Source organism: Streptomyces sp. NPDC048623 (genome assembly GCF_040650755.1).
Taxonomy (GTDB): domain Bacteria; phylum Actinomycetota; class Actinomycetes; order Streptomycetales; family Streptomycetaceae; genus Streptomyces.
Map to the genome: position 1 here is coordinate 112850 of NZ_JBEZHV010000012.1, position 114839 is coordinate 227688.

Annotated in this window: 104 protein-coding genes and 1 riboswitch (2 of these 105 running past the window's edge); of the genes, 39 read left to right on the plus strand and 65 right to left on the minus strand. The window is 72.5% G+C overall.

Annotated features, from left to right (window positions below):
* On the minus strand, positions 1-67 hold the beginning of the coding sequence (locus AB0C73_RS19270) for a GntR family transcriptional regulator (RefSeq protein WP_362531264.1). It extends 200 nt beyond the left edge of the window; the window shows 67 of its 267 coding nt (coding positions 1-67); its start codon is at positions 65-67; its stop codon lies beyond the left edge, outside the window.
* Positions 68-245: 178 nt separating this feature from the next.
* On the opposite strand from AB0C73_RS19270, the gene AB0C73_RS19275 reads away from it, so the two are divergent.
* Positions 246-635: a hypothetical protein gene (locus AB0C73_RS19275; protein WP_362531266.1), complete on the plus strand. Its 390-nt coding sequence runs from the start codon at positions 246-248 to the stop codon at positions 633-635.
* Positions 636-918: 283 nt separating this feature from the next.
* Here AB0C73_RS19275 and AB0C73_RS19280 read toward each other — a convergent pair whose 3' ends face one another.
* Entirely contained in the window at positions 919-1266 is a 348-nt protein-coding gene (locus AB0C73_RS19280) for a VOC family protein (protein ID WP_362531268.1), read from the minus strand.
* Positions 1267-1311: 45 nt separating this feature from the next.
* Positions 1312-2031, minus strand: a complete 720-nt coding sequence (locus AB0C73_RS19285; protein WP_362531524.1) for a VWA domain-containing protein — start codon at positions 2029-2031, stop codon at positions 1312-1314.
* Positions 2032-2166: 135 nt separating this feature from the next.
* Here AB0C73_RS19285 and AB0C73_RS19290 point away from each other — a divergent pair, with 135 nt between their 5' ends.
* From AB0C73_RS19290 to AB0C73_RS19300, 3 genes are read left to right on the plus strand one after another with little or no spacing between them, the layout of a single operon-like run.
* Positions 2167-7392 (plus strand): caspase family protein, encoded by a 5226-nt coding sequence (locus AB0C73_RS19290; RefSeq protein ID WP_362531270.1) that lies wholly within the window; start codon positions 2167-2169, stop codon positions 7390-7392.
* The gene (locus AB0C73_RS19295) at positions 7389-7724 is read left to right on the plus strand and encodes a hypothetical protein (protein ID WP_362531273.1); all 336 of its coding nucleotides are present in this window, start codon (positions 7389-7391) and stop codon (positions 7722-7724) included. The genes AB0C73_RS19290 and AB0C73_RS19295 overlap by 4 nt, the downstream gene beginning before the upstream one ends.
* Complete coding sequence (locus AB0C73_RS19300; RefSeq protein WP_362531275.1) at positions 7721-8173, plus strand: hypothetical protein; 453 nt, start codon at positions 7721-7723, stop codon at positions 8171-8173. Before AB0C73_RS19295 ends, AB0C73_RS19300 begins: the two co-directional genes overlap by 4 nt.
* A gap of 130 nt (positions 8174-8303) precedes the next feature.
* Here the strand turns inward: AB0C73_RS19300 and AB0C73_RS19305 are convergent, their stop codons facing one another.
* The 3 genes from AB0C73_RS19305 to AB0C73_RS19315 all read right to left on the minus strand — a co-directional run bounded on the left by AB0C73_RS19305 (position 8304) and on the right by AB0C73_RS19315 (position 15645).
* A complete protein-coding gene (locus AB0C73_RS19305; RefSeq protein ID WP_362531277.1) occupies positions 8304-9764 on the minus strand; it encodes a glutamate synthase subunit beta in 1461 nt (486 codons plus the stop codon).
* Positions 9757-14331: a glutamate synthase large subunit gene (gltB, locus tag AB0C73_RS19310; protein WP_362531280.1), complete on the minus strand. Its 4575-nt coding sequence runs from the start codon at positions 14329-14331 to the stop codon at positions 9757-9759. Before gltB ends, AB0C73_RS19305 begins: the two co-directional genes overlap by 8 nt.
* A 585-nt stretch (positions 14332-14916) precedes the next feature.
* Entirely contained in the window at positions 14917-15645 is a 729-nt protein-coding gene (locus AB0C73_RS19315) for a VIT1/CCC1 transporter family protein (protein WP_362531282.1), read from the minus strand.
* Positions 15646-16005: 360 nt separating this feature from the next.
* On the opposite strand from AB0C73_RS19315, the gene AB0C73_RS19320 reads away from it, so the two are divergent.
* Genes AB0C73_RS19320 through AB0C73_RS19350 form a run of 7 tightly spaced genes read left to right on the plus strand, consistent with a single transcriptional unit; the run spans position 16006 to position 23936 of the window.
* The gene (locus tag AB0C73_RS19320) at positions 16006-16986 is read left to right on the plus strand and encodes an ADP-ribosylglycohydrolase family protein (RefSeq protein ID WP_362531284.1); all 981 of its coding nucleotides are present in this window, start codon (positions 16006-16008) and stop codon (positions 16984-16986) included.
* Positions 16986-18362: an ADP-ribosylglycohydrolase family protein gene (locus AB0C73_RS19325; protein ID WP_362531286.1), complete on the plus strand. Its 1377-nt coding sequence runs from the start codon at positions 16986-16988 to the stop codon at positions 18360-18362. The genes AB0C73_RS19320 and AB0C73_RS19325 overlap by 1 nt, the downstream gene beginning before the upstream one ends.
* Entirely contained in the window at positions 18307-19494 is a 1188-nt protein-coding gene (locus AB0C73_RS19330; RefSeq protein ID WP_362531289.1) for an ADP-ribosylglycohydrolase family protein, read from the plus strand. The genes AB0C73_RS19325 and AB0C73_RS19330 overlap by 56 nt, the downstream gene beginning before the upstream one ends.
* The gene (locus AB0C73_RS19335; RefSeq protein ID WP_362531291.1) at positions 19491-20999 is read left to right on the plus strand and encodes an ADP-ribosylglycohydrolase family protein; all 1509 of its coding nucleotides are present in this window, start codon (positions 19491-19493) and stop codon (positions 20997-20999) included. The genes AB0C73_RS19330 and AB0C73_RS19335 overlap by 4 nt, the downstream gene beginning before the upstream one ends.
* Positions 20996-21889 carry a ribokinase gene (rbsK, locus tag AB0C73_RS19340; protein ID WP_362531294.1) on the plus strand — a complete coding sequence of 298 codons (894 nt, stop codon included), beginning with the start codon at positions 20996-20998 and terminating at the stop codon, positions 21887-21889. The genes AB0C73_RS19335 and rbsK overlap by 4 nt, the downstream gene beginning before the upstream one ends.
* The gene (locus AB0C73_RS19345) at positions 21886-23106 is read left to right on the plus strand and encodes a CoA transferase (RefSeq protein WP_362531295.1); all 1221 of its coding nucleotides are present in this window, start codon (positions 21886-21888) and stop codon (positions 23104-23106) included. The genes rbsK and AB0C73_RS19345 overlap by 4 nt, the downstream gene beginning before the upstream one ends.
* Complete coding sequence (locus AB0C73_RS19350) at positions 23103-23936, plus strand: aldolase/citrate lyase family protein (RefSeq protein ID WP_362531298.1); 834 nt, start codon at positions 23103-23105, stop codon at positions 23934-23936. Before AB0C73_RS19345 ends, AB0C73_RS19350 begins: the two co-directional genes overlap by 4 nt.
* Before the next feature lie 97 nt (positions 23937-24033).
* Here the strand turns inward: AB0C73_RS19350 and lgt are convergent, their stop codons facing one another.
* From lgt to hisI, 11 genes are all read right to left on the minus strand, one after another.
* Positions 24034-25005: a prolipoprotein diacylglyceryl transferase gene (gene lgt, locus AB0C73_RS19355; protein WP_362531301.1), complete on the minus strand. Its 972-nt coding sequence runs from the start codon at positions 25003-25005 to the stop codon at positions 24034-24036.
* A gap of 96 nt (positions 25006-25101) precedes the next feature.
* A complete protein-coding gene (locus AB0C73_RS19360) occupies positions 25102-25950 on the minus strand; it encodes a thioredoxin domain-containing protein (protein WP_362531304.1) in 849 nt (282 codons plus the stop codon).
* 64 nt (positions 25951-26014) lie between these two features.
* Positions 26015-26833 carry a tryptophan synthase subunit alpha gene (trpA, locus tag AB0C73_RS19365; RefSeq protein ID WP_362531306.1) on the minus strand — a complete coding sequence of 273 codons (819 nt, stop codon included), beginning with the start codon at positions 26831-26833 and terminating at the stop codon, positions 26015-26017.
* A complete protein-coding gene (trpB, locus tag AB0C73_RS19370) occupies positions 26830-28113 on the minus strand; it encodes a tryptophan synthase subunit beta (protein ID WP_362531309.1) in 1284 nt (427 codons plus the stop codon). Before trpB ends, trpA begins: the two co-directional genes overlap by 4 nt.
* 856 nt (positions 28114-28969) lie before the next feature.
* On the minus strand, positions 28970-29215 hold the full coding sequence (locus tag AB0C73_RS19375; RefSeq protein ID WP_362531312.1) for a tryptophan synthase subunit(beta): 246 nt from the start codon (positions 29213-29215) through the stop codon (positions 28970-28972).
* 6 nt (positions 29216-29221) lie between these two features.
* Positions 29222-30031 carry an indole-3-glycerol phosphate synthase TrpC gene (gene trpC / locus AB0C73_RS19380; RefSeq protein WP_362531315.1) on the minus strand — a complete coding sequence of 270 codons (810 nt, stop codon included), beginning with the start codon at positions 30029-30031 and terminating at the stop codon, positions 29222-29224.
* Between the two features lie 157 nt (positions 30032-30188).
* Positions 30189-30569: a DUF2752 domain-containing protein gene (locus AB0C73_RS19385; protein ID WP_362531527.1), complete on the minus strand. Its 381-nt coding sequence runs from the start codon at positions 30567-30569 to the stop codon at positions 30189-30191.
* 230 nt (positions 30570-30799) lie between these two features.
* Positions 30800-31054, minus strand: a complete 255-nt coding sequence (locus AB0C73_RS19390) for an HGxxPAAW family protein (protein WP_362531317.1) — start codon at positions 31052-31054, stop codon at positions 30800-30802.
* Positions 31055-31177: 123 nt separating this feature from the next.
* Complete coding sequence (locus AB0C73_RS19395; RefSeq protein WP_362531320.1) at positions 31178-31843, minus strand: TIGR02234 family membrane protein; 666 nt, start codon at positions 31841-31843, stop codon at positions 31178-31180.
* A gap of 119 nt (positions 31844-31962) precedes the next feature.
* Positions 31963-33453 carry an anthranilate synthase component I gene (locus AB0C73_RS19400; RefSeq protein WP_362531323.1) on the minus strand — a complete coding sequence of 497 codons (1491 nt, stop codon included), beginning with the start codon at positions 33451-33453 and terminating at the stop codon, positions 31963-31965.
* Positions 33454-33464: 11 nt separating this feature from the next.
* Positions 33465-33833 carry a phosphoribosyl-AMP cyclohydrolase gene (gene hisI, locus AB0C73_RS19405; protein ID WP_362531326.1) on the minus strand — a complete coding sequence of 123 codons (369 nt, stop codon included), beginning with the start codon at positions 33831-33833 and terminating at the stop codon, positions 33465-33467.
* A gap of 225 nt (positions 33834-34058) precedes the next feature.
* Between hisI and AB0C73_RS19410 the strand changes: the two genes are divergently transcribed.
* Positions 34059-34694, plus strand: a complete 636-nt coding sequence (locus AB0C73_RS19410) for a TIGR03085 family metal-binding protein (RefSeq protein ID WP_362531329.1) — start codon at positions 34059-34061, stop codon at positions 34692-34694.
* Between the two features lie 4 nt (positions 34695-34698).
* On the opposite strand, the gene AB0C73_RS19415 is transcribed toward AB0C73_RS19410, so the two are convergent.
* The 10 genes from AB0C73_RS19415 to hisD form a co-directional block, all read right to left on the minus strand.
* Entirely contained in the window at positions 34699-36009 is a 1311-nt protein-coding gene (locus AB0C73_RS19415; RefSeq protein ID WP_362531330.1) for an MFS transporter, read from the minus strand.
* Positions 36006-36602: a helix-turn-helix domain-containing protein gene (locus tag AB0C73_RS19420; RefSeq protein WP_362531332.1), complete on the minus strand. Its 597-nt coding sequence runs from the start codon at positions 36600-36602 to the stop codon at positions 36006-36008. Before AB0C73_RS19420 ends, AB0C73_RS19415 begins: the two co-directional genes overlap by 4 nt.
* Before the next feature lie 128 nt (positions 36603-36730).
* Positions 36731-37486: an imidazole glycerol phosphate synthase subunit HisF gene (hisF, locus tag AB0C73_RS19425; RefSeq protein WP_362531334.1), complete on the minus strand. Its 756-nt coding sequence runs from the start codon at positions 37484-37486 to the stop codon at positions 36731-36733.
* Complete coding sequence (locus tag AB0C73_RS19430; RefSeq protein ID WP_362531336.1) at positions 37483-37881, minus strand: RidA family protein; 399 nt, start codon at positions 37879-37881, stop codon at positions 37483-37485. The genes hisF and AB0C73_RS19430 overlap by 4 nt, the downstream gene beginning before the upstream one ends.
* On the minus strand, positions 37878-38609 hold the full coding sequence (priA, locus tag AB0C73_RS19435; protein WP_362531339.1) for a bifunctional 1-(5-phosphoribosyl)-5-((5-phosphoribosylamino)methylideneamino)imidazole-4-carboxamide isomerase/phosphoribosylanthranilate isomerase PriA: 732 nt from the start codon (positions 38607-38609) through the stop codon (positions 37878-37880). Before priA ends, AB0C73_RS19430 begins: the two co-directional genes overlap by 4 nt.
* Complete coding sequence (gene hisH, locus AB0C73_RS19440; protein WP_362531342.1) at positions 38609-39283, minus strand: imidazole glycerol phosphate synthase subunit HisH; 675 nt, start codon at positions 39281-39283, stop codon at positions 38609-38611. The genes priA and hisH overlap by 1 nt, the downstream gene beginning before the upstream one ends.
* Positions 39280-39444, minus strand: a complete 165-nt coding sequence (locus tag AB0C73_RS19445) for a hypothetical protein (RefSeq protein WP_362531345.1) — start codon at positions 39442-39444, stop codon at positions 39280-39282. The genes hisH and AB0C73_RS19445 overlap by 4 nt, the downstream gene beginning before the upstream one ends.
* Positions 39445-39446: 2 nt before the next feature.
* Positions 39447-40040, minus strand: coding sequence for an imidazoleglycerol-phosphate dehydratase HisB (hisB, locus tag AB0C73_RS19450; protein WP_030492957.1), 594 nt, complete (start codon positions 40038-40040; stop codon positions 39447-39449).
* Positions 40037-41182 carry a histidinol-phosphate transaminase gene (locus tag AB0C73_RS19455; protein WP_362531348.1) on the minus strand — a complete coding sequence of 382 codons (1146 nt, stop codon included), beginning with the start codon at positions 41180-41182 and terminating at the stop codon, positions 40037-40039. Before AB0C73_RS19455 ends, hisB begins: the two co-directional genes overlap by 4 nt.
* Positions 41179-42513 carry a histidinol dehydrogenase gene (hisD, locus tag AB0C73_RS19460; RefSeq protein WP_362531351.1) on the minus strand — a complete coding sequence of 445 codons (1335 nt, stop codon included), beginning with the start codon at positions 42511-42513 and terminating at the stop codon, positions 41179-41181. Before hisD ends, AB0C73_RS19455 begins: the two co-directional genes overlap by 4 nt.
* A gap of 193 nt (positions 42514-42706) precedes the next feature.
* On the opposite strand from hisD, the gene AB0C73_RS19465 reads away from it, so the two are divergent.
* The 4 genes from AB0C73_RS19465 (at position 42707) to ybaK (ending at position 46894) form a co-directional block, all read left to right on the plus strand.
* The gene (locus tag AB0C73_RS19465) at positions 42707-44308 is read left to right on the plus strand and encodes an oxidoreductase (protein ID WP_362531354.1); all 1602 of its coding nucleotides are present in this window, start codon (positions 42707-42709) and stop codon (positions 44306-44308) included.
* 206 nt (positions 44309-44514) lie between these two features.
* A complete protein-coding gene (locus AB0C73_RS19470; RefSeq protein ID WP_362531356.1) occupies positions 44515-45615 on the plus strand; it encodes a hypothetical protein in 1101 nt (366 codons plus the stop codon).
* A 5-nt stretch (positions 45616-45620) separates the two neighbouring features.
* Entirely contained in the window at positions 45621-46358 is a 738-nt protein-coding gene (locus AB0C73_RS19475) for an LON peptidase substrate-binding domain-containing protein (RefSeq protein ID WP_362531359.1), read from the plus strand.
* Positions 46359-46396: 38 nt separating this feature from the next.
* On the plus strand, positions 46397-46894 hold the full coding sequence (ybaK, locus tag AB0C73_RS19480) for a Cys-tRNA(Pro) deacylase (RefSeq protein WP_362531362.1): 498 nt from the start codon (positions 46397-46399) through the stop codon (positions 46892-46894).
* A 61-nt stretch (positions 46895-46955) separates the two neighbouring features.
* Here the strand turns inward: ybaK and AB0C73_RS19485 are convergent, their stop codons facing one another.
* The 4 genes from AB0C73_RS19485 to AB0C73_RS19500 all read right to left on the minus strand — a co-directional run bounded on the left by AB0C73_RS19485 (position 46956) and on the right by AB0C73_RS19500 (position 50817).
* Positions 46956-47591: a DUF2567 domain-containing protein gene (locus AB0C73_RS19485; RefSeq protein ID WP_362531365.1), complete on the minus strand. Its 636-nt coding sequence runs from the start codon at positions 47589-47591 to the stop codon at positions 46956-46958.
* Between the two features lie 64 nt (positions 47592-47655).
* Positions 47656-48462, minus strand: a complete 807-nt coding sequence (locus AB0C73_RS19490; protein WP_362531530.1) for an ABC transporter permease — start codon at positions 48460-48462, stop codon at positions 47656-47658.
* Between the two features lie 64 nt (positions 48463-48526).
* Positions 48527-49498, minus strand: a complete 972-nt coding sequence (locus tag AB0C73_RS19495) for an ABC transporter ATP-binding protein (protein WP_362531533.1) — start codon at positions 49496-49498, stop codon at positions 48527-48529.
* Between the two features lie 20 nt (positions 49499-49518).
* Positions 49519-50817 (minus strand): NYN domain-containing protein, encoded by a 1299-nt coding sequence (locus AB0C73_RS19500; protein WP_362531368.1) that lies wholly within the window; start codon positions 50815-50817, stop codon positions 49519-49521.
* A 240-nt stretch (positions 50818-51057) separates the two neighbouring features.
* On the opposite strand from AB0C73_RS19500, the gene AB0C73_RS19505 reads away from it, so the two are divergent.
* Positions 51058-51231 (plus strand): hypothetical protein, encoded by a 174-nt coding sequence (locus tag AB0C73_RS19505; RefSeq protein WP_362531370.1) that lies wholly within the window; start codon positions 51058-51060, stop codon positions 51229-51231.
* 109 nt (positions 51232-51340) lie between these two features.
* On the opposite strand, the gene dnaE is transcribed toward AB0C73_RS19505, so the two are convergent.
* Positions 51341-54883: a DNA polymerase III subunit alpha gene (dnaE, locus tag AB0C73_RS19510; RefSeq protein WP_362531372.1), complete on the minus strand. Its 3543-nt coding sequence runs from the start codon at positions 54881-54883 to the stop codon at positions 51341-51343.
* Between the two features lie 184 nt (positions 54884-55067).
* Between dnaE and AB0C73_RS19515 the strand changes: the two genes are divergently transcribed.
* The 5 genes from AB0C73_RS19515 (at position 55068) to AB0C73_RS19535 (ending at position 61158) form a co-directional block, all read left to right on the plus strand.
* Entirely contained in the window at positions 55068-56393 is a 1326-nt protein-coding gene (locus tag AB0C73_RS19515) for a DUF2252 domain-containing protein (RefSeq protein WP_362531375.1), read from the plus strand.
* 151 nt (positions 56394-56544) lie between these two features.
* On the plus strand, positions 56545-57231 hold the full coding sequence (locus AB0C73_RS19520; RefSeq protein WP_362531377.1) for a hypothetical protein: 687 nt from the start codon (positions 56545-56547) through the stop codon (positions 57229-57231).
* Positions 57232-57285: 54 nt separating this feature from the next.
* A complete protein-coding gene (locus tag AB0C73_RS19525) occupies positions 57286-58101 on the plus strand; it encodes a DsbA family protein (RefSeq protein ID WP_362531380.1) in 816 nt (271 codons plus the stop codon).
* A 117-nt stretch (positions 58102-58218) separates the two neighbouring features.
* Positions 58219-59871 (plus strand): alkaline phosphatase D family protein, encoded by a 1653-nt coding sequence (locus AB0C73_RS19530; protein ID WP_362531383.1) that lies wholly within the window; start codon positions 58219-58221, stop codon positions 59869-59871.
* 315 nt (positions 59872-60186) lie between these two features.
* Positions 60187-61158 (plus strand): zinc metalloprotease, encoded by a 972-nt coding sequence (locus tag AB0C73_RS19535; protein WP_362531386.1) that lies wholly within the window; start codon positions 60187-60189, stop codon positions 61156-61158.
* A 97-nt stretch (positions 61159-61255) separates the two neighbouring features.
* Here AB0C73_RS19535 and AB0C73_RS19540 read toward each other — a convergent pair whose 3' ends face one another.
* The 6 genes from AB0C73_RS19540 to AB0C73_RS19565 form a co-directional block, all read right to left on the minus strand.
* Positions 61256-61825, minus strand: coding sequence for a dienelactone hydrolase family protein (locus AB0C73_RS19540; RefSeq protein ID WP_362531388.1), 570 nt, complete (start codon positions 61823-61825; stop codon positions 61256-61258).
* 52 nt (positions 61826-61877) lie between these two features.
* Positions 61878-63464 (minus strand): Na+/H+ antiporter, encoded by a 1587-nt coding sequence (locus AB0C73_RS19545; RefSeq protein WP_362531389.1) that lies wholly within the window; start codon positions 63462-63464, stop codon positions 61878-61880.
* Between the two features lie 68 nt (positions 63465-63532).
* The gene (locus AB0C73_RS19550) at positions 63533-64012 is read right to left on the minus strand and encodes a GNAT family N-acetyltransferase (RefSeq protein WP_362531391.1); all 480 of its coding nucleotides are present in this window, start codon (positions 64010-64012) and stop codon (positions 63533-63535) included.
* Positions 64009-64950, minus strand: a complete 942-nt coding sequence (locus AB0C73_RS19555; protein ID WP_362531393.1) for an RluA family pseudouridine synthase — start codon at positions 64948-64950, stop codon at positions 64009-64011. The genes AB0C73_RS19550 and AB0C73_RS19555 overlap by 4 nt, the downstream gene beginning before the upstream one ends.
* 75 nt (positions 64951-65025) lie before the next feature.
* On the minus strand, positions 65026-65598 hold the full coding sequence (lspA, locus tag AB0C73_RS19560) for a signal peptidase II (protein ID WP_362531396.1): 573 nt from the start codon (positions 65596-65598) through the stop codon (positions 65026-65028).
* 62 nt (positions 65599-65660) lie between these two features.
* Entirely contained in the window at positions 65661-66470 is an 810-nt protein-coding gene (locus AB0C73_RS19565) for a TraR/DksA C4-type zinc finger protein (protein ID WP_362531399.1), read from the minus strand.
* A 562-nt stretch (positions 66471-67032) separates the two neighbouring features.
* Between AB0C73_RS19565 and ileS the strand changes: the two genes are divergently transcribed.
* Positions 67033-70173: an isoleucine--tRNA ligase gene (gene ileS / locus AB0C73_RS19570; RefSeq protein WP_362531401.1), complete on the plus strand. Its 3141-nt coding sequence runs from the start codon at positions 67033-67035 to the stop codon at positions 70171-70173.
* A 182-nt stretch (positions 70174-70355) separates the two neighbouring features.
* Here ileS and AB0C73_RS19575 read toward each other — a convergent pair whose 3' ends face one another.
* The 16 genes from AB0C73_RS19575 to rsmH all read right to left on the minus strand — a co-directional run bounded on the left by AB0C73_RS19575 (position 70356) and on the right by rsmH (position 88251).
* Complete coding sequence (locus tag AB0C73_RS19575; protein WP_362531403.1) at positions 70356-71435, minus strand: DivIVA domain-containing protein; 1080 nt, start codon at positions 71433-71435, stop codon at positions 70356-70358.
* A gap of 67 nt (positions 71436-71502) precedes the next feature.
* Complete coding sequence (locus tag AB0C73_RS19580) at positions 71503-71781, minus strand: YggT family protein (protein ID WP_362531405.1); 279 nt, start codon at positions 71779-71781, stop codon at positions 71503-71505.
* Positions 71782-71867: 86 nt separating this feature from the next.
* A complete protein-coding gene (gene sepF / locus AB0C73_RS19585; RefSeq protein WP_265861641.1) occupies positions 71868-72488 on the minus strand; it encodes a cell division protein SepF in 621 nt (206 codons plus the stop codon).
* A gap of 137 nt (positions 72489-72625) precedes the next feature.
* The gene (locus AB0C73_RS19590; protein ID WP_362531536.1) at positions 72626-73345 is read right to left on the minus strand and encodes a YggS family pyridoxal phosphate-dependent enzyme; all 720 of its coding nucleotides are present in this window, start codon (positions 73343-73345) and stop codon (positions 72626-72628) included.
* A gap of 5 nt (positions 73346-73350) precedes the next feature.
* On the minus strand, positions 73351-74091 hold the full coding sequence (gene pgeF, locus AB0C73_RS19595) for a peptidoglycan editing factor PgeF (protein WP_362531408.1): 741 nt from the start codon (positions 74089-74091) through the stop codon (positions 73351-73353).
* 4 nt (positions 74092-74095) lie between these two features.
* Entirely contained in the window at positions 74096-75310 is a 1215-nt protein-coding gene (ftsZ, locus tag AB0C73_RS19600) for a cell division protein FtsZ (protein ID WP_362531410.1), read from the minus strand.
* Positions 75311-75590: 280 nt separating this feature from the next.
* On the minus strand, positions 75591-76361 hold the full coding sequence (locus AB0C73_RS19605) for an FtsQ-type POTRA domain-containing protein (protein WP_362531412.1): 771 nt from the start codon (positions 76359-76361) through the stop codon (positions 75591-75593).
* 149 nt (positions 76362-76510) lie between these two features.
* Positions 76511-77602, minus strand: coding sequence for an undecaprenyldiphospho-muramoylpentapeptide beta-N-acetylglucosaminyltransferase (murG, locus tag AB0C73_RS19610; RefSeq protein WP_362531415.1), 1092 nt, complete (start codon positions 77600-77602; stop codon positions 76511-76513).
* Between the two features lie 6 nt (positions 77603-77608).
* Positions 77609-78961, minus strand: a complete 1353-nt coding sequence (ftsW, locus tag AB0C73_RS19615) for a putative lipid II flippase FtsW (RefSeq protein WP_362531417.1) — start codon at positions 78959-78961, stop codon at positions 77609-77611.
* Positions 78962-79016: 55 nt separating this feature from the next.
* On the minus strand, positions 79017-80456 hold the full coding sequence (gene murD / locus AB0C73_RS19620; RefSeq protein WP_362531420.1) for a UDP-N-acetylmuramoyl-L-alanine--D-glutamate ligase: 1440 nt from the start codon (positions 80454-80456) through the stop codon (positions 79017-79019).
* Entirely contained in the window at positions 80438-81508 is a 1071-nt protein-coding gene (gene mraY / locus AB0C73_RS19625; RefSeq protein ID WP_362531423.1) for a phospho-N-acetylmuramoyl-pentapeptide-transferase, read from the minus strand. Before mraY ends, murD begins: the two co-directional genes overlap by 19 nt.
* A complete protein-coding gene (murF, locus tag AB0C73_RS19630; protein ID WP_362531426.1) occupies positions 81505-82935 on the minus strand; it encodes a UDP-N-acetylmuramoyl-tripeptide--D-alanyl-D-alanine ligase in 1431 nt (476 codons plus the stop codon). The genes mraY and murF overlap by 4 nt, the downstream gene beginning before the upstream one ends.
* A gap of 4 nt (positions 82936-82939) precedes the next feature.
* Entirely contained in the window at positions 82940-84625 is a 1686-nt protein-coding gene (locus AB0C73_RS19635; protein WP_362531428.1) for a UDP-N-acetylmuramoyl-L-alanyl-D-glutamate--2,6-diaminopimelate ligase, read from the minus strand.
* A 120-nt stretch (positions 84626-84745) separates the two neighbouring features.
* Positions 84746-86725: a penicillin-binding protein 2 gene (locus AB0C73_RS19640; protein WP_362531431.1), complete on the minus strand. Its 1980-nt coding sequence runs from the start codon at positions 86723-86725 to the stop codon at positions 84746-84748.
* 3 nt (positions 86726-86728) lie between these two features.
* Positions 86729-87244 (minus strand): cell division protein FtsL, encoded by a 516-nt coding sequence (locus AB0C73_RS19645; protein WP_362531539.1) that lies wholly within the window; start codon positions 87242-87244, stop codon positions 86729-86731.
* A 47-nt stretch (positions 87245-87291) separates the two neighbouring features.
* Positions 87292-88251, minus strand: a complete 960-nt coding sequence (rsmH, locus tag AB0C73_RS19650) for a 16S rRNA (cytosine(1402)-N(4))-methyltransferase RsmH (protein ID WP_362531434.1) — start codon at positions 88249-88251, stop codon at positions 87292-87294.
* Between the two features lie 326 nt (positions 88252-88577).
* Here rsmH and AB0C73_RS19655 point away from each other — a divergent pair, with 326 nt between their 5' ends.
* The 4 genes from AB0C73_RS19655 (at position 88578) to AB0C73_RS19670 (ending at position 94109) form a co-directional block, all read left to right on the plus strand.
* Positions 88578-89129, plus strand: coding sequence for a carbonic anhydrase (locus AB0C73_RS19655; protein WP_362531437.1), 552 nt, complete (start codon positions 88578-88580; stop codon positions 89127-89129).
* A gap of 191 nt (positions 89130-89320) precedes the next feature.
* A complete protein-coding gene (locus AB0C73_RS19660) occupies positions 89321-90358 on the plus strand; it encodes a MoxR family ATPase (protein WP_362531439.1) in 1038 nt (345 codons plus the stop codon).
* Positions 90358-91719, plus strand: coding sequence for a DUF58 domain-containing protein (locus tag AB0C73_RS19665; protein WP_362531441.1), 1362 nt, complete (start codon positions 90358-90360; stop codon positions 91717-91719). Before AB0C73_RS19660 ends, AB0C73_RS19665 begins: the two co-directional genes overlap by 1 nt.
* Positions 91716-94109 carry a DUF3488 and transglutaminase-like domain-containing protein gene (locus AB0C73_RS19670; protein ID WP_362531443.1) on the plus strand — a complete coding sequence of 798 codons (2394 nt, stop codon included), beginning with the start codon at positions 91716-91718 and terminating at the stop codon, positions 94107-94109. Before AB0C73_RS19665 ends, AB0C73_RS19670 begins: the two co-directional genes overlap by 4 nt.
* A 109-nt stretch (positions 94110-94218) precedes the next feature.
* On the opposite strand, the gene AB0C73_RS19675 is transcribed toward AB0C73_RS19670, so the two are convergent.
* From AB0C73_RS19675 to AB0C73_RS19685, 3 genes are all read right to left on the minus strand, one after another.
* Positions 94219-94614 carry a DUF3040 domain-containing protein gene (locus AB0C73_RS19675; RefSeq protein WP_362531445.1) on the minus strand — a complete coding sequence of 132 codons (396 nt, stop codon included), beginning with the start codon at positions 94612-94614 and terminating at the stop codon, positions 94219-94221.
* Between the two features lie 256 nt (positions 94615-94870).
* Entirely contained in the window at positions 94871-95659 is a 789-nt protein-coding gene (locus AB0C73_RS19680; RefSeq protein ID WP_362531448.1) for a methyltransferase, read from the minus strand.
* 66 nt (positions 95660-95725) lie between these two features.
* Positions 95726-96256 (minus strand): SAV_6107 family HEPN domain-containing protein, encoded by a 531-nt coding sequence (locus AB0C73_RS19685; protein WP_362531450.1) that lies wholly within the window; start codon positions 96254-96256, stop codon positions 95726-95728.
* A 196-nt stretch (positions 96257-96452) separates the two neighbouring features.
* Here AB0C73_RS19685 and AB0C73_RS19690 point away from each other — a divergent pair, with 196 nt between their 5' ends.
* From AB0C73_RS19690 to AB0C73_RS19710, 5 genes are all read left to right on the plus strand, one after another.
* Positions 96453-97376: an ATP-binding cassette domain-containing protein gene (locus AB0C73_RS19690; RefSeq protein ID WP_362531452.1), complete on the plus strand. Its 924-nt coding sequence runs from the start codon at positions 96453-96455 to the stop codon at positions 97374-97376.
* Positions 97348-99435, plus strand: coding sequence for a YhgE/Pip domain-containing protein (locus tag AB0C73_RS19695; RefSeq protein ID WP_362531455.1), 2088 nt, complete (start codon positions 97348-97350; stop codon positions 99433-99435). Before AB0C73_RS19690 ends, AB0C73_RS19695 begins: the two co-directional genes overlap by 29 nt.
* Before the next feature lie 18 nt (positions 99436-99453).
* Complete coding sequence (locus AB0C73_RS19700) at positions 99454-100062, plus strand: TetR/AcrR family transcriptional regulator (protein ID WP_362531458.1); 609 nt, start codon at positions 99454-99456, stop codon at positions 100060-100062.
* A gap of 324 nt (positions 100063-100386) precedes the next feature.
* Positions 100387-101034, plus strand: a complete 648-nt coding sequence (locus AB0C73_RS19705) for a DUF4126 domain-containing protein (RefSeq protein WP_362531460.1) — start codon at positions 100387-100389, stop codon at positions 101032-101034.
* Positions 101035-101089: 55 nt separating this feature from the next.
* On the plus strand, positions 101090-102550 hold the full coding sequence (locus AB0C73_RS19710; protein WP_362531463.1) for an NAD(P)/FAD-dependent oxidoreductase: 1461 nt from the start codon (positions 101090-101092) through the stop codon (positions 102548-102550).
* 22 nt (positions 102551-102572) lie between these two features.
* Here AB0C73_RS19710 and AB0C73_RS19715 read toward each other — a convergent pair whose 3' ends face one another.
* From AB0C73_RS19715 to AB0C73_RS19735, 5 genes are all read right to left on the minus strand, one after another.
* Entirely contained in the window at positions 102573-103439 is an 867-nt protein-coding gene (locus AB0C73_RS19715) for a hypothetical protein (protein ID WP_362531466.1), read from the minus strand.
* A gap of 51 nt (positions 103440-103490) precedes the next feature.
* A complete protein-coding gene (gene metF / locus AB0C73_RS19720; protein WP_362531469.1) occupies positions 103491-104408 on the minus strand; it encodes a methylenetetrahydrofolate reductase [NAD(P)H] in 918 nt (305 codons plus the stop codon).
* A 128-nt stretch (positions 104409-104536) separates the two neighbouring features.
* Entirely contained in the window at positions 104537-105187 is a 651-nt protein-coding gene (thiE, locus tag AB0C73_RS19725; RefSeq protein WP_362531471.1) for a thiamine phosphate synthase, read from the minus strand.
* A gap of 153 nt (positions 105188-105340) precedes the next feature.
* Positions 105341-105715 carry an Rv2175c family DNA-binding protein gene (locus AB0C73_RS19730; protein WP_362531474.1) on the minus strand — a complete coding sequence of 125 codons (375 nt, stop codon included), beginning with the start codon at positions 105713-105715 and terminating at the stop codon, positions 105341-105343.
* 43 nt (positions 105716-105758) lie between these two features.
* On the minus strand, positions 105759-106997 hold the full coding sequence (locus tag AB0C73_RS19735; protein ID WP_362531476.1) for an FAD-dependent oxidoreductase: 1239 nt from the start codon (positions 106995-106997) through the stop codon (positions 105759-105761).
* Between the two features lie 112 nt (positions 106998-107109).
* A riboswitch (TPP riboswitch) is annotated at positions 107110-107222 on the plus strand.
* Between AB0C73_RS19735 and thiO the strand changes: the two genes are divergently transcribed.
* The 6 genes from thiO to AB0C73_RS19765 all read left to right on the plus strand — a co-directional run bounded on the left by thiO (position 107220) and on the right by AB0C73_RS19765 (position 113055).
* The gene (gene thiO, locus AB0C73_RS19740) at positions 107220-108401 is read left to right on the plus strand and encodes a glycine oxidase ThiO (protein ID WP_362531479.1); all 1182 of its coding nucleotides are present in this window, start codon (positions 107220-107222) and stop codon (positions 108399-108401) included. It overlaps the preceding riboswitch by 3 nt.
* Positions 108398-108622 carry a sulfur carrier protein ThiS gene (gene thiS, locus AB0C73_RS19745; RefSeq protein WP_362531482.1) on the plus strand — a complete coding sequence of 75 codons (225 nt, stop codon included), beginning with the start codon at positions 108398-108400 and terminating at the stop codon, positions 108620-108622. The genes thiO and thiS overlap by 4 nt, the downstream gene beginning before the upstream one ends.
* A 5-nt stretch (positions 108623-108627) precedes the next feature.
* A complete protein-coding gene (locus AB0C73_RS19750) occupies positions 108628-109422 on the plus strand; it encodes a thiazole synthase (protein ID WP_362531485.1) in 795 nt (264 codons plus the stop codon).
* Positions 109423-109547: 125 nt separating this feature from the next.
* On the plus strand, positions 109548-111536 hold the full coding sequence (gene pknB, locus AB0C73_RS19755) for a Stk1 family PASTA domain-containing Ser/Thr kinase (protein ID WP_362531488.1): 1989 nt from the start codon (positions 109548-109550) through the stop codon (positions 111534-111536).
* A 6-nt stretch (positions 111537-111542) separates the two neighbouring features.
* Positions 111543-112424, plus strand: coding sequence for a deoxyribonuclease IV (locus AB0C73_RS19760; protein ID WP_362531490.1), 882 nt, complete (start codon positions 111543-111545; stop codon positions 112422-112424).
* 82 nt (positions 112425-112506) lie between these two features.
* Complete coding sequence (locus AB0C73_RS19765; RefSeq protein WP_362531492.1) at positions 112507-113055, plus strand: DUF4396 domain-containing protein; 549 nt, start codon at positions 112507-112509, stop codon at positions 113053-113055.
* 2 nt (positions 113056-113057) lie between these two features.
* Here the strand turns inward: AB0C73_RS19765 and AB0C73_RS19770 are convergent, their stop codons facing one another.
* Positions 113058-113708, minus strand: coding sequence for a sulfite oxidase-like oxidoreductase (locus AB0C73_RS19770; protein WP_362531542.1), 651 nt, complete (start codon positions 113706-113708; stop codon positions 113058-113060).
* Positions 113709-113888: 180 nt separating this feature from the next.
* Here AB0C73_RS19770 and bfr point away from each other — a divergent pair, with 180 nt between their 5' ends.
* Positions 113889-114365, plus strand: coding sequence for a bacterioferritin (gene bfr, locus AB0C73_RS19775; RefSeq protein ID WP_362531494.1), 477 nt, complete (start codon positions 113889-113891; stop codon positions 114363-114365).
* Between the two features lie 19 nt (positions 114366-114384).
* Here bfr and AB0C73_RS19780 read toward each other — a convergent pair whose 3' ends face one another.
* Complete coding sequence (locus AB0C73_RS19780; protein WP_362531497.1) at positions 114385-114693, minus strand: (2Fe-2S)-binding protein; 309 nt, start codon at positions 114691-114693, stop codon at positions 114385-114387.
* Between the two features lie 137 nt (positions 114694-114830).
* Positions 114831-114839 carry the final stretch of a class II 3-deoxy-7-phosphoheptulonate synthase gene (locus tag AB0C73_RS19785; protein WP_362531499.1) on the minus strand. The gene runs 1350 nt beyond the window's last position, so 9 of the gene's 1359 nt are visible here — the last part of the coding sequence; its start codon lies beyond the right edge, outside the window; it ends in the stop codon at positions 114831-114833.

Sequence of the window (114839 nt, forward strand, 5' to 3'; positions counted from 1 at the left end):
TGATCTCTTCCAAGAGTGCGTCCAGCACATCCATGTACGGGGCGCGGGGGCCGCTGTTCTCGGGCATGGGGGAAGCGTAGACAAACCGCCATTCCCGAGCGACTTAGACGGGCAGATCACTTAGACAGGTAGACGACTTAGACAAGTTGGCTTAGCGTGATTCTCCGAACACAAGAAAGCCCCGGAAGACCGGTCCTACGCGGTCCGCCGGGGCGTGCCGATCAGCTATAGGGAGCTGAAACGACATGCGCGATCTTATCGCCCTCGCCTCCATCGGACTCGGGTCCATGCTCGTTCTGTGGTGCGCCCTCGCACTGAAGCCGAGCCGGCCCGGACGCCACTCCGCCGCGTTCCTCGCCGACCCGGCGGAGCCCGCCCCCGCCAATCCGTGGTCGAAGCCGTGGCCCACGCCAACCCCCGAGCACGTCCGCGCGCTCTACCGTCCGCTCCGCGGTGAAGACGTCACACTCACCCGCCCGTACTGCCGCATGGACGACACGTTGGAACTCGGCGTGATCCGCGAGCGGCGCACTGCTGCTGTCCTCGCCACGCTCGGCGTGGACTATCCGTACGGGTACCAGGGGGACCAGTTCGAAGCCGTCGCCGGTCTCGCCGCTTCGGGGGTGACCGCATGACTCGCGACGGACTCACGAACCCGCCCGCCCCTGAACTGTCTGGGGCTTGGTGCTCCGGTTGCCAGGAAGTCACGTTTGCCCCGGTCCCTGTGCGGTACATCGCACGAGCAAGCGGCCCCGGAGCCACCCTCTACGCCTGCCCCACCCACGCTGTGGAACTCGGGGCGGGACCGACCCCCGGGGACGAGCTAAACCCCCGTTAGAGGGGCACTCAGACAGCAAAACGCCCCGTGCGGCTCAACTGCCGTGCGGGGCTTCTGTGTTCTCTGACGTGCGCGTATGCTCAGAACTGGTAGTTAGATGTGTTGGGGTCGGCCATGACGACCCAGCCGGTGCCGTCCGGGCGGCGCTGGTCGTCGACGACGCTCGCGCCGAGCGCGACGACCCGCTCGACCTCCTCGTCGCGGGTCCGGTCCTGCGGCTGGAGGTCCAGGTGGATCCGGTTCTTCACGGACTTCTTCTCCGGCACCTGGATGAAGAGCAGACCGGCACCCGGCGTCTCCACGAGGGCCTCGGGGTCGCCGGGGTTGTCCTCGTCGGAAAGCTTGGCGTCGAGGACCTGGGCCCAGAAGGACCCCAGGGCGTAAGCGTCGGAACAGTCGATGGTGACGTGGCGCACAAGAGAACTCATGCGGTCACTATGGCCCGCCCCGGACGCCGCCGACCACCCGTTAAATCAGCGGACGATGCCCTGGGCGCGGGCGGCCGCCAGCCAGGCGGGGAAGTCGGCGACCAGCCGGTCGTACAGCTCCGCGTCGGGGACCGTGCGCGGGTTCCTCCCGGCGTGGAAGAACCCGGCGTTGTCGACCTGGCGCTTCTGAGGCACCGCGAGCTCGTCCAGCTTGCGCAGGAACTCGAACTGCCGGCTGTCCGGGTCGCCGAAGCCCACGAACTGCCAGAACAGCGGCAGCCGCGCCGACTTGCACACGTACCGCTCCGCCGCCGGCTTGTTGATCGGCCCGCCGTCGGTCTGGAAGACGACGAGCGCGGGCGCGTCCGTGCCGCTGTCGAGGTAGTGGTCGATGACGGCGTCCATGGCCAGGTGGTAGCTGGTCTTGCCCATGTGCCCGAGCCCGGCGACGATCCGGTCGATCCGCCCCTCGTGCTCGCCGAGCACGATGTCGGTCTCGCAGTCGACGTCGGTGGAGAAGAACACCACCGGCACCCGCCCGTCGTCGTCGAACTGCGCGGCGAGCCCGAGCACCCGGTCGGCGAGGGCCTGCACGGTGCCGTCGGCGTAGTACGGCTTCATGGAGCCGGAGTAGTCGACGACCAGGTACACGGCGACCCGCTGCCCGTCGATCCCGTGCCTCCGGACCGAGTCCCCCGCCTCCTTGTACAGACTCACCAGCGCGGGCGCGCGCTCCTCGACCTTGCGCAGACTCAGGGCCACGATCGGCCCCCCTCCCTTGTCGCGTACCGGCTGCCGAGGCTACAGAACGAAGCCCGAACACACACCGCAGGAGCGGGTGGTGGGGAATCATGTACGTCTCGGGGCAGCGGACAACGGAAGCCGGGGGTACAGGTGAGCATGACGACGGGCGCGTCCCGGGACACGGCCGCGGGAACTCACGGAGGGACGGGCACGGGGCGAAGGCGGGCGCTGCTCATCGGCGTGGGGCGCACCGAGTTCCTGGAGCGGGACCCCGTCCTCGCCGCCCGCTTTCCCCGGCTCGACTTCGTCGACCGCGACATCGAGCTCGTCGGCACCGCGCTCGCCGACTCCGACTACAAGGTCGACACTCTGCATCCCGGGCACCCGCAGCCGGAGCGGCGCGACACGCGTGCCGGCGCAATCGTGTTCGCCATCGAGGAGTTCCTGCGTTCCTGCTCACCCGGGGACACCGCCTTCCTCTATCTGTCCTGCCACGGTGTCTCCGTGGACGGCCGCGACTTCCTCCTCGCCTCCGACGCCCGGGCCCGTCCCGACGGCTCGTTCCTCGCGCAGACCGTCCTCGAAACCGCACCTGATGTCCTGCTGGGCCCGGAGCCGGTTCCCGACGGTGTCACGGTCGTCGTCTGCCTCGACATGTGCCGCACCAGGCAGCCCACCCTGCCCGCGCAGCGGAGCCTCACGCGTCTCGTGGACTCGGCGTACGAGAACGTCGCCTGGCTGCGCAGCAGTGGCCGTGGCGAGCCCGCATACGCCGACCCCGAGAAGGGCAGTTACTTCGGGATCGCGCTGTCCGAGGCGCTCTCCCCCGCCAGTCCCCCACGGACCTTCCAGGAACTCCACGCGTTCGTCCACAACCGCGTCGGACGGCTCACCGCCCACCTGACGGAGCCGCCGCCGACCGTCGAGTTCCAGTGTGCCGAGGAGCGCGCCGCCGCGCTGGTGCTGTGCCGGGGCTCCCAGGAGACCCTGCGCTGGACCCGGGCCGTCGCCGGCTCGGCGCTGTGGGCCCACACCTCAGGCGGTGCCGCGGTGCACCAGCGGGTCAAGGACCGGCTCGACGAACTGGCCCGGGAAGTCGCCAAGAGCCGCCTGGGGACGGGCTCGGCCCTCGACACCCCCTGGAACGACTCGGACTACCCGGTCCGCGTCATGTCCCGGCTCGGCCGGCTCGTCGAAGCCGCCGGCCTCACCGAACGCGAACGCCTCTCCCCCGCCGAGACCGCCGCTCTGCTCGCCGCCCCGCTGCTGCACGAGGGCGTGGTGGCGGTGGCACTGAGCGAGCTGGCGGCGCTGCGGCCGGACCGGCTGGACCGGCAGGAGGACGGGCGCGGGCGGAAGATCGCCACACCGCACGACCAGTTGGTGTGCGATGCCGCGCGGGACGTCTTCCGGGCGCATTCGCAGGTCGCACTCGCGGCGGAGACCCTGCGCCGCCGAAAGCTGCGCGAGGCGGCGACGGCCGCGGACCACTGGCTGCGCCATCGCTTCATCGCCGACTGGGACCGGCTCTGGGACCACACAGGCGACTATCCGGCCGTGGACCACCTGATCGGCATGGTGGTGGCGGCCGTCGCGGCGGGCGCCGAGGGCGACCCGCCCCCTTCCTCGTCGCAGGCCCACGACCTCGTCGACCGCCAGGTGCGGCAGGTCCTGCCCCACATGACGGTCGCCCCGGGCAGCAGCCCCCGGATCAACCACACGTCGGAGTCGGCGTGGCGGGACTACCGCGCGGTACGGGGCAACACCTGGCGCGGCCGTGACCTCGCGACCCTGCTGTGGCTGGCCGCGCTGCTCGCCCCGGACCCGCGCCGGATGTCCAGCGTCCTCGTCGACCACCTCGGCGCGCACCGTCCGCTCGCCCCCGCCGACGTGGTCGCCGCCCTCGCCCACTTCGACCTGGAGCCGACCGACCGGGACGAGGAGCCGGGCGCCGGTTCGTCGTACGGTCTCGCCGTCGTCCTCGCCTGCCCCCACCCCGCGCTGCATGCCGCCGTGGAAGAGCTGGCCGGCGTCGCGGACGCCTCCGTGCGAGCCCTCCGGCAGAGCTGGAAGGAGGACGACAGGACCGCCCCGGCGCTGCTGCGCGGCATCCCGCGGAAGGTGACGACCGAGTTCCTGAAGCCCCTCGACGACCGCTACACGGAGCCGCTGGAGCGCTTCCGTCTCGCCGAGGACGAGATCCGGCCCCTGCTGATGGGCACCCAGCTGTACGGCGACCGGATGCTCGCCGTCCGCGAGCTCTACCAGAACGCCCTGGACGCCTGCCGCCACCGGCAGCTGCGCACCCGCTACGGCCACGCGGTCGGCGAGTGCGGTGCGTCGGACAGCGAGCCGGAGATCTCCTTCGTCCAGGGCTACGACGAGCAGAACCGTCCGTACATCGAATGCCGGGACACCGGCACCGGGATGAGCCGCAAAAAGCTCACCTCGATGTTCGCCCGGGCGGGCAAGCGGTACGAGCAAGACCCGGATTTCGTTCAGGAACGCCGCAACTGGCGGCGCGCCGGCATCGATCCGATCCCGTTCAACAGCCGTTTCGGCATCGGCGTCTTCAGCTATTTCATGCTCGCCGAGGAGGTCGTCGTCACCACCAGCACCATCGACTTCCACGGCAACCCGTCCCGGACGGAGGCCCCGCTGCAGGCCACCATCCAGTCCGGCTCGGGCCTCCTGGAGATCCGCGAGACCCGGAACGCCCCGGAGCGGGGCGGCACCGTCGTGCGTCTGTACCTGAGCGCGGACGCGGACGGTGAGGCGCCCCCGTCGCTGGTGGAGACGCTGCGGAAGCTGCTGTGGGTGAGCGACCACCGGGTGACGGCCGTGGAACGGGACCAGGCGGGTGACCGGATCCGCTTTGAGGAATGGACGCCGGGCGAGCTCAAGGCCTCGGTGGACTGGCCGACCGAGCCTGCCAGGGCGACGACCGCAGACACGGACGACGTCTGGATCGTCCAGGGCACGGGCCAGCTCCTGCTCGACGGCCTTGTGGTCAAGAACGCGCCGACCGTCCACGGCTATGTCTTCAACCTGCGGGAACGGGACCAACCGGTGCCCACCGTGGACCGCAACGGACTGCTCCGCTACGACAAGGAGGGCGTGGAGCGCAGGCTCCTCACCGCGGTGCCGGAGGCGATGGCCTCGTTCAAGGAGGTGTCGCTGCGCTGGCTGTGGGACCTCGCGCGCACCGAGCCGAAGCTGGCCGTCGAGGCGTTCGACGCGCTCGACGAGCAGGCGGTGGGCGTCCTGCACGTGACGCACGCGGAGTTCAGCCTGGCCTCCTCGTCCTTCCCCCTGCGCACGGTCGGGTGTCTCCCTATCGACAGTGACGGAATCCAGCGCTTCATGTTCCAACAACCCCTGGGCGATGCGCGGCTGCACGAGAGCGAGCTCTTGGAGCGGTGGCGAAACTCCCTCCTCGGAGTCCTCGGTGACAAGCGCGACCCGTTCACTCCCCTCGGATACCCCGCGCCTCTCGGGCTCGCGGCACTGCTCTTCCAGCACCGTGTACCCGAAGGGTCCTGGACCGAGCCGCTACGGGCGGCCGCGCTCACGGGACAGTCCCTCGCGGTGGCCGTACGCGCCCAACGGCGCTTCGCCATCACCGGGGTATGGGTGCCCGCGGTCACGGACGTACGGTCGCTGAGAGACATCGAACCAACCGTGATCATGGCGGATCTCTTCCGGATGTACGACGACGCCCGTCCCGATCCCGTGTCGGACGCATCGCACCCGGCCCGCTTCGCCCCCCTTCTTCCTGTCGCGGCGGCCCATGAGATCCCTCTCGTCGAAGCCGTCGCCGCGGCGGGGGAACTGACACGGGGTGTACCCGTACCGGGCTGGGAGGACCTGCCCCAGGTCCCCCAAGGTGTCGTCACGGAGACCGAGACCGCGGAACTCGCCGCTCCGGTGAGCTGCGTCAACGAGGAGAAGGGACACGTCTGGCATGAGGGTGCCGTTCACGCGGTCGACCTCCTGGTCCGGGCCCCCTCCGTCGAACAGCGCGAGCGGTTGGCCGCACGGATCGACGATCTGCGGGAACTCGGCTTCTCCATGGCCCCGGGAATCTCCGCGGCGACACTCGGCCACCGGGCCCTCACAGGTGACGAGCGCCGGCTCCTGTCCCGCGACCTGGACGGTGAACGACCGTGGGTCACGCACGACCTGACGATGCTCGGCGTGCTCGAGCGGTCCGCAGAGATGAAGATCCCGATCGGCGGTGTGGTGGAGCGGATCAACAACCTCACCGCCGCCACCGGCGTGTCGGCACCGCCGGTTCCCGAAGAGACCGCCACCTGGATCGCTCCTTACTGGGTCACCCATCTCCTCCCCTGGCCGACCGAGGAACAGGGCCCGTTCAAACCTTGGCGTCTCGCTGCCGCGCTGCGCCACGCCGCGTCCGAAGGCGGTCTCCCCGCACTACGCCAAGATCTACGGTGCCTCGACGCGTGTGGCGTCCTCGCCCCGGGCTGTCTTGAGCTCGTCGAGGCGCACATCGAGCAGCTGGCCTCCCCTGCCCCCGTGCTCGCCGCCCTGCTCGACATCGTTCATACAAGGTCGTCTTACGGGAACGGACGGTGGGACCTCGACGCTTCCGGTCTGTGCGTGGAACCACTCGCCCACCTCGCAGCCCGTCAGAGGACCACACTGGGGGTCCAGATCGAGCGCCTGGAGAAGCTCGACCTGCCCCTGCCTCTGAACGTGGCCGACATCCCCGAGACGCTCCGCTCGCTGGCACCAGACCTCGATCTCAAGCTGCTGTTCGAGGAGGGAGTCGGCCACAGAATGGCCTTCCGTGCTGCTCTCACCCCGCAGCTTCTCCTCCTCAGCGCCAGACACCCACGCAGAACTCTCGGCACGGCCGTCCGCAGTGCCCTCGCCTTCCGCCCCGCCGGCGGCCCCGCCCTCCCCGGCCCCTTCACCGGCCCCGACGCCGAGGCCCTGGAGGACTTCGTCCCCGACGACTTCGACCTCGCGGCCTTCGACCCCGGCCTCCTCGGCCCCGGCGTTCTCGGCCCCCTCGAGCTCGTCCTCGTCGCGGGCCGGTTCGGCTGGACGCTGGGGAAGGCGTACGAGCGGTACGCGCCGTTCCGCTGCCTCGGGCTGCACGTCACCGTCTCGCCGCCCGACGAGACCGAGCAGGCCATCGTGCCGGACTGGCGGGATGTCATCGTGCTCACCACCCAGCTGACCGGCAGGGCCCCCGCCGTCACCGGAACCGTCGACCCCGACCACATCGTGCTGTGCTCCGAGGAGACCGACCTCACCGAGCCCGAGGTGCTCGGCCGGCTCCAGCGCTACGCCCGGCTCTTCTCCCTCGACCTGCCGACGACGACCACGCCCACCGGAGGCCCGCGATCATGAGTTCCCCCGTGCCGTACAGCGCCGTGAACAAATCCCCGGCCGAGGCCAGCACCCGGTTCCTCTGGGAGCTGCGCCGCCAGGGCGACTGGTCGTACGAGGTGACGGGCGAGTGCCCCGGCTGCCGGTGCCCGATGACCAAGTCCTGGCCGTACGGTCAGCCCGTGACCACCAAGGGGCCGTTCCGGCGTCGGGAGCGGCCCGATGACGACGACGGCCCGTGGTTCACCAAGTGCACCTGCTCGACCTGGCACGTGAACCGGCCGGACGGGGTCGAGGAGGGATGCGGGGTCGGGTTCTACATCGCGTTTCCGCCCCAGGGGCTGCCGCGGTGAGCGAGTTCAGTCCCGCGGAACTCAGGGACGCCGACGACCGGGCGAAGGAGATGGCCTCCCCGCCGCAGCAGCTCAAGGCCGCCCTCCAGCAGGCGGAGGGCTACCGCAACTTCCTCGCCACCCTCACGGGCCTGCTCACCGTCATCTTCGTCCTCAAAGGGCAGGAGAATCTCAGCAAGCTGACATCGGGACCCCGATGGACGGTGATCGGGCTGCTCTGCGGAGCGTTCCTCCTCCTGGTCACGGCGTCCTGGATGATGGTGTCCGCCGTCCACGAACGCCCGGGGCGGCTCCGGTCGCTCGGGGCCGTACAGATCCTCAGGTACGAGCGGGACCGCGCCCGTACCGTACGGCGCATGACCGGCTGGGCCCGCTGGCTCGGGCTGGTCGCCGTCCTGGCGGTGGCGGCCGCCTCCCTGATCACCTGGATCATCCCGAGCCTGCCCTGACACGTCCCGGAAGCGCGCCGCGGCGCCCTACCCAGTCGTCCGGTCGGGGACATTCGGGGGGCGCCGCGCTCAGTTCCGTACGTCGTTGTACGGGACGTCCAAGGGGTGATCCGGCGGATCGGACCGTCGATCAGACCGTCAGGGAACGGTCCGTCGGGCGGATCGGGGCCGGCAGGGAGCTGGCACCCGCGAGGTGGCGGTCGACGCCGCGGGCGGCCGAGCGGCCCTCCGCGATGGCCCACACGATCAGGGACTGACCGCGGCCCGCGTCACCGGCGACGAAGACACCATCGACATTGGTGGCGAAGTCCGCGTCACGGGCGATGTTACCCCGCTCGTCGAGGTCCAGACCAAACTGCGCGACCAGACCGTTCTCGACGTCGGTGCCGGTGAAGCCCATCGCGAGGGTGACCAGCTGGGCCGGGATCTTCCGCTCCGTGCCCGGCTTCTGGGTCAGCCTGCCGTCGACGAACTCGACCTCGACGAGGTGCAGGAACTGCACGTTGCCGTCCTCGTCGCCCTCGAAGTGGGTGGTGGAGACGGAGTAGACCCGCTCACCGCCCTCCTCGTGCGCCGAGGTGACCTTGTAGAGCATGGGGAAGGTCGGCCAGGGCTGGTTGGCGTTCCGCTCCTCGCCCGGCTTCGGCATGATCTCCAGCTGCGTGACCGAGGCCGCGCCCTGGCGGTGCGCCGTACCGACGCAGTCCGCGCCGGTGTCGCCGCCGCCGATGACCACGACGTGCTTGCCCTCGGCGGAGATCGGGGCGGTGACGAAGTCGCCCTCCTGCACCTTGTTGGCGAGGGGCAGGTACTCCATCGCCTGGTACACGCCCTTCAGCTCCCGGCCCGGGACGGGCAGGTCGCGGGCGGTGGTGGCGCCGGCGGCGACCACGACGGCGTCGAAACGCTTGCGCAGGTCGGTCGCCGTGATGTCACGGCCGACCTCGACGCCGGTGCGGAACTTGGTGCCCTCCGCGCGCATCTGCTCGACGCGGCGGTTGATGTGCCGCTTCTCCATCTTGAACTCGGGGATGCCGTAGCGCAGCAGACCGCCGATGCGGTCGGCCCGCTCGTACACGACCACCGTGTGGCCGGCCCGGGTCAGCTGCTGGGCGGCGGCGAGACCCGAGGGGCCCGAGCCGATCACGGCGACCGTCTTGCCGGACAGGCGCTCGGGCACCTGCGGACGGACGTCGCCGCCGTCCCACGCCTTGTCGATGATCGAGACCTCGACGTTCTTGATGGTGACGGGCGCCTGGTTGATGCCGAGCACACACGCCGACTCGCACGGAGCCGGGCACAGGCGGCCGGTGAACTCCGGGAAGTTGTTGGTGGCGTGCAGCCGCTCCGACGCCGCCGCCCAGTCCTCGCGGTAGGCGTAGTCGTTCCACTCGGGGATCAGGTTCCCCAGCGGGCAGCCGTTGTGGCAGAACGGGATGCCGCAGTCCATGCAGCGGCCGGCCTGCTTGCCGATGATCGGCAGCAGGGAGCCGGGGACGTAGACCTCGTTCCAGTCCTTGACGCGCTCGGCCACGGGCCGGGTCCGGGCGACCTCGCGGCCGGTGGTGAGAAAGCCCTTCGGGTCAGCCATGGGTCGCCGCCTCCATCATCTTCTCGGTGGTCTCGGCCTCGGAGAGGCCGGCGAGCTCAGCGGCGTCCTTGGCGGCGAGCACTGCCTTGTACGTGGTGGGGATGATCTTGCTGAAGCGGGCGGCGGCCGCGTCCCAGTCGGCGAGCAGCTTCTCGGCGACCGTGGAGCCGGTCTCCTCCTGGTGGCGGCGCACGACGTCGTGCAGCCACTCCTTGTCCGTGTCGGACAGGGCCTCGACGGCGCCGAGGTTGCCGGAGTTGACGTTGTCCCGGTTCAGGTCAATCACATAGGCGACACCGCCGGACATGCCCGCCGCGAAGTTGCGGCCGGTCTCGCCCAGGACGACCGCCTGGCCACCGGTCATGTACTCGCAGCCGTGGTCGCCCACGCCCTCCGAGACGACCAGGGCGCCGGAGTTGCGGACGCAGAAGCGCTCGCCGGTGCGGCCGCGCAGGAACAGCTCGCCGCCGGTGGCCCCGTACGCGAGGGTGTTGCCCGCGATGGTGGAGTACTCGGCCAGGTGGTCGGCGCCGCGGTCCGGGCGGACGATCACGCGGCCGCCGGACAGGCCCTTGGCGACGTAGTCGTTGGCGTCGCCCTCCAGGCGCAGGGTGACACCGGCCGGCAGGAAGGCGCCGAAGGACTGGCCCGCGGAGCCGGTGAAGGTGATGTCGACGGTGTCGGCCGGCAGACCGGCGCCGCCGAAGCGCTTGGTCACCTGGTGGCCGAGCATGGTGCCGACGGTCCGGTTGATGTTGCGGATCGGGACCTGGGCGCGGACCGGCTGGGCCTCCTCGGCGGAGGCCGCGTTCAGGGCCTCGGCGGCGAGCTCGATCAGCTCGTTGTCGAGGGCCTTCTCCAGGCCGTGGTCCTGCTCGACCAGGGCGTGGCGGACCGCGCCGTCGGGCAGCGCCGGGACGTGGAACAGCGGCTCCAGGTCCAGGCCCTGCGCCTTCCAGTGCGAGACCGCGCGGCTGGTGTCGAGCAGCTCGGCGTGGCCGACCGCCTCCTCCAGGGTGCGGAAGCCCAGCTCGGCGAGGAGCTCGCGGACCTCCTCGGCGATGAACTGGAAGAAGTTGACGATGTACTCGGCCTTGCCGGAGAAGCGCTCGCGCAGCACCGGGTTCTGGGTGGCGATGCCGACCGGGCAGGTGTCCAGGTGGCAGACGCGCATCATGACGCAGCCGGAGACGACGAGCGGCGCGGTCGCGAAACCGAACTCCTCGGCGCCGAGCAGCGCGGCGATGACGACGTCGCGGCCGGTCTTCAGCTGGCCGTCGGTCTGCACGACGATACGGTCGCGCAGGCCGTTGAGCAGCAGGGTCTGCTGGGTCTCGGCGAGGCCGAGCTCCCAGGGGCCGCCCGCGTGCTTCAGGGAGGTCAGCGGGGAGGCACCCGTACCGCCGTCGTGGCCGGAGATGAGCACGACGTCCGCGTGGGCCTTGGAGACACCCGCGGCCACGGTCCCGACGCCGACCTCGGACACCAGCTTCACGTGGATGCGGGCGGCCGGGTTGGCGTTCTTGAGGTCGTGGATCAGCTGGGCCAGGTCCTCGATGGAGTAGATGTCGTGGTGCGGCGGCGGGGAGATCAGGCCGACGCCGGGCGTCGAGTGACGCGTCTTGGCGACCCAGGGGTAGACCTTGTGGCCGGGCAGCTGGCCGCCCTCGCCGGGCTTGGCGCCCTGGGCCATCTTGATCTGGATGTCGTCCGCGTTGACCAGGTATTCGCTGGTGACGCCGAAGCGGCCGGAGGCGACCTGCTTGATCGCGGAGCGGCGCGCCGGGTCGTAGAGGCGGTCCGGGTCCTCGCCGCCCTCACCGGTGTTGGACTTGCCGCCCAGCTGGTTCATGGCGATGGCGAGGGTCTCGTGGGCCTCGCGCGAGATGGAGCCGTAGGACATGGCGCCGGTGGAGAAGCGCTTGACGATCTCGGAGACCGGCTCGACCTCGTCGATGGAGATCGGCGTACGGCCCTCGGTGGCGAAGCCGAACAGGCCGCGGAGCGTCATCAGGCGCTCGGACTGCTCGTTCACCCGGTCCGTGTACTTCTTGAAGATGTCGTACCGCTTGCCGCGCGTGGCGTGCTGCAGGCGGAAGATCGTCTCCGGGTCGAAGAGGTGCGGCTCGCCCTCGCGGCGCCACTGGTACTCGCCGCCGATCTCCAGGGCGCGGTGCGCCGAGGGGATGCCGGTGGCGGGGTACGCCTTGGCGTGGCGGGCGGCGACCTCCTTGGCGACCACGTCGAGGCCGGCGCCGCCGATCTTGGTGGCGGTGCCGTTGAAGTACTTCTCGACGAAGGCGGTGTCGAGGCCGACGGCCTCGAAGACCTGGGCGCCGCGGTAGGAGGCGACGGTGGAGATGCCCATCTTGGACATGACCTTGAGGACGCCCTTGCCGAGGGCGTAGATCAGGTTCCGGATGGCCTGCTCGGGCTCGACGTCCTGGATGAACGTGCCGGCGCCGGCCAGGTCCTCGACGGACTCCATGGCCAGGTACGGGTTGACCGCGGCGGCGCCGTAGCCGATCAGCAGGGCCACGTGGTGGACCTCGCGGACGTCACCGGCCTCGACGAGCAGACCCACCTTGGTGCGCTGCTTGGTGCGGATGAGGTGGTGGTGGACGGCCGCGGTGAGCAGCAGCGACGGGATCGGCGCCTGCTCGGCGTCGGAGTGCCGGTCGGACAGGACGATCAGGCGGGCGCCGCCCTCGATCGCCGCGTCGGTCTCGGCGCAGATCTCCTCGATGCGGGCGGCGAGCGCGTCGCCGCCGCCGGAGACCCGGTAGAGGCCGGAGAGGGTCACGGCCTTCATGCCGGGCATGTCGCCGTCGGCGTTGATGTGGATGAGCTTGGCCAGCTCGTCGTTGTCGATCACCGGGAAGGGCAGGGTGACCGAGCGGCAGGAGGCCGCGGTCGGGTCGAGCAGGTTGCTGCCCGGGCCGAGCGACGAACGCAGCGAGGTGACCAGCTCTTCGCGGATGGCGTCCAGCGGAGGGTTGGTGACCTGTGCGAACAGCTGGGTGAAGTAGTCGAAGAGCAGCCGGGGGCGCTCGGACAGGGCCGCGATCGGCGAGTCCGTGCCCATGGAGCCGATCGGCTCGGCGCCGGTGCGGGCCATCGGGGCGAGGATGACGCGGAGCTCTTCCTCGGTGTAGCCGAAGGTCTGCTGGCGGCGGGTGACCGAGGCGTGGGTGTGCACGATGTGCTCGCGCTCGGGGAGGTCGGAGAGCTCGATCTCGCCGGTCTCCAGCCACTCCGCGTACGGCTGCTCGGCGGCGAGGGCGGCCTTGATCTCGTCGTCCTCGATGATGCGGTGTTCGGCGGTGTCGACGAGGAACATCTTGCCGGGCTGCAGGCGGCCCTTGCGGACGACCTTCGCGGGGTCGATGTCGAGGACGCCGACCTCGGAGGAGAGCACGACGAGGCCCTCGTCGGTGACCCAGTAGCGGCCGGGGCGCAGACCGTTGCGGTCGAGGACCGCGCCGACCTGGGTGCCGTCGGTGAAGGTGACGCAGGCCGGGCCGTCCCAGGGCTCCATCAGGGTGGAGTGGTACTGGTAGAAGGCGCGGCGGGCCGGGTCCATGGAGTCGTGGTTCTCCCACGCCTCGGGGACCATCATGAGGACCGCGTGCGGCAGCGAGCGGCCGCCGAGGTGGAGCAGCTCCAGGACCTCGTCGAAGGAGGCGGAGTCGGAGGCGTCCGGGGTGCAGACCGGGAAGATCCGCTCGATGCCCTTGCCGTCCGGGCCGGTGCCGAAGACGTCGCCGGCGAGCTGGGCCTCGCGGGCGGTCATCCAGTTGCGGTTGCCCTTGACCGTGTTGATCTCGCCGTTGTGCGCGACGAAGCGGTACGGGTGGGCGAGCGGCCAGCTCGGGAAGGTGTTGGTGGAGAACCGGGAGTGGACCAGGGCCACGGCGGTGGCGCAGCGGCGGTCCGACAGGTCCGGGAAGAAGGGCTCCAGCTGGCCGGTGGTCAGCATGCCCTTGTAGACGATGGTGCGGGCGGAGAGCGACGGGAAGTACGTCCCGGCCTCGCGCTCGGCGCGCTTGCGCAGGACGAAGGCCTTGCGGTCGAGCGCGATGCCACTGGTCGTGTGGTCCGCCACGAACAGCTGGCGGAAGACCGGCATGGTCGAGCGGGCGGTGGCGCCGAGCAGGTCGGGGGCGACGGGGACCTCGCGCCAGCCGAGGACGTCCAGGCCCTCCTCGGACGCGATCGTCTCGATCTGCGAGACGGCCTGTGCGGAGCCGTCGGCGGGGAGGAAGGCGATGCCGACGGCGTACGCGCCTGCGGCGGGAAGCTCGAACCCGGCGACCTCGCGGAGGAAGGCGTCCGGGACCTGGAGCAGGATGCCGGCTCCGTCACCGGAGTCGGGCTCGGAGCCGGTGGCGCCGCGGTGCTCGAGGTTGCGCAGTACGGTCAGCGCCTGCTCGACCAGCTCGTGGCTGGCAACACCGGTGAGGGTGGCCACGAACCCGACACCGCAGGCGTCGTGTTCGTTACGGGGGTCGTACAGCCCCTGGGGGGCGGGGCGACCGTCCATGGGCGACCAGGCGTCGGAACGCATCGGCTCTCCCGTCGTCGTCGTGGCATATGCAACAGCCGAGGGACGACGTTGGCCCTCCGCGAAATTTCGTGCAGGTTACATGATGGCTGGCTTCTCGGAAAGCGGATAGCTCATTCCAGCATGCGGACACCGCCGATACGGGCGGTGGCGGGTGGTTCAGCTGTGAGGTACGGGAACTGCGGCGTTCCCGTGGGGGACGGATCGAGGATTCCGAAGTGTTTCGGACCCATGACCGATCCGTCGCAGAGCGGGCCTCATTGCCCGCGGCGCTTGTGCCTCATGCCCGCCGAACGGAACTTCGAAACCGTCCGGTAACCGGCTAGATATGCGGCGCTCTGCATAGTGTCTCACCGAAACGGCGGATCCGCCCAGGGAGATACGTCACAGCGACGGAAAGCCGTGGCGGGCTGTGGGGGGCCGTGGGGGCATCGTGGCGGATTCCGCGGGCATACGGAAGCCCCCGCGGGTGCGGGGGCCCGGGGGCGGGGCGAGAGGCGCGGGCGCGGGGGCCTGGGGGCGCGGGTGTGAGGGCGGAGGCCCGGGGGCGCCGGTGCGCCGCGGGGGCGTGGAGCCGTTCTCGTACGGCTAGAGCGCCGCTCCGAAGAGCATGCCGAGTCCGTACGTCACGGCCGCGGCGGCACCGCCGAGGACGAGCTGACGCAGGCCGCTGTACCACCAGCTGCGGGCGGTCACCCGGGCGACCAGCGCGCCGCAGGCGAAGAGCCCGAGGAGCGCGAGCAGCACGGCCGGCCAGAGCGCGGTGGCGCCGAGCAGGTACGGGAGGACGGGCAGGACGGCACCGAGGGCGAACGCGCCGAACGAGGACAGCGCGGCGACGGCCGGCGACGGCAGCTCGTCGGGGTCGATGCCCAGCTCCTCGCGGGCGTGGATCTCGAGCGCCTGCTCCGGGTCCTTCGACAGCTGCATCGCGACCTCGCGGGCGAGCGCGGGCTCGACGCCTCGGGAGACGTAGAGCGCGGCCAGCTCCTCCATCTCGTCGATCGGGTGCTTGCGCAACTGGCGCCGCTCGACGTCCAGTTCGGCCTGGACCAGCTCGCGCTGCGAGGCGACGGAGGTGTACTCGCCGGCGGCCATCGAGAAGGCGCCCGCGGCGAGTCCGGCGAGTCCGGTGATGACGATGGTCTGCGAGGAGACCGCGCCGCCGGCCACACCGGTCATGAGCGCCAGGTTGGAGACGAGTCCGTCCATCGCGCCGAAGACCGCGGGGCGCAGCCAGCCGCCGTTGACGTCGCGGTGGGTGTGGTTGTCGCGGTGGGCCTCGTGGAGCGGCGCGGCGGCCTCGATGATGGACATGCTTCTCCCCTGTGTTCGCTGCGGGTTCGGCACTCCCGCCCCCTTCGACGTCTTCGAAAGTACGCCGTATGTAAGGGGCGCGCCAGCAAGGTAGGCCGTACTTACTAAGGCTGACCTTGCTGTTCGCGCGGGGGGCTGAGGGGATGGCGAGGTGTCTGACACGCCGTCACCCGGGTGACAGAAACGTTTCCGTGAGCGGTCGGGGCCGTCACGTGGCAGGGATGGGAGGGAGCGCGAAAGGGGTACGGAATGACCGGCGACGCGACTGTCACGGCGGGGGCGGCGAGAACGGCGGGCGGGGTACGCGAACGGACGGCGCAAGGGGCGGCGCAGGGCGCGGCACAAGGGGCGGCACAGGGGGTGGACGACCTGCGCGCGCGGGCGCGGGGGGCGCTGCTCGGCCTCGCGGTGGGCGACGCGCTCGGCGCGCCCGCCGAGAATCTGCGGCCCTCGGAGATCCGCCGCCGCTGGGGCCGGATCGAGGGCTTCGTGACGGACCGGCCGGCCGGCACCGACGACACCGAGTACGCCATCTTCTCCGGCCTGCTGCTCGCCCGGCACGGCTCGGGCCTCACCGTCGGGCATGTCGAACGGGCCTGGCACCACTGGATCGCCGACATGGACGAAGGGCCGTTCCGGGGCGCGGGCTTCTCGGAGCGCGGCACCCTGGAGAACCTGCGCCGGGGCCTCGCCGCGCCCATCTCGGCCCAGCACCGGCACGCCTGGAGCGACGGCCTCGCGATGCGGGCCGCGCCCTTCGGCGTCTTCGCGGCGGGCCGCCCGGCCGAGGCGGCGCGGCTGGTCGCGATCGACGGCAGCGTCAGCCACGAGGGCGAGGGCATCTACGGCGGCCAGGCGGTGGCGGCGGGCGTGGCGGCGGCGATGGGCGGCGCGACGGTCACCTCCGTCATCGCCGCCGCCCTCTCGGTGGTCCCGATGGACTCCTGGACCGCCCGCTCGATGCGCCGCGCGGTCGTCGCGGCCCGCCGGGTCATCACCGACCCGCTGGAACGCGAACGCGCCGTCCGCTCCGCCGTCGTCATCGGCGGCTATCCCTGGACCGACCTCGCCCCCGAGGCCGTCGCCCTGGCCTTCGGCGCCTTCGCCGCGGCCCGCGGCGACTTCCGCACCTCGGCCCTGACCGCCGTCAACATGGGCCGTGACGCCGACACCACGGCCGCGGTCGCCGGCGCCCTGGCCGGCGCGCTCGGCGGCGAGGCCGCGATCCCGGAGGAGTGGGCGGGTGTCATCCCCCCGGTCGCGGGCAGTTGCCTGCCCTCCATGCGCGGCTACCACATCCTCGACATCGCGGACCTGCTCACCCCGGAGGGAGACGCCTGATGAGCGCGGACCTGACGACCACGGCGACGCCGGACACCGGAGCGGCCGGCGGCGAGGAATGGACCTCGCCGCGGACCGAGACCGGCGGGGGGTCCGTGTGGGGGCCGCCCGCCCCGGCGGACGACGGCGCCCCGGCCGACGCGCCCGAGGCCCCTCGGCGCCGGGCGCCCGTACTCGGGGTGCGGAGGCGGGACGAGGGGCGCCGGGACCGGATCGAGGGGGTGCTGCTCGGGCTCGCCGCCGGGGACGCCGCCGGATGGCCCGCCGCGCGGCACCGGGCGGCGCGGATGCCCGAGTGGACGCGACGCCTCACGCGGGAGCTGGACACCTTCGCCGAGGACAACGCGACGACCACCCTGCCCGTACCGATCGCGCTGAACCAGCCGCCCGAGCCGCTCCGGCTCGGTCCCTCCGACGACGCCGAGTGGGCGGTGTTCACGGCCGAGGCGGTGCTCGCGGCGGGCGGGCCGCTGCTGCGGACGCTGGCGCCCGAGCGGCGGCTGCGGGCCGCGGTCGATCTCGCCTGGAACGCGCTGGCGTGCCAGATCGCCGCCGCGGCCGACCGCGCGCCCGAGGTGGAGTCCGCGGTGCTGCCGCTGCGGGCCCGGATCTCGGTACGGGCCGGGCTCGGGAACCTGGCGACCGGCCTGCGGCCCCCGGCGACCGGGCACGACAACCCGCACTACTTCGACGACGCCGCCTGCGTCCGCGCCGCCGTGCTCGCGCTCGTGCACCCCGGCGATCCGGTCGCGGCGGCCGGGCTCGCCGAGTTCGACGCGCGGTACACCCAGGACGGCGACGGCGTGCACGGCGCGCGGGCCATGGCGGCGGCCGTCGCGGCGGCGCTCGGCGGGGCGCCGGCCGCGGACGCGGTGGCAGCGGCACTCGCGCAGCTGCCGCCCGCGACGGAGATCGGCCGCAACGCCCGCTACGCGGTGCGGCTGGCCCGCACCGCCGCCACCGCCTTCGAGCTGGTCCCGCTCCTGGAGCACCAGATCGTCGACCACGTCTACAGCTACGGCATCGCCGCCGCCGAGACCGTCCCGGTCGCCCTCGCCCTGGCGCTCGCCGCGCGCGGCGACATGACCGCCGCGGTGCCGGCCGCCGCGTGCCTGTCCCGGGTCGCCGACTCGGCCCCGGCGCTCGCGGGCGCGCTCACCGGCGCGCTGGGCGGCGGGAGTTCGGTCCCGGCGACCTGGCGGGAGGCCTGCCGCACCCTCGCGGGCTGCGCGCTGCCCCGGCTCGCGGGCACCGACCTGGTCGAACTCGCCGGTCTGCTCGCAGCCACGGAACCGGCCACCCCGGGTGGACAATTCCGCCATGACACCGCAAACCCCGCCTTTTTCGACCCCTACTCCGATCCCCACTCTGGATGACCGGATCACCGGCAGCCTCGTCGGCGCCGCCGTGGGCGACGCCCTCGGCGGCCCCGTCGAGGGCTACACCCCCGAGCAGATCGTGGAACGTCACGGCGGCCGCGTCACCGGCATCGTCGGCCCCTGGAACGGCGACGCCTGGCGCACCGCCCGCCCCATCGCGCCGTACCACAAGGGCGACGGACACGTCACCGACGACACCCTGATGACCCACGCCCTGATCCGGGTGTACGAGAAGGTCCGCGACCACCTCGACGCGTACGCGGTCGCCGAGCACCTGGTCCCCGAACTCATCGGCCGCCCGGTCTGGATCCCCGAGCTGGAGGCGGAGGCGCTGCCCCTCCAGCGGGTCTTCCTGGCCGAGAAGTGGATCGTCGCCCGGCTCCACTACGGGCACGCCGACCCGCGCGAGGCCGGCACCGGAAACATCGTCAACTGCGGCGCCGCGATGTACATGGCCCCGGTCGGCCTGGTCAACGCCGCCCACCCGGCGGCCGCGTACGCCGAGGCCCTGGACATCGCCGGCGCCCACCAGTCCTCCTACGGGCGCGAGGCCGCCGGCGTCTTCGCGGCCGCCGTCGCCGCGGCCTGCGTCCCCGGCGCGACGCCGCGCTCGGTCGTCGACGCGGCGCTCGCCCTCGCCAAGGACGGCACCCGCGCGGCGATCGAGGCAGCCGCCGAAGCCGGCGACGCGCACCGGGACTTCGAGTCCGCCCTGGCCCCGCTGCGCCGGGCCGTCGCCCCCTTCGACTCCGTCGGCCCCGACTACCGCGCCCCCTCCCTGGACGCCCGCCGCCCCTCCCGGGTCCACTCCATCGAGGAACTCCCCGTCGCCCTGGGCATGCTGCTCGTCGGCGACGGCGACTACCGCCGTACGGTCCTGGGCGCCGTCAACTACGGCCGCGACTGCGACTCCATCGCCACCATGGCCGGCGCCCTCGCCGGCGCCCTCCACGGCGAGTCCGCCGTCCCGGCGGAGTGGGCGAAGCGGATCGCCGAGGCGAGCCGCCTGGACCTCCACGCCCCGGCCGCCGCGCTGACGTCCGTGACCCACGAGATCTTCACCCGCGACACCGCCCGCCGCCGCGCCCACGAGTCGGCGTACGCGACCCTGACGGGCCCGACCCGATGACGACCCCCCTGGGCGAAGCCGCCCCCTCCGGCAACGGCACCGGAACGCCCGCCTGTTCGTCCGCCGCCACCCCCGTCCGCCTCACCTGGGTCCAGCCCGAGGACCTGGTGGGCCACGAACTCCGCCAGGCGGCGGAGGACGGCCGCGACGCGGGCGCGCTCGCCGCCCGCTGGTACGCAGCCGGCGGCCCGCCCGCCCCCTCGGCGGCTGGCGCCTCCCCCACTCCCCGCCCGGACCTGCGCCCCCTGGCCGAGACCATCCTCGACGCCCTCTCCGAACTCCCCTCCCCCCTCGCCCCGCTGGAACCCACCTCCCTCCCCGCGATCATCGCCGCCTGCCCCACCTGGCCGTCGAACCCCGCGCACGAAGCGGCGCGGCGTCAGGGGGACGGGGGCGGGGCCCCCGGGCTCGTCAGGGATTCGGGAAGGGGCGGGGTGGGGGGATCCGACGGTCTCCTGGAGCGGCTGCACGCCGCCTGGCTCGGGCGGGCCGCCGGGTGCCTCCTCGGCAAGCCCGTCGAGAAGCTGCCCCTCACCGCCATCCGCGCCCTCGCCCGCGCCACCGGCAACTGGCCGCTCCGCGACTGGTTCACCGCCCGCGGCGTGCCCGCGTCGCTGCTCGCCTCCCACCCGTGGAACCGGCGCTCCGCCGCCACCTCGCTCGCCGAGAACATCGACGGGATGCCCGAGGACGACGACCTCAACTACCCCCTCCTCAACCTGCTCCTCCTCCGGCGCCACGGCCGTGACTTCACCACCGCCGACGTCGCCCGTCTGTGGCTCGACGAGCTGCCCGCGGGGCGGACGTTCACCGCCGAGCGGATCGCCTACCGCAACCTCCTCGACGGCGTCGAGCCCCCGCACACCGCCTCCCGCCGCAACCCCTTCCGGGAGTGGATCGGCGCGCAGATCCGCGCCGACGTGCACGGCTGGACCCACCCCGGCGACCCGGCCGGCGCCGCCCGGCAGGCCCACCGGGACGCGGTGCTCACCCACACCAGCAACGGCGTGTACGGCGCGATGTTCGTCGCCGCGACGGTCGCCACCGCCGCGAGCGGGACCGCGGACGTGCACACCTCCCTCGCCGCCGGGCTCGCCACCGTGCCCCCCGGGTCACGACTCGCCCGCGCCGTACGGACCGGCATCGAGACCGCCCGTACGCACCCGGACTTCGACACCGTCGTGGACCGGCTCCACGCCGAGCTCGGCGGGTATCACTGGGTCCATGCCGTCCCCAACGCCGCCCTGCTCGCCGCCGCGCTCACCCACGCCGACGGCGACTTCACCCGCTCCATCGGCGCGGCCGTCTCCGGCGGCTGGGACACCGACTCCAACGGCGCCACCGCCGGCTCGGTCGCGGGACTGCTCGCCGGGCACCCCGACCGCCTTCCCGAATCCTGGACCTCCCCTCTCAAGAACCGGCTCTCGACCTCGGTGCCGTCCTTCGACGGCATCGGCTTCGACGCCCTGGCCGCACTGACGCACTCGGAGGCAGTACGCCCATGACCAGCAGCATCGTCGTGCTCGGCAGCACGAACATGGACCTCGTGGCCTACGTGGCCAAGGCACCCGCCCGCGGCGAGACCGTCACCGGCCGCGAGTTCCGCACCGTGCCCGGCGGCAAGGGCGCCAACCAGGCCGTCGCCGCCGCCCGAGCCGGCGCCGAGGTGTCGATGATCGGCGCGGTCGGCGCCGACGACTTCGGCGTACGGATGCGGGCCGCGCTCGAACACAGCGGCGTCGACACCGATCTGCTGCGCACCGTCGAGGGCGCCTCCGGCACCGCCCACATCGTCGTGGACGACGAGGGCGGCAACGCGATCGTCGTCGTCCCCGGCGCCAACGGCACCGTCACCTCCCTCGACCACGGCGACGAGGCCCTGATCGGCACCGCCGACGCCCTGCTCCTCCAGCTCGAACTCCCCCTCTCCGTCGTCGTGGAGGGTGCCCGCGCCGCCCGCGAGCGCGGCGTCCGCACCATCCTCACTCCCTCCCCCGTCCAGCCCCTCCCGCCGGAACTCCTCGCCGCCACCGACCTGTTGGTGCCGAACGAGCACGAGGCCACCGCCCTCACCGGCGAGACCGACCCGGCCGCCGCCGCGAAGGCCCTCCTGCAGCAGGTGCCCGAGGTGGTCGTCACCCTCGGCGCGGCCGGCTGCCTCCACGCCGTCCGCGGCGCCGAACCGGTGACCGTGCCCGCGCCCCGCGTCCGGGCCGTGGACACCACCGCCGCAGGCGACACCTTCGCCGGTGTCCTGGCCGTGGCCCTCACCGAGGGCCGCCCCATGCCGGAGGCACTGGCCTGGGCGTCGGCGGCCGCCGCGCTCTCGGTGCAGCACGAGGGCGCGTCCACCTCGATGCCGTACCGCGCCGCGATCGAGGCGGCCCTCGCATGAGCGCCGCCACCGGCCCCGCCGCCACCGCCACGCAGCCGCCGCTGCACGGACTGCGCGTCCTCGACCTCGCCACCCTCTTCGCGGGCCCGCTCGCCGCGATGATGCTCGGCGACTTCGGGGCCGACGTGATCAAGATCGAGCACCCCCGCAAACCCGACCCGTCCCGCGGCCACGGCCCCGCCAAGGACGGCGTCGGCCTGTGGTGGAAGGTCCTCGGCCGCAACAAGCGGACCATGACCCTGGACCTGTCCACCCCCGGCGGCCGTGACACCCTCCTCCGGCTCGCCGCCGACGCCGACGTCATCGTGGAGAACTTCCGTCCCGGCACGCTGGAACGCTGGGGTCTCGGCTGGGAGGAGCTGTCCACCGTCAACCCGCGCCTGGTGCTCGCCCGGGTCACCGGCTTCGGCCAGTTCGGCCCGTACGCCCACCGGCCCGGCTTCGGCACCCTCGCCGAGGCCATGAGCGGCTTCGCCGCCATCACCGGCGAGCCGGACGGCCCGCCGACCCTGCCGCCCTTCGGCCTCGCCGACTCGGTCGCCGCCCTCGCCACCGCGTACGCCGTGATGACCGCGCTCACCGCGAGGCACACCACCGGCCACGGCCAGGTCGTCGACATGGCCATCATCGAACCGATGCTCTCCGTCATCGGACCCCACCCCCTCTGGTACGACCAGCTCGGCTACGTCCAGCCGCGCACCGGCAACCGCTCCCGCAACAACGCCCCGCGCAACACCTACAGGACCTCCGACGGCTCCTGGGTCGCCGTCTCCACCTCCGCCCAGTCGATCGCCGAACGCGTGCTGCGCCTGGTCGGCCGGCCGGAGCTGATCGACGAACCCTGGTTCGCCTCCGGCACCGGCCGGGCCGCCCACGCCGACGTCCTCGACGAAGCCGTCGGCACCTGGATCGCCCGCCACACCCGCGACGAGGCCATGGCCGCCTTCGAGAAGGCGGAGGCCGCCATCGCCCCCGTCTACGACGTGCGCGACGTCCTCGACGACCCGCAGTTCCAGGCCCTCGGCACCGTCACCGAGGTCCCGGACCCCGAGCTCGGCCCGATCCGGATGCAGAACGTGCTCTTCCGGCTCTCCGACACCCCCGGCGGCATCCGCTGGACCGGCCGGCCGCACGGCGCGGACACCCACACCCTGCTCACCGAACTCGGTCTCACCCCCGCCGAGATCGCCACCCTGCGCGCCGAAGGAGCCGTATGACCCCCACCCGGCCCGACGCCCGGCCCGACATCCGGCCCGTCCCCCTCACCTGGCTCTACGCCCCGGGCGACCGCCCCGACGTGGTCCGCAAGGCACTGGCCTCCGGCGCCGACGTGGTCATCGTCGACCTGGAGGACGCGGTGGCCCCGGACCGGCGGGCCTACGCCCTCGCGGCCACCCGCGACCTGCTCGCCGACCCCCAGCCCGTACCGGTCCATGTCCGTGTGCACGCACCCCGCGACATCCCATCCCTGGTCTCCCTCCCCGGACTCGTCGCTCTCCGTGTTCCCAAGGTGACACACCCCACTGACATCGCCCGGATCGCCGAGATCTCCGCGGGCCTCCCGCTCTACCCGCTCCTGGAGAACGCCCTCGCCGTCGAGCACGCCCACGCCATCGCCCGCGCCCACCCCTCGGTCCACGGCATCGCCCTCGGCGAGGCCGATCTCGCCGCCGACCTGGGCGTACGGGAGGACCGCGGGCTCGACTGGCCGCGCAGCCGGGTCGTGGTCGCCGCCCGCGCCGCCGCCCTGCCGCCGCCCGTGCAGTCCGTCCACCCCGACGTCCGGGACCTGGACGGGCTCGCCGCGAGCTGTGCCCGGGGCCGTGCCCTCGGTTTCCTGGGCCGCACCGCGATCCACCCCCGGCAGCTCCCGGTGATCGAGCAGGCCTATCTCCCGGGCCCCGACGAGATCGCCGCGGCCGAGGAGGTGGTCAAGGCGGCGGAGGCCCAGCAGGGCGCCCTGGCCCTGCCGGACGGCCGGTTCGTCGACGCGGCCGTGGTGACCCGGGCCCGGCGGGTCCTGGCCCTCGCCGCCCGCCGCGCCTGACCACCCCTCGTGCACAACGGCGGAGGGCCGCCGGAACCGTGTGGTCCCGGCGGCCCTCCGCCATGTCCTGTGCCGTGATCGGCTCGCGCCGTGCGGGTCAGCGCCCGCCGGTCCCGGCCCCGTTCCCGGCGCCGTCCTTGTGCTTCTCCTCGACGTCGGGGGCCGCGTCCTCGACGGGCGCCACCACCTCGGCCTCGGGGGCCTCGGGCTCCTCGGCGGCAGCGCCGTCCGTGGCAGCCCCGGCCTCCGTGTCGCCCTTCCTCGGCTCCACGATCTCCTCGCGGCCCGGGCGCACCTTCGCCGAGATCACGATGTAGAGGACGGCGAGCACGAAGACGATGATCGCGGTCCACACGTTCAGCCGCAGGCCGAGGATGTGGTGCGCCTCGTCGACGCGCATGTACTCGATCCAGCCGCGGCCGGCGCAGTAGGCGGCGACGTACAGCGCGAAGGCGCGGCCGTGGCCGAGCTTGAAGCGGCGGTCGGCCCAGATGACGAGCAGTGCGACGCCGATGCACCACAGCGACTCGTAGAGGAAGGTCGGGTGGTAGAGGCCGGCCTCGCGGTTGGCGCCCGCGGTGATCTTCAGGGCCCAGGGCAGGTCGGTCGGCTTGCCGTACAGCTCCTGGTTGAACCAGTTGCCCCAGCGGCCGATGGCCTGGGCGAGCGCGATACCGGGCGCGATGGCGTCCGCGTACGCCGGGAGCGGGATGCCGCGGCGGCGGCAGCCGATCCAGGCGCCGACGGCACCGAGCGCGATGGCGCCCCAGATGCCGAGGCCGCCCTCCCAGATCTTGAAGGCGTCGACCCAGTTCTCACCCTCGCTGAAGTACAGCTGGTAGTCGGTGATCACGTGGTAGAGACGGCCGCCGACGAGGCCGAAGGGCACCGCCCAGACGGCGATGTCGGCGACGGTTCCGGCGGTGCCGCCCCGGGCGATCCAGCGCTTGTTGCCGAGCCAGACGGCGACGAAGACACCGATGATGATGCAGAAGGCATAGCCGCGCAGCGGGATCGGTCCGAGGTGGATCACGCCGGTCGAGGGGCTGGGAATGTAGGCAAGGTCCATGGCAGGTCCGACGCTACCCTGCCGGGCGGGCGAGACGGCAGCCTGCCCGGCAACTTCTCCGTAACTACCTGAGGGAAGTCGGTGGCCGGAGGGAGGTCAGCGGCCGGACGAGGAGCCGGCGGCCGGGGAGCCTGCGGCCGGGGAGGCGGTGCCGGGCTGCTTGCCCTTGTTGGCCTCGGCGACCCACTTCTTCAGGTTCTCCGGGGAGATCTGCTCGCTGCCCTTCTGCGGGAAGATCGATTCTCCGTTGAGCAGGACGGACGGGGTGCCGTTGAAGTCGCTCTTCTTGAAGGCGTCGTTCGACTTCTTCACCCAGCCGTCGTGCGTGCCGTCCTCGACGCAGCTGCGGAAGGCGGGCGTGTCGAGCCCGGGGACCTTCGCGGCGAGCTCGATCAGCTTGTCGTTCTTGGCGTAGGCGTCGTCGGTCTCCTGCGGCTGGTTGGTGTACAGCACGTCGTGGTACGCCGTGAACTTCCCGGCGTCCTGGGCGCAGGCGGCGGCGTTCGCGGCGCGCAGCGAGCCGCTGCCGCCGAGGTTGCCGTCGATGAGGGTGGCGAGGTGGTACTCCGCCTTGAGCGCGCCCGAGGCCTCCAGCTCGTGGATCGTGTCCCGGAAGTACGTCTCGAACTGGGCGCACGCGGGGCAGCGGAAGTCCTCCCAGACCTGGAGGGTGGACGGGGCGTCGGGCTTTCCCTGCGGGATTGCGGGCTTGTCGCCGCTGATCGCCCCGGCCGGCTCGACGACCGGTCCCGCCTTGTCGGAGCTGTCCTTGCCCCCGCTGTTGGCGGCGATCACGCCGACCACGGCGGCCAGGCCGAGGACGCCGACGACCGCCGCCGACACGATGAGGACGCGCCGCTGCTTCTCTCGGGCCTGGTCTCGGCGGCGCTGCTGCTGGAGGCGCTCCCGCGCGCTCCGGTTTCCGTCACGGTTCTTGTCGCTCACGCCCACGAGAACGAACCGGGGAGGCGCGGGCGCGCCTCCCCGGTCGCGAATCCACCCGTATGGGTTACGCGATGCGGCGCACGCCCTCGGCGAGTTCGGCCGCCAGTTCCCTTACGGCGCCGAGCGCGGCGGCCTCGTCGCCGTCCGCGTCGAGGATCCGCTTGACGAAGGCGGAGCCGACGATGACGCCGTCGGCGAAGCCGGCGACCTCCCGGGCCTGGGCGGCGTCGGAGACGCCGAGGCCCACGCAGACCGGGAGCTCGGACGTGGCCCGGGTGCGGCGGACGAGGTCGGCGGCCTGCTCGCCGACGGAGGCGCGGGTGCCGGTGACGCCCATGAGCGAGGCGGCGTAGACGAAGCCGGAGCCGGCCGCGGTGATGGTGGCCAGGCGCTCGTCCTTGCTGCTGGGGGCGACGACGAAGACGGTCGCGAGACCGTGTTTCGCCGCGTGCTCCCTCCAGAGAGCGGACTCCTGGACCGGCAGGTCGGGCAGGATGCAGCCCGCACCACCGGCCTCGGCCAGCTCGGCGGTGAAGCGCTCGACGCCGTAGCGGTCGATCGGGTTCCAGTACGTCATCACGAGGACCGGCTTGCCGGTGGCCTCGTGGGCCTCCTTGACCGTGCGCATCACGTCGGCGATCTTCACGCCGCCGCGCAGCGCGATGTCGTCGGCGGTCTGGATGACCGGGCCGTCGAGCACCGGGTCGCTGTGCGGCAGGCCGACCTCGACGACGTCGGCGCCGCCGTCGAAGACCGCCTTGACGGCCGCGATGCCGCCGTCGACGGTGGGGAAGCCGGCCGGGAGGTACGCGATGAGCGCCGCCCGGTTCTCGCTCTTCGCCTTGGCGAGCGTGTCGCTCAGGAGCTGGATGTTCCCGGTCACTTGGCGTCCCCCTCGATCTCGGCGACGTCGGCGGCGTCCGCGGCCACCTCGGCGTCCGTGTCGTACAGCCCGAAATAGCGAGCGGCGGTATCCATGTCCTTGTCGCCGCGCCCGGAGAGGTTGACGACGATCAGGCCGTCCCTGCCGAGCTCCTTGCCGAGCTCCAGGGCGCCGGCCAGGGCGTGCGCCGACTCGATGGCCGGGATGATGCCCTCGGTACGGGACAGCAGGCGCAGCGCCTGCATGGCGGCGTCGTCGGTGACGGCCCGGTACTCGCCCCGGCCGCTGTCCTTGAGGAAGGCGTGCTCGGGGCCGATGCCGGGGTAGTCGAGGCCGGCCGAGATCGAGTACGGCTCGGTGATCTGGCCCTCCTCGTCCTGGAGGACGTACGAGCGCGAGCCGTGCAGGATGCCGGGCTCGCCGGCCGTCAGGGTGGCGGCGTGCTCACCGGTCTCCAGGCCGTGGCCGGCCGGCTCGCAGCCGACGAGGCGGACGGAGGCGTCCGGGATGAACGCGTGGAAGAGGCCGATGGCGTTCGAGCCGCCGCCGACGCAGGCGACGGCCGCGTCGGGCAGGCGTCCGGCGCGCTCCAGGATCTGGCGGCGGGCCTCGACGCCGATGACCCGGTGGAAGTCGCGGACCATGGCGGGGAAGGGGTGCGGGCCGGCGACCGTGCCGAAGAGGTAGTGGGTGCGGTCGACGTTGGCGACCCAGTCGCGGAACGCCTCGTTGATGGCGTCCTTGAGGGTCCGGCTGCCGGACTTCACCGCGATGACCTCGGCGCCGAGCATGCGCATCCGGGCCACGTTGAGGGCCTGGCGCTGGGTGTCGACCTCGCCCATGTAGATGGTGCAGTCGAGGCCGAACAGGGCGCAGGCGGTGGCGGTGGCGACGCCGTGCTGCCCGGCGCCGGTCTCCGCGATGACCCGGGTCTTGCCCATGCGCTTGGTGAGCAGGGCCTGGCCGAGCACGTTGTTGATCTTGTGCGAGCCGGTGTGGTTGAGGTCCTCGCGCTTGAGGAAGACGCGGGCGCCGCCGGCGTGCTCGGCGAACCGCGCGACCTCGGTGAGGGAGCTGGGGCGGCCGGTGTAGTGGACCATCAGCTCGTTGAGCTCGCGGGCGAACTCGGGGTCGTGCTTGGCCTTCTCGTAGGCGACGGCGACCTCGTCGACGGCGGCGACGAGGGCCTCGGGGATGAACTTGCCGCCGTAGGCACCGAAGTAGCCCTCGGGGGACGGGACCTGACCCTCCGGGTCGGGAATGAAGAACTCGCTGGACATGCGGTTGCTCCTCGCGGGGCGGGTGCCCCGGGTGACGTGTGGTCGGTGGTCACGGTATGCGCGTGTCGTGTCTGCGTGCGGCAGCGCGCCGGTCTGCGCCTCGCGCCGTCGCGAGCCTCGCCCCGCAGGGCGGTGCACCCCTCCGCTGCCGGGTGCCCCGCGGGGGCGGTGCCCGCCCGTTGGGGGGCGCCTCGCCGTTCCCCGTTGTGGGCATACGTTCCGCCGGGGCGGAACGGGTGGGCACAACGGACGGCGCCCCTTGCCGGGCCTAGGCTCCCTGCGCCTGAACGCCCACCCGCAGGGCGCCGCACTGGTGGTGCGGGTCCAGGCACAGGTGCGGAACGCGCCCGCAAGGGCGCCGTCCCGTGTGCCCACCCGTCCCGCCCCAGCGGGACGAATGCCCACACGGGGGTGACGACGGGCGCAGCCCGTGCGGGAGGGCACCGCCCATGCGGAGCGCAGCCCCACACGGAGGTGCGACGGGCGCAACCCGTGCGGGTCGGCACCGCCCATGCGGAGCGCAGCCCCACACCGAGGTGCGACGGGCGCAACCCGTGCGGGTCGGCACCGCCCGTGCGGAGCGCAGCTCCACACGGAGGTGGCGGCGGGTGCAGCCCGCACGAGGAGGGCACCGCCCCAGCCGGGGCGAACGCCCCCAACCGGAGGGCACCGCACCAGCAGGGCGCTGGCCCGCACACGGAACACCCGCCCGCCGGGCGCAGGGCCCACAGGGACAGGCAAGGCACAGCCCGTACATGAGGGCCTGCCCAAACGGGGGGGGGGAGGCCTACGACGGGGCACGGGGACGGCGGCGTAGGCGCGGGCACGTGGCCCGCGCGGGCGGGCTACGGCAGCGTCAGGAAACGCGCGCTCGGCGCGGGCGCCATCGCATGCCGTTGACCTGGCCCGGCTCGTCGCCGATCACATAGCGGACCCGGCGGCCGTGGACACGGCGGGCGGGGGCGCGGCAGCCGCGCGGGCGGCAGCCGCGGGCGAGCGGGGCGTGGCGGCGGTCGCTTCCGTCCGCGTGCACACCGGCGGCGCCCCGGGCGATACGGCCCGGGACGTGCGGCGTGTCGTGGCGGCGGAAGCGGACGCTCATGCCGGGTCAGCCCCGCCCGTGGCGCAGGGCCGGGTGGGCGCCGGCGGCGACCAGGTCGGCGACGGCGGCCTTGGGGTCGCGGCCGGTGACCAGGGACTCGCCGACCAGGACCGCGTCGGCGCCGGCGTTGGCGTACGCGATCAGGTCGTGCGGGCCGCGGACGCCGGACTCGGCGACCTTGACGATGCCGGCCGGGATCTCGGGCGCGACGCGCTCGAAGGTGGACCGGTCGACCTTGAGGGTCTTGAGGTTGCGCGCGTTGACGCCGATGACGCGGGCGCCGGCGGCGACCGCCCGCTCGACCTCCTCCTCGTCGTGGACCTCGACGAGCGGGGTGAGCCCGATGGACTCGGCGCGCTCGATGAGGGAGACGAGGGCCTCCTGCTCCAGGGCTGCGACGATCAGCAGCGCGAGGTCCGCGCCGTACGCCCGGGCCTCCCAGAGCTGGTACGCGGTGACGATGAAGTCCTTGCGCAGGACCGGGATGTCGACCCTGGCGCGCACGGCCTCCAGGTCGGCGAGCGAGCCGCCGAAGCGGCGCTGCTCGGTGAGGACGGAGATGACGGCGGCGCCGCCCGCCTCGTAGTCGGCGGCGAGACCGGCCGGGTCGGCGATGGCGGCGAGTGCGCCCTTGGACGGGCTGGAGCGCTTGACCTCGCAGATCACCTTGACGCCGTCGCCGCGCAGTGCGGCGACCCCGTCCTTGGCCTGCGGCGCCTTGGCGGCACGCTCCTTGAGCTCGTCGAGGGAGACCCGCGCCTGCCGCTCTGCGAGGTCGGCGCGCACGCCTTCGATGATCTCGTCGAGCACACTCACGCGAGAGGCCCCCTTCCGGGACTCGATGAACTTCGATGAACACGGTTCAGCCACGTCCGATGGTATCCGTAGGTGGCCATCCGACCCGCATCGGTTGACGACGCGTCCCATCTGCTGGGACTTCGACCGGGACTCCGCCTGCCTCCCGGGCCGTACGTCACGGGGCGAGCGCGGCCCCGAACGGCAGGTTCCGTACGAGCGTGAACAGGGCCAGTACGGCCCCGATGCCCCACCACCAGGCCGGGGAGACCGCCAGACGCATGGGGACGCCGCGGACGGCGCGAACCAGCCACAGGACCATCACCACGGCGAAGATCCCGTAGCCGGCGACGGCGAGCGCGTTGGAGCCGAGCGCGGCGCCGAGGTCGCCGTGGACGACGGCGTGGGCGCTGCGCAGCCCGCCGCAGCCTGGGCAGTAGAGGCCGGTGAAGCGGAGCAGCGGGCAGACGGGGTAGTGCCCGGGTTCGTTGGGGTCGACGGTGCCGACGTACGCGAAGGCGGCGGCGACCCCGGCGAGGGTGCCGAGCGGTGCGAGCAGCCGCCGCGCGAGCGGCCGGGGCGGCGGGGGCGGCCCCGGGGGCCCGTAGGCGTACGGGGGGTACGGGGGGTGCGCGGAGGGGCCGGGGGCGGCCTGGGTCACGGCTGCTCCCGCCGTCGGATTGGGGTCCACCCGGTGATTCTCACCCGTACGGCACGAAGGCGCAGCCCCGTGTCACGGGACTGCGCCTTCGGGGTGAACCGGGGTGCGGCGATCGCTCGGGCCCTGACTCAGGCCTTGGCGACCGTGGCCTGGGTGGCGGCCTCGCGGGCGGCCACGACTGCGGCCGAGTCCTTCGGCATGCCCATGCCGGCGGCCTTCATCCCGAGACCGACGACACCGCCGAGGAGGATGACACCGATGCTCGCCCAGAAACCGGGCGAGTTCGCAGCCACCATGAAGACGCCGGCGGCGCAGAAGCCGATGAAGGAGATGATGACACCGGTCCAGGCGGCCGGGGTGTGTCCGTGGGCGCTGCCCGCCATGAGTTGCTCCTCGTCGATGTTGCTCGGTGGTGACGCCTCATTGTTCCGCACATGCGCGCGCGACGATGAATCGGGGTGCCCGAACGATCACGCGTCGCGATCCGCGCGTGACAATCGCGGTCCTCAGCCGCCGTGGGTGGGGTCCTCGCCGCGGTCGAGGGCCTTCCAGAGGTCCTCGGGGCGGTCCGGGTCGGCCGTGGGGGTGGCGGCGGTACGGCGCGCGGCGCGGGGGGCTCCGGAGCGCTCGTAGCGGCCGCCCATGGCGGGCCACGACTTGCCGAAGCGCAGCGCGAAGAGCCCGGCGGCCAGGATGAGGACGGCACCGGCGGCGGTCACGTACGGCCAGACGGTGTGGCTGAGGCTGCTGACGGCGGCGGCGGTGTTGCCGCTGATCCGGGCGGCCTCCGCGTTCAGGGCGGCGCTGTCGGAGGCGCCGAGGACGGCCGCGAGGGCGGCGCCTGCGCCGCTCAGGGCGAGCAGCGCGGCGACCATGGTGCGGCCGGTGCGGCGGACCGCGAAGACGGCGACGAGGGCGGCGAGGCCGACGATCGCGAGCGCGGTCGGGACGCCGGTGACGGTGCCGCCGTCGGCCTCGACGGGGACGGTTCCGCCGCCGACGGCCGCGGTGCCCTCGGCCCAGATCTGGCCGGCGGAGAGCAGTACGACGGTGGCTCCGAGGGCGCCGAGCAGCAGGGCCGCGGCCAGGCTGCGGCGGGCGCCGGAGGAAGCGGCGCCGCCCGGTCGGGCGGCTCGGGGCTGGGGTACGGGTACAGCACTCACATACCCCACTATCCCCTACCGGCTCGCCGTTCGTTCATCCGGTCGTGTGAACCTGCCCACCTGAGACGCACCGGAGACGGGTCACCGGAGACAGGTCACCGGTCCGCCAGCGGGCCGTCAGCGGGCCGTCAGCGGGCCGTCATCCGGTTGGCGGTGTGGACGGCACGGAGCACCGCGGCCGCCTTGTTGCGGCACTCGTTGTCCTCGGCGACCGGGTCGGAGTCGGCGACGACACCGGCTCCGGCCTGCACGTACGCCGTGCCGTCGCGCAGCAGCGCGGTGCGGATGGCGATGGCGGTGTCGGAGTCGCCGGCGAAGTCGAGGTAGCCGACGCAGCCGCCGTAGAGGCCACGCCGGGACGGCTCCAGCTCCTCGATGATCTGCATGGCGCGCGGCTTGGGCGCCCCGGAGAGGGTGCCGGCCGGGAAGCAGGCGGTGAGCACGTCGAAGGCCGTCTTCCCCTCGGCGACCTCGCCGGTGACGGTGGAGACGATGTGCATGACGTGCGAGTAGCGCTCGACCGACATGAAGTCGACGACCTCGACGGAGCCCGGCCGGCAGACCCGGCCCAGGTCGTTGCGGCCGAGGTCGACGAGCATCAGGTGCTCGGCGCGCTCCTTGGGGTCGGCGAGCAGCTCCTCGGCGAGGTCGTGGTCCTCCTGCGGGGTGGCGCCGCGGTGCCGGGTGCCGGCGATGGGGTGGACCATCGCGTGCCCGTCCTTGACCTTGACCAGGGCCTCGGGCGAGGAGCCGACGACGTCGAAGCCGTCGTCGAAGCGGAAGAGGTACATGTACGGGGACGGGTTGGTGGCCCGCAGGACCCGGTAGACGTCGAGCGCGGAGGCGGTGCAGGGGGTCTCGAAGCGCTGCGAGGGCACCACCTGGAAGGCCTCACCGGCCCGGATGCGCTCCTTGATGTCCTCGACGGCTTCCTGGAAGGCGGGGCCGCCCCACAGGGCCGTGTACTCGGGCAGGGCCGAGTCCGGCAGGGCGGCCGGGGTGGACGCGACCGGGCGGGCCAGGTCGGCCTCCATCGCGTCGAGCCGGGCGACGGCGTCCGCGTACGCCTCGTCGACGCCGGTCTCCAGGTCGTTGTGGTTGATCGCGTTGGCGATCAGGAGCACCGTGCCGTCCCAGTGGTCGAGGACGGCGAGGTCGCTGGTGAGCAGCATGGTGAGCTCGGGCAGCTTGAGGTCGTCGCGGCCGTGCTCGCCGATCCGCTCCAGGCGGCGCACGATGTCGTAGCCGAGGTAGCCGACCATGCCGCCGGTGAACGGCGGCATCCCGGAGGCCAGGTCACGGGGAGTGTGGAGGGTCTCGACGGTGGCGCGCAGGGCGGCGAGCGGGTCGCCGTCGACGGGGACGCCGACCGGCGGGGTGCCGAGCCAATGCGCCTGGCCGTCCTTCACCGTCAGGGTCGCGTCGCTGCGGACGCCGATGAAGGAGTAGCGGGACCAGCTGCGCCCGTTCTCCGCGGATTCGAGGAGGAAGGTGCCGGGGCGTTCGGCGGCGAGCTTGCGGTAGAGCCCGACCGGGGTGTCCCCGTCCGCGAGGAGCCTGCGGCTGACGGGGATGACGCGGCGGTCGGCCGCCAGCTTGCGGAAGGTCTCGAGATCCATGGCGCCAGACCCTACTCGGCCGCGAGCAGCACGTCGGTGTCGAAGCAGGTGCGCGTGCCGGTGTGGCAGGCGGCGCCGACCTGGTCGACCTTGACGAGGAGGGTGTCGGCGTCGCAGTCGAGGGCGACGGACTTCACGTGCTGGACATGCCCGGAGGTGTCGCCCTTGACCCAGTACTCCTGGCGGCTGCGGGACCAGTAGGTGGCGCGGCCGGTGGTGAGGGTGCGGTGCAGCGCCTCGTCGTCCATCCAGCCGAGCATGAGCACCTCACCGGTGTCGTGCTGCTGGGCGATGGCGGGGACGAGTCCGTCGGCGCTGCGCTTGAGGCGGGCGGCGAGGGCGGGGTCGAGATCGCTGGAGGTCCGCGGCGTGCTGCTCATGGGGCCATTGTGCCGTGACGGAGGGTGGTGGCCGGGGTGGCGTCCAGTGGGCGGAACGGTGGGTCCGGTCGGTGGGCCGGTCGGTGGGCGGGGCAGTGGGCCGGTCCGTGGCCGGCCGGTGGGCCGGTCCGTGGCCGGCCGGTGGGCCGGTCCGTGGCCGGGCGGTGGGCCGGTCGGCGGGCACCCGCTGGGCGGACCGGCGGCCGCGGCCGTACGCTGGCGCCCATGTCGACCCATGCCAAGCGTGAACGTCTTCTGCTCGCCGACCTGTTGGAGGCGGCCGGCCCCGACGCGCCGACGCTCTGCGAGGGCTGGCGGACCCGGGACCTGGCGGCGCACGTGGTGGTGCGGGAGCGGCGGCCGGACGCGGCGGCCGGCACGCTCGTACCGGCGCTCAAGGAGCGCCTGGAGCGGGTGCAGGCGGAGTTCGCCGAGAAGCCGTACGAGGAGCTGATCCAGCTCATCCGTACGGGTCCGCCGAAGTTCTCGCCGTTCACGATCAAGCAGGTGGACGAGGGGGCGAACGTCGTCGAGTTCTACGTCCACGCGGAGGACGTGCGCCGGGCGCAGCCCGACTGGTCGGCGCGCGAGCTCGACCCGGTCTTCGCGGACGCCCTGTGGTCCCGCCTGGAGAAGGGCGCCCGGCTGCTCGGCCGCAAGGCGCCGGTGGGTCTGGTGCTCCGGCGCCCCAACGGGCAGACGGCGGTGGCCCACCGCGGCACCCCGGTGGTGACGGTCTCCGGGGAGCCGGGCGAGCTGACGATGTACGTGTACGGGCGGACGGAGGTGGCGAAGGTGGGCCTGGAGGGCGAGCCGGAGGCCATCGAGCTGATGAGGACGACGAAGCAGCTGGGGATCTAGGGAGCTAGGACCCGGACAGTTCGGCGCGGCGCAGGGCCGGGACCGCGAGGGCGAACAGCCCGGAGGCGGCGCAGACCGCGGCGCTGACGATGTACACCGGACCGGGGCCCCACAGGCCCATGGCGGTGCCGGTGAGCGGGTAGCTGAGCGGGGCGATGCCGAGGCTGCCGAGGCTGGAGACGGCACTCACCCGGCCGAGGAACGCGGGGTCGCACTCGGTCTGGACGAGGGTGCCGCACAGCACGCCGGAGAGTCCGGTGAGCAGACCGGTGACGACGGCCACGGCGACGGCGACGGGCAGCCGGGGCACCTGGGCGAGCGCGCCGAGCGTCACGGCTCCGAGGACGATGGCCCAGCCGAGGACGGCGCCGGCCCTGGGTATCCGGCCGAGGACGGTGACGAGCAGCGCGGCGGCGCCCGCGCCCGTACCGAAGCCGGCGAGGACCCAGCCGATGCCGGAGGCACCCCAGCCGCGCTGTTCGGACAGGATCGCGAGGCCGACGTTGGCCGGGCCGGTGAAGCCGAGGTCGCCGAGCAGGACGACGATCATCAGCGGGCCGAGGATCCGGTGCCCGCGAAGGTAGCGCAGGCCGTCGCGGAGGTCGCTCAGGGCCTTGCCCCGCCCGTCCCGCCCGTCCCGGTCGGCCCGGTCGTCGCCGGGCAGCGAGCGGAGCCGGAGCGTGCAGAGCAGGGGTACGGAGAGGGCGAAGAGGACTCCGGCGACGCCGAAGGCGCCGGCGGGTCCGCCGGTGGCGACGGCGAGGCCGCCGAGCGGGCCGCCGAGGACGGCGCCGAGGCGGTACGCGAGGCCGCGCATGCCCTGCACGCGGGCGAGCTGGTCGCGGTCGGCGATCCGGGGCGGCAGCGCGCCCACGGCGGGCAGGAAGAGCGCGTCGACGGTGCCGAAGACGAGGGCGACGGCGGCGAGCACCCACAGGCCGGGCGAGGCGAGGAGGAGGATCGCGGCGAGGCCGAAGGTGGACAGGCAGCGGACGGCGTCGGAGACGATGACGACCCGGCGCGGGCCGAGCCGGTCGGCGACCACTCCCCCGACGAGCATGAGCAGCGCGCGGGGCACGGCGGAGACGGTCATGACGAGCCCGGCCTGGGCGGGGGTGCCGCTGCTGACGGCGGCCCAGGAGAGGGCGAGGTAGTAGACGCTGTCGCCGAGCGTGGAGGCGGTGTACGCGCCGAGCCAGCGCAGCACCTGGGGGCTGCGGTGGGCGGGGTGAGCCGGGTGGGCGGGGTGAGCGGGGTGAGCGGGGTGAGCCGCGGCGACGGGAGCGAGGGCGGCCTCGGTGCCGGCGGCGGTCATCGGGGCAGCCCGCGGTAGGGGAAGCCGTGGAGGTGGACGGCGACGTTCTCGCGCCCCTCGGTGTCACCCGCGGCCTCGGCGGCGCGGGCCCTGCGGTCGTACTTCTCGCAGATCGCCCCCAGTTCCTTGTTGAGCGCGGCGAGTTCGGCGGCGGTCAGGCGCGGCAGCCACTCGGAGCTGATGGCGGCGGAGCGCCACTCGTCGGACCAGGTGAGGCGTTCGTCGAGGAAGCGACGCTGGAGTTCGGTGCGCTGCTGCTCGATGGTGCGGCCGAGGGCGTCGCTCGCGGCGGCCAGTTCGGGCGTTCCCCGGACGTCCTCGTCGCGGATGGTGACGCCGTACGAGCTGGGCTGCCACCAGCGTTCCCGGCCGTCGGCGGACTGGGGCTCGGCCTCCTCGATCAGGCCGTGCTCGGCGAGCTTGCGCAGGTGGTAGCTGACCAGCGACACGGCCTCGTCCACCTCTTCGGCGAGCTGGGAGGCGGTGGCGGTACGGGCCACATGCAGCGCCCGGTAGAGGCGGATGCGCAGCGGGTGGGCGATGGCTTTGAGGGTGCCGAGATCGGTGATCCGGCGGCTCTCCGACGAGGTCATGCCCCTGACCGTAGATGCGAAAGAAAACTTGCGCAACAGAAATTGCGCAACTGATCCTGCGGATCCGCGCAGCGAAAAGGGCCCCCGCAGGGGCCCTTCAGCAGGCGGAACCGGAAGCGGAACCCGCCTCAGCGGACCTCGTGGCCCGCCTCCCGCAGCGTCTGCTTGACCTCCGAGATCCGGAGATCACCGAAGTGGAAGACGGAGGCCGCGAGCACCGCGTCCGCGCCCGCCGCGATGGCCGGCGGGAAGTGGGACAGCTTGCCGGCGCCACCGGAGGCGATCACCGGGACGGTCACGTGCTTGCGCACGGCCGCGATCATCTCGGTGTCGTACCCGTCCTTGGTGCCGTCGGCGTCCATCGAGTTGAGCAGGATCTCGCCCGCGCCCAGCTCGGCGGCCCGGTGCGCCCACTCGACCGCGTCGATGCCGGTGCCCTTGCGGCCGCCGTGCGTCGTCACCTCGAAGGAGCCGGTGGGGGTGCGGCGGGCGTCGACCGACAGGACGAGGACCTGGCGGCCGAAGCGCTCGGCGATCTCACGGATCAGCTCGGGGCGGGCGATGGCGGCCGTGTTGACGCCCACCTTGTCCGCGCCGGCGCGCAGCAGCTTGTCGACGTCCTCCGCCGAGCGCACGCCGCCGCCCACCGTCAGCGGGATGAAGACCTGCTCGGCGGTGCGGCGCACCACGTCGTAGGTGGTCTCGCGGTTGCCGGAGGAGGCGGTGATGTCGAGGAAGGTCAGCTCGTCGGCGCCCTCGGCGTCGTACAGCTTGGCCATCTCGACGGGGTCGCCCGCGTCCCGCAGGTTCTGGAAGTTGACGCCCTTGACCACCCGGCCGTTGTCCACGTCCAGGCAGGGGATCACACGTACGGCGAGGCTCATGCCGCATCACTCCTGTAGGCCTCGACCTCGACCTCGACCACCAGACGCGGGTCGACGAAGCCGGAGACGATGATCATCGAGGCGGCCGGGCGGACCGCGTCGAACAGCTCCTTGTGGGCGCGGCCGACCTCGTCCACGTCACGCGCGTGCGTGATGTACATCCGGGTGCGGACGACGTGCTCGGCGCCCAGGCCCAGCTGCTTCAGGGCGTCGAAGGCCACGTGGAAGGAGTTGACGGTCTGCTCGTACGGGCCGCCGTCGGCGATGGCGCCGTCGATCACCGACGTACAGCCGGAGACGAGGACGGTGCCGTTGGGCAGCTCCACGGCGCGGGAGTAGCCGAACTGCTCCTCCCAGGGAGCGCCCGTCGACACCTTCCTCAGCGCGTCACTCATGCGGACGCCACCGCCTTCAGGGCCTCCTCCAGGGTGAACGCCTTCGCGTACAGCGCCTTGCCGACGATCGCGCCCTCGACGCCGAGGTCCACGAGCCCGGCGAGGGCCCGCAGGTCGGCGAGGGACGAGACGCCGCCGGAGGCGACGACGGGCTTGTCGGTGGCGGCGCAGACGTTCTTCAGGAGCTCCAGGTTGGGGCCCTGCAGGGTGCCGTCCTTGGCGATGTCGGTGACGACGTAGCGGGCGCAGCCCTCGGCGTCGAGGCGGGCGAGCGTCTCGTAGAGGTCGCCGCCGTCGCGGGTCCAGCCGCGGCCCTTGAGGGTGGTGCCGCGCACGTCGAGGCCGACGGCGATCTGGTCGCCGTGCTCGGCGATGACCTTGGCGACCCACTCGGGGGTCTCCAGGGCGGCGGTGCCGAGGTTGACCCGGGTGCAGCCGGTGGCGAGGGCCGCGGCGAGCGAGGCGTCGTCGCGGATGCCGCCGGAGAGCTCGACCTTGATGTCCATGGCCTCGGTGACCTGGCGGACCAGGTCGCGGTTGTCGCCGGTGCCGAAGGCGGCGTCCAGGTCGACCAGGTGGAGCCACTCGGCGCCGGACGCCTGCCAGGCGAGCGCGGCCTGGAGCGGGGAGCCGTACGAGGTCTCGGTACCGGACTCGCCGTGGACGAGGCGGACCGCCTGCCCGTCCCGGACGTCCACGGCGGGGAGCAGTTCAAGCGTGCGGGACATCAGAGCGTTCCGATCCAGTTGGTGAGGAGCTGGGCGCCGGCGTCGCCGGACTTCTCGGGGTGGAACTGGGTCGCCCACAGGGCACCGTTCTCGACGGCGGCGACGAAGGGCTCGCCGTGGGTGGCCCAGGTGACCTTCGGGGCGCGCATGTTCGGGTTGCCGACCTCAAGGGTCCAGTCGCGCACCGCGTAGGAGTGCACGAAGTAGAACCGGGCGTCGGCGTCCAGGCCGGCGAACAGCTCGGTGCCCTCGGGCGCGTCCACGGTGTTCCAGCCCATGTGGGGCACGACGGGGGCGTTCAGCGGCTCGACCGTGCCGGGCCACTCGTCGAGGCCCTCGGTCTCGACGCCGTGCTCGATGCCGCGGGCGAAGAGGATCTGCATGCCGACGCAGATGCCCATGACCGGGCGGCCGCCGGCCAGGCGGCGGCCGACGATCCAGTCGCCGCGGGCCTCCTTGAGGCCCTGCATGCAGGCGGAGAAGGCGCCGACGCCGGGGACGAGCAGTCCGTCGGCGTTCATCGCCCGGTCGTAGTCGCGGGTGATCTCGACGTCGGCGCCGACCCGGGCGAGCGCGCGCTCGGCGGACCGGACGTTGCCGAAGCCGTAGTCGAAGACCACGACCTTCTTCTGACCCATTGCCTTCGAACCCGTGTCCTTCGAAGCAGTCGTCATGCCCACAGGTCCAGACGCAGGATGCCGGCCGTCAGGCACATCGCGGAGCCGAGCGCGAGCACGGTCACCATGCTCTTCGACTGCTTCTGCTTGATGAAGGAGTAGACGCCGCCGAGCATGAAGAGCCCGACGACGATCAGGACGGTGGAGAGGCCGTTCACGGTTACAGAGCGCCCTTCGTGGAGGGGAGGATGCCGGCGGCGCGCGGGTCGCGCTCGGAGGCGTAGCGGAGCGCCCGGGCGAGCGCCTTGAACTGGCACTCCACGATGTGGTGCGCGTTGCGCCCGTACGGCACGTGCACGTGCAGCGCGATCTGGGCCTGGGCCACGAAGGACTCCAGGATGTGCCGGGTCATCGTGGTGTCGTACGAGCCGATCATGGGCGCCATGTTCTCGGGCTCGGTGTGCACCAGGTAGGGGCGGCCGGAAAGGTCCACCGTCACCTGCGCCAGCGACTCGTCAAGGGGGACGGTGCAGTTGCCGAAGCGGTAGATGCCGACCTTGTCGCCGAGAGCCTGCTTGAAGGCGGCGCCGAGGGCGAGGGCGGTGTCCTCGATGGTGTGGTGCGAGTCGATGTGCAGATCGCCGTCGGTCTTCACGGTCAGATCGAACAGACCGTGCCGGCCGAGCTGGTCGAGCATGTGGTCGTAGAACCCGACCCCGGTCGACACGTCGACCTTCCCGGTGCCGTCGAGGTCGATCTCGACGACGACGGACGTCTCCTTGGTGGTGCGCTCAACGCGGCCTACGCGGCTCATGCGTTCTGCTCCTTCTTCAGCTCACGAACCGCGTCGAGGAACGCGTCGTTCTCTTCGGGGGTGCCGGCGGTGACCCGCAGCCAGCCCGGTACGCCGTTGTCCCGGACCAGGACGCCCCGGTCGAGGATCCGCTGCCAGGCCTCGTGGGAGCCCCGGGCCCCGTCGAAGTGCCCGAACTGGACGAAGTTGGCGTCGGACTCGGTGACCTCGTAGCCGATGGCGCGCAGCTCGGCGACCAGGCGGTCGCGCTCGGCCTTGAGCTGCTCGACGTACCCGAGGAGGGTGTCGGTGTGCTCCAGGGCCGCGAGGGCGGTGGCCTGGGTGACGGCCGAGAGGTGGTACGGCAGTCTCACCAGCTGGACGGCGTCGACCACGGCGGGGTGGGCGGCGAGATAGCCCAGGCGCAGTCCGGCGGCGCCGAAGGCCTTGGACATGGTCCGGGAGATCACCAGGTTCGGGCGGCCCTCGATGAGGGGCAGCAGCGAGGCCCGGTGGCTGAACTCCACGTACGCCTCGTCGACGACCACCAGGGCGCCGGCTCCGGGCCTGGCGGCCTGGGCGGCCTCGTACAGGGCGAGGACGGTCGCGGCCTCGACCGCGGTGCCGGTGGGGTTGTTGGGCGAGGTGACGAAGACGACGTCGGGCGCGTTCTCGGCGATGGCCTGGCGGGCCGCCGCGAGGTCGATGGTGAAGTCCTCGTTGCGCGGGCCGGAGATCCAGCCGGTGCCGGTGCCGCGGGCGATCAGGGCGTGCATCGAGTACGAGGGCTCGAAGCCGATCGCGGTACGGCCGGGGCCGCCGAAGGTCTGGAGCAGCTGCTGGAGCACCTCGTTGGAGCCGTTGGCGGCCCACACGTTGGCGAGGCCGACCTCGTGCCCACCGGTGCGGGTGAGGTAGCGGGCCAGCTCGGTGCGCAGCTCGACGGCGTCCCGGTCGGGGTAGCGGTTGAGGCCGCGGGCGGCCTCGGCGACCCGCTCCGCGATCCGGGCCACGAGGGGCTCGGGCAGCGGGTAGGGGTTCTCGTTGGTGTTCAGCTGGACGGGCACGTCGAGCTGGGGCGCGCCGTAGGGGGACTTGCCCCTGAGCTCGTCGCGGATGGGCAGGTCGTCGATCCCGATGGAGTCGGTGGTGCTGTCGGTCACTTGCTCTGGGGGACCTTCCACTCGAACCGCGCCTTGATCGCCGCGCCGTGCGCGGGCAGGTCCTCCGCCTCGGCGAGGGTGACCACGTGGTGGGCGACCTCGGCGAGGGCGTCTCGCGTGTAGTCCACGATGTGGACGCCGCGGAGGAAGGACTGCACAGACAGGCCGGAGGAGTGGCAGGCGCAGCCGCCGGTGGGCAGCACGTGGTTGGAGCCGGCGCAGTAGTCGCCGAGGGAGACCGGCGCCCAGGGGCCGACGAAGACCGCGCCCGCGTTGCGGACCCGGTCGGCGACGGCGGCGGCGTCGGCGGTCTGGATCTCCAGGTGCTCGGCACCGTACGCGTCGACGACCTTGAGGCCGTCGTCGAGGCCGGTGACGAGGACGATCGCGGACTGCTGCCCGGCCAGGGCCGGGACGATCCGGTCGTCGATGTGCTTGGAGGCGGCGACCTGGGTCTTCAGCTCGGCCTCGACGGCTTCGGCGAGTTCCTCCGAGTCGGTGACGAGGACGGAGGCGGCCATCGGGTCGTGCTCGGCCTGGCTGATCAGGTCGGCGGCGACGTGCACGGCGTCGGCGGTGGAGTCCGCGAGGACGGCGATCTCGGTCGGGCCGGCCTCGGCGTCGATGCCGATGCGGCCCTTGAGGAGGCGCTTGGCGGCGGCGACGTAGATGTTGCCGGGGCCGGTGACCAGGTTGACCGGGGCGCAGCCCTCGGGGCCTTCCGTCCCGTACGCGAACATGGCGATGGCCTGGGCGCCGCCGGCCGCGTACACCTCGTCGATGCCGAGCAGGGCGCAGGCGGCGAGGATCGTGGGGTGCGGCAGGCCGCCGAAGTCGCGCTGCGGCGGGGAGGACACGGCGATGCCCTCGACGCCGGCCTCCTGGGCCGGGACGACGTTCATCACGACGGAGGACGGGTAGACGGAGCGGCCGCCGGGCACGTAGAGGCCGACGCGCTCGACCGGGATCCACTTCTCGGTGACCGTGCCGCCGGGGACGACCTGGGTGGTGTGGGTGGTGCGGCGCTGGTCGCGGTGGACCAGGCGGGCGCGCCGGATGGACTCCTCCAGGGCCGCCCGGACGGCCGGATCGAGCTCGTCGAGGGCGCGGCTGATCGCCTCGGCGGGCACGCGCAGGCTCTCGACGCGCACGCCGTCGAATTTCTCCCCGTAGTCGATCACCGCGGCCGCGCCATGATGCCGTACGCCCTCGCAGATCGGCCGCACCTTCTCCAGGGCGGCTTCCACGTCGAACTCGGCACGGGGCAGCAGGTCACGCAGGGCGGCACCCTCGGGGAGGGCCTCGCCGCGCAGATCGATTCGAGAGATCACGGGTCAATTCTCTCAGACGCCCCACAGGGCCGGACTCCCGTATCACTGGCTGATACGAACCACTCTGACGTCTGATACGCACCACTGGCGTCTTGTCGCCACTCCTGACCGTTAGCGTTCAGTCCGTCACTCAGCGGGAAGAACGGCTGTACGAATCCGGGAAAGCGGAATCGTGGGAAGCGAGGGGGCGGCAGTGACCGAGCCGCGCGAGGACGACGGGATGCCGGAGGGCCTGACCCGGCCCGAGCGGGTCATGTGGAGGGCGTTCCGGGTGGGCGCGATGTGCGATCTGAGGGAGGGGGTCGCCGGGCGGGACGATCCGTTCGCGCTGCGGACGGTGTGGGGCGCGGCGCGCAGCGTGCGGGCGGAGATCGTGGCGCTGCTGCTGCTCGACGGGCCGCCGGCGGTGTCGGGGCGGGTCGCGGCGCTGAAGCTGCGCGGGGCGCGGATCACCGGGTCGCTCAATCTCTCGGGCGGCACGATAGGGCCGTACGTGGAGCTGAACGGCTGCCGGTTCGACGGCGAGGTGGTGCTGCCCGAGGCCCACTTCGGGACGCTGCGGATGATCGAGTGCGCGATACCCCGCCTGGAGGCGGCCCGGCTGCACACGGCGGGCGATCTGCATCTGCCGCGCTGCCGGGTCGAGCGGGGCATCCGGCTCACGGACGCGCAGATCGGCACGGATCTGCTGATCAACCAGATCCAGGTGTGGCCGGACCGGCGCGGGCGGGCGATCACGGCGGACGGCATGGTGGTGGCCCAGGACCTGCAGGCCGAGCTGATCGAGACGCACGGGGAGGTGAGCCTGCGCGGGGCGAAGGTCGGCGTGTCGCTGAGCCTGCGGGGCAGCGTGCTGCGCGGCGCGCAGCAGCGCCGCGCGCTGAACGCGCCGCAGCTGACGGTGGAGCGCACGCTCTATCTGAACGCGGCGTGGGTCTACGACTCCTCGGGCAACGCGTCGGCGACCCCGCCCTACGGGGTGACCCCGGCCCAGGGCGCCCGCCGAAAACCTGTCGAGTGCCACGGCGGGGTGCGGCTCGACGACGGGCGCTTCGGCGACTCCCTCGATCTGCACTACGCCCGTTTCGTGCTCGACGGCTCGCGCCGCGAGGAGCTGTCGCTGCGCCGCATCGTCACCCCGGAGCTGCGGTTCAACGGCGAGCGCCCCGAGGAGGGCCGGGTCGTGCTCAACGGGGCGAAGGTGGTGACGCTGATCGACCTGTCCAGCAGCTGGCCGGGCCCGGGCGGCCTCGCGATGGGCGGTTTCGTCTACGAGAACCTGGTGCCGTACGGGCATTTCCCGCTGGCCCGGCGCCTGGAGTGGGTCGCGGCGGCCACCCCGGAGTACGCGCCGGAGCCGTACGAGCGCCTGGCGACCGTGCTGCGCAACAGCGGCGAGGACGCGGACGCGCGCGAGGTGCTGCTCGCGAAGCAGCGGCGGCGCCGGGAGACGCTGCCGGTGGCCGGGAAGCTGTGGGGCTGGGTGCAGGACCTGACCGTGGCCTACGGCTACCGGCCGGGGCGGGCGGCGCTGTGGATGGCGGTGCTGTGGGCGGCGGGCGCGTTCGTGTTCTCGCGGCACGACCCCGTACCGCTGAAGCCGGACGAGGCGCCGCACTGGAACGCGACCCTCTACGCCCTGGACCTGCTGCTGCCGGTGATCGACCTCGGACAGGTGGGCTACTGGCGCCTGGAGGGCTTCTGGCAGTGGGCGTCGACGGCGCTGATCCTGCTCGGCTGGATCCTCGCGACGACGGTCGCGGCGGGCGCCTCGCGGCTGCTGCGGAGGGGCTGAGCGGGGGCCGGGGCGGAGGCGTACCAGGCCCGGGCCGGAGCCGTACGGGGGCCGGGGCGAGGCGGGGCCGGGGGGCTCGACGGGGGTCGCGCGGGCACCCTTCCACCCCTTTCTTTACGCTGTCTTGACCCCCGTCGATACAACCTTCCCGCCGCTACCAAAGCTTCACAGTCCGCCACTGGCGCGTCTCTCACCTGCGGTTTTCAATGTTTCGCACGATGTCACTGCTCCGCGCCCTGATCGGCACCTCCCGCCTGGTCCGGCACACCCCGCGGCTCCTCGCCGCGCTTCCGCCGGACGACGACGTGCTGCTCGACCCGCCGGACGGACGCCTGGCGCCGGCCCTGGTGGCCGCCGCCCTCGACGACCCCGAGCCGGCCGCCAAACTCCTCGCCACCACCCGCGACGCCGCCGCATGGGAGGACCGGGACCGCTACACCACACGCCTGAGCACCTTCGCGTACCACCGGGACGGCTGGCTGGATCACTGGCTGGCGGTCGCGCCGCACGACCCCGACGCCCTCCTGGTGAAGGCCCAGCTCGCGGTCCGCCGGGCCTGGGAGTCCCCCGCCCGGGCCGAGCGGCTGCGCGAGCTCGGGCCGCTGATCGAGGCGGCGGCCGAGGCCGCGCCGGACGACCCGGTGCCCTGGCGCCTCGCCCTGGACCACGCGCGCGGCACCCAGGCCTCCCACACGGTCTTCGAGGCCCTGTGGGAGCAGGCGGTGCGCCGTGCCCCGCACCACTACGGCAGCCATGTCGCCGCGCTGAAGTACCTCACGGCCCAGTGCTGCGCTTCGCGCCGGGACGCCTCCCGCGGCTCCCGCAGCGAGTGCTTCGACTTCGCCGAGCAGGCCGCCGAGGACGCGCTGCCCGGCTCCCTGGTGCAGGCGCTGCCGGTGCGGGCGGCCTTCGCGCAGCTGGCCGCCGGGCCGTACCCCGGGCCGGGGGCGCACGCGGACCGGATCGACGCGGCCGCCGACCGGGCGCTGGCGCTGTCGGCGGAGTACCCGGCGGGCGACCTGTGGCCGGGCGAGGTGCGCAACCTGCTCGTGCACGTCCTCGTGGAGCGCGGCCGCTGGTCCGACGCGCTGGCCGAGTTCGGCCGGATCGGGCCGCACGCCAGCACCTTCCCCTGGTCGCTGACGGCCGACGACCCGCTGCGCGGCTTCCTGGACGCGCGGGCCCGGACCGTCCGCGAGGTGGCCCGGCGCACCCCGCTGCGGGCCGTGCCGCCGGAGCCGTACGGGGCCGGGCCGGGCGATGCGGACCGGGGCGGCCGGAGCGGGCCCGGCGGCCATTACGCTTGACCGCTGTGACCACCGCCCGCCTGCCTCTCTTCCCGCTGAACACGGTGCTGTTCCCGGGTCTCGTGCTGCCGCTGAACATCTTCGAGGAGCGCTATCGCGCGATGATGCGCGAGCTGCTCGCCACGGACGAGTCCGAGCCGCGGCGCTTCGCCGTCGTGGCGATCCGCGACGGCCGTGAGGTCGCGCCGACGGCTCCGGGGATGCCGGACCAGACGGCGCTGCCGGAGAAGGGCCCGGCCGCCGGTTTCGGCCCGGACCCGATCCAGGCCTTCCACCGGGTCGGCTGCATCGCCGACGCGGCGTCGATCCGGGAGCGCGCGGACGGCGGCTTCGAGGTCATGGTCACCGGGACGACCCGGGTGAAGCTGCTCTCGGTCGACGCGAGCGGACCCTTCCTGACCGCCGAGGTCCAGGAGATCCCGGAGGAGCGGGGCGAGGAGGCGGAGGCCCTCGCCGAGGGCGTGCTGCGCGCCTTCCGCAGCTACCAGAAGCGCCTCGCCGGGGCCCGGGAGCGCTCGCTGACCACCAGCGAGCTGCCCGACGACCCGTCGGTCGTGTCGTATCTGGTGGCCGCGGCGGCGGTGCTCGACATCCCGGCCAAGCAGCGGCTGCTCCAGGCGCCGGACACCGCGACCCGGCTGCGCGAGGAACTGGCGCTGCTGCGCGCGGAGACGGCGGTGCTTCGCCATCTGCCGTCGCTGCCGGCGGTGGAACTGACCCGCATGCCGACCAGCCCCAACTGACCCCTCTGACCCCTCTGACCCCACGAGGAGAGCCCGGCGTGGCGAAGAAGCAGAAGAAGAACAGCGGAGGGACCCCGGCGACGGTGGCGCTCGCCGCGGCCGGCACGGCGTACACGCTGCACGCGTACGACCACGACCCGGCGGCGGCCAGCTACGGCGAGGAGGCCGCGGAGGCCCTCGGCGTCTCCCCCGACCGGGTGTTCAAGACGCTGGTCGCGGACGTGGACGGCGAGCTGACGGTCGCGGTGGTCCCGGTGGCCGGGCAGCTCGACCTGAAGGCGCTCGCGTCGGCGGTCGGCGGGAAGCGGGCGGCGATGGCGGACCCGGCGGCGGCCGAGCGCACCACCGGCTACGTCCGGGGCGGGATCTCGCCGCTCGGCCAGCGCAAGCGGCTGCGCACGGTCCTGGACGACTCGGCCTCGGCGCACGAGACGATCTGCGTCTCGGCCGGGCGGCGCGGTCTGGAGGTCGAGCTGTCCCCGCAGGACCTGGCGGCCCTCACGGCCGCCGTCCTGGCCCCGATCGGCCGCGGCTGAGCCGTACCGTACGCATGTGGAAAGGGCCCGATCCGAGCGGATCGGGCCCTTTCTCACGCGCTTACGGGGCGGTGGTCTTCGGCGTCGGCGGCCAGGGGCCGTCCTCCGGCTCCGGGTCGCGCGGGCCGAACAGCGCGGTCAGGGCGAGATGGACGATCATCGCGGCGATCGGCCAGGCCAGCATCGCCGCGGCCCCCATGTCGAGTTCGAGCGGCGCGTCGAAGGTGACGTCGGGACCGAGCGCCTTGGCGTGCGCGACGACATCGCGCTCCGGGCCGAGCCAGATGCCGACGCCCCAGCCGAGCAGCGAGCCGAGCACACCGCCCAGGGCGAGGCCGAGGACGAGGGCCACCCCGCCGTGCCGGTGGAACAGGAAGACGAGGAGCGCGGCGAGCGCGCCGAAGCCCAGGGCGATCAGGACAAACGTTCCGTCCGATCCGATCGCCGCCTCCCCCTCGCTGTTCTTGAGGAAGACCGCCTTGCCGTCCGAGTACAGCCCGACCCGCGGGGCAAGCCACAGCCACAGCAGCCCGAGCAGCACCCCGGCCACCACGGACGCGGCGACCACCACGGCGGACTGCCGCAGCTCGGTCGCCGTGCCGGGCGCGCCGTCGGAGGCGGGCAGCCCCGGCAGGGGCGCGGGCCGGTCGGGATCGTGCGGCGGCGGCTGGTGCGGCGGCGTCAGAGGTGCTGTCACCACGCCATCGTGCCAGGTGTCGCTGTGCGCCGCCTCAGCGGACCGGTGAACCGAGCCGCGATAGTCAGCGCACGGCCGCCCTGCGGTACGCCCAGGTCGCCACCGCGAGCGACACCACGCCCACCGCCCCGCAGACCGCGAGGTCAAGGCCGACCGCCGTCCAGTCCGGGTGGCGGTCGAAGGTGCGGGCCAGGGCCTCCACACCGTACGTGGAGGGCAGCAGGTCCCGGGCCCAGCCGATCGGGCCGGGCAGCCGGTCCGCGGGCAGCACGCCGAGCAGCAGCGCCGCCGACATGCCGAGCTGCCCGAGCAGGGTGGCCAGCTCCTGACGGGGCGCGAGCAGGCCGAGTGCCGCGCCGAGCCCGGAGAGCGCGGCCCCGGACAGCGGTACGACCGCGGCCAGGATCCACAGATGCCCGAGCGGGAGACCGAAGAGCACCGAACCGGCCACCGCCGTGACCACCGTGCCGGGCACGGTGAAGGAGGCGTACGCGCCGGCCGCGCCGAGCACCACGGCGGCGGGCGGCACGGGCAGGGTCGCGTAGTGGTCGAGCCCGCCGCCGGCCCGCAGCTGCCCGAAGTACTGGGCGAGCAGGTTGAGCGCCACGAAGGCGACCACGAGCACGGCGGAGCCGGCCACCACGGCCCGGGCCTCCGAGCCGCCGTCGACCACCCCGCGCATCAGGACCATGATCCCGACGGACTGGAAGGTGGCCACGAAGAGCAGCGGGATCCGGGCCACCCGGGCGCGGCTGAGCTGCGCCTTGTAGACCGCGCCGAGCGCGGGGAACAGCCGGGCGCGCGGCGCGAGCGGGGCCGCGGCGTCCGGTTCCGCGTCGCGGGCCGGGGCGGCCGGGACGGTGGCCGTCAGGGCCTCGGCGGGCAGGGTGCTCAACTCGTACAGCTCCTGACGTTCAGGGCCTTCAAGGGGTACGTCACGCCTTCACCAGCCCCCGCGTCTCGCCGCCGAGCGCCAGGTACACGTCCTCCAGGCTCGGCGTCGCCAGGGTGAAGTCGTCCAGGGCCGCGAAGGCCGCGCCGCCGGTGACGGCGGCGACCGCCGCCCTTGCCTCGTCCGGGGCGAGCCGGAGCACCCAGCGGCGCCCCGACTCCTGCGCCAGGGTGCGCAGGGCCGCGACCTCGGGGACGTCGAGGGGGGCGCGCTCGCGCCAGACCAGGTCGACCCGGACCTCGCCCGCGACCCGCTCCTTGAGTCCGGTGGGCGTGTCGCAGGCGATGACCCGGCCGCGGTCGACGACGGCGACCCGGTCGAGGACGGTCTCGGCCTCGATGACGTTGTGGGTGACCAGGAGCACCGTGGTGCCGCGCTCGGCGCGCCGCCGGTCGACGGCGGCCCAGACGGCGCGGCGGGCGACCGGGTCCATGCCGGTGGTGGGCTCGTCGAGGACGAGCACGGGCCGCTCGCCGACGAGGGCGGCGGCGAAGCAGGCGAGCCGGCGCTGGCCGCCGGACAGCTTCTTGAGCGGCCGGCCGGCGATCTCGGCGAGGCCCAGTTCGTCGAGGACGGCGTCGCGCTCGGCGCGGGCCTCCCGGGTGCCGAGCCCGCGCAGCCGCCCGGTGGTCTCGGCGGCGAGGGCGACGGTCAGCTCGTCGAGCGCGGTGGACTCCTGGCCGAGGTAGGCGAGCAGCCGGGCGGCCCGCTCGGGGTGGCGCACCAGGTCGTGGCCGAGCATCCGGACGGTGCCGGAGTCGGGGCGCATCAGACCGGTGAGCTGGCGGACCAGGGTGGTCTTGCCGGCGCCGTTGGGTCCGAGCAGACCGAAGATCTCGCCGCCGCGCACATCGAGGCTGATCCCGTCGGTGGCCCGTACCTCGGGGGTCGGGGGCGTTCCGCGTCTGCCGCGTGTGGCGGGGTACGTCTTGACCAGATCCCGCACCACGCACACCGTACTCACGGAGGGAGAGCCTACGGGGTCCCGCGGCTCTCCTCGGGCGCGGGGGCGTGTTGCGTGGCGGCGTGGACGTCGATCTCGCGCCAGAATCCCGCCCGGATCGCATAGCGGTCGTGCTCGTCGATCTGGTCGTCCTTGTGGGCGAGCAGGCCGAAGCGGGCGGCGTAGCGGAGGAGTTCGCCGTCGATGCGGTGCGGGATGCGCGGGTACATGGTGGCGAGCTTGGGGACGTGGCCGGGTTCGGGGAGCCGGTCGAGCCAGCGGCGGGCGAAGACCTGGCCGACCTCGTAGGGGTCGCCGCCGACGGTGGTGATGTCCTCCTCGCGGTCGGCCCAGCGCTGCTCGGCGCTGGTGAGCGCGGCGAGGGTGGGCAGCGAGGCGGTCTCGGCGGGCTCGCCGAGGGGCGCGGCGGGGCGGTCGATCCAGCCGCGGTCGGAGGACCAGCGCAGGGTGGCGGCGGGCGGCGGCGGGGGCGGCAGGCTGGGGCCGCGCAGGGCGGCGAGGTCCTTGGGGGTGGGGACGGCCTTTCCGGCGGCGGGGGCGTGGACGGCGTTGCCGTTGACCGGTCCGGCGGCGGCCGGGGCCCGGTCCGGTTCCTGGGTACGGGGCGGGGCGGCCGGGTCTCCGGGGGCGGCGGGCGCGGGGGCGGCGGTCCGCTCGGCGGAGGCGGCGAGGGCGGACTCGGGCAGCGGCGCGGCGAGGATGGCGGCGATCTCGGGGCGGGGCACGGGGGGCGGGGCGCACGGTCCGGTGAGGTCCTTGGCGCGGACGGCGCGGGTGATCCAGGTCCGGTCGAGGACGCGCCGCTCGTCGGCCTCGGCGACGAGGTCCTCGGACTGGTTGTAGTCGCCGTCGGCGGCCTGGACGGCCCAGAGGTGGACGGCGACGCCGTGTTCCTTGGCGGACATCAGGCCGGGCAGCAGGTCGCCGTCGCCGGTGACGAGCACGATGTCGGAGCAGGCGCGGTTGCGGGAGAGCTCGGTGAGCTCGGTGTGCATGGCCGCGTCGACGCCCTTCTGGGCCCAGCGGCCGTCGCTGCGGGTCAGGGCGCCGAGCCGGACGGTGACCCGGGGCAGCACGCGCAGCCGGCGGTGCTCGGGCTGGGGCACCCGGTCGGGGGCGCCGTCGAACCAGTAGATCCGCAGCAGCGGGAGCCGGGTCTCGGCCTCGGCGCGGTCGCGCAGCTGCTGGATGAGTGCGGCGTGGTCGACGGTGATCCGGGAGCGGGCCGGTTCTCCGGCGAGCAGGCTGGCGGCGGCGCCCAGCAGATAGCCGGCGTCCACCAGGACGACGCATCGGTCCACGTGTTCCACCCTCTTTCGCCGTAACCGCTCGGGAACCTCGGGATCGGAAGTGCTCCGGGTTTCTCCGAGTCTGCCCGACCCGGATGCGGTTGACGTCCGGAACTCGATCATCGGCGTGGCGGACGTCCTACGGAAGGGGCGCGGGGCCGCGCTCACCGTCCGTAATGATCCAAAATGCGACGCTTTCTGCGGTGTGTGAGTCTGACAGCGGCCCTGGCCCCCAGACCCCCTTGAGGAGGCATCATCACCATGGCCAAGAATCGCAAGCAGGATCGCAGTCAGCAGCGCGGCACCCCGGCCGAGCGCGGCCAGCAGCAGGCCGAGCGCTCGTCGATGGAGGCGCAGACGGAGCAGCGGATGAGCCAGGTCACCCCGGGTGACATGGCCCGCAAGGGCCGGCAGAAGCGTTTCGGCCACAACTAGGCCAACGACGAGCCGTAGGCCTTACGGCAGAGGGGCGCGCCCGTGACGACGGGCGCGCCCCTGGCGCGTGCGGCGGGGCCGTGGCGGCCGGGGCCCAGCTACCCGCCGGCTACCCGGCCAGGCAGGACGGGCCGAGCAGCACCTTCAGGTCGCCGAAGAGCGCCGGATCGGGCTGGACCCGGTGCCGGTCGAGCCGGAGCACGGTCGTCGAGCGCGGGCCCTGGAGCTTGATCCGTACCTCGGTGTTGCCCTTGTGGTGGCCGAGGATCTCGCCGAGCCGGCTGATCATCGGCGGGGTCACCTTGACCGTCGGGATGGTGAGGATCACCGGGGCGTTCGTGCCCGCGTTCGACAGGTCGGGGACCATCAGCTCCATGGCGACCAGGCGCGGGATGTCCTCGCGCTTGTCGAGCCGGCCCTTGACGAAGACGACCGCGTCCTCGACGAGCTGGGTGGAGACCAGCTGGTAGGTGGCCGGGAAGAACATGCACTCGATGGAGCCGGCCAGGTCCTCGACGGTGGCGATGGCCCAGGCGTTGCCCTGCTTGGTCATCTTCCGCTGGAGGCCGGAGATGATGCCGCCGATGGTGACGACCGCGCCGTCCGCGTGCTCGCCGCCGGTGAGCTGCGAGATGCCCGCGTCGGTCTTGTCGGACAGCACGTGCTCCAGGCCGAAGAGCGGGTGGTCGGAGACGTAGAGGCCGAGCATCTCGCGCTCCTGGGCGAGCAGATAGGCCTTCTCCCACTCGACGTCGGAGAACTCGACGTCCAGGCCGAAGCCCGGCTCGCTGCTGTCCTCCTCGCCCATGCCGCCGAACAGGTCGAACTGTCCCTCGGCCTCCTTGCGCTTGACCGCCACCACGGTGTCGATCATGGGCTCGTGCTGGGCGACCAGGCCCTTGCGGGTGTGGCCCATGGTGTCGAAGGCGCCGGCCTTGATCAGCGACTCGACGGTGCGCTTGTTGCAGACCACGGCCTCGACCTTGTCGAGGAAGTCGGGGAAGGAGCTGTACTTCCCCTTGCTCTTGCGGGTCTTGATGATCGACTCGACGACGTTGGAGCCGACGTTGCGGACGGCGGTGAGGCCGAAGAGGATCACGTCGTCGCCCTGGGCGGCGAAGTTGGCCTCGGACTCGTTGACGTTCGGCGGGAGCACCTTGATGCCCATGCGGCGGCACTCGTTCAGATAGACGGCGGACTTGTCCTTGTCGTCCTTGACCGAGGTGAGCAGGCCCGCCATGTACTCGGCGGGGTAGTTCGCCTTGAGGTAGGCGGTCCAGTAGGAGACCAGGCCGTACGCGGCGGAGTGCGCCTTGTTGAAGGCGTAGCCGGCGAAGGGGACGAGGACGTCCCACAGGGCCTGGATGGCCTCGTCGCTGAAGCCCTTCTCCTTGGCACCGGCCTGGAAGATGGTGAAGTTCTTCGCCAGTTCGTCGGGCTTCTTCTTGCCCATGACGCGGCGGAGGATGTCGGCCTCGCCGAGCGAGTAGCCGGCGATGATCTGGGCGGCCTTCTGCACCTGCTCCTGGTAGACGATCAGGCCGTAGGTGACGTCCAGGACCTCCTTGAGCGGCTCCTCCAGCTCCGGGTGGATCGGCGTGATCTCCTGCTGCTTGTTCTTGCGCAGCGCGTAGTTCGTGTGGGAGTTCATGCCCATCGGGCCCGGGCGGTAGAGCGCGGACACGGCGGAGATGTCTTCGAAGTTGTCGGGCTTCATCAGCCGCAGCAGGGACCGCATGGGGCCGCCGTCGAACTGGAAGACGCCGAGGGTGTCGCCGCGCTGGAGCAGTTCGAAGGTCTTCGGGTCGTCGAGCGGCAGGGCCAGCAGGTCGAGGTCGATGCCCTTGTTGGCCTTCACCATCTTGACGGCGTCGTCCATGATCGTGAGGTTCCTGAGGCCCAGGAAGTCCATCTTGATCAGGCCGAGCGACTCGCACTGGGGGTAGTCCCACTGCGTGATGGTGACGCCGTCGGTGTGCCGCACCCAGATGGGGGCGTGGTCGACGATGGGCTCGCTGGACATGATCACGCCGGCCGCGTGCACACCCATCTGCCGGACCAGGCCCTCGACGCCCCGGGCGGTGTCGATGACCTTCTTGACGTCCGGCTCGTTCTCGTACATCGCGCGGATCTCGCCGGCCTCGCTGTAGCGCGGGTGCGAGGGGTCGGTGATGCCGTTGAGGTCGATGCCCTTGCCGAGGACGTCGGCGGGCATGGCCTTGGTGAGCCGGTCGCCCATGGCGTACGGGTAGCCGAGGACGCGCGCGGAGTCCTTGATGGCGTTCTTGGCCTTGATCTTGCCGTACGTGCCGATCATGGCGACCTTGTCGGCGCCGTACTTCTCGGTCACGTACCGGATCACCTCGACGCGCCTGCGCTCGTCGAAGTCGATGTCGACATCGGGCATGGAGACGCGCTCGGGGTTGAGGAAGCGCTCGAAGATCAGACCGTGCGGAATCGGGTCGAGGTCGGTGATGCCCATGGCGTACGCGACGATCGAGCCGGCCGCGGAGCCTCGGCCGGGGCCCACGGCGATGCCCTGGCTCTTGGCCCACATGATGAAGTCGGCGACGACGAGGAAGTAGCCCGGGAACCCCATCTGGATGATGACGTCCATCTCGTACTCGGCCTGCTTCTGCCGGTCCTCCGGGACGCCCCCGGGGTAGCGGCGGAGCATGCCGCGCCGCACTTCCTCCTTGAACCACGTGGTGTTGGTGTAGCCCTCTTCCGGGATGTCGAACCTGGGCATGAGGTTCTTGGCCTCGAACATGCCGGTGGTGTCGATCTGCTCCGCGACCAGGAGGGTGTTGCGGCAGCCCTCCTGCCAGGCGTCCGAGGAGTCGACGGCGTACATCTCGTCCGTGGACTTCAGGTAGTAGCCGGTGCCGTCGAACTTGAAGCGGTCCGGGTCCGAGAGGTTCTTGCCGGTCTGGATGCACAGCAGGGCGTCGTGGGCGCCGGCCTCGTGCGCGTAGGTGTAGTGCGAGTCGTTGGTGACCAGCGGCGGGATGCCGAGCTTCTTGCCGATCTCCAGGAGCCCGTCGCGGACCCGGCGCTCGATCTCGATGCCGTGGTCCATCAGCTCCAGGAAGTAGCGGTCCTTGCCGAAGATGTCCTGGTACTCGGAGGCGGACTTCAGGGCCTCGTCGAACTGGCCGAGGCGCAGCCGGGTCTGCAGCTCGCCGGAGGGGCAGCCGGTGGAGGCGATCAGGCCCTCCGACCACTGGGAGATGGTCTCCTTGTCCATCCGGGGCCACTTCTGCAGCCAGCCCTCGGCGTACGCGTCGGAGGACAGCTTGAAGAGGTTGTGCAGGCCGGTGGAGTTCGCCGCCCAGATGGTCTTGTGGGTGTAACCGCCGGAACCGGAGACGTCGTCCCTCTTCTGGTGCGGCTGGCCCCACTGGATCTTCCGCTTGTTGCGGCGGGACTCGGGCGCCACGTACGCCTCGATGCCGATGATCGGCGTCACGCCCGCCTTCTTGGCGCTGTGGAAGAAGTCGTACGCGCCATGGAGGTTTCCGTGGTCGGACATGGCGATATGGGTCATGCCCATCTCGTTGCACGCGTTGAACATGTCCTTCAGCCGCGCGGCACCGTCCAGCAGGGAGTACTGGGTGTGGACGTGGAGGTGCGTGAAGGGCGGCCTGGTCACGGTGGGGATGCCTCCATCATGAATTTCTGGGGGGACAGCGTGGAAGTCTACGTCGCCCGACTGACAGTGGCCGGGCACTCGGGGGTACGGTCGCGCGTTGGGAGTCAGGGAACACCCGTCCCTTTTGTCATGCACCACTTTCGGCCACTCTTCGTGCCGGATCGCCCACCAGGAGGCACCTTCGATGTCGGTTCCCGAGCCCACCGCGGCCGAGCGCGGTGAGCAGATCCTCGCCGTCTTCGACACCGCCTTCGGCGAGCTCCTCGCCGCCGACCCCGCCGCCTTCCGGGTCAAGTTCCGCAAGATGGCCGGTTCCGCCTTCGCGTTCTACCGCGGCACGGCCTGCCTGTTCTACCAGGACCTGGAGCACGAGGCGCACGGCGGCCCGTTCCTCGACGAGCGGACCGGCCGGGTGTGGATCCACGGCGATCTGCACGCCGAGAACTTCGGCACCTACATGGATGCCAACGGGCGCCTGATCTTCAACGTCAACGACTTCGACGAGGCCTATGTCGGCCCCTTCACCTGGGACGTCAAGCGGCTCGCCGCCTCGCTGGCGCTGATCGGCTACGCGAAGGCGCTCAGCGACGACCAGATCACCCACCTGGTGCGGATCTTCGCGGCGGCCTACCGGGAGCGCGTCCACGACCTGGCGACCGGCGCCAAGAGCGACGAGGTGCCCGGCTTCACCCTGGAGACCGCCGAGGGCGCCCTGCTCGGCGCGCTGCGCGAGGCCCGCTCGCTGACCCGCTTCGGACTGCTCGACTCGATGACCGAGATCCGCGAGTACGAGCGCCGCTTCGCGCCCGGCGGCGGCACGATCGAGCTGGACGCGGCCACCCGCTACAAGGTGCTCGCCGCCTTCGACGGCTACCTGGAGACGCTGCCGGAGTCGAGCCTGGCCCGCCCCGACTCGTACCGGGTGAAGGACGTCGTCGGGCGCCGTGGCATCGGCATCGGCTCGGCCGGCCTGCCCTCGTACAACATCCTTCTGGAGGGCAACAGCGACGCCCTGGAGAACGATGTCGTCATCTACATGAAGCAGGCGCAGACCCCGGCGGTCTCCCGGCACGTGACGGACGCGGCGGTACGGGACTACTTCCACCATGAGGGCCACCGCACCGTGATCTCGCAGCGGGCGCTGCAGGCGCACGCGGACCCGTGGCTGGGCTGGACGGAGCTGGACGGCGCGGGGCAGCTGGTCGCCGAGGTCTCGCCGTACGCCGTGGACCTGGACTGGTCGGACATCGACGACCCGCAGGACATCGCGGCGACCGTGGCCGACCTCGGCCGGGCGACGGCGACCATGCACGCGGCGGCGGACGACTCCAGCGGCCACTCCCTGGTGCCGTTCTCCACCGAGCGGGCGATCGACGCGGCCATCGCCGCCGACGAGGAGGGCTTCGCCGAGCTCCTGGTGGACTTCGCGCACATGTACGGCGCACGCGCGCGTGCCGACCACCAGATCTTCGTGGACCTGTTCCGCAACGGCCGGATCCCCGGTCTGTAGGTCCTGCGAGCCCCGTGAGCCCGGTGAGCCCCGTGAGCGCCGTGAGCGCGCGGAATTCCGCGGAGTTCAAGGGGCCTGATGGCCCCTTGAGGCGCCTCACAGCTGGTGTTTAGGGTCGCCTTATGTCCCGGCATGGCACACTTCGACGGCGATGAACATGGCAGGAATCCAGCTGCGAGCCCTCCGGGCGGCGTTCTTCACGGCACTGGTCGTGACGCTGTCCGTGGCCTCGCACGTCCTGCTGTCCGGGATGCCGCTGCCGCTCGGCACGGTCGCCCCGGTCGCCGTCGCGGTGTTCGGCGTGGCCTTCGCGTTCGCCGGGCGCGAGCGCGGCTTCGGGCCCATCGCGGGGCTCCTGGTCCCGCTGGAGCTGGCCGCCGACACCCTGTTCACCAGCGGACAGACCACCTGTTACGGCCCCGCCGGCGGCCCGGTCGCCGGGTCGCTGCGCGCCGTCGGGTTCGACGTGGAGGCACTGTGCGGCGGCGCCCTGGGCGCCCCGCTGCCCGGTGTGGCCGCGCCCGGCAGCGACACGGCCGCGGCTCTGCTCTCCTCCCCCGACCCGGCCGTGCCCTGGCTGCTGCTCGCCGCCCATGTGGCGGTCGGGCTGACCGCGGCCTCCTGGCTGCGCGGCGGCGAGCGGGCCCTGGCCCGGCTGCTGCGGGCGGCCGTGGCCGCCACCTTCCGGCCGCTGCTCGTGGTGGCCGCCTTCCTCCGTACCGCCGTGGCCCTGCCGCGGCGCGCCGGGCACCCCGTGGACCGGCCGCGCCGGTCCGGCACCCGGCTGTTCGCGCACTCCGTGGGACGGCGGGGACCGCCCGTGCTCGCTCTCGTCTGAGCAGCACGCGCAGTCCCCCCTTCTTCTTCCTCCCGAGTCACGGAGATCTTCAGCATGAGCAAGCGCAACAGCCAGTCCAGCAAGGCCGCCGCCCGCGAGCGGCTGCGCGCCGAGCGCGAGAAGCAGGCCAGGAAGGACAAGGTCCGCCGTCAGGTGGTCGTCGCCGCCTCGGCGCTCGGCATCCTCGCGGTCGCCGGCGGCGTCGGCTTCGCCGTCGTCCAGGCCGGCAAGCCGTCCGGCTGGGAGGCGGCCTCGGACGCGAAGGACATCACGGCCCCGAAGAACACCGAGGGCGCGGACGGCACCACCGTGGTCATCGGCAAGCCCGAGGCGAAGAAGACCCTGGAGATCTACGAGGACTCGCGCTGCCCGGTATGCGCGACCTTCGAGCAGGGCGTGGGCGCCACGGTCGAGAAGGACGTCGCCGACGGCAAGTACAAGCTGAAGTACATCGGGGCGACCTTCATCGACAACTCCGACCAGGGCGAGGGCTCGAAGAACGCGCTGTCGGCGCTCGGCGCGGCCCTGGACGTGAGCCCGGAGGCCTTCCTGAAGTACAAGGCTGCGCTGTACTCCGCCGAGTTCCACCCGGAGGAGAGCGACGACAAGTTCGCCGAGGACTCGTATCTGCTGAAGGCGGCGGACTCGGTCCCGGCGCTGAAGGGCAACGCGGAGTTCCGTAAGAACGTCGAGAACGGCACCTTCGACTCCTGGGCGATGAAGATGTCGAAGGCCTTCGACAACAGCGGGGTGCGCGGCACCCCGACGCTGAAGATGGACGGCAAGGCGGTGACCGCCGAGGGCAGCGAGAACCCGCCGCTGACGGTGGAGCAGTTCACCACAGCCGTGGACAAGGCCCTCAAGGCCTGACCCCTCACGGGCGCGGCGGGGGACGGGCACGGGCGCGGCGGAACGGCGGAAGAAGAGTCGGCGAACATTGTGCAGAGGTCTGCCCGTTCGCTCTACCAGTCAGTAATCTGACGGCCCGTGACCAGTCGTCGTAACCACATATCCGTCCCCAGCCGCCGCTCCGTGGTGAAGGCCGCCGCCGTCACCGCCGTCGCCGCGCCGGCGCTGGCGGCCGCCGCCTCGCCCGCGCTCGCGGACGCCGGGGCACCCGCCTTCCTGCACGGTGTCGCCTCGGGCGACCCGCTGCCCGACGGCGTCCTGCTCTGGACGCGCGTCACCCCCACCCCCGACGCCCTGCCCGGCTCAGGCAACGGCCCCGATGTCACGGTCGGCTGGGAGCTGGCCGAGGACCGCGGCTTCGCCCGTACGGTCGCGAGCGGCAGCACCCTCGCCTCCGCGGGTGCCGACCACACGGTGAAGGTGGACGTACGGGGGCTGAAGCCGGCCACCCCGTACTGGTACCGCTTCACCGCGGGCGGCACCACCTCCCCGGCCGGCCGCACGCTCACCGCACCCGCCGCCGACGCGGCCGGTCCCGGCGTGCGCTTCGGCGTGGTCTCCTGCGCCAACTGGGAGGCGGGCTGGTTCTCGGCGTACCGTCACCTGGCCGCCCGCAGCGACCTGGACGCGATCCTCCACCTCGGCGACTACATCTACGAGTACGCCGCCGGCGCGTACCCGGAGGCGAAGTACGGGGTCCGGCAGCACCAGCCGGCGCACGAGATCACCTCGCTCGCCGACTACCGGCTGCGGCACGCCACCTACAAGACGGACGCCGATCTGCAGGCGCTGCACGCGGCGCACCCGATCGTGGCGATCTGGGACGACCACGAGTTCGCCAACGACGCCTGGTCGGGCGGGGCCGAGAACCACACGCCGGGCGCCGAGGGCGTCTGGGCGGACCGGGTCGCGGCGGCCAAGCGGGCCTACTTCGAGTGGATGCCGGTGCGCACCTCCACCGAGGGCACGGTCTACCGGAGGCTGCGCTTCGGCAGGCTGGCCGATCTGCATCTGCTCGACCTGCGCTCCTTCCGCTCGCAGCAGGCGAGCGTGGGCAGCGGCACGGTGGACGACCCGGAGCGTTCGATCACCGGGCGCGCGCAGCTGGACTGGCTGAAGTCGGGTCTGTCGGCATCGGACGCGACCTGGCAGCTGGTGGGCACCTCGGTGATGATCTCGCCGGTGGCCTTCGGCGCGCTTCCGGCCGATCTGCTCGCTCCGCTGGCGGAGCTGCTCGGGCTGCCCGAGGAGGGGCTCGCGGTCAACGTCGACCAGTGGGACGGCTACACGGACGACCGCAAGGAGCTCCTCGGGCACCTGACGTCCCGGGGCATCCGCAACACGGTCTTCCTCACCGGTGACATCCACATGGCCTGGGCGAACGACGTGCCGGTGAAGGCCTCGACGTACCCGCTGTCGGCCTCGGCGGCGACGGAGTTCGTGGTGACCTCGGTGACCTCGGACAACCTGGACGACATCCTGCACGTGGCGCCGGGCACCCTCTCGGTGGTGGCCTCGGCGGCGGTGAAGACGGCCAACCGGCATGTGAAGTGGGTGGACATGGACCACCACGGGTACGGCGTGCTCGACGTGACCGCCGAGCGCTCGCAGATGGACTACTACACGGTCTCGAACCGGGCGGACCGGAACGCGACGGCGGCCTGGGCGCGTTCGTATCGCACCCTGAACGGAACGCAGCGTGTCGAGCGGGTGTACCAGCCGGTCATCTGACCGACGATTTTCAGCCAAGATCCCGTTTGTTAACGGGAGATCACACGGCTACGGCGGGTGGTGAGTTCGGAGCAGCGAATCCGGACACACCACCCGCCTTTGCCACTTCTTCTGTTACGCCCGCGTCTCAAACTCCGGAATCGGCGCGAGTTTTTCTTCCGCATGCCCTGATTTGCCCGCTGATTGATTGGGCTTGATCGACCCTCAACGACATATGACATGGACGCGTAATCTCCCCGCCGTGGCGAGGAAGTGCCTCCCCACCACCCCCACGAGGAGTCCCCCGTGCGCGCTCTTGCACGTATATCGCCGCGTATGTCCCGTCGCATTCTCGGCACCGCCGTGATGGCCGGAACCCTGGCCCTGGCCCCCCTCTCCGCCCCGGCGGCCACCCCGTCGGCCGGCACCACCACCCTGGCCTCGGCCGAGAAGTGCGCCGACGGCACGGCCACCCTGTCGGGCGCCCGCAAGGCGAAGGGCAACGCCACCAAGGCCGAGCCCAACGAGGTCACCGCCGCCCAGGCCCTGGCCATGGACGCGGACCTGAAGAAGAAGGTCGCCGCCCGCTGGACCGACAGCCGTCTCAGCCCCTCCGCGACCCTCGGCGCCACCGCGGTCTCGATCCCGGTCTACTTCCACGTGATCCACAGCGGTACGACGGGCAAGCTCACCTCCACCGACGTCAGCAACCAGCTGGCCGTCCTCAACGCCGCCTACAGTGGCCAGGGCACCGGCAACGTCGACTCGGGCTTCCAGTTCACCCTGGCCGCGACCGACTACACGGACAACGCGACCTGGTACAACCTGTCCTCCGGCTCGCAGGCCGAGAAGGACATGAAGTCCACCCTGCGCAAGGGCGGCGCGAACGCGCTGAACATCTACACCGCCAACCTCGGCGGCGGTCTGCTCGGCTGGGCGACCTTCCCGTCCTCCTACAACTCCAGCCCCTCCATGGACGGTGTCGTCATCCTCGACGCCTCCCTGCCGGGCGGCACGGCCACCAACTACGCCGAGGGCGACACCGCGACCCACGAGGTCGGCCACTGGATGGGCCTCTACCACACCTTCCAGGGCGGCTGTAACGGCAACGGCGACTACGTCTCCGACACCCCGGCCGAGAAGAGCGCGGCCTACCAGTGCCCGACCGGCCGTGACTCGTGCGCCAGCAAGACCGGTGTGGACCCGATCCACAACTTCATGGACTACACCTACGACGCCTGCATGTACCAGTTCACCTCGGGCCAGGTGACCCGGATGAACGACGCCTGGACCGCGTACCGCGCCTGACGGAGCGTCCGGCGGATCGCCCGCGCGCACAAGGGTGTGGCCCCCTGGGACTCGGCGGAGTCCCGGGGGGCCACACCCCTTTGTGCCACCGGGTGAGTTAGAGGCTGTCGAGGAAGGCCAGGGCCACCGCCCAGGTCCGCTCCGCCGCCTCCGCGTCGTAGTCCGGCAGCTCCGGGTCGGTGTACAGGTGCCCGGCGCCGCGGTAGCGGTAGACCTCCACGTCTGCCCCGGCCCTGCACATCTGCAGATACCAGGCCGACAGCCAGTCGTCCGTCTCGAACGGGTCCGGCTCCGCCACGTGCAGCTGCACCGGAAGCTCGTCCACGGCGGCCGACTCGGCGATGTCCGAGGTGCCGTGGAGGAGCAGCAGCCCGCGCGCCTTGGCGTCGCCGAGCGCCAGCGTCTGCGCGACCGAGGCGCCGAAGGACAGCCCCATGTAGACCAGACCGCGCTCGGAGTACGGGGCGGCGGCGAGCACCGCCCGCTTCAGCAGCTCGTCCTTGCCGATCTCGTCCCGGAGCGCCACGCCCTCCTCGGTGGTCTCCACCGTCCGTCCGTCGAAGAGGTCCGGCGTCCAGACCTGGTGTCCGGCGGCCCGGAGCCGGTCGGCGGCGGCGGTCACGGACGGGGTGAGCCCGTGGACGGAGTGGAAGAGCATGATGTCCATGCGCCCCATCCTGCCACCGGCGGCCGGACGCCTCCGACCGGCCACCCCGCCCTCACCGCATGCTGCGCACGTCGAGGTCGCGCAGCACCCGGTCCACCACCTCCGGGTCCGCCCCGGGCTCGCTGCGTGCCGAGAGGACCGCGTGCCGGGCCGCCGACATCAGCTCCCGCTGGATCCGGTGCACCGACTTCGCGCGCTCCACGCGCTGCGTGAACGCGGCCCGCCGCTCGTCGTCCACCATGTCCGGACTGATCCGGGCCCCGATGTCGAACGCGCCGCGCTGCAGCCGCTCGGCCACCTCCTCCGGCAGGTCCTCCACCTCCGCGATCTCCTTCAGACGCCGCTTGGCGGCCTTCGCCGCCCGGATCGCCAGGTCCCGCTCGAAGGCCCGCTCGGCGTCCGTGTCGGCCTTCACACCGAGCCGCTTGACCAGCCACGGCAGGGTGAGGCCCTGCAGCACCAGGGTCGTCAGGATCACACAGAAGGCGATGAAGATCAGCTCGTCGCGGCCGGGGAAGGGCGCGCCGTCCCGGGTGCGGAGCGGGATGGCGAGCGCCAGCGCCACCGAGGCCACCCCGCGCATCCCGGCCCACCACATGACGACGGACTCCCGCCAGCTCATCGGGATCTCCTCGGCGTAGTCCCGCCGGTCGTGCAGCTTCTTCGCCACCCAGGCGGCGGGCAGGAGCCACAGGAGCCGCACCACGACCACCACGCCGACGACGGCCGCGCCCCAGCCGAGCATCTCCCCGCCGCGCCCCTCGGCGACCCCGAAGACATGGACCAGCTCCAGGCCGATCAGACCGAAGGCGATGCCGGTGACGAGGGTCTCGACGATCTCCCAGAAGGTCTGCCCGGCGAGCCGTCCCATCACGTCGTCGGCGTCGAGCGCGTACTCGGCCAGGAAGAGCGCGGTGACCAGGACCGCGAGCACGCCCGAGCCGTGCAGCTCCTCGGCGATCACGTACGCGACGAAGGGGACGAGCAGGGTGAGGCCGGTCTGCAGGGTGGCGTCGGCGAGGAAGCCCATCAGCTTGTTGGCGGCCCAGCCGAGGGCGAGGCCGACGACGACCGCGACGACGGCCGACAGGATCAGCTCGCCCAGGGCGTCGGGCCAGGAGAAGTGGCCGGTGACCACCGCCGTGATCGCCACGTGGTAGAGCACGATCGCGGTGACGTCGTTGAACAGGCCCTCGCCCTCCAGGATCGACACCAGCCGGCGCGGCAGCCCGAGCGAGCCCGCCACGGCGGTCGCCGCGACCGGGTCGGGCGGCGCCACGAGCGCGCCCAGGGCCAGCGCGGCGGCCAGCGGGATGCCCGGCACCAGGGCGTCCGCGACGGCGCCGACGGCGGCCGTGGTCACGAAGACGAGCGCCACCGCGAGCAGGAAGATCGGGCGCCGGTTGGCCGCGAACTGGCGCCAGGAGGTGCGCTGCGCCGAGGCGTAGAGCAGCGGCGGCAGCACCAGCGGCAGGATGAACTCGGGCGGGACGTCGACGTTCGGCACGAAGGGCAGGAACGCGAGGACGATCCCGATGAGGGTCATCAGGACGGGGGCCGGCAGCCCGAGCCGGTCCCCGAGGGGCACGGTCAGGACGGCGCCGAGGAGCAGCAGGAAGAGCAGGGCCAGTTGATCCACGGCCCTACCCTGTCACGTGCGCCCGTTTCGCCCGGGAATGCCCTCGCGGAGGACGAGGGCCTGTCCGGCTACAGAGCCCTTCGCATCGCCCGGTGCGGCATGTCCGCGTCGAGGAACTCGGGGCCGTACGCCTCGTAGCCGAGCCGCTCGTAGAAGCCGAGGGCGTGGGTCTGGGCGTGCAGGTCGACGGCGGCGAGCCCGCGCTCCCGGGCCGCCTCCTCGATGGCGCGCACCAGCGCCGCGCCGACCCCGAGGCCGCGCGAGGCCTTGTTCACCGCGAGCCGGCCGAGGGAGCCCACCGAGGCGTCGGCGCCGGTCCTGCCGGTCGCGTCGGCCCCGAGGAGCAGCCGGCCGGTGCCCAGGGGCAGGCCGTCGGCGCGGACCGCGAGCACATGCACGGCGGTCGCGTCGTACGTGTCGTACTCGATCTCCTGCGGAACGCCCTGCTCCACGACGAAGACCTCGCGGCGCACCGCAAAGCAGGCCTCGCGGTCGTCCTGGGCCACGGCCTCCCTGACGGCGTACGCGGACGCTCCGGCGGCGCTCACCGGCTCTCCGCCTCGATGCGGTCGAGGGCGGTCTGCAGGTCGGCCGGGTAGGAGCTGGCGAACTCGACCCACTGCCCGTCGGCCGGGTGCTCGAAGCCGAGCCGGACGGCGTGCAGCCACTGCCGGGTCAGGCCGAGGCGCTTGGCCATGGTCGGGTCGGCGCCGTAGGTGAGGTCGCCGACGCAGGGGTGCCGGTGGGCCGACATGTGCACCCGGATCTGGTGGGTGCGGCCGGTCTCCAGCTTGATGTCGAGCAGCGAGGCCGCCCGGTAGGCCTCGATGAGGTCGTAGTGGGTCACGGACGGCTTGCCGTCGGCGGTCACGGCCCACTTGTAGTCGTGGTTCGGGTGCCGGCCGATGGGCGCGTCGATGGTGCCGCTCAGCGGGTCCGGGTGGCCCTGCACCAGGGCGTGGTAGCGCTTGTCGACCACGCGCTCCTTGAACTGGCGCTTCAGCGAGGTGTACGCGTACTCCGACTTCGCCACCACCATCAGGCCGGAGGTGCCGACGTCGAGCCGGTGCACGATGCCCTGGCGCTCGGCGGCGCCGGAGGTGGAGATCCGGTAGCCGGCGGCGGCCAGACCGCCGATCACGGTGGTGCCGGTCCAGCCGGGGCTGGGGTGCGCGGCGACCCCGATCGGCTTCATGATCACGACGATGTCGTCGTCGTCGTGGATGATCTCCATGCCCTCGACGGGCTCGGCCACGATCTGCACCGGGGCGGCCGCGCCGGGCATCTCGACCTCGAGCCACGCGCCACCGCTGACCCGCTCGGACTTGCCGACGACGGCGCCGTCGACCTGGACCTTGCCTGCGGCGGCCAGCTCGGCCGCCTTGGTACGGGAGAACCCGAACATACGGGCGATGGCGGCGTCGACGCGCTCGCCCTCCAGGCCGTCGGGTACGGGCAGCGTGCGGATCTCGGGACTCGTGCTCACCGTTCGAGTATGCCTTGTGCCGGAGGTGCGCCGTCCCCGGCGGTCGGTCCCTGTGGACGACGCCGCCCCCGGCGGTCAGTCCTTGTGGACGGTGCCGTCGGGGTCCAGGCCCCGGAACGAGAGCAGCACGATGAGGATGCCGCCGCAGACGATCGCCGAGTCGGCGAGGTTGAAGACGGCGAAGCCCTTGGGTGCGATGAAGTCCACGACCGCGCCCTCGAAGACGCCGGGCGAGCGGAAGATCCGGTCGGTGAGGTTGCCGAGCGCGCCGCCGAGCAGCAGGCCGAGCGCGATCGCCCAGGGCAGGCTGTAGAGCTTGCGGGCCAGCCGGATGATCACCGCGATGACCACGGCCGCGATCACCGTGAAGATGATCGTGAAGGCCTCGCCCATGCCGAAGGCGGCACCGGGATTGCGGATGGCCTCGAAGCGCAGCAGGTCGCCGATCACCTTGATCGGCTCGTGCCCCTCCAGCTCGGCCACCACGAGCATCTTGCTGCCGAGGTCCAGGAGATAGGCGAGCACGGCCACCACGAACAGCGCGGCGATCTTCCGCTTCCCCCTGGGCTGCGGCCGCTCCTCCGGAACGGCCGTCTCGTCGGCCCCTGCTGAATCCGGCGTACCGATGACGCTCTCCGCCTCTGCCACGTGAGTCCCTCAACCTAGGTGCCTGATGTGCACCGAGGGTACGGCACCCACCTCCGGCGCCGTCAGCCCCGGCGCTCCTGCTTCTGCTTGTCCTCCACACAGAGCGTGGCGCGCGGGAAGGCCTGCATCCTGGCCTTGCCGATCGGCTTGCCGCAGACCTCGCACAGGCCGTACGTGCCCGCGTCGAGCCGCTCCAGGGCGTGCTCGGTCTGCTCCAGCATCTCGCGGGCGTTCGCCGCCAGGGCGAGCTCGTGCTCGCGCGTGATGTTCTTGGTGCCGGTGTCGGCCTGGTCGTCGCCGGCGCCGTCGCCGGAGTCGCGCATCAGACCGGTCAGCTCCTCCTCGGAGTGGACCAGCTCGCTGCGCAGCCGCAGCACCTCCGCCGTCAGCTCGCTGCGGGCCTCGGCGACCTCTTCGGGGGTCCACGGCTCCTCACCGGGGCGTACGGCGAGTTCTCCGGCCCGGGCCTGGGGCACCGCGGCCCCCGTCCCGCCGGCCGTCGTGACACCGCCACCCGCGGTCTTCTTCGCTGCCACCGTGCTGGCTCCTGTCTTCCGGTTCGTCGGCGCGGCCGTCTTCCTGGCGGCCGTCGTCTTCGCGGCCGCCTTCGTGGCGGGTGCCTTGCCGGCCGCCGTCTTCTTCGTGGCGGCCGTCTTCTTCGTGCCGCTCTTCCTGGCGGCGGTCTTCTTCGCCGCGGTCTTCTCCGCCGCGGTCTTCTCCGCGGCACTCTTCTCGGTCGTCCTCTTCGCGGCCGTGGCGTTCACGGCCGTCGTCTTCTTCCCGTTCTTCCCGGCCGGTGCCTTCGCGGCCGGGGTCTTCGTCGTCGTTCTCGTGGCCGTCGTCTTCTTCGCGGCGGTCTTCTTCGCCACCATGTCGCGGCCCCTTCACATATTGTGATCTTGCTCGCGAATCGTGCTGGGACGATAAATCGGCCCAAGGCCCGCGGCAACGGGGCACGCCGCCCATTCCGCCCGCCCCGGCGCCCGGCGGGGCGGACCTGCCTCGGTTGTGCCCAGCTCCCCGGCGGGTTATCCGCGCCGCTCCTCCCCCACTTGGCCGCAGCGGAAGTCCGCGCCGGGCCGTGTGCCCATTCGGGTCACGGGGAATCCCGCGGAAATACGGTCGGCCGCTGTCGCCCCCGCCCCGTACACTGGGCGGAGCGAAAGGCTTGGATGGGGACGAGTAGCGTCGTACGCAGCCATGAGCGACCCGGGGACGGTGCGAGCCCGGGGGCGAGCGCGAGGTGAAGCATCACCCCGGAGCTGCCGGAAGAAAGCCGCGGGACCGCGAGGGCCCGTGGCGACTAGACCCGGCGTCGCGACCCCAATGAGGGGGCTCAGGGCGTCCGCGCCCGGGGCCAAGGAGGGTGGTACCGCGGGAGCAGTGCTCTCGTCCCTCCGGACGGAACGAGGCACATCCGCCGGAGGAAGATCGATGTCTTCGCAGTACCGCCAGGTACCCGCCCAGGTAGACCTGTCCGCGCTCGAGCACGGAGTGCTCGATTTCTGGCGCGACAACAAGGTCTTCGCCAAGACGCTTGAGCAGTCCGAGGGACGCCCCGAGTGGGTGTTCTACGAGGGCCCGCCGACCGCCAACGGCATGCCCGGCGCGCACCACATCGAGGCCCGCGTCTTCAAGGACGTCTTCCCCCGCTTCCGCACCATGCGCGGGTACCACGTGGCCCGCAAGGCGGGCTGGGACTGCCACGGCCTGCCGGTCGAGCTCGCCGTCGAGAAGGAGCTCGGCTTCTCCGGCAAGAAGGACATCGAGGCGTACGGCATCGCCGAGTTCAACGCCAAGTGCCGCGAGTCCGTGACCCGCCACACCGACGCCTTCGCCGAGCTGACCACCCGCATGGGCTACTGGGTGGACCTCGACGACGCGTACCGCACCATGGACCCCTCGTACATCGAGTCGGTCTGGTGGTCGCTCAAGCAGATCTTCGACAAGGGCCTGCTCGTCCAGGACCACCGCGTCGCCCCCTGGTGCCCGCGCTGCGGCACCGGCCTGTCCGACCACGAGCTGGCGCAGGGCTACGAGACGATCGTCGACCCGTCCGTGTACGTGCGCTTCCCGCTGACCTCCGGCCCGCTGGCCGGCAAGGCGGCGCTGCTCGTCTGGACGACCACCCCGTGGACCCTGGTGTCCAACACGGCCGTGGCCGCCCACCCCGAGGTCACCTATGTGGTCGCCACGGACGGCGACGAGCGCCTGGTCGTCGCCGAGCCGCTCCTGGAGAAGGCGCTCGGCGAGGGCTGGGTGACCACCGGCGAGTCCTTCACCGGCAAGGACATGGAGCGCTGGACCTACGACCGGCCCTTCGAGCTGATCCCCTTCGACGTCCCGGCGCACTACGTCGTCAACGCCGAGTACGTGACGACCGAGGACGGTACGGGTCTGGTCCACCAGTCCCCCGCCTTCGGTGAGGACGACCTCAAGGTCTGCAAGGCGTACGGCCTGCCGGTCGTGAACCCGGTCCGCCCCGACGGCACCTTCGAGGAGGACGTGCCGCTGGTCGGCGGCGTCTTCTTCAAGAAGGCCGACGAGGCGCTGACCGCCGACCTGGACGCGCGCGGCCTGCTCTTCAGGCACGTCCCGTACGAGCACAGCTACCCGCACTGCTGGCGCTGCCACACGGCGCTGCTCTACTACGCGCAGCCGTCCTGGTACATCCGTACGACGGCCGTCAAGGACCGCCTGCTCGAAGAGAACGAGAACACCAACTGGTTCCCGGACTCCGTCAAGCACGGGCGCTTCGGCGACTGGCTGAACAACAACATCGACTGGGCGCTCTCCCGCAACCGCTACTGGGGCACCCCGCTGCCGATCTGGCGCTGCGCGGACGACCACCTGACGTGCGTGGGCTCGCGCGCCGAGCTGACCGAGCTGACCGGCACCGACCAGTCGGGCCTGGACCCGCACCGCCCGTTCATCGACGACGTCACCTTCACGTGCTCCGCCGAGGGCTGCTCCCTGGAGGCCGTCCGCGTGCCGGAGGTCATCGACGCCTGGTACGACTCGGGCTCGATGCCGTTCGCGCAGTACGGCTACCCGTACCAGAACAAGGAGCTGTTCGAGAGCCGCTACCCGGCGCAGTTCATCTCCGAGGCGATCGACCAGACCCGCGGCTGGTTCTACACGCTGATGGCGGTCGGCACGCTGGTCTTCGACAAGTCCTCGTACGAGAACGTGGTCTGCCTGGGCCACATCCTCGCCGAGGACGGCCGCAAGATGTCCAAGCACCTCGGCAACATCCTCCAGCCGATCCCGCTGATGGACCAGCACGGCGCCGACGCGGTGCGCTGGTTCATGGCGGCCGGCGGCTCGCCGTGGGCGGCGCGCCGGGTCGGCCACGGCACGATCCAGGAGGTCGTCCGCAAGACGCTCCTGACGTACTGGAACACGGTCGCCTTCCAGGCGCTGTACGCCCGTACGTCCGGCTGGGCGCCGTCCGCCGCCGACCCGGCGCCGGCCGACCGCCCGGTCCTCGACCGCTGGCTGCTGGGCGAGCTGAACACGCTGGTCGCCGAGGCGACCGAGGCGATGGAGGCGTACGACACCCAGCGCACCGGCAAGCTCCTCTCGGCCTTCGTCGACGACCTGTCGAACTGGTACGTGCGCCGCTCGCGCCGCCGGTTCTGGCAGGGCGACAAGGCGGCGCTGCGCACCCTCCACGAGGTCGTGGAGACGGTGACCCGGCTGATGGCCCCGCTGACCCCGTTCATCACCGAGCGGGTCTGGCAGGACCTGGTGGTCCCGGTGACGCCGGAGGCCCCCGAGTCCGTCCACCTGGCCACCTGGCCGGAGGCGGACGCGGCCCTCATCGACCCGGCCCTGTCGGAGCAGATGCTGCTCGTCCGCCGCCTGGTCGAGCTGGGCCGTGCGACGCGTGCCGAGTCGGGCGTGAAGACCCGTCAGCCGCTCTCGCGCGCGCTGGTGGGGGCGACGGGCTTCTCGGACCTGTCCGAGGACCTCCAGGCGCAGATCACCGAGGAGCTGAACGTCTCCTCGCTCGCCTCCCTGTCGGAGGTCGGCGGCTCGCTGGTCGACACGACGGCGAAGGCGAACTTCCGGGCGCTGGGCAAGCGGTTCGGCAAGGGCGTGCAGGACGTGGCGAAGGCGGTGGCCGTGGCCGACGCGGCCGCTCTGTCCCTCGCCCTCCGCTCCGGCGAGGCGACTCTCGAGGTGAACGGCGAGACGATCGTCCTCACCCCGGAGGAGGTCATCATCACGGAGACCCCGCGCGAGGGCTGGTCGGTCGCCTCCGACTCCGGCGCCACGGTCGCCCTGGACCTGGAGATCACGCCCGAGCTCCGCAAGGCCGGTCTGGCCCGTGACGCGATCCGCCTCATCCAGGAGGCCCGCAAGAACAGCGGCCTCGACGTCGCGGACCGCATCGCCCTGCGCTGGTCCTCCCCCTCGGCGGAGACGACGGAGGCCCTGACGGCCCACGCGACCCTGATCGCGGACGAGGTCCTCTCCACGGACTACGCGGAGGGCCCGGCCGACGACTCGTACGGCTCGCCGTTCGAGGACGAGTCCCTGTCCCTCACGTTCCGCCTCCGCAAGGCGTAGCGCACAGGCCGAAGGGCCCGGCTCCCGTGAGGGGGCCGGGCCCTTCGCCGTGTCCGGCGGACTGTCGCGGGGCGCGGCCCACTTCCCCGCACGCCGAAGGGCCGGCCCCCCGAAACCAGGGGGCCGGCCCTTCAGGACTGCCGACGACGGCTACGCGTTCAACACGCGTTGATCCGCCGGCCTCAGTTGTCGTCCTCGTCGATCAGGAAGCCACGCATCGGCGCCGGAGCCTGCTGCATCGGCTGCGGGGCCTGCGGGCGGACCGGGGCCATGGGCTGGGTCATGGCCGGGGTCATCTGCTGCTGGCCGCCGTAGGACGGGGCGCCGCCCATGGGGCCGTTGCCGCCGTAGGACGGGGCACCGGCGCCGGCCGGGGCCATCGACGGGGACGGCGGCAGGGACGGGGCGGACGGGGTGCGCGGCGGGGCCAGCGAGTCGTCCGCCTGGGAGTCCAGCTGACGCAGCTGGGACTCCAGGTAGGACTTCAGGCGGGTCCGGTACTCACGCTCGAAGCCCCGCAGGTCCTCGACCTTGCGCTCGAGGGTCGCGCGGGCGGACTCCAGGGAGCCCATCGCGACGCGGTGCTTCTCCTGCGCGTCCCGCTCCAGCGCGTCCGCCTTGGCGCGGGCGTCGCGCTCCAGGCCCTCGGCGCGCGAGCGCGCCTCGCCGACGATCTTGTTGGCCTCGGAGCGGGCCTCCGCGATCGCCTGGTCGGCGGTCTGCTGCGCGAGCGAGAGCACGCGAGCGGCGCTGTCGCCACCGGGCGCCTGCGGCGCCGGGGCCATCGGCTGCTGCTGCGGGTGACCCATGGGGCCGCCCTGCATCGGGCCGGGACCCATCGGGCCGCCCTGCATCGGGCCGGGACCCATGGGCCCGCCCTGCATGGGACCACCCTGCATGGGGCCGCCCTGCATCGGGCCGGGGGGAAGCGCGGGAGCACCGGAGGGCAGCTGCGGCGGGCCCTGCATGGGGCCCTGCTGCTGCGCCGGCGGTCCGGATATGGCGGCGGGCACGGGAGCGCCGGGACCGACGGGACGATCCTGCGGCTCGGGCGGCTTGCGCATGCCCTGCTGCTGGTTCTGCGCGGCGGCACGGGTCGCGGCGGCCAGCTTGGCGCGCAGGTCCTCGTTCTCGCGGAGCAGTCGCGTCAGCTCGCCCTCGACCTCGTCGAGGAAGGCATCGACCTCGTCCTCGTCATAGCCTTCTCGAAGGCGGACGGTCGTGAACTGCTTGTTCCGCACGTCCTCGGGGGTCAGCGCCATCTCTTCTTCACCTCTACGTAGTCGTCGGCAGTCGGCAAGACCGTATCGTCCACAGTTCCCTCCACCATCACCTCACGATGGAGATCAGGATGTACACGATGATCATCAGAACGAAGAAGGACAGGTCGAGTGCCACGCCCCCGAGGCGCAGCGGCGGGATCAGCCGCCGCAGAAGCTTGAGCGGTGGATCGGTCACAGTGTAGGTGGCCTCGAGGACCACCACCATCGCCTTGCCGGGTTGCCATGACCGGGCGAACTGGAAGACGTAGTCCATGACCAGCCGGAAGATCAGAAGGACGAGGAAGCACGTCAGCGCGATGTAGACCACATCCAGTGCGACACCCATCCCGCGGTTCCCTCTCCCCTGGCTCTCGTGCTCTTGCTTGTCCGGTCGGTCGCGCGGTGCGGCCGGCCGTTCTCGGTCTCGTGTTCTCAGCTCTGGTTGAAGAATCCGCCCTCTGCGATGCGGGCCTTGTCCTCCGCCGTGACATCGACGTTAGCAGGCGACAACAGGAACACCTTCTGCGTCACGCGCTCAATGCTGCCATGGAGCCCGAACACGAGTCCGGCGGCGAAGTCGACAAGTCGCTTCGCGTCCGTGTCGTCCATCTCTGTGAGGTTCATGATCACCGGAGTGCCCTCACGGAAGTGTTCCCCGATGGTACGGGCCTCGTTGTAGGTCCGCGGGTGCAGCGTGGTGATGCGGTACGGCTCCCGCTCGGACACGACCTTGGGCATGATCACCGGTGCGTTCTTCTCCAGGCTGGGACGTTCGGGTGTGATGGATGCCACGGGGGCAATTCGGGCAGGACGTCCGCTTTCCGCGTGTACCGGTACAGACTGAGCGACAGGCTCGCGCGGTGCGGGCGGCTGCACGACCCGTACCGGCTCCTCCCGCTCGATCTGCCGAGGGGGCTGGTGGCGCCGGTCGCGCTCGGGCTCCGGCTCCAGCTCGGGTTCGAAGTCGTCGTCGGGGTCGAATCCCCGGCCGTCGTAGCCATCGTCCTCCACGAGGCCGAGGTAGACCGCCATCTTGCGCATCGCGCCGGCCATTCTCTGCATCCTCCGCTCAGTGGTGGATCGCCTAACCGAATGTCGCAGTGTCACCAAGTGCCCGCGATCCACGGGTCCCCCCGCCTGCTCGGCGGAATGACCATATTTTCTGCTGTGGTCCGACCTGCTTCGCGACGTTACCCGAGCTTCGGGCGGACTCCGAGTACCGCCGTACCGATGCGTACGTGTGTCGCTCCGGCCGCCACGGCCTCTTCGAGGTCCGCACTCATCCCTGCTGACACCATGTTCGCAGTTGGACGAGTCGCGCGCAGGACAGTCGACAAATCCATCAGCCGGTCGAAGGCGGCACGTTGCCGCCCGGCGTACGGACCGGCGAGCGGGGCGACCGTCATCAGTCCGCCGAGCCGCAGTCCGGGGGCCGCGTCCACCGCGGCCGCCAACTCCTCGATCCCGTCCGGACCGACCCCGCCGCGGGCACCCCGCTCGCCCGACTCGACGTCGAGGGCGACCTGGATCAGGCAGTCGAGTTCACGATCCGCCTTCTCCGCGGCGGCGGAGAGCGCGGAAACGAGCCTCAAACGGTCGACGGACTGCACCACATCGGCATAACCCACCACGGATCGGACCTTGTTGGTCTGCAGCTGGCCGACGAAGTGCCAGGTGAGATCGAGGTCGGCGCAGGCCGCGGCCTTCGGCGCGGCGTCCTGGTCGCGGTTCTCCGCCACATGACGCACACCGAGTTCGTGCAGAAGCCGTACATCACTCGCGGGGTAGGTCTTGGTGACCACGATCAGGGTCACCTCGTCCCGCGCCCGCCCGGCGGCGGCGCACGCGGCACCGATGCGCTCCTCCACCCGGGCGAGGTTGGCGGCGAGTTCGGACTTGCGGTCGGTCAGGTCGGTCATGTCTCTTCTCGCTGCAACCAGACATATCCCGCGAGTCGCCCCGTGGTGCGGTCGCGGCGGTACGAGTAGTGGTCACCGGACTCCAGGGTGCAGACCCCGGCGTCCGAAACGTCCCGGACTCCGAGCCGGGCGAGCTGGGCGTGCACCCCGGCGGCCACGTCGACGGCCGGGGTACCCCAGGAGGTCTCGGCGTACGCGGCCGGTTCGACCGCGGCCACCTCGGCGCGCATCCGCTCCGGCACCTCGTAGCAGCGTCCGCAGACCGAGGGTCCGGTGCGGGCGGTGATACGGGCGGGGTCGGCGCCGAGCTTCACCATCGCCGCGACCGCGGCGGGCACGACGCCCGCCACCATGCCGGGCCGCCCGGCGTGGGCGGCGGCGGCGACCCCGGCGACCGGGTCGGCGAGCAGGACCGGGACGCAGTCCGCGGTCAGCACCGCGAGGGCGAGCCCCCGGGTAGCCGTGACGATCGCGTCCACGCACGGGATCCCGTCCGAGGCCCACGGTCCGTCGACCACGGTCACATCGGCGCCGTGCACCTGGTTCATCCAGACGACCCGCGCCGGGTCGAGCCCGAGCTCCTTCGCCGCCAGGGTCCGGTTGGCCAGGACGGCCGCGGGCTCGTCGCCCACCGCGCCGCCGAGGTTGAGCTCCTCGTACGGAACGGCGCTCACCCCGCCCCACCGGTCGGTGAAGGCGAAGTGCGCGCCGCTCGTCTCGTAACGCTGCCCTATCAACGTGTCACTTCAAGAAGTCCGGGACATCCAGCTCTTCGGCCTGGGTGTCCGGGTACGGGCGGGCCGGCGGAACGACCGGCGGGGCCACGGGCGGCAGCGTGGTCTCGCTGATCGCCGGGGCGGGCTCGACCGGGGCGGCCTGCTCCTCGCGCGGGGTCACCGTGCCGAGGCCGCCGAGCGGGCGGGGGGTCTCGGCGATGCGCGGGGCCGGGGCCGGCTCCTCGCGCTTGGCGGAGACCGAGCCGATGATGTTGTCGCGGCGGGCCGGCGGCTGACCGCCGTCGAAGCCGGCCGCGATGACGGTGACCCGGACCTCGTCGCCGAGGGCGTCGTCGATGACGGCGCCGAAGATGATGTTCGCCTCGGGGTGGGCGGCCTCGCTGACCAGCTGAGCGGCCTCGTTGATCTCGAAGAGACCGAGGTCGCTGCCGCCGGAGATGGAGAGCAGCACGCCGCGGGCGCCGTCGATGGACGCCTCCAGGAGCGGCGAGGAGATCGCCATCTCGGCGGCGGCCACGGCGCGGTCGTCGCCGCGGGCGGAGCCGATGCCCATCAGGGCGGAACCGGCCTCGGACATGACCGACTTGACGTCGGCGAAGTCGAGGTTGATCAGACCGGGGGTGGTGATGAGGTCGGTGATGCCCTGGACACCGCTGAGGAGCACCTGGTCGGCCGACTTGAAGGCGTCGAGCACGGAGACCTGGCGGTCCGAGATCGAGAGCAGCCGGTCGTTGGGGATGACGATGAGGGTGTCGACCTCTTCGCGGAGCTCGGCGATGCCGTCCTCCGCCTGGTTGGCGCGCCTGCGGCCCTCGAAGGTGAACGGGCGGGTGACCACACCGATCGTGAGGGCGCCGAGCGAGCGCGCGATGTTGGCGACGACGGGTGCGCCGCCGGTGCCGGTGCCGCCGCCCTCGCCGGCGGTGACGAAGACCATGTCGGCCCCCTTGAGGACCTCCTCGATCTCCTCGCGGTGGTCCTCTGCCGCCTTGCGGCCGACGGCCGGGTTGGCCCCGGCGCCGAGGCCGCGGGTCAGTTCACGGCCGACGTCGAGCTTGACGTCGGCGTCGCTCATCAACAGTGCCTGCGCGTCGGTGTTGATGGCGATGAACTCGACGCCCTTGAGACCGACCTCGATCATTCGGTTGATGGCATTGACACCACCGCCGCCGACACCGATGACCTTGATGACTGCGAGGTAGTTCTGCGGTGCTGCCACGTCGAAGGCCTCTCGCCTCGAGTTACGTGTCGCCGCTTCGCGGTGGTTGACGCGTCGCGACGACGGATGCCGATTGGGGCGGTCCATGACGCCGACCCAAACCCTAACGTTGAAGTTTAGGGTTACCAGTGTCTCTGTTCGCTGGACTCTTCCGAACAGGACACTAAGTCGACAAGTGGCGCACGTTCAACGAACACGCCGAACCTCCCGTTTTTCTTTTCACCCTATGTGATCACCCGTAGCGCTGGCCAACCAGGGTGCTGGCCAGCGGTGATGGGCGTCAACTTCTCGACGAGGCGGGTGCGGTGGGGGCACTTACATCGAAGTGCCCCGCTTTGGGAGTCGCTTTCATGAGAGCGGTGAGAACCCTGGCCTTCACCGGCCCGTCCTCACCACTGCCCCAGAAGACGCTGCGGCCCTTGTCGAGTTCCAGAGTGATGGAGTCGAAGGACGTGATACGGACGACACGGACGTCCTGGGCGATTTTCTCCGGGAGTTCGCCCGTCACGCCTACCGCGGCCGCCAACAGGCGTTCGCCGTCGAAGCGGCGCAGGCTCGGGGAGGCGGCGGCGTCGAGGACGAGCCGCGGGACGCCGCCCGGCGGGGTGGTGACGGTGGCGAACCGGACGGCACCGGCGTCCACTTCGTCGAACTTTCCGCCGTTTTCGAGGAGCAGGACGGGGCGACGTTCCGTCACTTTCAGACCGATTCCGTGCGGCCAGGAGCGCTCGACCTCCACGGAGTCGATCCGCGGCAGCCGCTCGCGCAGCCGGGCCTCGATGGCGTCGGTGTCGACGGAGACGAGCGGCGCGCCGAGCGGGACCGCCGCGACACGCTCGACCTCGTCCGGGGTGAGCACCTTCGTGCCGGTGGTGCCGACCCGCTCGACCCGGAACCAGTCGGAGCCGTAGAGCGCCCAGACGCCGCCGGCCACCAGGAGGACGGCGCCGAGGGCGATCAGGAGGACCCGCGGGCCGGGCACCCGGAGGTTCCTGGTGCCCGGCCGGCCCGGTCGCGGCGCGGAGCCCTCGGACCTGCTCTTCGCTGCCACCGCGCTCTCCCTTTCATTGCGGGCTCGACTCACCTCAGGGGCGCTTGTGCGCCTGTCGACGGTCGATCGTGCTCGACGGCTCGTTCCTCGCCGCCTGCGCGCGGTCTCCCTTTCGACAGCCGCGCGCCCCTTCGGCTCGCTCGCCCGCGCTAGCGCCCGCGGGCGGCGATCGCCTCGTACACCATGCCGACGAGCAGCTCGTCGGCGTCCCGGCGGCCGAACTCGGCGGCGGCGCGGGACATCTCGTACAGACGGTGCGGATCGGCCAGTACGGGCAGGACGTTGGTCTGCACCCACTGCGGCGACAGTTCCGCGTCGTCGACGAGGAGTCCACCGCCGGCCTTGACCACCGGCTGGGCGTTGAGCCGCTGTTCGCCGTTGCCGATGGGCAGCGGGACGTAGGCGGCCGGCAGTCCGACGGCGGAGAGCTCGGCGACGGTCATCGCGCCCGCGCGGCAAAGCATCATGTCGGCGGCGGCGTACGCGAGATCCATCCGGTCCACGTACGGTACCGGCACGTACGGCGGCATTCCGGGCATGTTGTCGACACGCGGCAGTTCATTCTTCGGGCCGACCGCGTGCAGGATCTGGATGCCGGAGCGCTGGAGCACCGGGGCGATCTGCTGGATGACCTCGTTGAGCCGGCGGGCGCCCTGCGAGCCGCCGGAGACCAGCAGGGTCGGCAGGTTGGGGTCGAGACCGAACGCGGCGCGCGCCTCGGGGCGCATCCGGGCGCGGTCGAGGGTCGCGATGGTGTGCCGCAGCGGGATGCCGATGTAACGGGCGTTGCGGAGCTTGGAGTCCGGGGTGGCGACGGCGACCCCGGCGGCGTAGCGCGAGCCGATCTTGTTGGCCAGGCCGGGCCGGGCGTTGGCCTCGTGGACCACGATCGGCACGCCGAGCCGCTTGGCGGCCAGATAGCCGGGCAGGGCCACGTAGCCGCCGAAGCCGACCACACAGTCCGCCTTGGTGCGCTCCAGGACCTGCTCCGCCGCCTTGATGGTGCCGCGCAGCCGTCCGGGGACGGTGATCAGCTCGGGGGTGGGTTTGCGGGGCAGCGGCACGGCCGGGATGAGCGCCAGCTCGTAGCCGCGCTCGGGCACCAGCCGGGTCTCCAGGCCCTTCTCCGTGCCCAGCGCCGTGATCCCCACGGAGGGGTCCTGCCTGCGCAGGGCGTCCGCGAGGGCGAGCGCGGGCTCGATGTGGCCGGCGGTACCTCCGCCGGCGAGTACGACATGCACCGAAATTCACCGCTCTCCGGACGGACGCTTCTTGACGCGCCGTCGCATCGACTTCCATCTCCCCCCGGCCCGCTTGCCCCAGCCGGGGCGGCGCATGGCCAGGGCCGCTCTCGCGGCGGGTTCCTGTCGTGCGAAGGCGATCAGGATCCCGACGGCGAACATGGTCGGCAGCAGGGCCGAACCCCCGTAGGAGAACAGCGGGAGCGGGACTCCGGCGATCGGCAGCAGACCGAGCACCGCACCGATGTTGATCACGGCCTGCGCCGTGATCCAGGTGGTCACGCCTCCCGCGGCATACCTGACGAAGGGGTCCTCCGTGCCTCCGGCCACGCGGATACCCGCATAGCCTAGAGCCGCGAACAGGGCGAGCACCGACAGCGTCCCCGCAAGACCCAGTTCCTCCCCGGTGACGGCGAAGATGAAGTCGGTGTGCGCTTCGGGGAGTTGACCCCATTTCTCCACACTTGCCCCGAGTCCGGAACCGAACCATCCGCCCGAGGCGAGCGCGTAGATGCCGTGCGCGGCCTGCCAGCACGGGTCTCCCGCGCCGCCCGGGTCGCTGGCGCCGAGGCAGCCGAAGCGCTCCAGCCGGTGCGGGCTGGTCTTGATGAGCAGTCCGCCGATGAGGCCGGCGACGACCAGGACCCCGACGAAGAGCCGGGTGGGCGCGCCCGCGGTCCACAGCAGGCCGAACAGGATCGCGGTGAGGATGATCGCCGTGCCCATGTCACCGCCCAGCATGATGAGGCCGAGCAGCAGGAAGGCCCCGGGGACCAGCGGCACCAGCATGTGCTTCCACTGCGTGAGCAGCTTCATGTCCTGTTTGCGGGCCAGCAGATCGGCGCCCCAAAGGATCAGCGCCAGCTTGCCGAACTCGCTGGGCTGGAGCATGAAGGGGCCGACCACCGGGATCCAGTTCTGGTTGCCGCCGACCGCGACTCCTATCCCGGGCACCTGCACGAGCACCATCAGGAAGATGGCGCCGACCAGGATCGGGTAGGCGAGCGCCCGGTGCAGCTTCACCGGCATCCGGGAGGCCAGGAACAGCAGGCCCGCGCCGAGCAGGGCCGCGAAGAACTGCTTGCGGAAGAAGTACGAGGGCACCAGGTCGTAGCGGAGTGCCGTGATCATCGACGCGGAGTAGACCATCACCAGGCCGAGCGCGGTGATGAGCAGTCCGGCGCCGACGATCACGTAGTACGCGGTGAGCGGCCGGTCCCAGGCCCTGCGCGCCCGCTCGGGGAACCCCCTGAGGCCCCTCGGGCCCCCGCGGGGCTTCCGGGGGGCCGCGGGGGCGCGGCCGGCGCCGCGTGCGGCGGACGGCCGGCGCGTCGTCCCGGCGGTTCTGCTGCTCGGCATGGTCGCTGTCCCCTCCAGTCGTGTCCGGCGCGGCCGGACCGCCGTGCTGGTCAGGTCAGGCGTCGCCGGTGGCGGCGAGGGCGCGGACGGCGTCCGCGAAGGCCTCGCCCCGCTTGTTGTAGTTGGCGAACATGTCCATCGACGCACAGGCCGGGGCCAGGAGGACCGTGTCCCCCGGCTCGGCGAGCGCCGCCGCCTCCTGGACCGCCGCCGACATCGCCCCAGTGTCGGTCCGGTCGAGGTCCACCACCGGGACCTCGGGGGCGTGTCGCGTCAGCGCTTCGCGGATCAGGGCGCGGTCCCGGCCGATCAGGACGACACCGCGCAGCCGCTTCGCCGACTTCTGGACGAGCTCGTCGAAGGTGGCGCCCTTGGCGAGGCCGCCGGCGATCCAGACGATCGGGTCGTAGGACGCCAACGACGCCTCGGTGGCGTGGGTGTTGGTGGCCTTGGAGTCGTCGATGTAGACGACGCCCTGGATCTCCTCGACCAGTTCGATCCGGTGCGGGTCGGGCCGGAAGGCGCGCAGCCCGTCGCGTACGGCCTGCGGCTCCACGCCGAAGGCGCGGGCGAGGGCGGCGGCGGCGAGCGCGTTGGCGATGTTGTGCGGGGCCGGCGGCCGGACGTCGGAGATCTGGGCGAGCTCCTGGGCGTTCTTCTGCCGGTTCTCGACGAAGGCCCGGTCGACGAGGATGTCGTCGACCACGCCGAGCTGCGAGGGGCCGGGGGTGCCGAGGGTGAAGCCGATGGCCCGGCAGCCCTCCTCGACGTCGGCCTCGATGACCAGCTCCTCGGTCACCGGGTCGGCCACGTTGTAGACGCAGGCGACCTGGTTGCCCTCGTACACCCGGCCCTTGTCGGCGGCGTACGCGTCCATGGAGCCGTGCCAGTCGAGGTGGTCGGGTGCCAGGTTGAGCACGGCGGCCGAGTGGGCGCGCAGCGAGGGCGCCCAGTGCAGCTGGTAGCTGGAGAGCTCGACGGCGAGCACGTCGTACTTCTCCTCGCCGAGGACGGCGTCGAGGAGCGAGACGCCGATGTTGCCGACGGCGGCGGTCCTGAGGCCGGCCGCCTCCAGGATGGAGGCGAGCATCCGCACGGTCGTGGTCTTGCCGTTGGTGCCGGTGACCGCGAGCCACGGCGCGGCGTCGGGGCCGCGCAGGCGCCAGGCCAGCTCGACGTCGCCCCAGATCTCCACGCCGGCCGCCTGGGCGGCCTGGAAGAGGGGCTTGTCGGGCTGCCAGCCCGGCGCGGTGACGATGAGCTCGGTGCCGGCCGGCAGGGTGGCCCCGTCGCCGAGGCGGACGGTGATCCCCGCCGCCTCCAGTTCGGCCGCCTGGGCCCGGGAGCGCTCGTCGTCGCCGTCGTTGACGACCGTGACGACCGCGCCCAGGCCGTGCAGGGCGCGGGCGGCGGGGATGCCGCTCACGCCGAGCCCGGCGACGGTGACGTGCTTGCCCTGCCAGTCCGGCTGATCGCTCACTTTTCGGCTGCCCATCCCGCGTAGAAGATCCCCAGACCCACGATGACGCACATGCCCTGAATGATCCAGAACCGGACCACCACGAGTACTTCGGACCAGCCCTTCATCTCGAAGTGGTGATGGAGCGGCGCCATCCGGAAGACCCGCTTGCCGGTCATCTTGAAGGCGCTGACCTGGATGACCACGGACATCGTGATCAGCACGAACAGACCGCCGAGCAGTGCGAGCAGCAGCTCGGTGCGCGAGCAGATGGCGAGGCCGACGAGCGCGCCGCCGAGGGCCAGCGAACCGGTGTCGCCCATGAAGATCTTGGCCGGCGCGGTGTTCCACCACAGGAAGCCGAAGCAGGCGCCCATCAGGGCGGAGGCGACGACCGCGAGGTCGAGCGGGTCGCGCACCTCGAAGCAGGCGTTGGGGTTGGTCAGGGTCATGGCGTTGGCGCACGACTCCTGGAACTGCCAGAGGCCGATGAACGTGTACGCGCCGAAGACCATCACCGAGGCGCCGGCCGCCAGACCGTCCAGACCGTCCGTCAGGTTCACGCCGTTGGACATGGCCAGGATCATGAAGAGCGCCCAGAGCACGAACAGCACCGGGCCGATGGACCAGCCGAAGTCGGTGATGAAGGACAGCTTCGTGGAGGCCGGGGTGTTGCCGCGCAGGTCGGCGAACTGCAGCGAGAGCACGGCGAACGTGATGCCGACGATCAGCTGGCCGGCCATCTTCGCCTTGGCCCGCAGACCCAGCGAGCGCTGCTTGACGATCTTGATGTAGTCGTCCAGGAAGCCGACCAGGCCCATGCCCGCCATCAGGAACAGCACCAGGACGCCCGAGTACGTCGGGTCCTCACCGGTGATGACCTTGGTGAGCGCGTACGCGATGAGCGTGGCCAGGATGAAGGAGATGCCGCCCATGGTGGGCGTGCCCTTCTTGCTGCCGTGGGTGCGCGGGCCGTCGTCCCGGATGAACTGCCCGTATCCCTTGCGGGCCAGCAGCTTGATGAACAGCGGGGTGCCGGTCAGGGTCAGGAAGAGCCCGATGGCCCCCGCGAAGAGGATCTGCCTCATCGGCCGGCGACCTCACCCTCGGCACCGTTCTCGAGCAGTGCCAGGGCGACCCGCTCCAGACCCACCGACCTGGAAGCCTTCACCAGGACGATGTCCCCCGGGCGCAGCTCACTGCGCAACAGGTCGACCGCCGCCTGCGCGTCGGACACGTGCACCGACTCCTCACCCCACGAACCCTCGTTATAGGCGCCCAGTTGCAGCCAGGACGCTTCCCTGTCCCCGACCGCGACGAGCTTGCTGACGTTGAGCCGGACGGCGAGCCGTCCGACCGCGTCGTGCTCGGCGAGCGACTCGTCTCCGAGCTCGGCCATCTTGCCGAGCACCGCCCACGTACGGGAGCCCCTGGCCTGTACGGGCCTGCCCATGGCCGCGAGCGCGCGCAGGGCGGCTCGCATGGACTCGGGGTTCGCGTTGTAGGCGTCGTTGACGATCGTCACGCCGTCCGGACGCTCGGTGACCTCCATGCGCCAGCGCGACAGGGTGCCTGCCTCGGAGAGCGCGGTGGCGATCTCCTCGACGGGCATGCCCAGCTCATGGGCGACGGCGGCCGCGGCGAGCGCGTTCGACACGTGGTGCTCACCGTACAGGCGCAAGGTCACGTCGCTGCACCCGGTGGGTGTGCGAAGCGTGAAAGAGGGCTGTCCGGTTTCCGTGAGGCGCACGTTCTCGGCACGTACGGCCGCTTCGTCCGACTCTCCGAACAGGACGACGCGGGCCTTGGTGCGGCTCGCCATCGCGCGCACCAGGAGGTCGTCGGCGTTGAGGACCGCGATCCCGCCCTCCTCGGCGGAGGGCAGGGCCTCGACGAGCTCGCCCTTCGCCTCGGCGATCTGCTCGCGGCCGCCGAACTCGCCGATGTGGGCGGTGCCGACGTTGAGGACGAGTCCGATACGGGGCGGGGTGAGCCCGGTGAGGTAGCGGATGTGGCCGATTCCGCGCGCTCCCATCTCCAGGACGAGGTGGCGGGTCTCGGGTCCGGCGGTGAGCGCGGTGAGGGGCAGCCCGATCTCGTTGTTGAGGGAGCCGGGCGTCCACACGGTCGGCGCGTGCCGCTGGAGGACCTGGGCGATGAGGTCCTTGGTGGAGGTCTTGCCGGCCGAGCCGGTGAGGGCGACGACATCGGTGCCGAGGCGTTCGACGACCGCGCGGGCGAGGGCCCCGAGCGCCGTCTGGACGTCGTCGACGACGATGGCGGGCACACCGACGGGGCGGGCGGCCAGCACGGCCACGGCGCCCGCCTCGACGGCCCGGGCCGCGTAGTCGTGGCCGTCGACCCGTTCTCCGGCGAAGGCGGCGAACAGGCTGCCGGGCTTCACCTCACGGGAGTCGATGACGACCGGACCGGTGACCGGAGTGGCCGGATCCGGTATGTCGTACGCCTGCCCGCCGACGATTTCGGCGATCTCGGCGAGGGAGAGGGCGATCACTGCTTCATCCCTGACTGTTCTGGTGACGGGCTGCGTCCTGCTGACGGGGTGCGTCCTGGTGACCGGGCGCGTCCTGGTGACCGGACGCGTCCTGCCGGCGGCTCTGCCGGCTGACGATCGCCTCGCGCAGGACCTGACGGTCGTCGAAGGGGCGGACCACGCCGGCGGTCTCCTGGCCCTGCTCGTGGCCCTTGCCCGCGACCAGGACGGTGTCGCCGGGCTCGGCGCGGGCCACGGCCGCGGCGATGGCGGCGGCGCGGTCAGCGTCCACGAGGACCGTGCCGCGCTCCTCCCGCGGCACCTCGGCGGCTCCGGCGAGCATCGCGGTGAGGATCGCGAGCGGGTCCTCGGAGCGCGGGTTGTCGGAGGTGAGCACGGCGGTGTCGGCGAGCCGCGCGGCGGCGGCGCCCATCGGGCCGCGTTTGGTGGTGTCGCGGTCGCCGCCGCAGCCGATGACGACGTGCAGCCGGCCGCGGGTGACCTCGCGCAGCGAGCGCAGGACGGACTCGACGGCGTCCGTCTTGTGCGCGTAGTCGACGACCGCGAGGTACGGCTGGCCCGCGTCGACCTTCTCCAGACGCCCGGGCACCCCCGGGACGGCGGCGACGCCGTCGGCGGCGGTCTGCGGGTCGATGCCGGCGGTGGCGAGGGTGACGATCGCGGCGAGGGTGTTGGCCACGTTGAACGGGCCGGGCAGCGGGGCGGTGGCGGAGATCCGTACGCCGTCCGGGCCGGTGACCGTGAAGGTGGAGTCGGCGGCGCCGGTGACCACGTCCTCGGCGCGCCAGTCGGCGTCCGCGGCACCAGTGGCGGAGAAGGTGACGACCGGGACGGCCGCCTCCTTGGCGAGCCGGCGGCCGTAGGCGTCGTCGAGGTTGACCACGCCGCGCCGGCTGCGCGCCGGGGTGAACAGGCGTGCCTTGGCCTGGAAGTAGTCCTCCATGTCGGAGTGGAACTCCATGTGCTCCGGGCTCAGGTTGTTGAAGACGGCGACGTCGAAGACGCAGCCGTCGACCCGGCCGAGCACCAGGGCGTGGCTGGAGACCTCCATGGCGACCGCCTCGACGGCGCGTTCGCGCATGACCGCGAACAGGGCCTGGAGGTCGGTGGCTTCGGGGGTGGTGCGCTCGGACTTGATGCGCTCGTCGCCGATCCGCATCTCGACGGTGCCGACCAGACCGGTGTGCTTCCCGGCGCCGCGCAGCCCTCCCTCGACGAGGTAGGCCGTGGTGGTCTTGCCGGAGGTGCCGGTGATGCCGATCTGCAGCAGGTCCTCGCCGGGCCGCCCGTAGATCTCGGCGGCGAGCTCGCCCATCCGGCCGCGCGGGTCGTCGACCGCGAGGACCGGCAGGCCGGTCGCGGCGGCGCGTTCGGCGCCCGCCGGGTCGGTCAGGACCGCGACGGCGCCGAGGCCGGCGGCCTGGGCGACGAAGTCGGCGCCGTGCGCGCGGGCGCCGGGCAGCGCCGCGTACACGTCGCCGGGGCGGACCGCCCGCGAGTCGTGGGTGATGCCCGAGACCTCGACGCCGCGCCCGGCGGCGGAGATCTCGGTGCCCAGCCGGTCGGCGAGCTCGCCCAGGGGTGTCGGGCGGAGCCGCTCCGGGCGGGGCGGGGTGGTTCGGGACTGATCAGCGTGTGGCACGGCGGTGAGCGTACCGGGCGCACCCTGCGCAGGGCTAAATCGGGCCATGGCGTCGCCGGAGTCCGTTTTCCGGTTCCCGGAATGTGGGGTGATCGTTCTCACTGGTGCTCCCGGAGATTCACGCGGTGTCGCGACTGTGCGGTGTTGCGGCTGTGCGGGTTGCGGCTTTCAGGGCTGGAACGTCACCGGGAGCCGGGCGGGGCCGCTGCCGGTCGGCGGGACGTGCAGGGTCTTGAGGGCGAACTCCATGACCTTCTTGTAGATGGGTCCGCAGAGCTGGCCGCCGAAGTACTCCTTGCCCTTGGTGGGGTTCTGGACGGCGCAGTAGACGGTGACACGGGGCTGGTCGGCCGGTGCGAAGCCGGCGAAGGAGGCGGTGTAGCCCTTGTAGCGCCCGGTCTCGGGGTCGACCCGGTTGGCGGTGCCGGTCTTGCCGGCGACGCGGTAGCCGGGGATGGCGGCCCGCTTGCCGGTGCCCTCCTCGTCGTCGACGACGGACTCCAGCATCTGCGCGAGGGTGGTGGCGGTCTTCTCGCTGACCACCCGGCTCTGCTTCGGCTCGGGCGCGGGGGTGAAGCGCCCGTCGGGGCCCTTGGTGCCGCGCACCAGGCTGGGTTCGATCCGGACGCCGCCGTTGGCGATGGTCGAGTAGACGGAGGCGGCCTGCATGGCGCTGAGGGAGAGGCCCTGGCCGAACGGGATCGTGTACTGCTGGGAGGTCGACCAGTCCTGCGGCTTGGCGAGGATGCCGGGGGTCTCGCCGGGGTAGCCGAGCCCGGTGGGGCGGCCGACGCCGAACTTGCGCAGGTAGTCGTAGAGCACCTTGTTGGCCTCGGGCTGGGTCCTGCCGAGCTGGCCGGTGGCCAGGATGGTGCCGATGTTGCTGGACTTGGCGAGGACGCCGTTGAGCGTCAGGTACCAGGTCTCGTGGTCGACGTCGTCCTTGAAGAGGCGGTCGCCGCGGTGCAGCCGGTTGGGCACGGTGACCTTGGTGTCCGGCGTGGCGGCGCCCTGCTCCAGGACGGCGGCCATGGACATGACCTTGGCGGTCGAGCCGGGCTCGTAGGCGTCCTGGAGGGCGGCGTTGCCCATGGCGGTGGCGTTGGCCTGGGAGAGGTCGTTCGGGTCGAAGCCGGGGGCGTTGGCCATGGCGAGCACCTCGCCGGTGCGGGTGTCCTGGACGACGACGTAGCCGCGGTCGGCCTTGACCTTCCTCACCTGCTCGGTGATGGCCTGCTGTGCGGCCCACTGGATGTCCCGGTCGATGGTGAGCTCGATGTCCGAGCCGGGGACGGCCGGGGTGCCCTGGGAGCCCGCGGTGGGCACCCGGCGGCCGCCGGACTGGGCGTAGCGGATCTTGCCGTCCTTGCCGGCGAGCTCCTTGTCGAGCATGGACTCCACGCCGCCGGCCCCGCGGCCCTCGGCGTTGACGTAACCCAGTATCCCGGCGGCGAGTTCGCCGTTCGGGTACACGCGCTTGGTGCTGGGCTCGCCGAGGACGCCGCCGAGCAGATTGATCCCGTTGCCGCCGTTGGCGGGCTTCGCCTTCTGCTCGTAGACCTTCTTGAGGTCCTTGATCTGGTTCCAGACCTGCGGGGTCTGCTTGCGGGCGAGCATCGTGTAGCGGGACCTGGGGGTGCGCAGCTTCTTGGCGAGCTCGGCGGGCGGCCTGCCGAGGAGCGGGGCGAGCAGCGCGGCGGCCTGTTCCGGGGCGTCCTTGACCTTGGACTCCTCGGGCGTGAACAGCTTGGGGTCGGCGGTCACGTCGTACGCGTCGACGCTGGCGGCGAGCGCGACCCCGTTGCGGTCGGTGATCTCACCGCGGTCGGCGGAGAGCGTGTACTCCTGGTAGCGGTGCTTCTCGGCCTTGGCGGCGTACGCGTTGGCGTCGACGGCCTGGACCTGGAGCAGCCGCACCACGAAGACCAGCAGGACCAGGGTGAGGCCGAGCGAGACCAGACGGAGCCGGGGCTTGGGGCTGCCGAGCCGGATGGTGCGGGCCTTCGGGGCAGGGCGCGGTGCCGGGCGCCGGGGCGGCGCGGAGCGCGGGGCGGGCCGCTGGGCGGGCCGGCCGGAGGCGGCGGGGCGGGGGCGCGCGGGCCGGGCGGGGCCGGGGACACGGCGGCGCGGGGGCTCCTTGGAGGGCACGGGTCACCTGCCGGTGGTCGTCGGGGCGGTCGCGGTGGGGGCGACGGGCGGCGCGGCGGGCGGCGCGGGCGTCGGGCTCGCGGTGCCGGTCGGCTGCGCCTGCGTCGAGGCGGGGGGCTGGGTCGCGGGGGCCTGGCTCGCGGGCGGGCCGGCCGGCGGGGTGGCGGCCGTGGCCGGCGGAGTGGGCCTGGGCGAGGGCTTCGGGGAGACGGCCACCGAGGGAACGCCGCGGACCCTGCCGTCGGGGTCGAGGAAGGCGGGGCCGCCGCCGGGGACCATGCCGAGCTCGCGGGCCCGGCGCTCCAGGGCGTCGGGGGCGGCGCTGTCGTCCACGTCGTGCTGGAGCGCCTGCTCCTCGTCGGTGAGCTCGGTGGTCTTCTTCTTCAGCTCGCTGAGCTTGAAGGAGCCCTGGTTGAGGGCGGAGTTGAGCAGCAGCAGGGTGATCAGGCCGCCGCCGAGGAGCAGGACGACGAGCAGGACGAAGGGGGTCCGGGCCGCGGTGCTCGGCCCGGACGGCATGAACCGGCCGAGCCGGGCGGCCCGTCCTTCGAGCGGCCCCTTCTGGCTCACGGCTGCACGTCCTCCCTGATCCGCTCCGCACCCCTGAGACGCGCGGGGGCCGCCCGGCGGTTCTCGGCGATCTCCTCCTCGGTGGGGAGCTCGGCGCCGCGGGTGAGGAGCTTCAGGCGGGGCTGGTACTGCTCGGGTACGACGGGGAGGCCGGGCGGCGCGGTGGTCGCGGCGCCCGCCGCGAAGACCTGCTTGACCAGCCGGTCCTCCAGGGAGTGGTACGAGAGGACGGCGATCCGGCCGCCGACGGCGAGGGCCTTGACGGCCGCCGGGATCGCCCGCTCCAGGACCGACAGCTCGCCGTTGACCTCGATGCGCAGGGCCTGGAAGGTGCGCTTGGCGGGGTTGCCGCCGGTGCGCTTGGCGGCCTGCGGGAGGGAGTCACGGATCAGCTCGACCAGACGGGCGCTGTTGGTGAAGGGCTCCTTCTCGCGCTCGCGCACGATGGCGGAGACGATCCGCTTGGCCTGCTTCTCCTCGCCGTAGGCGCGCAGGATGCGGACGAGCTCGCCGGCCGGGTAGGTGTTGAGGACCTCGGCGGCGCTGATGCCGGTCGTCTGGTCCATGCGCATGTCGAGCGGGGCGTCCTGCGCGTAGGCGAAGCCGCGGTCGGCCTCGTCGAGCTGCATGGAGGAGACGCCGAGGTCGAAGAGGACGCCGGCGACGCGGGGGATGCCGAGCCGGTCGAGGACCTCGGGCAGTTCGTCGTACACGGCGTGGACGAGGGTGGCGCGCTCGCCGTACGGGGCGAGCCGCTCGCCGGAGAGGCGCAGTGCCTCCTTGTCGCGGTCGAGGGCGACGAGCCGGGCCTCGGGGAAGCGCCGGAGGAGCGCCTCACTGTGTCCGCCGAGTCCCAGGGTGCAGTCGACGACGACCGCACCGGGCTGCTCAAGAGCGGGTGCCAACATGTCCAGGCACCGCTGGAGCATCACCGGGACATGTCGGTCGTTGCTCACTGCGCCCTCTCAGATCCGGCGGGACAGGCACCGCCGGCGAGCGGAAGGGGCCGAGCCGTGGGTACCGCCGCGTATATGGGGAGAATCGGCTGAAATCGCTCGATGTCTCCGTGAACTTCGCGTCACTCTAGTCCACCGGACCCGCCGGTCAACCAATCGGCTGGCGCGCCGCGCGCCCCGGACGGGGCCGTCGGACGATTCGCGACGTTCACCCGGTCGGCCCTGGTCGCGAAGCGCTGTGGGTTCGCTCACAACAGGGTTCATTGCGACTCTTTGTCCGCTCTCACAGCGGACTCCGGCACCCTGTGACCACTACCGTCGAACGCATGTCGACCTCTGCGCACCACCCCGCCGACGCGACGGGCACCGAGAGCCCGGTCATCGGCCGTCTCGTCGAGGCCAACGCGCGTTACGCCGCCGAGTTCACCGACCCGGGAATGGACGCGCGGCCCGTGCGGCGCGTCGCCGTGGTCGCCTGCATGGACGCCCGTCTCGACCTGCACGCCGCGCTCGGCCTGGAACTCGGCGACTGTCACACCATCCGCAACGCGGGCGGTGTGGTCACCGACGACGTGATCCGCTCGCTCACGATCAGCCAGCGGGCGCTCGGCACCCGCAGCGTGATGCTGGTGCACCACACCAACTGCGGTCTGGAGTCCCTCACCGAGGACTTCCGGCACGAGCTGGAGGACGAGGTCGGACAGCGTCCGGCCTGGGCCGTGGAGGCCTTCCGGGACGTCGAGCAGGACGTCCGGCAGTCGATGCAGCGGGTGCGCACCTCCCCGTTCCTGCCGTACACGGACGACGTGCGGGGCTTCGTCTTCGACGTGACCTCGGGCCTGCTGCGCGAGGTGGACCCGGCACAACCCGGCGCGTAGACCGGCTGTTTCAGCCGCGTCCCGCCCGGCGCAAGCCCGCAAACCCCGGCAATTCGCCCCGAGTTATCCACAGGCCTGCCGCAGGCAAGTGACACGACCCGGTCACGGCAACAAGAATGCACACGTGACACCCCCCGGCCCTCGCGCCGGGGGCAGGTGTCTGTGCTGCGAAATGGGCCGAGGAGGGCCGGGTGACGACCTATGACGACCGAGCGAGCCTCACAGATCTGACCACGACCGCGGAGCGGGTGCGCGGGTCGGTGGAGAGCGTGATCGAGGGCAAGCCCGAGGTCGTACGGATTGCGCTGACCGTGCTGCTCGCCGAGGGACATCTCCTCATCGAGGACGTGCCCGGCGTCGGCAAGACCATGCTGGCCAAGACGCTGGCACGGTCCATCGACTGCTCGGTCCGCCGGATCCAGTTCACGCCCGACCTGCTGCCCTCGGACATCACGGGTGTGTCGATCTTCGACCAGCAGCGGCGCGAGTTCGAGTTCAAGCCGGGCGCGATCTTCGCGCAGATCGTGATCGGCGACGAGATCAACCGGGCCTCGCCCAAGACCCAGTCCGCGCTCCTGGAGTCCATGGAGGAGCGCCAGGTCACGGTGGACGGCCAGACGTACGAGCTGCCCAGCCCGTTCATGGTGGTGGCCACCCAGAACCCGGTGGAGATGGAGGGCACCTACCCGCTGCCCGAGGCCCAGCGCGACCGCTTCATGGCCCGGGTCTCCATCGGCTATCCGAACGCCGAGGCCGAGCTGAAGATGCTCGGGATCCACGGCTCGGTCTCGCCGCTCGACGACCTCCAGCCGGTGGCGCACGCCCATGACGTGCTCAAGCTGATCGAGGCGGTCCGCGCGGTGCATGTCGCCGAGGCCGTCAAGCGGTACGCGGTGGATCTGGTCGCCGCCACCCGCACCCACCCGGAGCTGCGGCTCGGCGCCTCCCCGCGTGCCACGCTGCACCTGCTGCGGGCCGCGAAGGCCTCGGCCGCGCTCAGCGGCCGGGAGTACGTGCTGCCCGACGACGTCCAGGCGCTCGCCGCCCCGGTGCTCGCCCACCGGCTGCTGCCCACCGCGCAGGCCCAGCTGGGCCGCCGCACCGCGGAGCAGGTCGTCCAGGACATCCTCCAGCGCACCCCCGTGCCGGCCGCCGCGCCGCAGGTGCCGCCGGCGCAGCCCTCCGGCCCGTACTACGGCCAGCAGCAGCCCGGCGTCCGGCGGCCGTGATGAGCGCCGCCGCTCCGCAGGGGCAGCCCCCGGGGCAGTGGCAGGACGGGGAGCGGGGCAGCCTGCGGGCCGCCCTGGGCGGGCTCACCACCCGCGGCCGGTCCTTCCTCGCCGCCGGGGTCGCCGCCGCCGTCTGCGCCTATGTGCTCGGCCAGGGCGATCTGCTGCGCGTCGGGCTGCTGCTCGCCGTGCTGCCGCTGGTCTGCGTCGTCGTGCTGCACCGCACCCGCCACCGGGTCGCGGCCGGCCGCCGGCTCGCCCCGGAGCGGGTCGAGACCGGCACCGAGGCCCGGGTCCATCTCCGGATGGACAACGTGTCCCGGATGCCCACCGGTCTGCTGATGCTCCAGGACCACGTGCCGTACATGCTGGGGCCGCGGCCCCGGTTCGTGCTCGACCGGGTCGAGGCGGGCGGCCGCCGCGAGGTGTCCTACCGGGTCCGCTCCGACCTGCGCGGACGCTTTCCGCTCGGCCCGCTGATGCTGCGGCTCACCGACCCCTTCGGGATGTGCGAGCTGACCCGCTCCTTCAGCGCCTACGACACGCTCACCGTCATCCCCCGCACCGAACCCCTCCCGCCGGTCAAGCTCGCCGGCGAGTCCGCCGGGTACGGGGAGGGGCAGCAGCGGGCGCTCGCGCTCGCCGGGGACGACGACATCATTCCGCGCGCCTACCGGCACGGCGACGACCTGCGCCGGGTCCACTGGCGCTCCACCGCCCGCTACGGCGAGCTGATGGTGCGCCGCGAGGAGCAGCCGCAGCGGGCCCGCTGCACGGTGCTGCTCGACACCCGGGACCTCGCCTACGAGGGCGGCGGCCCCGACTCGGCCTTCGAATGGGCCGTCTCCGGCGCCGCCTCGGTGCTCACCCACATGCTGGAGCGGGGCTACGCGGTGCGCCTCCTCACCGACACCGGCAGCACCGTGCCCGGCGAAGGCGCGGAGGGCTTCGCCGGGGCGGGCCAGGACTCGGCCGAGGCCGCCGGGCTGATGCTGGACACCCTCGCGGTCGTCGACCACTCGGAGGGCGGCGGGCTCTCCCGCGCCTACGACGTGCTGCGCGGCGGGCACGAGGGGCTGCTCGTCGCGTTCCTCGGCGATCTCGACGAGGAGCAGGCGGCGCTCGTGGCCCGGATGCGGCACCGCGGCGGGGCGGCGGTCGCCTTCGTGCTCGACTCCGGCACCTGGCTGACCGGCGGCGCCGTCGCCGGGGCGGTCGAGGACCGGCTGCGCCGGCTGCGGGAGGCCGGCTGGCAGGCCTTCGCCGTGTCGCCGGGCATGCGGCTCGGCGATCTGTGGCAGCAGGCGGGCGGCGCGGCCGCGCAGGCCGCCGGCGCCGACACCTACGGAGGTTGGTCATGAGCGGGCGGACGCGGCTGACGCTCGCGGCCTTCTTCGCAACCCTCGCGGCATCCCTCGCGCTGCTGCCGCTGGTCAGACCGGCCACCTGGATCTTCACGGCGGCGCTCGTGCTCGCCCTGCAGAGCGCGGTCGGCGCGGTGACCCGGCGGGTGCCGCTGGCCCGGCCGCTGACGATCGCCGCCCAGACGGTGCTCACCCTGCTCGTCCTGACGGTGATCTTCGTCCGCGAGCAGGCGGTCCTCGGGGTGCTGCCCGGCCCGGACGCGTTCACCGCCTTCGGATCCCTCTTCGAGGCGGGGGTGAACGACGTCGGGACGTACGCGCCGCCGGCGCCGAACACGCCCGGCATCCGGCTGCTCCTGGTCACCGGCGTCGCCGCGATCGGGCTCCTGGTGGACACGCTCGCGGTGACCTTCCGCAACGCGGCCCCGGCGGGACTGCCGCTGCTCGCGCTGTACTCGGTGGCCGCCGGGCTCTCCGGCGGCGGCGCCGGTCTGTTCGCCTTCCTGTGCGCGGCGGCCGGTTATCTGGTGCTGCTCCTCACCGAGGGCCGGGACCGGCTGTCGGCCTGGGGCCGGGTGTTCGGCGGGGCACAGCGCTCCGGCCGGTCGGGTTCGCCGCTCGGCGAGGGCGGGGCGGCGTCCGCCCCGGCCCGCACCGGGGTGCGGATCGGCGCGGTCACCCTGGGCGTGGCGCTCCTGGTGCCGTTCGCACTGCCCGGTCTGGGCGGCGGCGTCCTCGGCGGCGGCGGCGCGGACGGAGACGGCCGGGGCGGCAAGGGCGGCACGATCTCGGCGGTGAACCCGCTGGTCTCGCTGCAGAACGACCTGCGCCAGCCGGAGGACCGGGAGGTCCTGCGCTACCGCACCAACGCCACCGACAGGGACGGTCTCTATCTGCGGCTCGTCGCGCTCGACCAGTTCGACGGCACCTCCTGGAAGTCCTCGGTCCGCCCGATCGAGGACGTGCCCGAGCAGCTGCCGTGGCCGGACGGCCTCGCCCAGGACGTGCGCTTCTCCGAGGTCACCAGCAACTTCGTGGCCGACGCCCGGTACGAGCAGAAGTGGCTGCCGATGCCGTACCCGGCGTCCCGGGTCTCCCTCGGCGGCAGCTGGCGCTACGAACCGGCCGGCCGGATGCTGGTCGGCGACAACGGGCAGACCACGCGCGGCGCCCGCTACTCGGTGACCAGCCTGGACGTGCGGCCGACCGGCGAACAGCTGGCGGCGGCCCCGGCGGCGCCGGAGAAGCTGCGCCGGGAGTACACCCGGGTGCCGGCCTCACTGCCGGCCGATGTGAAGGCGACGGCCCTGGAGGTCACCCGCGGCGCGGGCAGCGACTACGAACGGGCAGTGCGGCTGCAGGACTGGTTCGCCGAGGACGGCGGCTTCCGCTACGACGTGTCGGTCGACTCGGGCACGGGCGTCGGGGCGGTCTCCCGCTTCCTGAAGGACAAGCGGGGCTTCTGCATCCACTTCTCCTTCTCGATGGCGGCGATGGCCCGCTCCCTCGGCATCCCGGCCCGGGTCGCGGTCGGCTTCATGCCGGGCACCCCGCAGCCGGACGGCTCCGTGTCGGTCGGCATCCGGGACGCCCACGCGTGGCCCGAGCTGTACTTCGAGGGAGCCGGCTGGGTCCGCTTCGAGCCGACGCCCTCGCGCGGCACGGTGCCGGACTACGCCCGGCAGCAGTCCGCGGGCGGGGCGGCGACCCCGTCGGCGCAGCCCACGGCCGACGCGTCGGCGCAGCCCTCGGCGGTGCCGAGCGCCTCGCAGAGCTGCACCCCGCAGGAGAAGAAGCTCGGCGGGTGCGCCCAGGACCAGGGGGCGGCCGGGGCCGTGGACGGTGACGGCGGCGGCCTCGATCTGCGCCTCGTCGCGCTGGTGGCCCTGGGCGTCCTGGTGGTGGTCGGACTGCCGCTGCTGCCGTGGCTGTGGCGCAGCCGGGTGCGGGCCCGCAGGCTCGGCCCGGCGCCCGATCCGGTCGCCCGGGTCCTCGCGGTCTGGCAGGAGATCAACGACACCGCCTGGGACTACGGGATCGCCCCGGACGAGTCCCGGACCCCGCGGCGCACGGCGGCCCGCCTGGTCCGTGAGGGCGAGCTGCCCCCGGACGCGGCGGACGCGGTCCACCGGGTGGCCCGCGCGGTGGAGGAGGCGCTGTACGCCCCCCGCCCCCGCCCGGCCACCGGCCTCACGGACCAGGCCGCCCTGATCCACCGCGGCCTCCACGCCTCGGCCACCGCCCGCGCCCGCCTCCGCGCCCGTCTGGCCCCCCGCTCGGCCGCCCGGGTGACCCGCGCGGCCGGGGAACGCTGGGAGACCCTGCGCCTGTCCTGGTCCGCCCGCGCCCGCACGGCCTTCGCCGGCCTGCGCCGGAAGCCCTCGTAGGAGGCGGACCCGGTCCCGACCCCCGGCCGGGGTCGGGACCGGGTCCGGACGTGCCTGTGGGCCCGCACCTGATCGGTGCGGGCCCACAGAAGGCTCAAAAAGCGAGGGGCTAGTGGTGGCCGCCCTGCTGTTCGTCGCGGCGGCGCTGCCAGCGTTCTTCGATGCGGGTCATCATCGAGCGTCGCCGGCGGGCCTGTCGGCCGCCACCGGCGCCTCGGTGGTGTTCGCCCGGCTTGGGCGCCTTGCGCCATCCGGTGACCGCCAGGACCGCGCAGCCCAGCATGACGAGGAATCCCACCACGCTGATCCAGATCTGCTGAGCGACCATTCCGGCCATGAGGAGCGCGATACCCACCAGGAAGCCGGCGACCGCCTGGTAGACCCGTCGCCGGGTGTACGTACGCAGCCCGCTTCCCTCGAGCGCTGTCGCGAACTTGGGATCTTCGGCGTACAGCGCTCGCTCCATCTGCTCGAGCATTCGCTGCTCGTGCTCCGAGAGCGGCACGGAGTCCTCCTCGTCGTCGGTCGCGGGGGCGACCGGATTGCGGCCCTTTCAGGATAGGCAGGGAATCGCCCCCGTGAAACCCGCCCTCAATGCCAATCGCCGATCCGGGCCGCCATGCGGTCGGATGCTGAGGCGTTGATTCCCCAGCCCCCTGCCCGTCATGCCGGTTGGTGTCCCTCGATCATACGGGGACAAGTCCCCGTTCGGGCGGCCTGTGGCGTACTCCATCCGCGACTGCGGCGCTGCTCAGCGCCGCTCAGCCGCGCTTCTCGCCGAGAACGTGCAGCTGGGTGGCGATGGCCTGGAAGGACGGCAGCTCGGCGGCCACCGCCTCCAGCCGCAGCAGAGCCTCGGCCGCGCCCGGCTCGGTGTCGACGAGGACCCCGGGGACCAGGTCGGCGAAGACCCGCACGCCGTGCACGGCGCCGACGTCGAGGCCGGCGTCGGTGGCCAGTCCGGTGAGCTGCTCGGCGGTGAACCGCCGCGGCACCGGGTCGCCCTCGCCCCAGCGCCCGTCCGGGTCGCCGAGCGCGTGCCGGGCCTCGGTGAAGTGGCCGGCGAGCGCCCGGGCGAGGACCGCGCCGCCCAGTCCGGCGGCGAGCAGGCTGAGGCTGCCGCCCTGGCGGAGCGCGGCGGTGGCGTTGCGGACGCCCTCGGCGGGGTCGTCCACGTACTCCAGGACGCCGTGGCACAGCACCGAGTCGAAGCCCTCGCGCTCCACCACGTCGAAGAGCCCGCGGATGTCTCCCTGCACGCCCCGCACCCGGTCGGCGACGCCGGCCTCGGCGGCGCGCCGCTCCAGGGCGAAGAGCGCGTTGGGGCTGGGGTCGACGACGGTCACCCGGTGGCCGAGCCGGGCCACCGGCACCGCGAAGTTGCCGGAGCCGCCGCCCGTGTCGAGGACGTCGAGGCTGTCCTTCCCGGTGGCCTTGACCCGCCGCTCCAGGGCGTCTTTGAGGACGTCCCAGACGACGGCGGTGCGCAGGGAGGCGCGCGACGGGCGCGAAGTCGCCTCTCGACCGGAGGCGGGGGAAGGGTCCGACACGGCTGTTGACTCCTCGGTGACGGGTACGAACATCCCCACCCTATGGCCTGGGACGGGCCGCGCGGATCATCCGGCGGCCTCCTCCGCCCCCGGCTGGCGCGGGAGCACCGGCTGGAGCACGAGCAGCCGCTCGACCAGCCGCAGGAACATGGCGGCGTCCCGGATCAGGTCGTCGGCGTCACGGCGGGTGGCGGCGCCGGTGATGCCGGCCTCGGCGCGGGCCCGGCGCTCGGCCCCCGCGGCGAACAGCGCGCTCCACTCGGTGAGCTCGGGGGCTATCTCGGGCAGCACGTCCCAGGCGCTGCGGATACGGGCCCGCCTGCGCGGGTCGCGCTCGGGCCGGCCGCGCGCGGCGAGCACGGCGGCGGCCGTGCGCAGGGCGGCGAGGTGGGCGGTGGCGTACCGCTCGTGGGGCATGTCCAGCGCGGCGGCCTCGTCGAGTCCGGCCCTGGCCTTGTCGAGCAGGTCGAGGGCGGCGGGCGGGGCCGAGGTGCGGCGCAGGACCGGGTGGATGTCGGACGCGGGTCCGAGCTGGGCGGGGGCGATGGGGCGCGCGGTCTGGCGCCGGGGTGCGGCTGCGGCGGAATGGCCGGCCATGACGAGCCTCCTGTCGTCGGGTGACGGCGCTGTGGCCGTATGTGTTCATCGTGCACGACACCACTGACAATCACGCTGACCTGGGGTTTTGCCAGTTCGCCAACTCGGGGGTAACTTTTTGCACTGACTGGTCAGTTCAAAAAGAGTTCCAGGGGGGATCGTGACAGCGAACCCGGCAGTCAAGCCGAAACCGGCCGTGAGGCCGGCAGCGAAGGCGGGGGCGAAGGCGGACGAGCCGCACGGCGCCGCCGTCGTCGCGGACGGATTCGGCCTCAAGGGCCCGCGCGGCTGGGCGTTCCAGGGGATCGGCTTCGCGGCCGAGCCCGGGTCGCTCGTCGCGATCGAGGGCCCCTCCGGCTCGGGCCGCACCTGCCTGCTGCTCGCGCTCACCGGCCGGATGAAGGCCCAGGCGGGTCACGCCGAGGTGGCCGGGCTGCGGCTGCCCCGCAAGATGGCGGCCGTGCGCCGGATCGCCGCGCTCGGCCCCGTCCCGGGCGTCAGCGAGCTCGACCCGTCCCTCACCGTCGCCGAGCACCTGCGCGAGCGGGCCCTGCTCCAGCGCCGCTTCGACGGCTCCCTCAAGGCCCTGCTGCGCCCGCCGGCCGAGCGCCGCGCCGCCGCGCGGGCCCGTATCGACGAGGCCCTGACCGCCGCCGGTCTGGACACCGCGGCCCTGCCGAAGGGCGACCGCACCTCGGTGCGGGACCTGGAGCGCCTTGAGGCGCTGCGGCTGTCCGTGGCCATGGCCCTGATCGGCCGGCCCCGGCTGCTAGCCCTCGACGACACCGACCTCAAGCTCTCCGACGCCGACCGCGCCGAGGCCTGGGCCCTGCTGCGCTCCGTCGCCGCCGCGGGCACCACCGTCCTGGCCGTCTGCAGCGAGGCCCCCGAGGACGCCCTGAAGGTCTCCACAGTCCCCGCCGCGAAGCCCGCCGAGGCCGCCGCACCCGAAGAGCCCGCCAAGGCCGCCGAGCCCGGGCCCGAGGCCACCAAGGCCGAAGAGGCCGAAGAGGCCGAAGAGGCCGAAGAGGCCGACACCACCACGACCGACACGACCGAGACGACCGACACGACCGAGAAGGGGGACGCCGGTGCGCTCGCACAGGCTTGCCGCGCTTGAGCTGAAGCGGTTCGGCAGGGGGAAGCTCCCGCGGGCCGCGATGGTCGCGATCCTGCTGCTCCCGCTGCTGTACGGCGCGCTGTACCTGTGGTCGTTCTGGGACCCGTACAGCAGGCTCGACAAGATCCCCGTCGCCCTCGTCAACGAGGACAAGGGCGCCACCGCCGGCGGCAAGAAGATCACCGCGGGCGCCGACATCACCGAGCAGCTGCGCGAGAGCGCCGTCTTCGAGTGGCACGAGGTCAGCGACGACGAGGCCCGCGAGGGCGTCGAGGACGGCACGTACTACCTGTCCCTGACCATGCCGTCCGACTTCAGCGCGCGGATCGCGTCCAGCTCCGGCGACGCCCCCGAGGCGGGCGCCCTGCGGGTGCGGACCAACGACGCCAACAACTACATCGTCGGCCAGATCTCCCGCACGGTCTTCTCCGAGGTGCGCACCGCCGCCTCCACCAAGACCTCCCGGACCTTCCTCGACAAGATCTTCATCTCCTTCTCCGATCTGCACGACGCCACCGAGGAGGCGGCCAAGGGCGCCGGTGACCTCAAGGACGGCGTCGACAAGGCGAAGGCCGGCTCCAAGAGCCTGGCCGACGGCCTGAAGACCGCCAAGAAGGGCAGCGGCGACCTGGCCTCCGGCATCACCAAGCTGGACACGGGCTCCAAGGACCTGGAGGTCGGCTCCCGCAAGGTCGCGAACGGCACCCAGCAGCTCGCCGACCGGGTCAACGGCGAGGCCGCCAAGGTCCGCCCGTACCTCGCCAACAACGGCAAGTCGATCCGCGACAGCGCGCGTCTCGTCTCCGACTCCGCCACCGCCGTCCAGCGCAACCTGGACGAGCTGGTGCGCCGGGCCCCGGTCGCGCGCGCCGCCGCCCACGTCGCCGACGACGACCTCTCCGCGTACTACCAGAAGCACTGCGTCGCCGCCCTGCTGCCCGACCCCGAGGGCTGCGCGCTGCTCAAGAAGGCCTCGGATTCCGCCGGCGACGTCGCGAAGATCGCCGACGACCTGCACGAGCTGACCAAGGACAGCAAGGGCGACGTCAAGGTCCTCGACGCGCGCCTCACCAAGCTGAAGAAGGACGCCGACGAGCTGGCCCGCCGCTCCCCGCACCTCGACGAGGAGGTCGAGGACGCCATCAAGAAGATCAACGAGCTGAACAAGGGCGCCCACGACGTCGCCGCGGGCGCCGCCCGGCTGCACACCGGCCTCACCCAGGCCCGTTCCGGTTCCACCAGCCTGGACACCGGCGTCGGCAGGCTCAAGAAGGGCGCCGGCCAGCTGGACGGCGGCCTGTTCAAGCTGGCCGACGGCTCGGGCGAGCTGGCCACCGGGCTCGCCGACGGTGTGAAGAAGATCCCCGACTACGACAAGCAGGACCGGGACCGCCGCACCGAGGTGATGTCCGACCCGGTCAAGCTGGCCGCCCAGTCGATGCACAAGGCGCCCAACTACGGCACCGGCTTCGCCCCGTACTTCATCCCGCTCTCCCTCTGGGTCGGCGCGATGGTCGCGTACATGATCATCCAGCCGCTCAACCGGCGCGCGCTCGCCGCCGGCGCCTCCGCCTGGCGGATCGCCCTCGCGGGCTGGCTCCCGGTCGCCGCCATCGGCGTCCTCCAGGTCGCCGCGCTGATGTCGGTGCTGCACTGGGGCCTGGGCCTGCAGATGGCCAGGGCCGCCGGCACCGTCGGCTTCCTCACCCTGGTGACCTGCTGCTTCGCCGCCATCATCCAGTGGCTCAACGCCCGCTTCGGCGCGGCCGGCCGGATCCTGGTGCTCGCGGTGCTGATGCTCCAGCTCACCTCCGCGGGCGGCACCTACCCCGTCCAGACCAGCCCGGGCTTCTTCAACGCGATCCACCCCTTCCTGCCCATGACCTACGTGATCGAGGCGCTGCGCCGGCTCATCACCGGCGGCGGCATCGGGCCGGTCTGGCAGGCGGTCGCCGTGCTCGCCGCCTTCACGGCGGGCGCGCTCGCCCTGACCGCCGTCTCGGCCCGCCGGAAGCAGGTGTGGACGCTGGACCGGCTCCACCCCGAACTGTCGCTCTGAACCTGTGAGAATCGAGCCATGGACAGCAGCAGCACCAGACGCGGGGCGACCCGCGCCAAGCTCTACGAAGCGGCCGTCACCCTCATCGCGGAACAGGGCTTCTCGGCGACCACGGTCGACGAGATCGCCGAGCGGGCGGGGGTGGCCAAGGGCACGGTCTACTACAACTTCAAGAGCAAGACCGAGCTCTTCGAGGAGCTGCTGCGGCACGGAGTCTCGCTCCTCGCCGGCTCACTGCGCACGGCGGCCGAGGAGACCGCCGAGCGCGGCGGCAGCCGGACCGAGGCACTGGAGGCGATGATCCGGGCGGGCCTGGTCTTCATCGAACGCTATCCGGCCTTCACCCAGCTGTACGTGGCCGAGCTCTGGCGCACCGGACGGGCCTGGAACTCCACCCTCCTGGTGGTGCGTCAGGAAGCTGTCACCGTGATCGAGAACGTGCTGCGGGACGGCGTGGCGGCCGGCGAGTTCTCGGCCGACATCGACGTGCCGCTCACCGCCTCGGCGCTGGTCGGCATGGTCCTGGTGGCCGCGCTCGACTGGCAGGCCTTCCAGAGCGAGCGCTCCCTGGACGACGTGCACGCGGCGCTCTCGCGCCTCCTGCACGGCCGCGTGAGCGGCTGCTGAGCCGGCACACGAACAGCGAGGCTCGAACAGCAAGACACGAACAGAACGAAAGACGCCGGTCCGGCGAGGCTCGATCCCCCCGAGCCTCGCCGGACCGGCGCGCTTTTCCGTTCCCCCGTGTTCCCCCGTGTTCCCCCGGGTCACCCCCGTGTTCCCCGTACCGGCAGGCGCGCGGCCCCGTTCCGCCGCCCCGTGCCGGCGGTCCCGGAGCCGCGCCCCTTCCGTGTGGTCCACTCTCCCTTCCGCGCAGGTCACAGCCCATCCGCACACCTACTCATCTCGACCCCTAGGTACGGATACTCAGAGCTGGCTACGATCGCGGACGTGTCCGTACTCCCCCTGGTCTTCACGAGCGGCTGGGCGAGCGGGATCAACGCGTACGCGGTGGTCCTGCTGCTCGGCGTCTTCGGCGCCACCGGGCTCAGCGACGACGTGCCCGAGGCGCTGCAACGGCCCGACGTCCTGATCGCCGCCGGTGTGCTGTTCCTGTGCGAGGCGGTAGCGGACAAGATCCCGTACGTCGACTCCGTGTGGGACTCCGTCCACACGGTGATCCGGCCGGTCAGCGGCGCGGTGGTGGCGGCGCTGCTCGCCGGCCAGTCCGGTTCGCTGCCGGAGCTCGCGGCAGGCGCGGTCGGCGGTACGACGGCCCTGCTGAGCCACTTCGTCAAGGCCGGCACCCGGATGGCGATCAACACCTCGCCCGAGCCCGCCTCCAACATCGTCGTGTCCATGGCGGAGGACCTGGGCGTCGCCACCCTCGTCACCCTCGCGGTCTTCCACCCGGTCGCGGCCTCGCTGATCGCGGCGACCCTGCTGGTCCTCGGCCTGGTGATACTCGTCTTCCTCGCGCGGCGGATCCGCCGCTTCTGGCGGCGCCGGGCGCAGCGCCGCGAGGAGAAGCGGCTCGCGGCGGCGGGGCCGGCCGTGGCGCGGCCACCGGTGCGAACGGACGGCTCCGAGCACTTCTGACCTGCCGGACAGGGCCGCCGCCGAGCGGCCCGACGGGGCGGATAGGGTCGCCCCCATGGCAAGGATTGTGGTGATCGGCGCGGGTCTGGGCGCCATGGCGGCCGCGGCCCGACTGGCGGTCGCCGGACACACGGTGACGGTGTACGAGAAGACGTCGACGTACGGCGGCGCGGTGGGCCGCTTCGAGCGCGACGGCTTCGGCTTCGACACCGGCCCCGGGCTGCTGCACCTGCCCGCCGTCTACCGGGACCTGTTCGTGAAGACGGGCAAGGAGCCGCTTGAGGAGTGCGTCTCGCTGACGCAGGTCGACCCGGCGGCCCGTCATGTCTTCGCCGACGGCACCCGCGTCGACCTGCCGAACGCCTCCCGGGCCGGCACCGCCGCCGCGCTGGACGCGGCGCTCGGCGCGGGCGCGGGCGAGCGCTGGGGCGACTTCATGGTGCGGGCCCGCGAGGCCTGGGACCGCACCCGGCGCCCGCTCCTGGAGGAGCCGCAGCCGGCCGACCTCACTCCGCTGGGCCGCGAGCCCTACCCGGCCCTGAAGGCGGGCCTGCTGCGCCGCCCGACGACCACGCTCGCCCAGGTCGGCGCCCGCGAGCTGCGCCACCCGCGGCTCGCCGCGCTGCTCGACTCGTACGCGTGGAGCTACGGCTTCGACCCGGCGACCGCCCCGGCCGCCGCGGCCGTCCTGCCGTACATGGAGCAGACCTTCGGCAGCTGGTACGTGGGCGGGGGCCTGCGGGCGCTGGCCGACGCGGTGTACGAGCGGTGCCGGCAGCGGCGGGTGGAGTTCGTCTTCGACACGCCCGTCGAGCACGTCGTGGAGAAGGACGGCCGGGCGGCCGGTGTCCGGCTTGCCGGAGGCGAGACGGTCGAGGCCGACCACGTGGTGTCCGGGGCTCCGGTGCCGGCGCTCTACCGCGACCACGTCGTGGAAGGGGAACGCGGCGACGACCGGCCACACCACCAGGTCAACGGCACAGGCCGCGTGACGGTCTGTCTGGCCCTGCGCGGCCCCCGGGAGGCGGACGCGGTCCACCGGACCGTCGTGCACGCGGAGGGCGGGCGGCCGACGGTGACCGTGCTGCGGCCGGACGATCCGGCGCTGCGCCCGGACGGTGCGTACGAGTCGGTGACGGTCACCGCGACCGTGCGGACGGACCCCGGCCAGGACTGGGAGCCCTTCGCCGACCGGATGGTCGAGGCGGCCTTCCCCGACCGGATGGTCGAGGCCGCCGGGCGGGCGGTCCCGGACCTCGCGGAGCGGCTGCTGTGGCGGCACGTCCGCACCCCGGAGGACGTACGGCGGGACACGGGTGCCGCCGAGGTGCCGGGGCCCGCGCTCGCCGGGGCGGGCGGACGGCTCCTTCCGGCCGCCAACCGCTCGCCGCTGCCGGGCCTGTACTTCGCGGGCGGCTGGTCGCACCCGGGCGGCGGGCTCGCCCACGCCGGGATGTCGGGGGCCCTGGTGGCCGGGCTGATCGTCGAGGGCGCGGACTTCCGCGGCTCGCAGTGAGCGACCGCCCCCTCCGCCGGGCTCAGCGGTACTGCTGGTAGTCCCCGCCGTTGCCGTAGTAGCCCTGCTGGTCCTCGTACTGCTGCCCCTGCTCGGTGTCCCGCTGCTGCGGGACCCAGACGCCGCCGGGCGGGGTGTCGTAGGTGTAGGAGGGGGCGTACGGGTCGGCGTAGGGCTGCTGCTGGTCGTAGCCGCCGTACTGCTGGCCGGCGTCGGCGTACTGCTGGCCGATGTACGGGTCGGAGTAGGCGGCGTACTGCTGCTGGCCGCCGGTGCCGTAGTCGTAGGCGGGCTGCTGCTGGTCGTAGCCGGTGGCGTACGGGTCCGCGTACGCGTCCGTGTACGAGGCGGCGTACGGCTGCTGCTGGTCGTAGGAGGTGCCGTAGACGGCGTACTGGCCGGTGTCCTCGGGCATCGGCTGGGGCTCGTACACGGAGGTGGCGGCGTCGGCGGCCGCGTGCTCGTGCTGCTCGCCGGCGGGATCGCCGTAGCCCCGCTCGTACCCGTCGCCCTCGCCGTCTCCGTACCCGTCGCCCTCTGCGTACCCCTCGTCGTAGCTGAGGTCGGTGACCTCCAGGGTGGGTCCGGCCTTGGTGTCCGCCCGGCCGGACTTGCGGCGGCGGCTCTCGCCGGGGCTGCCGCCGAGGGCCCAGCCGGTGGAGAAGCCGCGGCGGAAGGAGAGGGTCACATAGGTCTGGCCGACGGCGAAGACGACCGCGCCGATGACGATGATGACCGTCGAGGGGACCAGGACGCCGACCACGACGCCGAGGAAGCCGGCGAAGGCGAGCAGCCGCCAGCGCAGCCTCGCCTTGTACTGCAGCAGCACCTCACCCAGGAGCCACAGCGCCACGACCCCGAACGCGATGTAGAGGACCGTCCACCCCATGCCCGCCCCTCTCCTACGGCCTCCGCCGCGGGTCGGGGCGGGTGTGGCCGGTCACGACTGCTGGTGCAGTCCGAGATTCTCGTAGATCTCGAGCGTAGCCCTGGAGTTGTTCAGCGTGATGAAGTGCAGCCCGGGGACACCCTCGGACAGCAGCCGCGCGCAGAACTCCGTCGCGAACTCGATGCCCAAGGAGCGTACAGCGGCCGGATCGTCCTTGACGGCGAGGATGCGCTCTTTCACATGCGCCGGGAAGGCGGCGTTGCTCAGGGTGGGCAGCCGTTCCAGCGTCTTCACACTGATCACGGGCATGACCTCGGGGATGATCGGGGTCTCGCAGCCGGCCTTCTGCACGCTGTCGCGCAGCCGCAGATAGGCCTCCGGGTCGAAGAACATCTGGGTGATCGCGTAGTCGGCGCCGGCCCGGCACTTGTCGACGAAGTGGCGGACGTCGGTGTCCCAGTCCTCGGAGCGCGGGTGCATCTCGGGGAAGGCGGCGACGCCCACGCAGAAGTCGCCGGACTCCTTGATCAGCCGCACGAGGTCGGCGGCGTACCGCACGCCCTCGGGGTGGGCGACCCACTCGCCGAGCGGGTCGCCCGGCGGGTCGCCGCGCACGGCGAGCATGTTGCGGATGCCGACGTCGGCGTACTGGCCGAGGACGTTGCGCAGCTCGGCGATCGAGTGGTCGACGGCGGTGAGGTGGGCCACCGGGGTGAGGGTGGTGTCGGAGGCGATCTTCTGGGTGGCCTTGACGGTGCCGCCGCGGGTGGTGCCGCCGGCGCCGTAGGTCACGGAGACGAAGCTGGGGCCGACGGCTTCGATCCGCCGCATGGCGTTCCAGAGGCTCTGCTCGCTCTTCTCGGTCCGGGGCGCGAAGAACTCGAAGGAGTACGAGGTGTCACCGGACGCGAGGATCTCGCGCACGGTGCGTGCGTGGTCCGAGCGGACGGAAGCGGTACCAAGGGCCATACGGGCAGGTTAGACGGAGTCCAGAGAAGCGGTGAAGCGGTGTCCGCGTTGTGGACACCTTTCCGGACATCCGGCCGGGGCGTCCCGGCCCGGGTGTCCCGGCCCGCCCCTCCCCGGATCCCGGTGGCTCAGCCGAGGCGCTCGCGGACCCGCTTGGCGAGGGCGGCCGCGGCGGCGGCCGGGTCGTCGGCCTCGGTGATCGCGCGGACCACGACGATCCGGCGGGCGCCGGCGTCCAGGACCTCGTCCAGGTTGGTCTCGTCGATGCCGCCGATGGCGAACCAGGGGCGGTCCTGGGCGAGGCCCGCCGCGTACCGCACGAGGCCGAGGCCCGGGGCGTACCGGCCGGGCTTGGTGGGGGTGGGCCAGCAGGGGCCGGTGCAGAAGTAGTCCACGCCGGGCTCGGCGGCGGCCGCGGCGGCCTCCTCCTCGGCGTGGCAGGAGCGGCCGATCAGCACCTCGTCGCCGAGGATCGCGCGGGCGGCCGGCACCGGCAGGTCACCCTGGCCGAGATGCAGCACATCGGAGGCGATCGCATGAGCGACGTCGGCCCGGTCGTTGACGGCGAGGAGCTTGCCGTGCTGGCGGCAGGCCTCCGCGAAGACGGCGAGGTGCTCCAGCTCCTCGCCGGCCTCCATGCCCTTGTCGCGGAGCTGCACGATGTCGACCCCGGAGGAGAGCACGGCGTCGAGGAAGGCGGGCAGGTCGCCCTGGCGCTTCCGGGCGTCGGTGCACAGGTAGAGGCGGGCGTCGGCGAGCCGGGCGCGAGGCGTGGACATGTGGTTCCCCCCGTCGGGTGGTGCCGGTGCCGGGCCGGCCGGCCGCTCGGGGGACGGCCGGCCCGGCACCGCTGGTGGTGTCTGCGGTGCGTGCGGAGCGCTGTGTGCGGGTCAGACCCTGCCGGTCAGACCCTGCGGGTCAGAACCCGCCGGTCAGACCGCGAGCGCCTGGGCGCGGCGCTTCACCTCCGTGCCGCGATTCTCGCTCAGCGCCTGCGCCGGGGTGCCGGGCAGGCTCGGGTCCGGAGTGAAGAGCCACTCCAGCATCTCCTCGTCGGTGAAGCCGTCGTCCCGGAGCAGCGTCAGGGTGCCGACGAGGCCCTTGACGACCTTGTCGCCCTGGATGAAGGCGGCCGGCACCTGGAGGATCTTCTCACCGGGGCGCACTTCGCGGCGGACGGCGATGAGCTGGCCCTCCTTCACCAACTGCCGCACGCGCGTCACCTCGACGTCGAGCATCTCCGCGACGTCGGGGAGGAAGAGCCAGTCGGGGACGAGAGCATCGGTCTTTGCGTCAATCTCGGTCACGGGACAAGCGTGCCATCCCGGACTGACAGTCGGTAGTCGGGCCCTACCGGACTGCGGCCTTCAGAGGGACGGAGGGGTCCGCGGCCTTCGCCGGATCGACCGGAACGCGCTGCTCGATCAGCCTGCGGCCCTGGGCCAGATCGCGGGGGCGGCCGACGGCGAGCAGGGCGACCGGGGTCCCGTCGCGCAGCCACAGCACCGACCAGGCCGGCTCCGCCGGGTCGCCGCGCCACAGCAGGGTGTCGGCGGCGCCGTGGTGCCCGGCGTACTGGACGAAGCGCCCGAACTGCTCGGACCAGAAGTAGGGCACCGGGTCGTACGGCGCGGCCTCGCCGCCGGTGATGGCGGCGGCGACGGTGCGCGGGCCCTGGAGGGCGTTGTCCCAGTGGTGCACGAGAAGCCGCTCGCCGTAGCGGGCGGAGGGGAAGGAGGCGCAGTCGCCGACCGCGTACACGTCGGGCAGCGAGGTGCGCAGCCGGTCGTCGGCGGTCAGCGCGCCGCTCGGGTCGAGGGCGGCGCCGGAGCCGGCCAGCCAGTCGGTGGCGGGGCGGGCGCCGATGCCGATGACGACGGCGTCGGCGGGAAGGGCGGTGGTGGTGCCGTCGGGTCCGTCGAGGACGACCCGGCCCTCCTCGATGCGCCGCACACGCGCGTGGAGCCGGAGTTCGGCGCCGTTCTCGGCGTACCAGGCGCTCATGGGGTCGGTGACCTCGGCGGGCAGCGCGCCGGCGAGGGGGCGGTCGGCGGCCTCGACGACGGTGACGGCGCAGCCGGCCTCGCGGGCGGCGGTGGCGAACTCGGCGCCGATCCAGCCGGCGCCGACGACGACGATGTCGTGGCGGCGTTCCAGGACGGGCTTGAGCCGTGCGGCGTCGTCGAGGGTGCGCAGCAGATGGACGCCGGGGACGCCTTCGGAGCCGGGCAGGGTGAGCGGGTGGGCGCCGGTGGCGACGACGAGGACGTCGTACGGCACGGGGCCGGTCTCGGTGTCCACCTGGTGGTCGGCGGGGCGCAGCCCGGTGACCTCGACGCCGAGCCGGAGGTCGATGCCGAGGGCGGCGAAGTCGACGTCGAAGGCGGAGTCCTCGGCCTTGCCGAGCAGCACGGCCTTGGACAACGGCGGCCGGTCGTAGGGCTGGTGGGGTTCGGCGCCGATGAGGGTGACGGGGCCGGTGAAACCCTGTTCGCGCAGGGCGACGGCGGTCTGGACGCCCGCCATTCCGGCGCCCACGATCACGACGTGCCGCCCGGCCGGCTGCGGTTCCTGCTTCTGCTCGCTCACCCGTCCACCCTACGCACCTGACGGACCATCAGGAAGCGGGGGGCGGGGCCAGGGCCGGGGCAAGGGCCGGGTGGCCCTGTGGACCGGGCGGGGGCACGGGCTAGGGTGGCCCCTGAGCACTCGCGGGAGCCCGGACGGACCGGGCTGAGAGGGAGGCTGGCCGGCCTCCGACCGTACGAACCTGATCCGGGTCATGCCGGCGAAGGGAGGGGCTGGACGCCCATGTCGCATACATCCGACACGTCCGGTACATCCGGAACGTTCGACGTCCTCGTCATCGGGGGCGGAGTCATCGGCCTGGTCACGGCCTGGCGGGCGGCGCAGCGCGGGCTGCGGGTCGCCGTGGCCGACCCCGAACCGGGCGGCGGGGCCGCCCGGGTGGCGGCGGGCATGCTCGCCGCGGTCTCCGAACTCCACTACGGCGAGGAGACCCTGCTGGGCCTCAACCTCGCCTCGGCCCGCCGCTATCCCGGCTTCGTCGCCGAACTCACCGAGGCCACCGGCCACGACGTCGGCTACCGCGCCTGCGGCACCCTCGCGGTCGCGCTCGACGCCGACGACCGGGCCCATCTGCGCGAGCTGCACGCCCTGCAGACCCGCTGCGGACTCGCCTCCGAGTGGCTGAGCGGGCGCGACTGCCGCCGTCTTGAGCCCATGCTGGCGCCTGGCGTACGGGGCGGGCTGCGGGTGGACGGCGACCACCAGGTCGACCCGCGCCGGCTCGCCGACGCGCTGGTCCTGGCCTGCGAGCGGGCCGGGGTGGTCTTCCACCGCGCGCTCGCCGAGCGGCTCACGGTGGTACGGGACCGGGCGCGCGGCGCGGTCCTCGCGGGAGGCACCGAGCTGACCGCCGACCAGGTCGTGCTCGCCGCGGGCAGCATGAGCGGCCGGCTCGACGGCGTACCGGAGGAGGTGCTGCCGCCGGTGCGGCCCGTGAAGGGCCAGGTCCTGCGGCTGCGGGTGCCGCCCGCGTACGCGCCGTTCCTGTCCCGCACCGTCCGCGCGATGGTCCGCGGCAGCCAGGTCTACCTGGTCCCGCGCGAGAACGGCGAGCTGGTCGTCGGCGCCACCAGCGAGGAGCTCGGCTGGGACACCACCGTCACCGCCGGCGGGGTGTACGAGCTGCTGCGCGACGCGCACGAGCTGGTCCCCGGCATCACCGAGCTGCCGCTCACCGAGACCATCGCCGGGCTGCGCCCCGGCTCCCCCGACAACGCGCCGCTGCTCGGCCCCAGCGCCCTGCCCGGGCTCCAGCTCGCCACCGGCCACTACCGCAACGGGGTCCTGCTCACCCCGGTCACCGGCGACGTCATGGCGGAGGCCCTGACCACCGGCGCGCTGCCGGACGAGGCCCGCGCCTTCACCGCCCGCCGCTTCTCCCCCGCACCCCTGGAGCACGTATGACCGCGCCCCTGTCCGTCACCGTGAACGTGCTCGTGAACGGGGAGGTCCGAGTCCTGGAGAGTCCGCTCTCCCTCGCCGCCCTCGTCGCCGGCCTCACCAGCGCGCACTCCGGGGTGGCCGCCGCCGTCAACGAGACCGTGGTGCCGCGCAGCCAGTGGGCCGCGACCCCGCTCGCCGACGGCGACCGGGTCGAGGTCCTGACCGCGGTGCAGGGGGGCTGAGCGCGATGTCCGACGACCTGTTCTCGCTCGGCGGGACCGAGTTCTCCTCCCGTCTGATCATGGGCACCGGCGGGGCTCCCAGCCTCGACGTGCTCGAACGCTCCCTGGTCGCCAGCGGCACGGAGCTCACCACCGTCGCCATGCGCCGTCTGGACCCGCAGGTGCAGGGCTCGGTGCTCTCCGTCCTCGACCGGCTCGGCATCCGGGTGCTGCCCAATACGGCGGGCTGCTTCACGGCCGGAGAGGCGGTGCTGACCGCGCGGCTCGCCCGTGAGGCGCTCGGCACGAACTGGATCAAGCTGGAGGTCATCGCCGACGAGCGGACCCTGCTGCCCGACGCGGTGGAGCTGCTCGACGCGGCGGAGACCCTGGTCGACGACGGCTTCGTGGTCCTGCCGTACACCAATGACGACCCGGTCCTCGCCCGGAAGCTGGAGGACGCGGGCTGCGCCGCGATCATGCCGCTCGGCTCGCCCATCGGGTCCGGCCTCGGCATCCGCAACCCGCACAACTTCCAGCTGATCACCGAGCGGGCCGGGGTGCCGGTGATCCTGGACGCGGGCGCCGGCACGGCCTCGGACGCGGCGCTGGCCATGGAGCTGGGCTGCTCGGCGGTGATGCTCGCCTCGGCGGTCACCCGCGCCCAGGAGCCGGTCCTGATGGCCGCCGCCATGCGGCACGCCGTCGAGGCGGGCCGGCTCGCGCACCGGGCGGGCCGCATCCCGCGCCGCCACTTCGCCGAGGCCTCCTCGCCGCAGGAGGGCCGCGCGCGGCTCGATCCGGAACGCCCCGCGTTCTGACACCCCCGTTCAGACGGTCCCCCTTCCGTACGGCTCCGTGTTCCGTACGGCTCCGACGTCACAGCTGCGCTGCAGTCGGGGTCGTACGGAAGGGGGACCAGGTCACGGCTCGTAGACTCGTGGCCGTGGACACGACCCTTCAGGACCCCCTCGTCGGGCGGCTGCTCGACGGCCGCTACCGCGTCGACGCGCGCATCGCCGTCGGCGGGATGGCCACGGTTTACCGGGCCGTCGACACCCGGCTGGACCGGGAGCTCGCGCTCAAGGTGATGCACCCCGGCCTCGCCACGGACGCCGCGTTCGTGGAGCGGTTCATGCGCGAGGCCAAGTCCGTCGCACGCCTCTCCCACCCCAATGTGGTCGGGGTCTTCGACCAGGGCGCGGACGGCGCGTACGTCTATCTCGCGATGGAGTACGTGGCCGGCTGCACCCTGCGCGACGTGCTGCGCGAGCGCGGGGCGCTCCAGCCGCGCGCGGCCCTCGACGTGCTCGAACCGGTGCTCGCCGCGCTCGGCGCCGCGCACCGTGCCGGGTTCGTGCACCGCGACATGAAGCCGGAGAACGTCCTGATAGGGGACGACGGCCGGGTGAAGGTCGCCGACTTCGGTCTGGTCCGCGCCGTGGGGACGGCCACCGACACCACCGGCGCCGTCCTCGGCACCGTGTCGTATCTCGCCCCCGAGCAGATCGAGCACGGCACCGCCGACACCCGCGCCGATGTGTACGCGTGCGGGGTCGTCCTGTACGAGATGCTGACCGGCGCCAAGCCGCACTCCGGGGACACCCCCGCGCAGGTGCTCTACCAGCACCTCAACACCGACGTGCCCGCTCCCTCGGCCGCCGTGCCGGGCCTCGCCGTGGAGCTGGACGAGCTGGTGGCGAGCGCCACCGCGCGCAACCCCGAGGTGCGCCCGTACGACGCGGTCGCGCTGCTCGCGCAGGTCCGCGAGGCGCGCGCCGGGCTCACCGAGGAGCAGCTCGACGCGGTGCCGCCGCAGGCCCGGCCGGCCGCCGAGATGGGCGGCCCGGAGGACCGCACCAGCGTGATCCCGCGGATCCGGCCGCTGCCGGTCGACCACATGCCCGTCGAGCGGATGCCCGAGGAGCAGGTGCCCGGCGAGCGCATGCCGGTCGAGCACACCAGCGTGCTCCCGGCCTCGGCGCCGGAGCCGACGCCGACGGCCCCGCCCGGGCGGGGCGGCCGGCCGGCCGCGCCGCCGCGCCGCCGGATGCGCGGTCCGCTGCTGGTCGTCGCCGCCGTCCTGCTCGCCCTCGGCATCGGGACCGGCGTCTGGTACATCAACTCGGGCCAGTTCACGCGCGTCCCCGCGGTCCTCGGCCAGACCGAGGCGCAGGCCACCAAGCGCCTGGCGGACGCGGGGCTCGACGTGGGCACGACCAAGCGCGATTTCAGCGACGTGTACGAGCGCGGCACGGTCATGGCCGTCGACCCGGGGCCCGGCGAGCGGATCCGCGGCAACGGCGCGGTGATCCTGACGCTGTCCCGCGGGCCCCGGGTCGTGAAGGTCCCGAACCTGAAGGGCACCCCGCTCGCCGACGCCAGGAAGGTGCTGGCCGAGGAGGGCCTGGCGCCGGGCCTGATCACGTACTCCTTCAGCGACGACGTCGCGCAGGGCGCGGTGATCGGCTCCGACCCCGAGCCGGGCACGGAGCGCAGCCCCGACTCGGCGATCGCCCTGGAGGTCAGCAAGGGCCGTCCGATCGACGTCCCGGACGTGCGGGGCGACGCGGTCGCGAGCGCCACGGCCGAGCTCCAGGAGGCCGGTCTGAAGGTCGTCGTCGCGCCGGAGCGGATCAACTCCCCCGAGGCGGCCGGCACGGTCGCCGCGCAGTCCCTCGCCGAGGGCAGCCGGGCCGCGAAGGGCGACACGATCACCCTGACCGTGTCCAAGGGGCCGCGGATGATCGAGGTCCCGGACGTCGTCGGCTCGACCGCCGACGAGGCGAAGGCGGAGCTGGAGGGCGCGGGCTTCGCGGTGAAGGTCGAGAAGGACTTCCCGTTCCTCGGTGACACCGTCGTGCGCCAGTCGGTCAAGGGCGGCGGCACGGCGGCCGAGGGCTCCACGATCACCGTCACGCTCAAGGGGCTGTAGGCCGCCATGACCGACTCGACCGATCTTGTACGCGGCCGTGACCGCAATCCCGTCGGCGGCCATGTGCCAGTGGCCGGCGGGCTCGCGAAGACCGGGCTCGGTTACGCGCGGGAGCTCGGCGCGGAGACGGTGCAGGTCTTCGTGGCGAACCCGCGCGGCTGGGCCACCCCGGCCGGCAACCCGGAGCAGGACGAGCGGTTCCGCGCCGCGTGCGCGGACGAGGGCCTGTCGGCCTGGGTGCACGCCCCATACCTGATCAACTTCGGCTCGCACACCGAGGCCACCGTCGAGAAGTCGGTGGACTCGCTGCGGCACTCGCTGCGCCGGGCCCGGGAGATCGGCGCCCGCGGCGTGGTGGTGCACACCGGCTCGGCGACCGGGGGCCGGCCGCGCGCCGAGGCACTGGCGCAGGTGCGGGAGCGGATGCTGCCGCTGCTCGACGAGCTGACGCACCCGGACGACCCGGATCTGCTCCTGGAGTCCACGGCCGGGCAGGGCTTCTCGCTGTGCTCGCGGACCTGGGACTTCGGCCCGTACTTCGACGCGCTCGACCGGCACCCCAAGCTGGGCGTGTGCCTGGACACCTGCCACATCTTCGCGGCGGGCCACGACCTGGCCGGCCCGCACGGCGCGGCGCAGACCCTCGACCTGCTGGTGGAGACGGTCGGCGAGGGACGCCTGAAGCTGATCCACGCCAACGACTCCAAGGACGTCGTCGGCGCGCACAAGGACCGGCACGCGAACATCGGGGCCGGCCACATCGGGCAGGAGGCCTTCCGGGCGCTGCTGCGGCATCCGGCCACGGAGGGCGTGCCGCTGGTCATCGAGACGCCGGGCGGTCCGCAGGGGCACAGGGCGGATGTGGAGCTGCTGAAGAAGCTGCGCTGAGAAAACCGCGTTGAGGAATACCCTAGGGGGGTATACGGTTCCTGGAGTACGGAGGAACTGGTACCCGAGCTTGGGGGCACCCATGCAGCACGACGCGCACGCCCAGCACCAGCACCAGCACCACGCTCAGCACGAAACCCACCAGCACCACGAGGGGCACGAGGGGCACCACGAGCACCACGCCCACGGGCACGGCAAGGTGTCCTGGTCGATGGCGGCCCAGGCCACCCTCCACTGCCTCACCGGGTGCGCCATCGGCGAGGTGCTCGGCATGATCCTCGGCACCGCGTTCGGCTGGGGCAACGTCCCGACGATGATCCTCGCGATCGTCCTGGCCTTCTTCTTCGGTTACGCGCTCACCCTGCGCGGCATCCTGAAGGCCGGCGTCGACTTCAAGACCGCGTTCAAGGTCGCGCTCGCCGCCGACACGCTGTCCATCGCGGTCATGGAGATCATCGACAACGCCGTCATCGCGCTCTGGCCGGGCGCCATGGACGCACACCTGTCGGACTCGCTCTTCTGGATCGTCCTGGCGATCTCGCTCGCGGTCGCGTTCGTGCTCACGACCCCGGTCAACAAGTGGATGATCGGCCGCGGCAAGGGCCACGCCGTCGTCCACCAGTACCACTGACGCTAGAGCTCAGGGCCGTCGCCCGGCTCCTCCTGGTACGAGTAGCGCTGCTCCGTCCACGGGTCACCGATGTTGTGGTACCCGCGCTCCTCCCAGAAGCCACGCCGGTCGGCGGCCATGTACTCCACGCCGCGGACCCACTTGGGCCCCTTCCACGCGTACAGGTGGGGCACCACGAGCCGCAGCGGGAAGCCATGCTCGGCGGTGAGCAGCTCGCCGTCCTTGTGGGTGGCGAAGATCGTGCGCTCCGAGGCGAAGTCGGAGAGCCGCATGTTGGCGCTGTAGCCGTACTCCGCCCAGACCATCACGTGCGTGACGTTCGGCGCGGGCGGGGCGAGCTCCAGGAGCGTACGGGCGAGCACCCCGCCCCACTCGGCGCCGATCATGCTGAACTTGGTCACGCAGTGCAGATCGGCCACGACGGTGGCGAAGGGCAGCGCCGAGAACTCCTCGTGGTTCCAGCAGCGCTTGTCACCGTCGGCGGTCGCCCCGAAGACCCGGAACTCCCAGCGCTCCGGCTTGAAGCGCGGCACGGGTCCGTAGTGGGTCACCGGCCAGCCGCGCTGGAGGCGCTGGCCCGGCGGAAGCTCCGACGACACCGCCACTCCTGATTCCCGGCGTGCTCCGCCCTCCGCCTGACCCATGTTCTCCATGGTGACAGACCGCGAGGGGTGGTCATGACCAGCCATGCCCCGACATCATGGTGATATTCAGACCTTTGAGACAACTGTCGGTAAGCCTGCACTTACTGGACGCCACCCGGGTGCGCTGGAAGGATGCGGGCCATCCTGCCCAGTGGCGGCACCGACATGCGTTGGAAGGATCCTGAAGCGATGCAGGGCGACCCCGAGGTCCTCGAGTTCCTCAACGAGCAGCTGACCGGCGAGCTGACCGCGATCAACCAGTACTGGCTGCACTACCGCATCCAGGACAACAAGGGCTGGACGAAGCTCGCGAAGCACACGCGCGAGGAGTCCGTCGAGGAGATGAAGCACGCGGACACGCTCACCGAGCGCATCCTCATGCTGGACGGCCTGCCCAACTACCAGCGGCTCTTCCACGTCCGGGTGGGCCAGACGGTCAAGGAGATGTTCGAGGCCGACCGCCAGATCGAGGTGGAGGCGATCGACCGGCTGCGGCGCGGGATCGAGGTCATGCGGGGCAAGGGCGATGTCACCTCGGCCAACATCTTCGAGGAGATCCTGGCGGACGAGGAGGAGCACATCGACTACATCGACACCCAGCTGGAGCTGATCGAGCAGCTGGGCGAGGCGCTGTACTGCTCGACGCTCATCGAGCAGCCGAGCTGAGACCCGGCCGGAGGGGAGGCTAGGCGGCTTCCGGCAGCCGGACGACCTCGGCGGTCTCCATGAGCGCGCCGGTCTCGACGATCTCGACGGCCCCGACGGTCTCGGTGACCTCCGCCGCCAGCGCCGGCCGGCCCTGGTCGACCAGTTCACGGCGGGGGCAGTTGCCGCGCCCGAGAATGGCCTGGATACGACGTACGCACGAGCCGCAGTCCGTGCCCGCCTTGCAGGCCGAGGCGACCTGGCGGGGCGTGCAGGCGCCGGCCTCCGCGTGCTCCTTGACCTGCTTCTCCGTAACTGCGAAGCATGAGCAGACGTACACGCGGTTCACCTCCCGCCGAGTGATCGATAAGGCTAACCTAACCTTACCTGGCGGACGGGGTGGCGGGAAAGGGCTTCCTACGACGATGGGGCGCGGATCACAAGGATCCGCGCCCCATCGTCGTAGGAATCTACGAACACATCCGCTTACTGGTC

Coding starts and splice junctions, on each gene's coding strand:
- AB0C73_RS19470 (WP_362531356.1), top strand. CDS start 44,515: ATGTTTCGCACGATGTCACTGCTCCGCGCCCTGATCGGCACCTCCCGC.
- AB0C73_RS19540 (WP_362531388.1), bottom strand. CDS start 61,825: ATGGACATCATGCTCTTCCACTCCGTCCACGGGCTCACCCCGTCCGTG.
- AB0C73_RS19575 (WP_362531403.1), bottom strand. CDS start 71,435: ATGGCGCTGACCCCCGAGGACGTGCGGAACAAGCAGTTCACGACCGTC.
- AB0C73_RS19715 (WP_362531466.1), bottom strand. CDS start 103,439: ATGGGGTGGACGGTCCTCTACATCGCGTTCGGGGTCGTGGCGCTGTGG.
- AB0C73_RS19645 (WP_362531539.1), bottom strand. CDS start 87,244: ATGCCGTCCGGGCCGAGCACCGCGGCCCGGACCCCCTTCGTCCTGCTC.
- mraY (WP_362531423.1), bottom strand. CDS start 81,508: ATGAGGCAGATCCTCTTCGCGGGGGCCATCGGGCTCTTCCTGACCCTG.
- AB0C73_RS19515 (WP_362531375.1), top strand. CDS start 55,068: ATGTCGGTTCCCGAGCCCACCGCGGCCGAGCGCGGTGAGCAGATCCTC.
- AB0C73_RS19325 (WP_362531286.1), top strand. CDS start 16,986: ATGAGCGCGGACCTGACGACCACGGCGACGCCGGACACCGGAGCGGCC.
- AB0C73_RS19280 (WP_362531268.1), bottom strand. CDS start 1,266: ATGAGTTCTCTTGTGCGCCACGTCACCATCGACTGTTCCGACGCTTAC.
- AB0C73_RS19765 (WP_362531492.1), top strand. CDS start 112,507: ATGCAGCACGACGCGCACGCCCAGCACCAGCACCAGCACCACGCTCAG.
- AB0C73_RS19770 (WP_362531542.1), bottom strand. CDS start 113,708: ATGGAGAACATGGGTCAGGCGGAGGGCGGAGCACGCCGGGAATCAGGA.
- hisH (WP_362531342.1), bottom strand. CDS start 39,283: ATGACGACTGCTTCGAAGGACACGGGTTCGAAGGCAATGGGTCAGAAG.
- thiE (WP_362531471.1), bottom strand. CDS start 105,187: ATGTCCACGCCTCGCGCCCGGCTCGCCGACGCCCGCCTCTACCTGTGC.
- AB0C73_RS19750 (WP_362531485.1), top strand. CDS start 108,628: ATGTCCGACGACCTGTTCTCGCTCGGCGGGACCGAGTTCTCCTCCCGT.
- AB0C73_RS19635 (WP_362531428.1), bottom strand. CDS start 84,625: ATGGCCCGATTTAGCCCTGCGCAGGGTGCGCCCGGTACGCTCACCGCC.
- lgt (WP_362531301.1), bottom strand. CDS start 25,005: ATGGACCTTGCCTACATTCCCAGCCCCTCGACCGGCGTGATCCACCTC.
- AB0C73_RS19670 (WP_362531443.1), top strand. CDS start 91,716: ATGAGCGGGCGGACGCGGCTGACGCTCGCGGCCTTCTTCGCAACCCTC.
- thiO (WP_362531479.1), top strand. CDS start 107,220: ATGTCGCATACATCCGACACGTCCGGTACATCCGGAACGTTCGACGTC.
- priA (WP_362531339.1), bottom strand. CDS start 38,609: ATGTCCCGCACGCTTGAACTGCTCCCCGCCGTGGACGTCCGGGACGGG.
- ileS (WP_362531401.1), top strand. CDS start 67,033: ATGTCTTCGCAGTACCGCCAGGTACCCGCCCAGGTAGACCTGTCCGCG.
- AB0C73_RS19375 (WP_362531312.1), bottom strand. CDS start 29,215: ATGAGCGTCCGCTTCCGCCGCCACGACACGCCGCACGTCCCGGGCCGT.
- AB0C73_RS19335 (WP_362531291.1), top strand. CDS start 19,491: ATGACGACCCCCCTGGGCGAAGCCGCCCCCTCCGGCAACGGCACCGGA.
- AB0C73_RS19330 (WP_362531289.1), top strand. CDS start 18,307: ATGACACCGCAAACCCCGCCTTTTTCGACCCCTACTCCGATCCCCACT.
- AB0C73_RS19305 (WP_362531277.1), bottom strand. CDS start 9,764: ATGGCTGACCCGAAGGGCTTTCTCACCACCGGCCGCGAGGTCGCCCGG.
- AB0C73_RS19710 (WP_362531463.1), top strand. CDS start 101,090: ATGGCAAGGATTGTGGTGATCGGCGCGGGTCTGGGCGCCATGGCGGCC.
- AB0C73_RS19525 (WP_362531380.1), top strand. CDS start 57,286: ATGAGCAAGCGCAACAGCCAGTCCAGCAAGGCCGCCGCCCGCGAGCGG.
- hisF (WP_362531334.1), bottom strand. CDS start 37,486: ATGAGCCTCGCCGTACGTGTGATCCCCTGCCTGGACGTGGACAACGGC.
- AB0C73_RS19700 (WP_362531458.1), top strand. CDS start 99,454: ATGGACAGCAGCAGCACCAGACGCGGGGCGACCCGCGCCAAGCTCTAC.
- thiS (WP_362531482.1), top strand. CDS start 108,398: ATGACCGCGCCCCTGTCCGTCACCGTGAACGTGCTCGTGAACGGGGAG.
- ftsW (WP_362531417.1), bottom strand. CDS start 78,961: ATGCCGAGCAGCAGAACCGCCGGGACGACGCGCCGGCCGTCCGCCGCA.
- AB0C73_RS19580 (WP_362531405.1), bottom strand. CDS start 71,781: ATGGGTGTCGCACTGGATGTGGTCTACATCGCGCTGACGTGCTTCCTC.
- rbsK (WP_362531294.1), top strand. CDS start 20,996: ATGACCAGCAGCATCGTCGTGCTCGGCAGCACGAACATGGACCTCGTG.
- AB0C73_RS19685 (WP_362531450.1), bottom strand. CDS start 96,256: ATGGCCGGCCATTCCGCCGCAGCCGCACCCCGGCGCCAGACCGCGCGC.
- AB0C73_RS19655 (WP_362531437.1), top strand. CDS start 88,578: ATGTCGACCTCTGCGCACCACCCCGCCGACGCGACGGGCACCGAGAGC.
- AB0C73_RS19430 (WP_362531336.1), bottom strand. CDS start 37,881: ATGAGTGACGCGCTGAGGAAGGTGTCGACGGGCGCTCCCTGGGAGGAG.
- AB0C73_RS19290 (WP_362531270.1), top strand. CDS start 2,167: ATGACGACGGGCGCGTCCCGGGACACGGCCGCGGGAACTCACGGAGGG.
- AB0C73_RS19410 (WP_362531329.1), top strand. CDS start 34,059: ATGTCGACCCATGCCAAGCGTGAACGTCTTCTGCTCGCCGACCTGTTG.
- AB0C73_RS19505 (WP_362531370.1), top strand. CDS start 51,058: ATGGCCAAGAATCGCAAGCAGGATCGCAGTCAGCAGCGCGGCACCCCG.
- AB0C73_RS19665 (WP_362531441.1), top strand. CDS start 90,358: ATGAGCGCCGCCGCTCCGCAGGGGCAGCCCCCGGGGCAGTGGCAGGAC.
- AB0C73_RS19535 (WP_362531386.1), top strand. CDS start 60,187: ATGTCCCGTCGCATTCTCGGCACCGCCGTGATGGCCGGAACCCTGGCC.
- AB0C73_RS19275 (WP_362531266.1), top strand. CDS start 246: ATGCGCGATCTTATCGCCCTCGCCTCCATCGGACTCGGGTCCATGCTC.
- bfr (WP_362531494.1), top strand. CDS start 113,889: ATGCAGGGCGACCCCGAGGTCCTCGAGTTCCTCAACGAGCAGCTGACC.
- AB0C73_RS19400 (WP_362531323.1), bottom strand. CDS start 33,453: ATGGATCTCGAGACCTTCCGCAAGCTGGCGGCCGACCGCCGCGTCATC.
- AB0C73_RS19350 (WP_362531298.1), top strand. CDS start 23,103: ATGACCCCCACCCGGCCCGACGCCCGGCCCGACATCCGGCCCGTCCCC.
- trpB (WP_362531309.1), bottom strand. CDS start 28,113: ATGTCCAGCGAGTTCTTCATTCCCGACCCGGAGGGTCAGGTCCCGTCC.
- AB0C73_RS19760 (WP_362531490.1), top strand. CDS start 111,543: ATGACCGACTCGACCGATCTTGTACGCGGCCGTGACCGCAATCCCGTC.
- metF (WP_362531469.1), bottom strand. CDS start 104,408: ATGGCCCTTGGTACCGCTTCCGTCCGCTCGGACCACGCACGCACCGTG.
- hisI (WP_362531326.1), bottom strand. CDS start 33,833: ATGAGCAGCACGCCGCGGACCTCCAGCGATCTCGACCCCGCCCTCGCC.
- gltB (WP_362531280.1), bottom strand. CDS start 14,331: ATGCGTTCCGACGCCTGGTCGCCCATGGACGGTCGCCCCGCCCCCCAG.
- murD (WP_362531420.1), bottom strand. CDS start 80,456: ATGGGCAGCCGAAAAGTGAGCGATCAGCCGGACTGGCAGGGCAAGCAC.
- AB0C73_RS19390 (WP_362531317.1), bottom strand. CDS start 31,054: ATGGCGGGCAGCGCCCACGGACACACCCCGGCCGCCTGGACCGGTGTC.
- AB0C73_RS19315 (WP_362531282.1), bottom strand. CDS start 15,645: ATGTCCATCATCGAGGCCGCCGCGCCGCTCCACGAGGCCCACCGCGAC.
- sepF (WP_265861641.1), bottom strand. CDS start 72,488: ATGGCCGGCGCGATGCGCAAGATGGCGGTCTACCTCGGCCTCGTGGAG.
- AB0C73_RS19295 (WP_362531273.1), top strand. CDS start 7,389: ATGAGTTCCCCCGTGCCGTACAGCGCCGTGAACAAATCCCCGGCCGAG.
- AB0C73_RS19565 (WP_362531399.1), bottom strand. CDS start 66,470: ATGGTGGCGAAGAAGACCGCCGCGAAGAAGACGACGGCCACGAGAACG.
- AB0C73_RS19345 (WP_362531295.1), top strand. CDS start 21,886: ATGAGCGCCGCCACCGGCCCCGCCGCCACCGCCACGCAGCCGCCGCTG.
- hisB (WP_030492957.1), bottom strand. CDS start 40,040: ATGAGCCGCGTAGGCCGCGTTGAGCGCACCACCAAGGAGACGTCCGTC.
- AB0C73_RS19415 (WP_362531330.1), bottom strand. CDS start 36,009: ATGACCGCCGCCGGCACCGAGGCCGCCCTCGCTCCCGTCGCCGCGGCT.
- AB0C73_RS19420 (WP_362531332.1), bottom strand. CDS start 36,602: ATGACCTCGTCGGAGAGCCGCCGGATCACCGATCTCGGCACCCTCAAA.
- AB0C73_RS19520 (WP_362531377.1), top strand. CDS start 56,545: ATGAACATGGCAGGAATCCAGCTGCGAGCCCTCCGGGCGGCGTTCTTC.